The 112,921-nt window shown below is 55.0% G+C and carries 106 protein-coding genes, 6 tRNA genes, 3 rRNA genes, 1 other RNA gene, 2 pseudogenes and 1 other annotated feature (2 of these 119 only partly in view); of the genes and pseudogenes, 66 read left to right on the forward strand and 52 right to left on the reverse strand.

Annotation, left to right across the window (positions count from 1 at the left end; translation table 11 throughout):
- From recA to GUC22_RS05820, 15 genes are all read left to right on the forward strand, one after another.
- Positions 1-724: the 3' portion of a recombinase RecA gene (gene recA, locus GUC22_RS05750; RefSeq protein WP_024358430.1), read on the forward strand. Its footprint begins 335 nt before the window's first position; the window shows 724 of its 1,059 coding nt (coding positions 336-1,059); its start codon lies beyond the left edge, outside the window; it ends in the stop codon at positions 722-724.
- A gap of 70 nt (positions 725-794) precedes the next feature.
- A complete protein-coding gene (gene recX / locus GUC22_RS05755) occupies positions 795-1,295 on the forward strand; it encodes a recombination regulator RecX (protein WP_024358429.1) in 501 nt (166 codons plus the stop codon).
- A 130-nt stretch (positions 1,296-1,425) separates the two neighbouring features.
- Positions 1,426-4,053, forward strand: a complete 2,628-nt coding sequence (alaS, locus tag GUC22_RS05760; protein ID WP_024358428.1) for an alanine--tRNA ligase — start codon at positions 1,426-1,428, stop codon at positions 4,051-4,053.
- Between the two features lie 238 nt (positions 4,054-4,291).
- Positions 4,292-4,477, forward strand: a complete 186-nt coding sequence (csrA, locus tag GUC22_RS05765) for a carbon storage regulator CsrA (RefSeq protein WP_000906486.1) — start codon at positions 4,292-4,294, stop codon at positions 4,475-4,477.
- A 323-nt stretch (positions 4,478-4,800) separates the two neighbouring features.
- Positions 4,801-4,893, forward strand: a tRNA-Ser gene (locus tag GUC22_RS05770).
- A 4-nt stretch (positions 4,894-4,897) separates the two neighbouring features.
- Positions 4,898-4,974, forward strand: a tRNA-Arg gene (locus tag GUC22_RS05775).
- 60 nt (positions 4,975-5,034) lie between these two features.
- Positions 5,035-5,111, forward strand: a tRNA-Arg gene (locus tag GUC22_RS05780).
- 196 nt (positions 5,112-5,307) lie between these two features.
- Positions 5,308-5,384 (forward strand) — tRNA-Arg (locus GUC22_RS05785).
- Positions 5,385-5,576: 192 nt separating this feature from the next.
- A tRNA-Arg gene (locus GUC22_RS05790) sits at positions 5,577-5,653 on the forward strand.
- Positions 5,654-5,986: 333 nt separating this feature from the next.
- On the forward strand, positions 5,987-6,301 hold the full coding sequence (locus GUC22_RS05795; RefSeq protein WP_004132919.1) for a BON domain-containing protein: 315 nt from the start codon (positions 5,987-5,989) through the stop codon (positions 6,299-6,301).
- A gap of 127 nt (positions 6,302-6,428) precedes the next feature.
- Positions 6,429-6,995, forward strand: coding sequence for a fructose-1-phosphate/6-phosphogluconate phosphatase (yqaB, locus tag GUC22_RS05800; RefSeq protein ID WP_004123996.1), 567 nt, complete (start codon positions 6,429-6,431; stop codon positions 6,993-6,995).
- Positions 6,992-7,420: a YqaA family protein gene (locus GUC22_RS05805; RefSeq protein ID WP_004123993.1), complete on the forward strand. Its 429-nt coding sequence runs from the start codon at positions 6,992-6,994 to the stop codon at positions 7,418-7,420. Before yqaB ends, GUC22_RS05805 begins: the two co-directional genes overlap by 4 nt.
- A gap of 66 nt (positions 7,421-7,486) precedes the next feature.
- Positions 7,487-9,043, forward strand: a complete 1,557-nt coding sequence (gene gshA / locus GUC22_RS05810) for a glutamate--cysteine ligase (protein ID WP_024358425.1) — start codon at positions 7,487-7,489, stop codon at positions 9,041-9,043.
- A gap of 167 nt (positions 9,044-9,210) precedes the next feature.
- Entirely contained in the window at positions 9,211-9,726 is a 516-nt protein-coding gene (luxS, locus tag GUC22_RS05815; protein WP_004104795.1) for an S-ribosylhomocysteine lyase, read from the forward strand.
- Between the two features lie 57 nt (positions 9,727-9,783).
- On the forward strand, positions 9,784-10,551 hold the full coding sequence (locus tag GUC22_RS05820; RefSeq protein ID WP_004132922.1) for an AraC family transcriptional regulator: 768 nt from the start codon (positions 9,784-9,786) through the stop codon (positions 10,549-10,551).
- On the opposite strand, the gene leuA is transcribed toward GUC22_RS05820, so the two are convergent.
- From leuA to GUC22_RS05890, 14 genes are all read right to left on the reverse strand, one after another.
- The gene (leuA, locus tag GUC22_RS05825) at positions 10,530-12,206 is read right to left on the reverse strand and encodes a 2-isopropylmalate synthase (protein ID WP_160183420.1); all 1,677 of its coding nucleotides are present in this window, start codon (positions 12,204-12,206) and stop codon (positions 10,530-10,532) included. The two genes, GUC22_RS05820 and leuA, sit on opposite strands and share 22 nt — an antisense overlap.
- 144 nt (positions 12,207-12,350) lie before the next feature.
- Positions 12,351-13,889, reverse strand: coding sequence for a multidrug efflux MFS transporter permease subunit EmrB (gene emrB, locus GUC22_RS05830; RefSeq protein WP_004123984.1), 1,539 nt, complete (start codon positions 13,887-13,889; stop codon positions 12,351-12,353).
- A gap of 15 nt (positions 13,890-13,904) precedes the next feature.
- Complete coding sequence (emrA, locus tag GUC22_RS05835; protein WP_004123983.1) at positions 13,905-15,077, reverse strand: multidrug efflux MFS transporter periplasmic adaptor subunit EmrA; 1,173 nt, start codon at positions 15,075-15,077, stop codon at positions 13,905-13,907.
- A gap of 131 nt (positions 15,078-15,208) precedes the next feature.
- Positions 15,209-15,739: a transcriptional repressor MprA gene (mprA, locus tag GUC22_RS05840; RefSeq protein ID WP_004104785.1), complete on the reverse strand. Its 531-nt coding sequence runs from the start codon at positions 15,737-15,739 to the stop codon at positions 15,209-15,211.
- Positions 15,740-15,830: 91 nt separating this feature from the next.
- Positions 15,831-16,166 (reverse strand): L-valine transporter subunit YgaH, encoded by a 336-nt coding sequence (gene ygaH / locus GUC22_RS05845; RefSeq protein ID WP_024358422.1) that lies wholly within the window; start codon positions 16,164-16,166, stop codon positions 15,831-15,833.
- Positions 16,156-16,902, reverse strand: a complete 747-nt coding sequence (locus GUC22_RS05850) for an AzlC family ABC transporter permease (RefSeq protein ID WP_004132932.1) — start codon at positions 16,900-16,902, stop codon at positions 16,156-16,158. The genes ygaH and GUC22_RS05850 overlap by 11 nt, the downstream gene beginning before the upstream one ends.
- Positions 16,903-17,143: 241 nt before the next feature.
- Positions 17,144-18,139 (reverse strand): glycine betaine/L-proline ABC transporter substrate-binding protein ProX, encoded by a 996-nt coding sequence (proX, locus tag GUC22_RS05855; protein WP_004132934.1) that lies wholly within the window; start codon positions 18,137-18,139, stop codon positions 17,144-17,146.
- 62 nt (positions 18,140-18,201) lie between these two features.
- Positions 18,202-19,266 (reverse strand): glycine betaine/L-proline ABC transporter permease ProW, encoded by a 1,065-nt coding sequence (proW, locus tag GUC22_RS05860; protein WP_024358420.1) that lies wholly within the window; start codon positions 19,264-19,266, stop codon positions 18,202-18,204.
- On the reverse strand, positions 19,259-20,461 hold the full coding sequence (proV, locus tag GUC22_RS05865) for a glycine betaine/L-proline ABC transporter ATP-binding protein ProV (RefSeq protein WP_024358419.1): 1,203 nt from the start codon (positions 20,459-20,461) through the stop codon (positions 19,259-19,261). The genes proW and proV overlap by 8 nt, the downstream gene beginning before the upstream one ends.
- Before the next feature lie 345 nt (positions 20,462-20,806).
- On the reverse strand, positions 20,807-21,769 hold the full coding sequence (nrdF, locus tag GUC22_RS05870) for a class 1b ribonucleoside-diphosphate reductase subunit beta (protein ID WP_004132940.1): 963 nt from the start codon (positions 21,767-21,769) through the stop codon (positions 20,807-20,809).
- A gap of 10 nt (positions 21,770-21,779) precedes the next feature.
- Positions 21,780-23,924, reverse strand: a complete 2,145-nt coding sequence (gene nrdE, locus GUC22_RS05875) for a class 1b ribonucleoside-diphosphate reductase subunit alpha (protein WP_024358418.1) — start codon at positions 23,922-23,924, stop codon at positions 21,780-21,782.
- Entirely contained in the window at positions 23,897-24,307 is a 411-nt protein-coding gene (gene nrdI / locus GUC22_RS05880) for a class Ib ribonucleoside-diphosphate reductase assembly flavoprotein NrdI (RefSeq protein ID WP_004104769.1), read from the reverse strand. Before nrdI ends, nrdE begins: the two co-directional genes overlap by 28 nt.
- Positions 24,304-24,549, reverse strand: a complete 246-nt coding sequence (nrdH, locus tag GUC22_RS05885) for a glutaredoxin-like protein NrdH (protein WP_049099465.1) — start codon at positions 24,547-24,549, stop codon at positions 24,304-24,306. Before nrdH ends, nrdI begins: the two co-directional genes overlap by 4 nt.
- 183 nt (positions 24,550-24,732) lie before the next feature.
- On the reverse strand, positions 24,733-25,164 hold the full coding sequence (locus GUC22_RS05890; RefSeq protein WP_024358417.1) for a carboxymuconolactone decarboxylase family protein: 432 nt from the start codon (positions 25,162-25,164) through the stop codon (positions 24,733-24,735).
- 87 nt (positions 25,165-25,251) lie between these two features.
- Between GUC22_RS05890 and GUC22_RS05895 the strand changes: the two genes are divergently transcribed.
- Positions 25,252-26,610: a PLP-dependent aminotransferase family protein gene (locus GUC22_RS05895; RefSeq protein WP_049089879.1), complete on the forward strand. Its 1,359-nt coding sequence runs from the start codon at positions 25,252-25,254 to the stop codon at positions 26,608-26,610.
- Between the two features lie 63 nt (positions 26,611-26,673).
- Here the strand turns inward: GUC22_RS05895 and GUC22_RS05900 are convergent, their stop codons facing one another.
- Entirely contained in the window at positions 26,674-27,000 is a 327-nt protein-coding gene (locus GUC22_RS05900; protein ID WP_004123945.1) for a DUF883 family protein, read from the reverse strand.
- Between the two features lie 149 nt (positions 27,001-27,149).
- Here GUC22_RS05900 and GUC22_RS05905 point away from each other — a divergent pair, with 149 nt between their 5' ends.
- On the forward strand, positions 27,150-27,500 hold the full coding sequence (locus GUC22_RS05905) for a DUF2002 family protein (protein ID WP_004123942.1): 351 nt from the start codon (positions 27,150-27,152) through the stop codon (positions 27,498-27,500).
- A gap of 36 nt (positions 27,501-27,536) precedes the next feature.
- On the opposite strand, the gene alaE is transcribed toward GUC22_RS05905, so the two are convergent.
- Positions 27,537-27,992: an L-alanine exporter AlaE gene (alaE, locus tag GUC22_RS05910; protein ID WP_004123939.1), complete on the reverse strand. Its 456-nt coding sequence runs from the start codon at positions 27,990-27,992 to the stop codon at positions 27,537-27,539.
- Positions 27,993-28,698: 706 nt separating this feature from the next.
- Here alaE and stpA point away from each other — a divergent pair.
- A complete protein-coding gene (gene stpA / locus GUC22_RS05915) occupies positions 28,699-29,100 on the forward strand; it encodes a DNA-binding protein StpA (protein WP_004135062.1) in 402 nt (133 codons plus the stop codon).
- 46 nt (positions 29,101-29,146) lie between these two features.
- On the opposite strand, the gene GUC22_RS05920 is transcribed toward stpA, so the two are convergent.
- The 4 genes from GUC22_RS05920 to GUC22_RS05935 form a co-directional block, all read right to left on the reverse strand.
- The gene (locus GUC22_RS05920) at positions 29,147-29,326 is read right to left on the reverse strand and encodes a hypothetical protein (protein WP_004123934.1); all 180 of its coding nucleotides are present in this window, start codon (positions 29,324-29,326) and stop codon (positions 29,147-29,149) included.
- Between the two features lie 91 nt (positions 29,327-29,417).
- Positions 29,418-29,939, reverse strand: coding sequence for a rhodanese family protein (locus tag GUC22_RS05925; RefSeq protein ID WP_049130993.1), 522 nt, complete (start codon positions 29,937-29,939; stop codon positions 29,418-29,420).
- Positions 29,940-29,948: 9 nt separating this feature from the next.
- Positions 29,949-30,248 (reverse strand): ArsR/SmtB family transcription factor, encoded by a 300-nt coding sequence (locus tag GUC22_RS05930; protein ID WP_160183421.1) that lies wholly within the window; start codon positions 30,246-30,248, stop codon positions 29,949-29,951.
- A gap of 149 nt (positions 30,249-30,397) precedes the next feature.
- Positions 30,398-32,182: a sigma-54-dependent Fis family transcriptional regulator gene (locus GUC22_RS05935; protein ID WP_160183422.1), complete on the reverse strand. Its 1,785-nt coding sequence runs from the start codon at positions 32,180-32,182 to the stop codon at positions 30,398-30,400.
- Between the two features lie 250 nt (positions 32,183-32,432).
- Here GUC22_RS05935 and GUC22_RS05940 point away from each other — a divergent pair, with 250 nt between their 5' ends.
- The 7 genes from GUC22_RS05940 (at position 32,433) to GUC22_RS05970 (ending at position 41,443) form a co-directional block, all read left to right on the forward strand.
- Positions 32,433-33,953, forward strand: a complete 1,521-nt coding sequence (locus GUC22_RS05940) for an aldehyde dehydrogenase family protein (RefSeq protein ID WP_004123921.1) — start codon at positions 32,433-32,435, stop codon at positions 33,951-33,953.
- A 669-nt stretch (positions 33,954-34,622) separates the two neighbouring features.
- Entirely contained in the window at positions 34,623-35,219 is a 597-nt protein-coding gene (locus GUC22_RS05945) for a fimbrial protein (protein ID WP_004135068.1), read from the forward strand.
- A gap of 149 nt (positions 35,220-35,368) precedes the next feature.
- Positions 35,369-36,028, forward strand: a complete 660-nt coding sequence (locus GUC22_RS05950; RefSeq protein ID WP_049085037.1) for a molecular chaperone — start codon at positions 35,369-35,371, stop codon at positions 36,026-36,028.
- Positions 36,029-36,056: 28 nt separating this feature from the next.
- A complete protein-coding gene (locus tag GUC22_RS05955; protein WP_160183423.1) occupies positions 36,057-38,591 on the forward strand; it encodes a fimbria/pilus outer membrane usher protein in 2,535 nt (844 codons plus the stop codon).
- Positions 38,592-38,639: 48 nt separating this feature from the next.
- Positions 38,640-39,704, forward strand: a complete 1,065-nt coding sequence (locus tag GUC22_RS05960) for a fimbrial protein (protein WP_224234481.1) — start codon at positions 38,640-38,642, stop codon at positions 39,702-39,704.
- 135 nt (positions 39,705-39,839) lie between these two features.
- A complete protein-coding gene (locus GUC22_RS05965; protein WP_160183425.1) occupies positions 39,840-40,634 on the forward strand; it encodes a CatB-related O-acetyltransferase in 795 nt (264 codons plus the stop codon).
- Positions 40,635-40,669: 35 nt separating this feature from the next.
- Complete coding sequence (locus GUC22_RS05970; protein WP_160183426.1) at positions 40,670-41,443, forward strand: transporter substrate-binding domain-containing protein; 774 nt, start codon at positions 40,670-40,672, stop codon at positions 41,441-41,443.
- Positions 41,444-41,482: 39 nt separating this feature from the next.
- Here GUC22_RS05970 and GUC22_RS05975 read toward each other — a convergent pair whose 3' ends face one another.
- Positions 41,483-42,403, reverse strand: coding sequence for a LysR substrate-binding domain-containing protein (locus tag GUC22_RS05975; RefSeq protein ID WP_160183427.1), 921 nt, complete (start codon positions 42,401-42,403; stop codon positions 41,483-41,485).
- A 144-nt stretch (positions 42,404-42,547) separates the two neighbouring features.
- Here GUC22_RS05975 and GUC22_RS05980 point away from each other — a divergent pair, with 144 nt between their 5' ends.
- Together GUC22_RS05980 and GUC22_RS05985 are read left to right on the forward strand one after the other, a co-directional pair.
- Positions 42,548-43,324 (forward strand): SDR family NAD(P)-dependent oxidoreductase, encoded by a 777-nt coding sequence (locus GUC22_RS05980; protein WP_024358405.1) that lies wholly within the window; start codon positions 42,548-42,550, stop codon positions 43,322-43,324.
- A gap of 64 nt (positions 43,325-43,388) precedes the next feature.
- Complete coding sequence (locus GUC22_RS05985; protein ID WP_160183428.1) at positions 43,389-44,582, forward strand: MFS transporter; 1,194 nt, start codon at positions 43,389-43,391, stop codon at positions 44,580-44,582.
- Here the strand turns inward: GUC22_RS05985 and GUC22_RS05990 are convergent.
- A complete protein-coding gene (locus tag GUC22_RS05990) occupies positions 44,579-45,481 on the reverse strand; it encodes a LysR family transcriptional regulator (protein ID WP_004135081.1) in 903 nt (300 codons plus the stop codon). The two genes, GUC22_RS05985 and GUC22_RS05990, sit on opposite strands and share 4 nt — an antisense overlap.
- A 134-nt stretch (positions 45,482-45,615) precedes the next feature.
- Here GUC22_RS05990 and speB (GUC22_RS05995) point away from each other — a divergent pair, with 134 nt between their 5' ends.
- Entirely contained in the window at positions 45,616-46,587 is a 972-nt protein-coding gene (gene speB, locus GUC22_RS05995; RefSeq protein WP_154948163.1) for an agmatinase, read from the forward strand.
- A gap of 19 nt (positions 46,588-46,606) precedes the next feature.
- Positions 46,607-46,817 (forward strand): annotated as a pseudogene (locus GUC22_RS27585) (ABC transporter substrate-binding protein); the annotation flags it as partial.
- A gap of 12 nt (positions 46,818-46,829) precedes the next feature.
- Here GUC22_RS27585 and GUC22_RS06000 read toward each other — a convergent pair.
- The 8 genes from GUC22_RS06000 to speB (GUC22_RS06035) all read right to left on the reverse strand — a co-directional run bounded on the left by GUC22_RS06000 (position 46,830) and on the right by speB (GUC22_RS06035) (position 54,622).
- Entirely contained in the window at positions 46,830-47,624 is a 795-nt protein-coding gene (locus tag GUC22_RS06000) for an SDR family NAD(P)-dependent oxidoreductase (protein WP_004135085.1), read from the reverse strand.
- A gap of 74 nt (positions 47,625-47,698) precedes the next feature.
- Positions 47,699-48,631: a 2-hydroxyacid dehydrogenase gene (locus GUC22_RS06005; RefSeq protein ID WP_024358402.1), complete on the reverse strand. Its 933-nt coding sequence runs from the start codon at positions 48,629-48,631 to the stop codon at positions 47,699-47,701.
- Between the two features lie 5 nt (positions 48,632-48,636).
- Positions 48,637-49,365: a class II aldolase/adducin family protein gene (locus GUC22_RS06010; protein WP_154955443.1), complete on the reverse strand. Its 729-nt coding sequence runs from the start codon at positions 49,363-49,365 to the stop codon at positions 48,637-48,639.
- The gene (locus GUC22_RS06015; RefSeq protein ID WP_154955442.1) at positions 49,366-50,886 is read right to left on the reverse strand and encodes an amino acid ABC transporter permease/ATP-binding protein; all 1,521 of its coding nucleotides are present in this window, start codon (positions 50,884-50,886) and stop codon (positions 49,366-49,368) included.
- Between the two features lie 24 nt (positions 50,887-50,910).
- On the reverse strand, positions 50,911-51,714 hold the full coding sequence (locus GUC22_RS06020; RefSeq protein WP_024358401.1) for an ABC transporter substrate-binding protein: 804 nt from the start codon (positions 51,712-51,714) through the stop codon (positions 50,911-50,913).
- Between the two features lie 9 nt (positions 51,715-51,723).
- Positions 51,724-52,800 (reverse strand): isopenicillin N synthase family dioxygenase, encoded by a 1,077-nt coding sequence (locus GUC22_RS06025; protein ID WP_049085026.1) that lies wholly within the window; start codon positions 52,798-52,800, stop codon positions 51,724-51,726.
- A gap of 12 nt (positions 52,801-52,812) precedes the next feature.
- On the reverse strand, positions 52,813-53,661 hold the full coding sequence (locus GUC22_RS06030; RefSeq protein WP_049085024.1) for a sugar phosphate isomerase/epimerase family protein: 849 nt from the start codon (positions 53,659-53,661) through the stop codon (positions 52,813-52,815).
- 10 nt (positions 53,662-53,671) lie between these two features.
- Positions 53,672-54,622 carry an agmatinase gene (speB, locus tag GUC22_RS06035; protein WP_004135100.1) on the reverse strand — a complete coding sequence of 317 codons (951 nt, stop codon included), beginning with the start codon at positions 54,620-54,622 and terminating at the stop codon, positions 53,672-53,674.
- A 116-nt stretch (positions 54,623-54,738) separates the two neighbouring features.
- On the opposite strand from speB (GUC22_RS06035), the gene GUC22_RS06040 reads away from it, so the two are divergent.
- The 3 genes from GUC22_RS06040 (at position 54,739) to GUC22_RS06050 (ending at position 57,953) form a co-directional block, all read left to right on the forward strand.
- On the forward strand, positions 54,739-55,650 hold the full coding sequence (locus GUC22_RS06040; protein ID WP_004135102.1) for a LysR family transcriptional regulator: 912 nt from the start codon (positions 54,739-54,741) through the stop codon (positions 55,648-55,650).
- Positions 55,651-55,947: 297 nt separating this feature from the next.
- Positions 55,948-56,352: a hypothetical protein gene (locus GUC22_RS06045; protein ID WP_024358399.1), complete on the forward strand. Its 405-nt coding sequence runs from the start codon at positions 55,948-55,950 to the stop codon at positions 56,350-56,352.
- A 248-nt stretch (positions 56,353-56,600) separates the two neighbouring features.
- Positions 56,601-57,953 (forward strand): FKBP-type peptidyl-prolyl cis-trans isomerase N-terminal domain-containing protein, encoded by a 1,353-nt coding sequence (locus tag GUC22_RS06050; protein WP_227673668.1) that lies wholly within the window; start codon positions 56,601-56,603, stop codon positions 57,951-57,953.
- 203 nt (positions 57,954-58,156) lie between these two features.
- Here GUC22_RS06050 and GUC22_RS06055 read toward each other — a convergent pair.
- The 3 genes and pseudogenes from GUC22_RS06055 to smpB all read right to left on the reverse strand — a co-directional run.
- Positions 58,157-58,348: pseudogene (locus GUC22_RS06055) on the reverse strand (integrase arm-type DNA-binding domain-containing protein); the annotation flags it as partial.
- A gap of 203 nt (positions 58,349-58,551) precedes the next feature.
- Positions 58,552-58,915: a transfer-messenger RNA gene (gene ssrA / locus GUC22_RS06060) on the reverse strand.
- A 144-nt stretch (positions 58,916-59,059) separates the two neighbouring features.
- Positions 59,060-59,542 carry an SsrA-binding protein SmpB gene (gene smpB, locus GUC22_RS06065; RefSeq protein WP_004104655.1) on the reverse strand — a complete coding sequence of 161 codons (483 nt, stop codon included), beginning with the start codon at positions 59,540-59,542 and terminating at the stop codon, positions 59,060-59,062.
- Positions 59,543-59,691: 149 nt separating this feature from the next.
- Here smpB and GUC22_RS06070 point away from each other — a divergent pair, with 149 nt between their 5' ends.
- Together GUC22_RS06070 and GUC22_RS06075 are read left to right on the forward strand one after the other, a co-directional pair.
- Positions 59,692-60,129, forward strand: a complete 438-nt coding sequence (locus GUC22_RS06070) for a type II toxin-antitoxin system RatA family toxin (protein ID WP_004104653.1) — start codon at positions 59,692-59,694, stop codon at positions 60,127-60,129.
- A complete protein-coding gene (locus GUC22_RS06075) occupies positions 60,119-60,409 on the forward strand; it encodes an RnfH family protein (protein WP_024358398.1) in 291 nt (96 codons plus the stop codon). The genes GUC22_RS06070 and GUC22_RS06075 overlap by 11 nt, the downstream gene beginning before the upstream one ends.
- Positions 60,410-60,474: 65 nt before the next feature.
- Here the strand turns inward: GUC22_RS06075 and bamE are convergent, their stop codons facing one another.
- The 3 genes from bamE to nadK all read right to left on the reverse strand — a co-directional run bounded on the left by bamE (position 60,475) and on the right by nadK (position 63,590).
- Positions 60,475-60,816, reverse strand: a complete 342-nt coding sequence (bamE, locus tag GUC22_RS06080; protein WP_004123807.1) for an outer membrane protein assembly factor BamE — start codon at positions 60,814-60,816, stop codon at positions 60,475-60,477.
- 147 nt (positions 60,817-60,963) lie between these two features.
- Entirely contained in the window at positions 60,964-62,625 is a 1,662-nt protein-coding gene (gene recN / locus GUC22_RS06085) for a DNA repair protein RecN (RefSeq protein WP_024358397.1), read from the reverse strand.
- 86 nt (positions 62,626-62,711) lie between these two features.
- Entirely contained in the window at positions 62,712-63,590 is an 879-nt protein-coding gene (gene nadK, locus GUC22_RS06090) for an NAD(+) kinase (protein ID WP_004104646.1), read from the reverse strand.
- Between the two features lie 124 nt (positions 63,591-63,714).
- Between nadK and grpE the strand changes: the two genes are divergently transcribed.
- Positions 63,715-64,305, forward strand: a complete 591-nt coding sequence (gene grpE, locus GUC22_RS06095; protein ID WP_116944196.1) for a nucleotide exchange factor GrpE — start codon at positions 63,715-63,717, stop codon at positions 64,303-64,305.
- Positions 64,306-64,370: 65 nt separating this feature from the next.
- Here grpE and GUC22_RS06100 read toward each other — a convergent pair whose 3' ends face one another.
- A complete protein-coding gene (locus tag GUC22_RS06100; protein WP_004853327.1) occupies positions 64,371-65,660 on the reverse strand; it encodes an HlyC/CorC family transporter in 1,290 nt (429 codons plus the stop codon).
- Positions 65,661-65,678: 18 nt separating this feature from the next.
- Complete coding sequence (locus tag GUC22_RS06105; RefSeq protein ID WP_004123787.1) at positions 65,679-66,470, reverse strand: inner membrane protein YpjD; 792 nt, start codon at positions 66,468-66,470, stop codon at positions 65,679-65,681.
- A 164-nt stretch (positions 66,471-66,634) separates the two neighbouring features.
- Between GUC22_RS06105 and ffh the strand changes: the two genes are divergently transcribed.
- The 7 genes from ffh (at position 66,635) to GUC22_RS06140 (ending at position 72,216) form a co-directional block, all read left to right on the forward strand.
- A complete protein-coding gene (gene ffh, locus GUC22_RS06110) occupies positions 66,635-68,002 on the forward strand; it encodes a signal recognition particle protein (protein ID WP_004123779.1) in 1,368 nt (455 codons plus the stop codon).
- Between the two features lie 214 nt (positions 68,003-68,216).
- On the forward strand, positions 68,217-68,465 hold the full coding sequence (gene rpsP, locus GUC22_RS06115; RefSeq protein WP_004123777.1) for a 30S ribosomal protein S16: 249 nt from the start codon (positions 68,217-68,219) through the stop codon (positions 68,463-68,465).
- An 18-nt stretch (positions 68,466-68,483) separates the two neighbouring features.
- Complete coding sequence (rimM, locus tag GUC22_RS06120; protein WP_004123774.1) at positions 68,484-69,032, forward strand: ribosome maturation factor RimM; 549 nt, start codon at positions 68,484-68,486, stop codon at positions 69,030-69,032.
- Positions 69,033-69,078: 46 nt separating this feature from the next.
- A complete protein-coding gene (gene trmD, locus GUC22_RS06125) occupies positions 69,079-69,846 on the forward strand; it encodes a tRNA (guanosine(37)-N1)-methyltransferase TrmD (protein ID WP_004104636.1) in 768 nt (255 codons plus the stop codon).
- Between the two features lie 39 nt (positions 69,847-69,885).
- A complete protein-coding gene (rplS, locus tag GUC22_RS06130; protein ID WP_004104634.1) occupies positions 69,886-70,233 on the forward strand; it encodes a 50S ribosomal protein L19 in 348 nt (115 codons plus the stop codon).
- Between the two features lie 120 nt (positions 70,234-70,353).
- The gene (locus GUC22_RS06135; protein WP_102649986.1) at positions 70,354-70,791 is read left to right on the forward strand and encodes a DUF2946 domain-containing protein; all 438 of its coding nucleotides are present in this window, start codon (positions 70,354-70,356) and stop codon (positions 70,789-70,791) included.
- A gap of 54 nt (positions 70,792-70,845) precedes the next feature.
- Positions 70,846-72,216 carry a PepSY-associated TM helix domain-containing protein gene (locus GUC22_RS06140; protein WP_049086776.1) on the forward strand — a complete coding sequence of 457 codons (1,371 nt, stop codon included), beginning with the start codon at positions 70,846-70,848 and terminating at the stop codon, positions 72,214-72,216.
- Positions 72,217-72,221: 5 nt separating this feature from the next.
- Here the strand turns inward: GUC22_RS06140 and GUC22_RS06145 are convergent, their stop codons facing one another.
- The 3 genes from GUC22_RS06145 to GUC22_RS06155 are packed head-to-tail and all read right to left on the reverse strand — an operon-like array spanning position 72,222 to position 74,441.
- The gene (locus GUC22_RS06145; RefSeq protein ID WP_160183430.1) at positions 72,222-72,704 is read right to left on the reverse strand and encodes an OmpA family protein; all 483 of its coding nucleotides are present in this window, start codon (positions 72,702-72,704) and stop codon (positions 72,222-72,224) included.
- A gap of 11 nt (positions 72,705-72,715) precedes the next feature.
- On the reverse strand, positions 72,716-73,939 hold the full coding sequence (gene dgcN, locus GUC22_RS06150) for a diguanylate cyclase DgcN (RefSeq protein ID WP_004136930.1): 1,224 nt from the start codon (positions 73,937-73,939) through the stop codon (positions 72,716-72,718).
- Positions 73,932-74,441, reverse strand: coding sequence for a YfiR family protein (locus tag GUC22_RS06155; RefSeq protein WP_049250678.1), 510 nt, complete (start codon positions 74,439-74,441; stop codon positions 73,932-73,934). The genes dgcN and GUC22_RS06155 overlap by 8 nt, the downstream gene beginning before the upstream one ends.
- A 344-nt stretch (positions 74,442-74,785) precedes the next feature.
- Between GUC22_RS06155 and aroF the strand changes: the two genes are divergently transcribed.
- The 3 genes from aroF (at position 74,786) to GUC22_RS06170 (ending at position 77,927) form a co-directional block, all read left to right on the forward strand.
- The gene (aroF, locus tag GUC22_RS06160; protein WP_049086780.1) at positions 74,786-75,856 is read left to right on the forward strand and encodes a 3-deoxy-7-phosphoheptulonate synthase AroF; all 1,071 of its coding nucleotides are present in this window, start codon (positions 74,786-74,788) and stop codon (positions 75,854-75,856) included.
- 9 nt (positions 75,857-75,865) lie between these two features.
- Positions 75,866-76,987 carry a bifunctional chorismate mutase/prephenate dehydrogenase gene (gene tyrA / locus GUC22_RS06165; RefSeq protein WP_004136934.1) on the forward strand — a complete coding sequence of 374 codons (1,122 nt, stop codon included), beginning with the start codon at positions 75,866-75,868 and terminating at the stop codon, positions 76,985-76,987.
- 67 nt (positions 76,988-77,054) lie between these two features.
- On the forward strand, positions 77,055-77,927 hold the full coding sequence (locus GUC22_RS06170; protein WP_160183431.1) for an SMP-30/gluconolactonase/LRE family protein: 873 nt from the start codon (positions 77,055-77,057) through the stop codon (positions 77,925-77,927).
- On the opposite strand, the gene pheA is transcribed toward GUC22_RS06170, so the two are convergent.
- The 3 genes from pheA to bamD all read right to left on the reverse strand — a co-directional run bounded on the left by pheA (position 77,924) and on the right by bamD (position 80,690).
- On the reverse strand, positions 77,924-79,084 hold the full coding sequence (gene pheA, locus GUC22_RS06175) for a bifunctional chorismate mutase/prephenate dehydratase (protein ID WP_024358391.1): 1,161 nt from the start codon (positions 79,082-79,084) through the stop codon (positions 77,924-77,926). The genes GUC22_RS06170 and pheA overlap by 4 nt on opposite strands.
- Before the next feature lie 30 nt (positions 79,085-79,114).
- Positions 79,115-79,239 (reverse strand) — a sequence feature (Phe leader region).
- Between the two features lie 106 nt (positions 79,240-79,345).
- Complete coding sequence (gene raiA / locus GUC22_RS06180) at positions 79,346-79,681, reverse strand: ribosome-associated translation inhibitor RaiA (protein ID WP_004104616.1); 336 nt, start codon at positions 79,679-79,681, stop codon at positions 79,346-79,348.
- A gap of 271 nt (positions 79,682-79,952) precedes the next feature.
- Positions 79,953-80,690 (reverse strand): outer membrane protein assembly factor BamD, encoded by a 738-nt coding sequence (bamD, locus tag GUC22_RS06185; RefSeq protein ID WP_004123741.1) that lies wholly within the window; start codon positions 80,688-80,690, stop codon positions 79,953-79,955.
- A gap of 132 nt (positions 80,691-80,822) precedes the next feature.
- On the opposite strand from bamD, the gene rluD reads away from it, so the two are divergent.
- From rluD to GUC22_RS06225, 8 genes are all read left to right on the forward strand, one after another.
- Complete coding sequence (rluD, locus tag GUC22_RS06190) at positions 80,823-81,803, forward strand: 23S rRNA pseudouridine(1911/1915/1917) synthase RluD (RefSeq protein WP_004123738.1); 981 nt, start codon at positions 80,823-80,825, stop codon at positions 81,801-81,803.
- The gene (yfiH, locus tag GUC22_RS06195; protein ID WP_024358390.1) at positions 81,800-82,531 is read left to right on the forward strand and encodes a purine nucleoside phosphorylase YfiH; all 732 of its coding nucleotides are present in this window, start codon (positions 81,800-81,802) and stop codon (positions 82,529-82,531) included. Before rluD ends, yfiH begins: the two co-directional genes overlap by 4 nt.
- Before the next feature lie 127 nt (positions 82,532-82,658).
- On the forward strand, positions 82,659-85,232 hold the full coding sequence (gene clpB, locus GUC22_RS06200; protein WP_024358389.1) for an ATP-dependent chaperone ClpB: 2,574 nt from the start codon (positions 82,659-82,661) through the stop codon (positions 85,230-85,232).
- A 451-nt stretch (positions 85,233-85,683) separates the two neighbouring features.
- Positions 85,684-87,223: ribosomal RNA gene (locus GUC22_RS06205) — 16S ribosomal RNA — on the forward strand.
- Between the two features lie 87 nt (positions 87,224-87,310).
- Positions 87,311-87,385, forward strand: a tRNA-Glu gene (locus GUC22_RS06210).
- Between the two features lie 190 nt (positions 87,386-87,575).
- A 23S ribosomal RNA gene (locus tag GUC22_RS06215) occupies positions 87,576-90,482 on the forward strand.
- Positions 90,483-90,549: 67 nt separating this feature from the next.
- A 5S ribosomal RNA gene (gene rrf, locus GUC22_RS06220) occupies positions 90,550-90,665 on the forward strand.
- The 16S, 23S and 5S rRNA genes sit together here with 1 tRNA gene alongside, the layout of an rRNA operon.
- Positions 90,666-90,983: 318 nt before the next feature.
- Positions 90,984-92,282 carry an MFS transporter gene (locus GUC22_RS06225; RefSeq protein ID WP_004132772.1) on the forward strand — a complete coding sequence of 433 codons (1,299 nt, stop codon included), beginning with the start codon at positions 90,984-90,986 and terminating at the stop codon, positions 92,280-92,282.
- Between the two features lie 2 nt (positions 92,283-92,284).
- On the opposite strand, the gene GUC22_RS06230 is transcribed toward GUC22_RS06225, so the two are convergent.
- The 5 genes from GUC22_RS06230 to trxC form a co-directional block, all read right to left on the reverse strand.
- Entirely contained in the window at positions 92,285-92,599 is a 315-nt protein-coding gene (locus tag GUC22_RS06230) for a YfiM family lipoprotein (RefSeq protein ID WP_369816503.1), read from the reverse strand.
- A 51-nt stretch (positions 92,600-92,650) separates the two neighbouring features.
- A complete protein-coding gene (gene pssA / locus GUC22_RS06235; protein WP_024359372.1) occupies positions 92,651-94,006 on the reverse strand; it encodes a CDP-diacylglycerol--serine O-phosphatidyltransferase in 1,356 nt (451 codons plus the stop codon).
- A gap of 93 nt (positions 94,007-94,099) precedes the next feature.
- Complete coding sequence (locus tag GUC22_RS06240; RefSeq protein ID WP_004132776.1) at positions 94,100-96,778, reverse strand: bifunctional acetate--CoA ligase family protein/GNAT family N-acetyltransferase; 2,679 nt, start codon at positions 96,776-96,778, stop codon at positions 94,100-94,102.
- 35 nt (positions 96,779-96,813) lie between these two features.
- The gene (locus GUC22_RS06245) at positions 96,814-97,512 is read right to left on the reverse strand and encodes a tRNA-uridine aminocarboxypropyltransferase (RefSeq protein WP_004132777.1); all 699 of its coding nucleotides are present in this window, start codon (positions 97,510-97,512) and stop codon (positions 96,814-96,816) included.
- Between the two features lie 69 nt (positions 97,513-97,581).
- On the reverse strand, positions 97,582-98,007 hold the full coding sequence (gene trxC / locus GUC22_RS06250) for a thioredoxin TrxC (protein ID WP_004104599.1): 426 nt from the start codon (positions 98,005-98,007) through the stop codon (positions 97,582-97,584).
- Between the two features lie 203 nt (positions 98,008-98,210).
- Between trxC and GUC22_RS06255 the strand changes: the two genes are divergently transcribed.
- Positions 98,211-99,284, forward strand: a complete 1,074-nt coding sequence (locus tag GUC22_RS06255) for a tRNA/rRNA methyltransferase (protein ID WP_004132781.1) — start codon at positions 98,211-98,213, stop codon at positions 99,282-99,284.
- Between the two features lie 55 nt (positions 99,285-99,339).
- Here GUC22_RS06255 and ung read toward each other — a convergent pair whose 3' ends face one another.
- A complete protein-coding gene (ung, locus tag GUC22_RS06260) occupies positions 99,340-100,029 on the reverse strand; it encodes a uracil-DNA glycosylase (RefSeq protein ID WP_004132784.1) in 690 nt (229 codons plus the stop codon).
- A 311-nt stretch (positions 100,030-100,340) separates the two neighbouring features.
- Between ung and grcA the strand changes: the two genes are divergently transcribed.
- Positions 100,341-100,724, forward strand: a complete 384-nt coding sequence (gene grcA, locus GUC22_RS06265; protein WP_004104596.1) for an autonomous glycyl radical cofactor GrcA — start codon at positions 100,341-100,343, stop codon at positions 100,722-100,724.
- A gap of 44 nt (positions 100,725-100,768) precedes the next feature.
- On the opposite strand, the gene srmB is transcribed toward grcA, so the two are convergent.
- Complete coding sequence (srmB, locus tag GUC22_RS06270) at positions 100,769-102,100, reverse strand: ATP-dependent RNA helicase SrmB (RefSeq protein WP_024359371.1); 1,332 nt, start codon at positions 102,098-102,100, stop codon at positions 100,769-100,771.
- Positions 102,101-102,232: 132 nt separating this feature from the next.
- On the opposite strand from srmB, the gene trmN reads away from it, so the two are divergent.
- A complete protein-coding gene (gene trmN, locus GUC22_RS06275; RefSeq protein ID WP_004132794.1) occupies positions 102,233-102,973 on the forward strand; it encodes a tRNA(1)(Val) (adenine(37)-N(6))-methyltransferase TrmN in 741 nt (246 codons plus the stop codon).
- Here the strand turns inward: trmN and nadB are convergent.
- Complete coding sequence (nadB, locus tag GUC22_RS06280) at positions 102,958-104,577, reverse strand: L-aspartate oxidase (protein WP_049085824.1); 1,620 nt, start codon at positions 104,575-104,577, stop codon at positions 102,958-102,960. The genes trmN and nadB overlap by 16 nt on opposite strands.
- A 285-nt stretch (positions 104,578-104,862) precedes the next feature.
- On the opposite strand from nadB, the gene rseD reads away from it, so the two are divergent.
- The 10 genes from rseD to recO form a co-directional block, all read left to right on the forward strand.
- Positions 104,863-104,961 (forward strand): rpoE leader peptide RseD, encoded by a 99-nt coding sequence (gene rseD / locus GUC22_RS27590; RefSeq protein WP_155552530.1) that lies wholly within the window; start codon positions 104,863-104,865, stop codon positions 104,959-104,961.
- A 39-nt stretch (positions 104,962-105,000) separates the two neighbouring features.
- Positions 105,001-105,576, forward strand: coding sequence for an RNA polymerase sigma factor RpoE (rpoE, locus tag GUC22_RS06290; RefSeq protein WP_004104583.1), 576 nt, complete (start codon positions 105,001-105,003; stop codon positions 105,574-105,576).
- Positions 105,577-105,608: 32 nt separating this feature from the next.
- Complete coding sequence (gene rseA / locus GUC22_RS06295; RefSeq protein ID WP_004132795.1) at positions 105,609-106,259, forward strand: anti-sigma-E factor RseA; 651 nt, start codon at positions 105,609-105,611, stop codon at positions 106,257-106,259.
- A complete protein-coding gene (rseB, locus tag GUC22_RS06300) occupies positions 106,259-107,215 on the forward strand; it encodes a sigma-E factor regulatory protein RseB (protein WP_098363440.1) in 957 nt (318 codons plus the stop codon). Before rseA ends, rseB begins: the two co-directional genes overlap by 1 nt.
- Positions 107,212-107,691, forward strand: coding sequence for a SoxR-reducing system protein RseC (gene rseC / locus GUC22_RS06305; protein WP_024359369.1), 480 nt, complete (start codon positions 107,212-107,214; stop codon positions 107,689-107,691). Before rseB ends, rseC begins: the two co-directional genes overlap by 4 nt.
- A gap of 184 nt (positions 107,692-107,875) precedes the next feature.
- Positions 107,876-109,675 carry a translation elongation factor 4 gene (gene lepA, locus GUC22_RS06310; RefSeq protein WP_004123687.1) on the forward strand — a complete coding sequence of 600 codons (1,800 nt, stop codon included), beginning with the start codon at positions 107,876-107,878 and terminating at the stop codon, positions 109,673-109,675.
- A 14-nt stretch (positions 109,676-109,689) separates the two neighbouring features.
- Entirely contained in the window at positions 109,690-110,664 is a 975-nt protein-coding gene (lepB, locus tag GUC22_RS06315) for a signal peptidase I (RefSeq protein ID WP_004123684.1), read from the forward strand.
- Between the two features lie 224 nt (positions 110,665-110,888).
- Positions 110,889-111,569 (forward strand): ribonuclease III, encoded by a 681-nt coding sequence (gene rnc / locus GUC22_RS06320; protein WP_004104573.1) that lies wholly within the window; start codon positions 110,889-110,891, stop codon positions 111,567-111,569.
- Complete coding sequence (era, locus tag GUC22_RS06325; RefSeq protein WP_004134890.1) at positions 111,566-112,471, forward strand: GTPase Era; 906 nt, start codon at positions 111,566-111,568, stop codon at positions 112,469-112,471. Before rnc ends, era begins: the two co-directional genes overlap by 4 nt.
- 11 nt (positions 112,472-112,482) lie before the next feature.
- Positions 112,483-112,921 carry the 5' portion of a DNA repair protein RecO gene (gene recO / locus GUC22_RS06330; RefSeq protein ID WP_004134893.1) on the forward strand. It continues 299 nt past the right edge of the window, so only the first 439 of its 738 coding nucleotides appear in the window; its start codon is at positions 112,483-112,485; its stop codon lies beyond the right edge, outside the window.

Below are 112,921 nucleotides of genomic sequence, written 5' to 3' on the forward strand. Positions count from 1 at the left end.
CGACAACCTGCTGTGCTCCCAGCCGGATACCGGCGAACAGGCTCTGGAAATCTGTGACGCGCTGGCGCGTTCCGGCGCGGTAGACGTTATCGTCGTCGACTCCGTTGCGGCGCTGACGCCGAAAGCGGAAATCGAAGGCGAAATCGGCGACTCTCATATGGGCCTCGCGGCGCGTATGATGAGCCAGGCGATGCGTAAACTGGCGGGCAACCTGAAGCAGTCCAACACGCTGCTGATCTTCATCAACCAGATTCGTATGAAAATTGGCGTGATGTTCGGTAACCCGGAAACCACCACCGGCGGTAACGCGCTGAAGTTCTACGCCTCCGTGCGTCTTGACATCCGTCGTATCGGCGCGGTGAAAGAGGGCGACAACGTCGTCGGCAGCGAAACCCGCGTTAAAGTGGTGAAAAACAAAATCGCCGCGCCGTTTAAACAGGCTGAATTCCAGATCCTCTACGGTGAAGGTATTAACTTCTACGGCGAGCTGGTCGATCTCGGCGTGAAAGAGAAGCTGATCGAGAAAGCCGGCGCCTGGTACAGCTACAACGGCGATAAAATTGGTCAGGGTAAAGCGAACGCCATCTCCTGGCTGAAAGAGAACCCGGCTGCGGCAAAAGAGATTGAGAAGAAAGTTCGTGAACTGCTGCTGAGCAATCAGGACGCCACGCCGGACTTCGCGGTTGATGGCAACAGCGAAGCGGAAACCGAACAGGATTTCTGATATCGTCTGAACAGACTAACAAGGGGCCGCTTACGCGGCCCTTTTGCTTTTTTGATTAGCGAGGCTGCCCGTGACTGAAACTTCATCCCGCCGCTCTGACTACGCCAGGCTGCTGGATCGCGCGATTCGCATTCTGGCAATGCGCGACCACAGCGAACAGGAGCTAAGGCGCAAACTGGCCGCGCCGGTTATGAGTAAAAACGGCCCGGAAGCGTTAAACGTGACGCCGGAAGAGGTCGATAACGTCGTTGAATGGTGTATTGAGAACCGCTATCTGGACGACGAACGCTTTGTTCGTCAGTTTATTGCCAGCCGCAGCCGCAAGGGATACGGCCCGGCGCGCGTCCGCCAGGAGCTAAAGCAGAAGGGGATTTCCCGCGAGACGATAGAGGCAGCCATGCGCGAGTGCGAAATCGACTGGGCGCAGCTTGCCAAAGAGCAGGCGCAGCGAAAATATGGCGAACCCCTGCCCACCGTATTTGCCGAAAAAGTCAAAATTCAGCGCTTTTTGCTCTATCGCGGTTATCTGATGGAAGATATTCAGGAAATCTGGCGAAATTTTGCAGATTGACCCATCCGGGATTTTACTTCCCCGTGAAGAAAACTTATCTTATTCCCACTTTATTTTCGTGAGTAGCCTGCCGGTCGATACTGGGTAGTGGCTGCCAGCGACATTTCGTTAGCTTGATTTCAGGATAATTATGAGCAAGAGCACCGCTGAGATCCGTCAGGCGTTTCTCGACTTTTTCCATAGTAAAGGACATCAGGTAGTTGCGAGCAGCTCCCTGGTGCCGCATAACGACCCGACCCTGCTGTTTACCAACGCCGGGATGAACCAGTTCAAGGATGTCTTCCTTGGTCTCGACAAACGTAATTATTCGCGCGCGACCACCGCGCAGCGTTGCGTTCGTGCGGGTGGTAAACACAACGATCTGGAAAACGTCGGCTACACCGCGCGTCACCACACCTTCTTTGAAATGCTGGGCAACTTTAGCTTCGGCGATTACTTCAAACAGGACGCCATCAAATACGCATGGGAACTGCTGACCGGTGAAAGCTGGTTCGCCCTGCCGAAAGAAAAACTGTGGGTGACCGTTTACGAAACCGACGATGAAGCGTTCGATATCTGGGCAAATGAAGTTGGCGTACCGCGCGAGCGTATTATCCGCATCGGCGACAACAAAGGCGCGCCGTTTGCTTCCGATAACTTCTGGCAGATGGGCGACACCGGGCCGTGCGGCCCCTGCACCGAAATCTTCTTCGACCATGGCGACCATATCTGGGGCGGCCCTCCGGGAACGCCGGAAGAAGACGGCGATCGCTATATTGAGATCTGGAATATCGTCTTCATGCAGTTCAACCGTCAGGCTGACGGAACCATGGAGCCGCTGCCGAAGCCGTCCGTAGATACCGGTATGGGCCTCGAGCGTATTGCCGCCGTGCTGCAGCACGTCAACTCCAACTACGATATCGATCTGTTCCGCGATCTGATTAAGAGCGTGGCGAAGGTTACCGGCGCGACCGATCTCTCTAACAAGTCGCTGCGCGTTATCGCTGACCACATTCGTTCCTGCGCGTTCCTGATAGCCGATGGCGTTATCCCGTCGAATGAAAACCGCGGCTACGTGCTGCGCCGCATCATTCGCCGCGCAATTCGCCATGGCAATATGCTGGGCGCGAAGGAGACCTTCTTCTGGAAACTGGTTGCCCCGCTGATTGACGTGATGGGTTCCGCCGGCGAAGAGCTGAAACAGCAGCAGGCACAGGTTGAGCAGGTGCTGAAGACCGAAGAAGAGCAGTTTGCCCGTACTCTGGAGCGCGGACTGGCGCTGCTGGATGAAGAGCTGGCTAAACTGCAGGGCGACACGCTGGACGGCGAAACCGCTTTCCGCCTGTACGATACCTACGGCTTCCCGGTTGACCTGACCGCGGACGTTTGCCGCGAGCGCAACATCAAAGTTGATGAAGCGGGTTTTGAAGCGGCAATGGAAGAGCAGCGCCGTCGCGCGCGCGAATCCAGCGGCTTTGGCGCGGACTACAATGCGATGATCCGCGTCGACGGCGTCTCTGAGTTTAAGGGCTATGACAGCCTGGAGCTGAACGGCAAAGTCACCGCGCTGTTTATCGATGGCAAAGCGGTTGATGCGGTTAACGCGGGCCAGGAAGCGGTGGTCATTCTCGATCAGACGCCGTTCTACGCGGAATCTGGCGGCCAGGTGGGCGACAAAGGCGAACTTAAGGGCGCAGGTTTTTCCTTCCAGGTCAACGACGCGCAGAAATACGGTCAGGCCATTGGTCATATCGGTAAAGTCACCGGCGGCTCGCTGAAAGTCGGCGACGCCGTGCAGGCCGATGTTGATGAGGCTCGCCGTCAGCGTATCCGCCTCAACCACTCCGCAACGCATCTGATGCACGCGGCGCTGCGCCAGGTTCTTGGTACGCACGTTGCGCAGAAGGGTTCTCTGGTTAACGACAAAGCGCTGCGCTTTGACTTCTCGCATTTTGAAGCGATGAAGCCGGAGGAGATCCGCGCGGTAGAAGATCTGGTGAACGCGCAAATTCGCCGCAACCTGCCGATCGAAACCAATATCATGGATATTGACGCTGCGCGTGAATCCGGCGCGATGGCGCTGTTTGGCGAGAAGTATGACGATCGCGTTCGCGTGCTGAGCATGGGTGATTTCTCCACCGAGCTGTGCGGCGGTACGCACGCCTCGCGCACCGGTGATATCGGCCTGTTCCGCATTACCTCTGAATCCGGCACCGCCGCGGGCGTGCGCCGTATCGAAGCGGTCACCGGCGAAGGTGCGATGGCGATGCTGCATGCGCAAAGCGATCAGCTGAGCGATATCGCGCAGCTGCTGAAAGGGGACACCCACAGCCTCGGCGACAAAGTACGCGCCGCGTTAGAACGCAGCCGTCAGCTGGAAAAAGAGCTGCAGCAGTTGAAAGAGCAGGCTGCTGTGCAGGAGAGCGCAAATCTCTCCAGCAAAGCGGAAGAGATTAACGGCGTTAAGCTGCTGGTCAGCGAACTGGCTGGCGTTGAGCCGAAAATGCTGCGTACTATGGTTGACGATCTGAAAAATCAGCTGGGTTCAACGGTTGTTGTGTTGGCCACGGTCGCAGAAGGTAAGGTTTCTCTGATTGCAGGTGTGTCTAAGGATGTGACAGACCGCGTGAAGGCAGGGGAACTGATTGGTATGGTCGCCCAGCAGGTGGGCGGTAAAGGGGGCGGTCGTCCGGATATGGCGCAAGCCGGCGGTACCGATGCGTCTGCTCTCCCTGCTGCGTTGGCCAGTGTGAAAGGCTGGGTAAGCGCAAAACTGTAATAACTATAATTGCATAGATGCTGTGATTCTCGGATTACAGCATCTTGCGCGAGAAGCACTGATAACGATAAAGTCGGGTTGAAGTTGTGTATATCGGCTAAACTTAGGTTTAACAGAATGTGATGCCGTGACTGCTTACACCGTAGGGTGTTTGTCATCGCTTACTTTTTGGCGTTATATGATGGATAATGCCGGGATACGAGAGACCCGACTCTTTTAATCTTTCAAGGAGCAAAGAATGCTGATTCTGACTCGTCGAGTTGGTGAGACCCTCATGATTGGAGATGAGGTCACTGTGACAGTTTTAGGGGTGAAGGGTAACCAGGTACGTATTGGCGTTAATGCCCCTAAAGAAGTCTCCGTGCATCGTGAAGAGATCTACCAGCGTATCCAGGCTGAAAAATCCCAGCAGTCCAGTTACTAAGGTTTTCGCGCCTCGCTATTCGGTGAGGCGCCTCCTTCCATCCCCCGTTTTTGCCACTTTTCCTCTCCGATAGCCCCTCTTTTTTGTCTCTTTCTCCGCGTCCGCGACAATTATCTTTTGCGTTAGCAGCGGCGTAATCGCCAATTTCTTGTTGATAAAATACTCTTTTTGCCGTTTTCACAGGCTAATTGCGCGGGAAGTGTGCAAACGAAAAAAAGGTCTCGAAAAAAGGTTTGACTTATAAGTACCAGAAAGTAATATGTGCGCCATCGCAGCGACGAAGAGCAGAAACAAGTTCTTCGAAGCACTCGTAAGAGGCGTGTGGTGAGGTGGCCGAGAGGCTGAAGGCGCTCCCCTGCTAAGGGAGTATGCGGTCAAAAGCTGCATCCGGGGTTCGAATCCCCGCCTCACCGCCATTTTGCATCCGTAGCTCAGCTGGATAGAGTACTCGGCTACGAACCGAGCGGTCGGAGGTTCGAATCCTCCCGGATGCACCATCTTACTTGATACGGCTTTAGCAGCAGTATCAAAATCTGCAGTAAAGTAAGTTTCCCGATGCATCCGTAGCTCAGCTGGATAGAGTACTCGGCTACGAACCGAGCGGTCGGAGGTTCGAATCCTCCCGGATGCACCATATTCTCCGTACCTTCAGCAACGAAGATGTGGATGAGGTGGCGGTATTAGCCGCAAGCACCAGGGAGGATAACGTTGCTTTAGCAACGGCCCGAAGGGCGAGCCGCAAGGCGAGTCATCCTCCCGGATGCACCATCTCTTACTTGATACGGCTTCAGCAGCGGTATCAATATCGGCAGTAAAGCAAGTTTCCCGATGCATCCGTAGCTCAGCTGGATAGAGTACTCGGCTACGAACCGAGCGGTCGGAGGTTCGAATCCTCCCGGATGCACCATATTCTCCGAGATAGCAGCCACGCTGTTGTTTCATGGTCTGCGAGATAATCGCCAGCACCGGGGAGGATAACGTTGCTTCAGCAACGGCCCGAAGGGCGAACCGAGTGAGTCATCCTCCCGGATGCACCATCTCTTACTTGATACGGCTTCAGCAGCGGTATCAATATTGGCAGTAAAGCAAGTTTCCCGATGCATCCGTAGCTCAGCTGGATAGAGTACTCGGCTACGAACCGAGCGGTCGGAGGTTCGAATCCTCCCGGATGCACCATCTTCTCCGAGATAGCAGCCACGCTGTTGTTTCATGGTCTGCGAGATAATCGCCAGCACCAGGGAGGATAACGTTGCTTCAGCAACGGCCCGAAGGGCGAACCGAGTGAGTCATCCTCCCGGATGCACCATCTTCTCCGAGATAGCAGCCACGCTGTTGTTTCATGGTCTGCGAGATAATCTCCAGCCACTCTCTTTGTCTCAAAACCTCTTAAACGCAATAATTCACCTTGTCCTTCAGCACTTTTTTCATTGGCAACTCCCTCTTTCCACTATAATTTATTCCTGTTAACCGACCTGATCCTGGGTGGGATAAGTGCAAGGAGAGAAATCCATGAAATGGTTCAAAGCAATATCTGCGTGTTGCGCGACGCTTCTGGTCGCCGCCACGCTTGCGGGCTGCGCAGGTTCATCCACAAAGGAAAGTACCGGTGGGTATATTGACGATACTGTCGTGACCACCAAAGTCAAAACCGCGCTCTTCAATGACAAAGAGATTAAGTCTTCGGAAATTAGCGTCCAGACCTTTAAAGGTCGTGTACAGCTCAGCGGCTTTGTCTCATCCGCCGATAGCGCTAAACGAGCGGTAGAAGTGACGCGAAAAGTGCAGGGCGTTCGTATGGTTGAGAACGATTTAAGAATCAAATAAACGCACCACACTGCATCTGTATCAACAAGGGCGCCATCGAGCGCCCTTGTTGCATCTACCGCTGGCAGCGACAAAGCAGACCTTTTGCGTTACAGTAACTCCTCCTTAACCGGTTGGTGAGAAGACGATGTACGAACGTTACGCAGGACTGATTTTTGATATGGATGGCACGATCCTCGATACCGAGCCGACGCATCGTAAGGCATGGAACGAGGTTCTGGGACGTTACGGTATGCGTTTTGATATGCAGGCCATGGTCGCGCTTAACGGTTCTCCTACCTGGCGGATCGCTCAGGCCATTATCGAATTAAATCAGGCTGATTTAGATCCTCACTCTCTGGCGCAGGAAAAAACGGACGCCGTGAAAGCGATGCTGCTTGATAGCGTCCGCCCCTTACCGCTGATTGAGGTGGTTAAGGAGTGGCACGGTCGTCGTCCGATGTCGGTCGGTACCGGCAGCGAGAGCGCCGTTGCTGAAGCGCTGCTGGCCCATCTGGGCCTGCGTCACTACTTCTCGGCGGTAGTTGCCGCCGATCATGTCGCCAACCATAAACCCGCGCCTGATACTTTCTTACTCTGCGCTGAGCGCATGGGCGTTGCGGCGGAGAAATGCGTGGTCTTTGAAGATGCGGACTTTGGTCTGCAGGCGGCGAAGCGCGCCGGAATGGATGCCGTGGACGTGCGGTTGCTGTGAGCGACTCGCTGTCGCTGATATCGCTGTTTGCCAGCAGCTTTTTGAGCGCCACGCTGCTTCCCGGCAATTCGGAAGTGGTGTTGATTGCCATGCTGCTGGCGGGGGTGAGCCAGCCCTGGTTACTGGTTTTAATAGCAATAATCGGTAATAGCCTTGGAGGGGTAACTAACGTTATTCTGGGGCGCCTGTTTCCGCTGCGCAAAACATCGCGCTGGCAGGAGAAGGCGTCCGGCTGGCTGAGGCGCTACGGCGCGGCCGCGCTATTATTAAGCTGGGCGCCTGTTATAGGCGATTTGCTGTGTTTACTGGCGGGATGGATGCGTATTTCCTGGGGACCAGTGCTCTTTTTTTTATGCCTTGGCAAAGCAATACGCTATATCGTCGTTGCGGCGATAACGCTTCAGGGCATGACGTGGTGGCACTAATTGGACTGATTGTTCAACCATTACAATTATGCTAATTCAAACGATTTCGACAGGCGGGAGGTCAAATTGATCCCGGACGTATCACAGGCGCTGGCCTGGCTGGAAAAAAATCCGCAGGCGCTGCAGGGTATTCAACGTGGTCTTGAGCGCGAAACGCTGCGCGTCAATGCTGACGGCACGCTGGCCACTACCGGTCATCCGCAGGCACTGGGTTCAGCGCTGACTCATAAATGGATTACCACCGATTTTGCCGAAGCTTTGCTGGAATTTATTACGCCGGTTGATGGCGATATCCAGCATATGCTCACCTTTATGCGCGATGTTCATCGCTATACCGCACGTCATATTGGCGACGAGCGGATGTGGCCGCTGAGCATGCCTTGCTATATCGCGCCCGGCCAGGATATTGAACTGGCGCAGTACGGTACCTCTAATATCGGCCGCCTGAAAACGCTGTATCGCGAAGGGCTGAAAAATCGCTACGGCGCGCTGATGCAAACCATCTCCGGCGTGCACTATAACTTCTCGCTGCCGATGGCTTTCTGGCAGGCTAAGTGCGGCGTTGAGGATGCCGAAAGCGGTAAAGAAGCGATCTCAGCGGGCTATTTCCGCTCCATTCGCAACTACTACCGTTTTGGTTGGGTGATTCCATACCTGTTCGGCGCTTCCCCGGCGATCTGCTCGTCGTTCCTGCAGGGCAAACCGACGTCGCTGCCTTTTCAGGAAGCCAGCAACGGCATGTACTACCTGCCTTACGCGACCTCGTTGCGTCTGAGCGATCTGGGCTATACCAATAAATCGCAAAGCAATCTCGGAATTACGTTTAACGATCTCTACGAGTATGTGGCAGGATTGAAGCGGGCGATTAAAACGCCTTCCGAAGAGTATGAAAATATCGGGCTGGAGAAAGACGGGAAGCGTCTGCAAATCAACAGCAACGTGCTGCAGATCGAAAACGAGCTGTACGCGCCGATTCGCCCGAAACGCGTGACCCGCAGCGGCGAAACGCCTTCCGACGCGCTGCTGCGCGGCGGTATTGAATACATTGAAGTGCGCTCCCTGGATATCAATCCGTTCTCACCGATTGGCGTTGACGAGCAGCAGGTGCGTTTCCTCGATCTGTTTATGGTCTGGTGCGTGCTGGCCGATGCGCCGGAGATGAGCAGCGACGAGCTGCTGTGCACGCGCACCAACTGGAATCGGGTGATTCTGGAAGGCCGTAAGCCGGGCCTGACGCTCGGTATTGGCTGCGAAACCGCGCAGTTCCCGCTGGCCCAGGTCGGCAAAGATCTGTTCCGCGATTTACGCCGCGTGGCGCAGACCCTGGATAGCATCCACGGATGTCAGGCCTATCAGCAGGTCTGCGATGAGCTGGTCGCCTGCTTCGACAATCCGGAATTAACCTTCTCGGCGCGCATTCTGCGTTCTATGCTTGAAGAGGGGATTGGCGGTACCGGCAGAGAACTGGCCGATCGCTATCGGACGATGCTGCGCGAAGAGCCGCTGGAAATTTTAAGCGAGGCGGATTTTGTTGCCGAGCGTGAAGCATCGCTACAGCGTCAGAAGAAGGTGGAAGCGGCGGATAGCGAGCCGTTTGAAGCGCTGCTGGCAAGGCACGCGTAGCTTTCCGGGCCGTAAAAAAGAAAACGGCCACATCACTGTGGCCAAACTTTCATCTCTGATTCAGGGATGATGATGATAATAAATGCGCGTCTTTCATATACTCAGACTCGCTGCCTCAAAAAGAGTTCATTTTATTTTTAAAAAAAAATCACTATCGGAGGTGAAGAATGCCGTTGTTAGATAGTTTCACAGTCGACCATACCCGAATGGAAGCGCCTGCGGTGCGTGTCGCGAAGAAAATGAACACGCCTCACGGCGATGAAATCACCGTTTTCGATCTGCGATTCTGCGTGCCAAACCAGGAAGTGATGCCGGAAAGAGGCATTCATACCCTCGAGCACCTGTTTGCCGGCTTCATGCGCGATCACCTGAACGGCAATGGTGTGGAAATTATCGATATCTCTCCGATGGGTTGCCGCACCGGGTTTTATATGAGCCTGATCGGTACGCCGGACGAGCAGCGCGTCGCGGATGCCTGGAAAGCGGCGATGGCCGACGTGCTGAAGGTGAAAGATCAGAACCAGATCCCGGAGCTGAACGTTTACCAGTGCGGAACCTACACCATGCACTCGCTGGAAGAAGCTCAGGAAATCGCTCGCCATATCATCGAGCGCGATGTCCGCGTCAATAGCAACGATGAGCTGGCGCTGCCGAAAGAAAAACTGCAAGAACTGCACATCTAGTGCTTCTGCCACGGCCCGGCGAACCCCGTCGGGCCGCTATTCCCTGACGCCGCGGCGATGTCGACGACTTTAACCTTCAATTTTCAACACCGTTCGCTGGTGCCTTTTGCCCATGATTACGCTCATGGCGATAGCGAACCCTGGCATCAGCACGATTGCGCCCAGCTGCTGCATATTCTCAGCGGCGTGGTGCGGGTGGAAACTGCGCATGGCTACTGGGTCGTGCCGCCGGGGCGAGGTGTCTGGCTGCCCGCCGGTACCCCGCACACCCTACGGGTTACCGGCGCTGCGGCTGCGCGAACCCTGTTTATCGATCCCCTCGCGCGCGCCGATCTTCCCGCTGCCTGCCAGATAGTGCAGGTGACTCCGCTGCTGCGTGAACTGATTGTCGCGTCGCTGACGCTGGCGGAATCCTACGCGCCGGGCAGCCGCGATGAACGCATCTACGAACTGATCCTTGATGAAATTCGCGTCATGGCGGTGCTGCCGTTTGGCCTGCCGGAGCCGCAAAGCGAAGCGCTGCGCCGTTTATGCCAGAAGGTAAGAGAAGCGCCCGGCGACTCGTGGAGCAGCGCCGAGGCGGCGAAAGAGAGCAGCATGAGCGAGCGCACGCTGAATCGTCATTTTCAGCAGCAGACCACGCTCACCTGGAGTGAATGGGTGCGCCGGGCGAAGCTGATGGAAGCGCTGGTTCGCCTGGCGCAGGGGCAGTCGGTACTGCGGGTGGCGCTGGATCTCGGCTACGGTAGCCACAGCGCTTTTAGCGCTATGTTTCGCCGGGTAACAGGCGTCGCCCCCAGCGACTACTTCCGTTCGCCGGAGTAATGGCCTGCGCTCATCGCATTGCACAGCGCCTGCAGCGAGGCGCGCGCCACGTCGTTATCAATTCCCACCCCCCAGCGGCTGTCGCCATTCGGGAAGACGCAGCGAATATAGGCGACTGAACGGCTGTCGCTACGTTCGCCGAGGGTATGCTCGTGATAATCCTTAATCACGATGTTTTGCTTTAACAGGCCGCTCAGCCCGCTGGCGGCTGCGGACAGCAGGCCGTTGCCGCGGCTCTGCAAACGTCGCGTTTCGCCGGCGATGCGCAGGGAAGCCTGCAGAGAAAGCTGGCCGTCCTGCTGGCTATCGCTTTGGTAATCCAGCAGTGCCAGCGGCGGCTGGGGGACCAGCCCGTAGCGTGCGCGAAACAGTTGCCACAGCGCGTTGTGGGTCATCTCCTTACCATGCGTATCGGTTTCGCGCTGGACGTGCAGGCTAAAATCCTGCTGCAGCGCGCGCGGCAGCTTCAGGCCATGATTCTGTTCAATCAGCCACGCGCTGCCGCTTTTGCCGGACTGGCTGTTAACGCGGATCACCGCCTCGTAGCTACAGCCGATATCCTGCGGGTCGATAGGCAGGTAGGGCATTTCCCAGCGATCGCCGGGCCGGCGGGCGTCGAACCCTTTTTTGATCGCATCCTGATGCGAGCCGGAAAAGGCGGTATAGGCCAGGCTTCCCGCCCACGGGTGGCGCGGATGAACCGGGATCTGGTTGCAGCTTTCGACGATTTCGACCACCCGGTTCATCTCAGCGAACCTGAGCCGGGGATCGACGCCCTGGCTGTAGAGATTCATCGCCAGCGTCACCAGACAGACGTTACCGGTGCGCTCGCCGTTGCCGAACAGGCAGCCTTCGACGCGGTCGGCGCCAGCCATCACCGCCAGCTCCGCGCTGGCGACGCCGGTTCCCCGGTCGTTATGCGGATGAACGCTAATGCACACATCGGCGCGGCGCGAGAAGTGACGACAAAAATACTCAATTTGATCGGCATAAACGTTAGGCGTGTTCACTTCCACCGTCGCGGGCAGGTTGATAATCATCGGCCGTTCGGCGCAGGGCTGCCAGATTACCGCCACCGCTTCGCAAATCTCCAGCGCGAATTCCGGCTCGGTAAAACAAAAAGTTTCCGGAGAGTACTCGTATTGCCAGCGGGTCTGCGGCTGCTGTTCGCACCGTTGGCGGATAAGCCGGGTAGCGCGTGTCGCCAGCTCGACGACCTGCGCTTTATTCATTCCAAAAACCCGCTCGCGGAACAGCGGAGCGGTGGCGTTATAGAGGTGAACGGTGGCGCGGTGGGCGTCGCGCAGCGATTCGAAGGTCCTGAGGATTAAATCTTCCCGCGCCTGGGTCAGCACCTGAATCGTCACGTCCTGCGGGATGCGCCGTTCTTCAATAAGTTGACGCACAAAGTTGAAATCGGTTTGCGAAGCCGAAGGAAAGGCCACCTCGATCTCTTTAAATCCGCACTCTAGCAGCAAGTCCCAGAACTGCAGTTTGCGCGCGCTGTCCATCGGCTCGGCCAGCGCCTGGTTGCCGTCGCGCAGGTCGGTGGAGAGCCAGCGCGGGGCGCGGGTAATTTGCTGCTCCGGCCAGCGGCGGTCGGGCAGGGCAATCGGCGGATAGGGACGGTATTTTTCACCAGGTTGAGTCAGCATGATTTTCTCCTTCTAAGCGAGTCTTTATCGTGCATGACAAGGCGAAAAGGCATCTCCAGCGAACTGGACATAAACTAGCGCAAACTGGACAACCTGCGCGGCGGCCATAAAAAAAGGGATCCGCAGATCCCTTCAGGTCAAACCTTAGTGCGCGCCACCGCCGCCGCCGCCGGCGCTGAACGGCGGTCTGGCAAACCACACCAGCCCGAGCAGAAGGATAAATATCGCCGCCGAGAACCAGAAAATTTCGTTGGCGGAGATAATCAGCCCCTGGTTGGTTATCTGCTGCGCGATCCAGCCGGACGCCTGCTGCTGCGTCATCCCTAATCCCTGCAGCTGGTCGTACATCTGCTGGGCGTTGGGATTATACGGCGTCACCGACTCGGTAAGCTGAGCATGGTGCAGCGCCTCGCGGTTCGTCCACATGGTGGTGGTAATCGAGGTGCCGATGGAGCCCGCCAGGGTACGCGTAAAGTTCGACAGGCTCGATGCCGCCGCCAGCCTTTCCGGCGGCAGGCCGGAAAGCGTAATGGTCGTCAGCGGCATAAAGAAGCAGGCCACCGCGAAGCCCTGAATAAACTGCGGCCACGCCGAGGCGCCGAAGTCCATACCCGGTTCGAAGGTCCACGCGCGCCAGTAAAAACAGACCGCGTACATGATAAAGCTGAAGGTGACCAGCCGACGCATATCCAGCTTATGCGCGAAGCGGCCGATAATCGGCGACAGGATAACCGGGATCACCCCGACCGGCGCCGAGGCCAGACCGGCCCAGGTGGCGGTATAGCCGTATACCTCCTGCAATAGCTGCGGCAACAGCACGATAGCGCCAAAGTAGAGCATATAGGCGAGGCTGATACACAGGCAGCCGATGGTGAAGTTTCGCGACTTAAAGAGCGACAGGTCGACTATCGGGTTGTCGTCGGTTAGCTCCCAGACGATAAGGAAGCTTATCGCCACCACTGCGACAATGGTCAGGATGATGATCTCGTTCGAGGCGAACCAGTCCAGCTCTTTACCCCGGTCGAGCATCACCTGCAGGCTGCCGATACCGATGATCAGCAGCGCCAGGCCGACGCCGTCGATCCGCCGCTGCTCGGTGCGGGTTTCGCGGTTGCGCAGGGTCTGTAGCGTCATCACCACCACGGCGATACCAATCGGCACGTTGATAAAGAAGATCCAGCCCCAGTGGTAGTTGTCGCTGATATAGCCGCCGAGGATAGGGCCGCAAATCGGCGCGACGATCACCGTCATTGACCACAGCGCCAGCGCGATAGAGCGCTTGGCGGGCGGGTAGTTGCTGAGCAGCAGACTTTGCGACAGCGGGATCAGCGGACCGGCGACGATCCCCTGAATCACGCGGAAGAAAATCAGCATCGTCAGGCTGTTTGACATGCCGCAGGCCCAGGAGGCGATGGCGAACGCCACCGTCGACCAGAGGAACAGCTTCACTTCGCCAACACGCTTTGCCAGCCAGCCGGTAATCGGAATGGAGATAGCGTTCGCTACCCCAAACGAGGTGATAACCCAGGTGCCCTGGCTCAACGATGAGCCAAGGTTACCGGCGATGGTGGGGATGGCCACGTTGGCGATGGTGGAGTCCAGCACCTGCATAAAGGTCGCGAGCGACAGCGCAATGGTCATAATGACCAGCTGCGCGCCTTCCAGCGGTTTTTGCTGTTGCATTACGCTCACCCCGAATTATCCGGCGTTGGCCTGGATGATGTCGTTTATCAGCTTATTGACCGGCTCGAGGCCGATTTCGCGGGCATTACTTTCGTAAACCGGGGAGCTACGCACCTGGCTTGCCAGCATCTCGCCGCCGCGGTCGGTGGTGTTCACCTCAACGAGGGTCGACAGGCCGATGCGCAGCGGGTGCTCCGCCAGCTGTTTTTCATCCAGCTCAATACGTACCGGCAGGCGCTGAACCACTTTGATCCAGTTGCCGGTGGCGTTCTGCGCGGGCAGCAGCGAGAAGGCGCTACCGGTACCCATATCGAGGCCGACCACTTTACCGGTGTATTTCACATCGTCGCCGTAAATATCGCTGATCACGGTGGCCGGCTGACCGATACGCATATGCGCCAGCTGCGTTTCTTTAAAGTTGGCGTCAATCCACAGGTTGGTCGCCGGAACGACGGCCATCAGCGGCGTGGTGCTGCTGATTTGCGCGCCGGGCTGTACGGAGCGACGCGATACGTAGCCGCTAATCGGGCTGACGATTTTTGTCCGCTGCAGGGCCAGCCAGGCGTTACGCACTTCGGTGGCCGCCTGCAGCACCGCAGGCTGCTGTTCCAGCTTCGTACCCAGCACGATTGCCTGGTTGGCGTTGTACTGCTGAATCGCCACGTCCAGTTCGGCCTGGGCGCTGGCAACCGTGTCGCGGGCGTGCTGCAGCTCTTCGCGGCCAATCAGGTTGGCGGCCCCCAGCGGAATACGGCGGTTAAGGTCGGTCTGCGCCTGGGAAAGCGCGGTTTTTTTAACCTCAATGCTGGCCTGCAGCTGCTTGCTGTTGATCATCTGCTGGCGCGTTTGACGCACGCTGGCGGCCAGCTGGGTTTGCGCTTTTTCAAACGCCTGCTGGGCATCGGTCTGGTCGAGGGTGACCAGCGGATCGCCTTTTTGCACGTAGTCGGTGTTGTCGGCCCAGACTTTCGTCACGCTGCCGGACACCTGCGCCATAATTTGCACCTGATTCCCTGCCACGTACGCGTCATCGGTCTCTTCGAAGTGACGCAGTACTAAAAACCAATAAATCCCGTATGCCACGGCAACAATAATAAAGAGCAAGGTCAGCAGCAGCAGGGCGCCTTTACGCTTCCCTTTTTTGCTGCCCGGTTGCTGCGGGGTTTGGCTCTCCGCATTTGCGCTCATGTTATTCTCCACGATCTTATTATTTCACATCGGCTGAGCCGACCTGTTTATCAGAAAGGCCAGCAGAAGATCTGCTGGCCTGTTCGTTTCTTTGTCAATCCAGAAAAAGCGTTGAGCGGTTGGTTCCGCGCTTAGCGCAGAGACTCCGCAAGCACGCCATCCTCTTCCATTTGGTCGAGGCGACCAAGCAGTTTACGGGTGATGTGCTCGAGCTGATCTTTTTCGCTGGTGCTTAAAGAAGACCAGAGCTGATGCAGGCAGTTGTGCTGCGGCGGTAACACTTCGCGCAGGAACTGATGCCCCTTTTCGGTGAGCTGTAAATGCAGGCAGCGACGATCGTTATCGCTTTCGCGGCGCTCAATCCAGCCGCGTTTTTCCAGCTCGTCGGCAATGCGCGTGGCGTTGGTACGGGAAGAGCCCAGCGCGCAGCTCAGCTCAGAAGGCTGAATGCTGTGGTTTTCCTGAGACTCAAGCGTGATCAGCGCCATAAACAATGTCTCGTTAATCCCTTGCGCTTTCAGCATCTTGTTACGGTTTTCCAGCAGCTTTCCCTGCATATGCATGCAAAGGCGGGTGAGCAGAATTTCCTGAAAAGGAAAGTCTTCGTGACGGCTGGCGCGGAACTTGAGCATTTGCTCAATGGGAGTAAACGAACTATCCATTTTGGTTATGACCTCATTAATTACAGTCGATATAATAACTATTGTGACAAATAAATCAAATGAATTATTGACAAAAATTGATACTTTAGGCTTATAGCCATAGGCCGATTTTCCAGACAACACCGTAGGTTAGGGCGCTTAGAAGTGTAGGCAAAATAATGCTGCGCGTTTTCCAGAAGGCCAGGCCCAGCACGGCGAAGCCAGCCAGTGTAGGCAGCAGGCGGCGGGCGTCGTGGAGAATTTCCGGCACGCTGGAGACCACCAGCAGCGCGCAAATAGAGGCGATGCCGATGGTATCGAGCAGCACGCCGATCGGACCGCGACGCGTCGGACGCGCGTTGCCGGCGCGCAGGCGCAACGGCAGATAGCGAAACAGATAGTTTACGCAGCCGACCACAACGCCGATCGTCAGGACATCACTGTTCATCGGGCATCCCCTGTAGGCTGGCCTGTACCAGAGCGGTCAGGCAGCCGCAGACAATCCCGGCCAGGATGGCGGCGGGTATGGAAAACAGAATCATTCCCCCCAGCGCCCCTGCCAGCGCGGCGGTCACGCTAAGCGACTGCTTGCGCTGGAAAGAAGCCAGTAAAAAACTCATAAACAGCGCGGGAAGCATAAAGCCCAGCGCCGCCTCCACCGCCGGAAAATCGGTCAGCAGGCCGCTGCCTGAATACGCGCCGATCAGCGTGCCGAAGACCCACGACGCCCAGGACAGAAAAGCGATACCGATCATCCAGCTTTCGCTCCAGCGCCGACCGTCGCGTACCAGTTTAGCGGTGGCGGCGGCAAATACCTCATCAGTCAGGCCGAACGCCCAGATCGCGGTTTTTTTGTTGCTCAGCGCGCGCGGGATGCGGCTGCGCAGGGAAGGGCCGTAGAGAACGTGACGAACGTCCATCGCCATGACGGTGAGCGCGGCGACCCACAGCGAGCTTCCCGCCGCCAGCATCGCGACGATCACGAACTGGCTGGCGCCCGCGTAAATAATGCAGGAGAAGAACAGGCTTTCCAGGGGAGTGAAGCCGAGCTTCGTGGCGTTGAGGCCGAAGGCGAAGGCCACGGGAATATAGCTAATGACGATAGGCAGGCTGTCTTTCAGGCCTTCAGCCAGCGTGGCCTCAGCGGCGGGAGGGGTATGCGTCAATGCGTCAGAATTTTCCATAGGAATTGCTTATTAATCACTCACGTGAAAATCACATGATTAAACAGGTAGATTTACCTTAGCAGAGAGCCGTGCGGCTTAACAGCCGCTAAGAGGCTGATGGTTAAAGTTATGCACATTTTTTGCATATAAACCCATCGGGCGGGAAAGGCGGGGCGATGATAGCGAAGGTGGAGTCTGTACGTTCTGATGGCCCGGAAAGGCGGGAGCCTTTCCGGGGAAACGCGATAAAAGCGGGAGATTATTTCTGCGCGGCCAGCGCTTCGTTCACCCAGCCGTCAAACTGCTGCTGGTGGGCTTTGATCCAGCCGTCGACGTGGCCCTGAATATCCGCTTCCGAACCATGCCCCTCGTGCATCATGGCATTCTCGGCGTTGATATCGGCAATCGGCAGCTTCATGATGCTAAACAGCTTCGCCGCCGCCGGGTTTTTCTCGGCCCAGGCTTTGTTAGCGACGATATGCATGGTGCTGACCGGGAAGCCGTAGTTGGCGCCATTAGAGAGCTTCGTGTCGATATTTTTTTGCACGCCCGGCAGGGAGGAGAACGGTACCTGCAGCCAGACGACGTCTTTACCCGGTTTCAGCACATCGCTGACCCAGTAAGGCGTCCAGGTGTAGTAGATGACCGGCTTGCCCTCTTTATAGCGGGCAATGGTGTCGGCCATCATGGCGGCATAGTTCCCCTGATTGTGGGTGACGGTGTTATTCAGACCATAGGCATCAAGCTGATGGTTAATTACCGCTTCACAGCCCCAGCCAGGCGTACAGCCGGTCAGGTCGGCTTTGCCGTCGCCGTTGGTGTCGAACAGTTTGGCGATTTTCGGATCTTTTAGCTGGTCGATAGATTTGATGTGGTACTGCTCGGCGGTTTTCTTATCAATCAGGTAGCCCTGCGCCGCGCCGTTCACAAATACGCCTTGGCGGTAGAACTTTTTATCGCCGCCGGCGGCAGCGTACATATCGTCGTGCAGCGGCTGCCAGTTGACGGCGGTAAAGGTGGCGTCGCCGGAGGCGAGCGAGGTATAGCCGACGTTGTAATCCACTTCGCTCGGCTTATCGACGGTATAACCGAGCTTCTCCAGCGCGCGGCTGACCAGCAGGGTCTGGAAGGTCTCTTCCGAAATAGTGCTCTGAATCGGCTTAACGGTAATGCCTTTGCCAGGCAGATCCGCCGCGAAGGCGGTGGTGGAAATGAGGGCGGTTAACGCTGTGGCAAGGATCGCTGTATGTCGCATCGTTGTTCCTTTTACTTATCAGAAGGGGAGTCTATCCCCCCGATTGCCGGGGGGATGGGCTCTTATTTACAGAAAGGGCGAGTTATCAGCCCCAGTGGGCCGGTTGCATACCAGCGGCGGTTGCCGCGACTGCGCGAGTCCCGTCCTACGGCCTGAGTCAGACGGTCAAGAATAATGGCGAGGATAACAATCCCGACGCCGCCAACGGTGGCCAGGCCCATATCAAGGCGACCGATGCCGCGCAGTACCATCTGGCCGAGACCGCCAACGGCAATCATCGAGGCGATGACCACCATCGACAGGGCCAGCATCAGCGTCTGGTTGACCCCGGCCATAATAGTCGGCATGGCCAGCGGTAGCTGAACCTTAAACAGCAGCTGACGCGGGCTGGCGCCGAAGGAGCGCGATGCTTCAATCAGATCCGCCGGCACCTGGTTAATCCCCAGAATGGTCAGGCGGACAATCGGCGGCAGGGCGAAGATAATGGTGACCACCACGCCCGGAACGTTGCCGATACCGAACAGCATCACGATGGGCACCAGGTAAACAAATGCCGGCGTGGTCTGCATCGCGTCGAGCAGCGGACGGATGATTTTCGCCGCCCGCGGGCTGCGCGCCAGCCATATCCCAAGCGGCAGGCCGATCAGCATACAAAACAGCAGTGCGGTCAGCACCAGCGCCAGGGTTACCATAGCCTGCGACCAGGCGCCGATAGCGCCGATGGCGATCAGCGAAATCAGCGTCGCCGCGCCCATGCCGACGCTGGAAATCTGCCAGGCAATCAGCGAGAAAATAATAATCGCCACCGGCGCCGGCATGCCCAGCAGCAGCTGCTGGAAGGCGCTCAGGATGTAATCCACCGGTACGCGTATTCCCTGGAATAGCGGACGGAAATGCATCACCACCCAGTCGATGCCGTGCGTGACCCAGCTATCGAGCGGGATCAGCGTGTTATGGAACGGGTCCATAATATTGAAGTGTTCCGGCTGCGGCGCGGGCGCGCTGCTCAGCCAGTCGGCGCCGCCGCCGTTGGTCGGCGCTGGCGTAGAGGTGCCCCAGGCATCGGCGGATTGCGCTGCGCTATCCGCCGCCGGCGCGGTGTCCCACGGGTTAGATTGATCAGCCATTGTTTGCCCCCTCGCGATCTAAAGCCTGCAGCAGCATGCGTTTGGAAATGATGCCGACGTACTGTTGCCCTTCATCGATAACCGGCACCGCACACGGTGCATGGCCGACGTGAGAGAGCAGCTCGCTGAGCGGCGTTTGCGCATCCACCGCCTGCGGGGAGTCGATTAACGCCGCATCGATTCCCTGGCCTTCGCTCAGCGCGGCTTTCAGAGAATCAATGGAGATAATGCCAACAAACTTATTCCCGCGTTCAATGACGTAGCCATATTCGCGGTCTTCATCCTGCAATAATTTCAGCGCGGAGCGCGGGCCGAAACCAGGCGTTTTACGAATCAGCCCCACCGGGCTGCGGCGGGCAATATCTTTAGCGCTGAACACCTGGCTAATATCGACGCCGCGGAAGAAGGTTCGGACATAATCATTGGCCGGATTATTGAGTATTTCATCCGGCGTGCCGACCTGAACCACTTCACCATTTTGCATAATGGCAATACGATCGCCAATCCGCATGGCTTCATCGAGATCGTGGGAAATAAATACCACGGTACGCTGATGCCGGGCCTGTAATTTAGTGAGCTCATCCTGCATTTCGGTACGAATTAATGGGTCGAGCGCTGAGAAGGCTTCATCCATTAACAGAATATCGGGGTTAATCGCCAGCGCGCGGGCGAGACCAACGCGCTGGCGCATGCCGCCGGAGAGTTCGTCCGGGTACGCATGAGCATAATTTTCCAGGCCGACCTGACGCAGCGCCTCCAGCGCTTTTTCCTGGCGTTCCTGAGTCGGCACGCCGGCCAGCTCCATGCCGAAACCGGCGTTGTCGAGCACGGTCATATGCGGCATAAGCGCAAAGGATTGAAAAACCATCGCAATCTTTTTTCTGCGCACCTCGCGGAGCTCGGCGTCAGAGATTTTAGCGATATCGACGCCGTCGATCAGGACCTGGCCGCGGGTGGGTTCAATCAGGCGATTGAGAAGGCGAACCATGGTGGATTTCCCCGAACCGGAGAGCCCCATGATGACGAATATCTCGCCTTCTTCAATGGTCAGACTGGCGTTCTTAACGCCAAGCGATAGCCCCGTCTTTTCCAGTATTTGTTCTTTCGATAGTCCTTTGTCGATATATTTGAAAGCCCGCTGCGGGTGCTCGCCAAATATCTTATAGAGATTCTTGATTTCTAATTTAATTGCCATGCAAGAGAGTGTTTCCTGTTATTTATTAATATCGATATGGTACCCGGTGGTGATAATTGCTTTTTTACACCCTAACATACTGAGAATCTGTGACAACCCTTTATGTGGCGTTGCCAGGGAAATGCGCGGGAGAGAATTCCGGTACATCCCCCGTGATATAAGGGCTGAGCGCGAATGACTTGTGGTCGATATTTTTTAGTTATGTTGCCTTAATTCAGGTGAAAATCGAGGGCATGTTGTTGAATATGACACGGTGATGACCGAAAGATATTGAGTGAGGTGAAAACAAATAATGTGAAATAAATCACCAGGAAATATGCTGATATATTCCTGGTGAAAGTAAGGCTAAAAGTCCCAATCGGCGTCGACGGTTTCTTCCGCTTTTCCCATCACATACGATGAACCTGAACCGGAAAAGAAGTCGTGGTTTTCGTCGGCATTCGGCGAGAGCGCGGCGAGGATCGCCGGATTGACGGCGGCCATTTCCGCCGGGAACAGCGCGTCGTAGCCGAGGTTCATCAGCGCCTTGTTGGCGTTGTAGCAGAGAAAGGCGTTGACCTCCTCAATCCAGCCGCTATCGGCGTACAGTTCACGGGTGTAGGCCAGTTCGTTGTCATACAGATCCATCAGCAGGTCGAGGGCGAAGTTTTTCATCTCTTCGCGCTTCTCGGCGCTGACTATTTCCAGTCCTTTCTGGAATTTGTAGCCAATGTAATAACCGTGTACCGCTTCATCGCGGATAATCAGGCGAATCAGATCGGCGGTGTTGGTCATTTTCCCCCGGCTGGAGAAGTACATCGGCAGCCAGAAACCGGAGTAGAAGAGAAAGGATTCGAGAAAGACGCTGGCGATTTTTTTCTTCAACGGTTCATCTGCCTGATAGTACTCCAGCATCAGCTGCGCTTTGCGCTGCAGCGGCGCGTTTTGTTCGCTCCAGGCATAGGCGGCATCGACGTCTTTGGTCTGGCAGAGCGTCGAAAAGATTGAGCTGTAGGAGCGGGCGTGCACCGCCTCCATAAAGCTGACGTTCGACAGTACCGCTTCCTCGTGCGGGGTGAGGGCGTCGGCCATCAGCGCCGGCGCGCCGACGGTATTCTGGATGGTATCGAGCAGCGTCAGCCCGGTGAAGACGCGAATCGTCAGCTGCTGCTCCGCCGGGGTGAGGGTTTGCCAGGCGGGGATATCGTTGGACAGCGGCACCTTCTCCGGCAGCCAGAAGTTGCTGGTCAGCCGATTCCAGACCTCCAGATCCTTATCATCTTCAATCTTGTTCCAGTTGATGGCGCTGATGCGCGATAAATGGGTCATCCTGTTCTCCTTATAGCGCGCAGGACACGCAGCCTTCAATTTCGGTACCTTCCAGCGCCAGCTGGCGCAGACGGATGTAATACAGCGTTTTGATGCCCTTCTTCCACGCGTAGATTTGCGCTTTGTTGATGTCGCGCGTGGTGGCGGTATCGGGGAAGAACAGGGTTAGCGACAGCCCCTGATCGACGTGACGCGTCGCCTCGGCGTAGGTGTCGATGATCTTCTGCGGGCCGATTTCGTAAGCATCCTGATACAGCGCCAGGTTGTCGTTGGTCATAAACGGCGCCGGATAGTAAACCCGTCCGGTTTTCCCCTCCTTGCGGATCTCAATCTTCGACACGATCGGATGGATGCTGGAGGTCGCGTGGTTGATGTAGGAAATCGAGCCCGTCGGCGGCACCGCCTGCAGGTTGCGGTTATAAATACCGTAGCGCATCACGTCATCGCGCAGCTGCCGCCACATATCGCGGTCGGGCAGGACAATACCGGCACGGGCGAACAGCGCGCGGACTGTCGCCGTTTTCGGCTGCCAGTCGCCTTCCAGGTAGGGGCGGAAATAGTCGCCGCTGGCGTACCGCGACTGCTCGAATCCGGCAAAACGCGTCCCTTTTTCCCGCGCTATCAGCATCGAGGTGCGCAGCGCGTGCCAGGTGATGGTATAGAAATAGAAATTGGTGAAATCCAGGCCCGCTTCGCTACCGTAGGCAATACCTTCGCGCGCCAGATAGCCGTGCAGATTCATCTGCCCAAGGCCGATGGCGTGCGAAGCGGCATTGCCCGCCGCTACCGACGGTACCGAACGGATGTCGCTCATCTCGGAAACCGCCGTCAGGCCGCGCACCGCGACCTCGACCGTGCGGGCGAAATCAGGAGAGTCCATGGTGTGGGCGATATTCAGCGAGCCGAGGTTGCAGGAGATATCCTGGCCGATGCTGGCGTAATCCAGGTTTTCGTCAAAGGTAGAAGGCGAGTTGACCTGCAGGATCTCCGAGCACAGGTTGCTCATATTGATGCGCCCGGCAATCGGGTTCGCGCGATTCACCGTGTCTTCAAACATGATGTACGGATAGCCGGACTCAAACTGAATTTCCGCCAGCCGCTGGAACAGGTCGCGGGCGCGGATCCAGCGTTTGCTGACCCGCTCGTCGGCCACCAGTTGCGCATACATTTCGCTTACCGCGATATCGCCGAACGCTTTACCGTACAGGCGCTCGACGTCGTAGGGGGAGAACAGCGCCATCTGCGCATCTTCTTTCGCTAGCTGAAAGGTGATATCCGGAATCACGACGCCGAGAGAGAGCGTTTTAATGCGGATTTTTTCATCGGCGTTCTCGCGTTTGGTATCCAGGAACCGCAGGATATCGGGATGATGGGCGTGCAGATAGACCGCGCCGGCCCCCTGGCGCGCGCCGAGCTGGTTGGCGTAGGAGAAGGCGTCTTCCAGCATTTTCATCACCGGTACCACGCCGGAGGACTGATTCTCGATGCGCTTGATTGGCGCCCCGGCTTCGCGAAGGTTGGAGAGCAGAAACGCCACGCCGCCGCCGCGCTTGGATAGCTGCAGCGCCGAGTTCACCGCCCGGCCAATGGATTCCATATTATCTTCGATACGCAGCAGAAAGCAGGAGACCAGTTCGCCGCGCTGCTGTTTACCGGCGTTGAGGAACGTCGGCGTGGCGGGCTGAAAGCGCCCGGAGAGGATCTCATCGGTCAGCTGATGGGCCAGCGTCTCGTTACCCTGCGCCAGGGCCAGGGCCACCATGCAGGTGCGGTCGGCAAAGTCTTCCAGGTAGCGCTTTCCATCGAAGGTTTTCAGCGCGTAGCTGGTATAGAACTTCCATGCGCCGAGAAACGTCTGGAAGCGAAAACCGCCGTCCCGGGCATGGGCAAATAGCTCGAGAATAAACTGGCGATCGTAGCGTGCCAGCACCCTGGCATCGTAATAGCCTTCGGCGACCAGCCACGTCAGCTTGTCGTCCTGGCTGGCGAAGGGCACGGTATTGGGCGCGACGTGGCTGGCCATAAACGCCGCCACCGCCTGATGGTCTTTGTCAAACGGGATGCGGCCGTTGCTGTCGTAGAGATTCAGCATCGCGTTGAGGGCGTGGAAATCCGGCGCCTCGCTGGTTATACGTTCTGCGGTTGTCGTTGCCAAAATTCGCTTACTCCTTTACGCACGTTGTCGACATCTTGCGGGGTGCCCATCAGTTCAAAACGATAGAGATACGGTACGCCGCATTTCTGCTTGATGACGTCGCCAGCCCGGCCGTAGGCCTCGCCAAAATTGCGGTTGCCCGCGGCGATGACGCCGCGAATGAGCTGGCGGTTGTGCGGATCGTTAAGAAAGCGGATCGCCTGTCGAGGGACCGCGCCCGCCGTGCCGCCACCGCCATAGCTGGGGACGATGAGAATGTAGGGTTCGTCTACCTGGATGCGCTCGCGCTCGTTAAGCGGAATACGCACGGCGGGCAGCCCCAGACGCTGGACAAACCGGTGCGTGTTTTCCGAACTGCTGGAGAAGTAGACGATCAGGCTCATACGCTGGCCGCTGTAACTGTCGGGCGCAGGCGGTTGATCATGTCGGGACGAAAGCCGGACCAGCGGGTCTCTCCGGCAATGACCACCGGCAGCTGGCGGAAACCTTGCTCGCGCAGCATATCGACGGCTTCAGGATGGTGGTCGATATTGATCGTGTCGAATTCAAACCCACGGGTTTCCATGGCCCGTTTAGTGGCATGGCACTGTACGCAGTCGTTTTTAGTGTAAATAGTAATGCGCATGATTCGTATTTCCATTTAAAATAGCAGTACGGCGCTAAAACTGACGTCGCGTGCTATGGGTTACCGATAAAGGAAATACTAGATGTAGTTATTTAAAAGTTCAACAACGCAATATATATGGTTTTTGTAAAGATTAGCCCCCGCAAAAGGATTCTGCGGGGGGCGGGACTTTGTAACGTGAGATTACAGGCGCATGCTTACCGCCAGGCGGTTAAAGGCGTTCATCAGGCTGATGGCGAAGGTCAGATCGCTAATCTGGCGGGCGCTAAAATGGTCCAGCAGCGGCAGATAAACATCGTCTTGCGCATGGCTTTCGGCGATATGGGTGACCGATTCCGCCCACGCCAGCGCCGCGCGTTCGGCATCGCTGAAATGGGCGCTCACCCGCCAGCCTGCCAGCGCGTCCAGCTTGTTCTGCGCCACGCCGGATTTACGCAGGGCTTTGCTGTGCATCTCCAGGCAGAAGGCGCAGCCGTTGATTTGCGACACCCGCAAATACACCAGTTCGATCAGCGCGCCATCCAGCTCGCTTTTTTCCAGCGCAATTTTGGCCTGAACCAGGGCGTTATAGACTTCCGGGCTCAGTTCATTGTACGGCTGACGTAGTGTGTTCATTTTACTCTCCTCATTAAGACGCGAGGAAAATAGCACTATAATGGACTGCATAAGATAGCCATATTGTGATGAAAAAAGCAGACCATGATGGACGCCCAAAAAATCCCCCACTACCGACGCATTGCCAGGCAGCTTAAGCAGGCGATTGAGCGCGGCGAGCTGGCTCCCGGCAGCAGGCTGCCTGCGAGCCGGGTATATGCTCAGGAGCTTGGCGTATCGCGGGCGACGGTTGAGAACGCCTGGGGCGAGCTGGTGGCGCAGGGGTGGCTGGAGCGGCGCGGACAGGCGGGGACCTTTGTTAGCGAGCGGCTTATTCCGCAGCAAAACGCGCCCGTTCAGCCCGTCGCGGGCGATGAGCCCGCGGCGCCGCTGCCGTTTCAGCTGGGGCTGCCCGCGCTGGATCTGTTTCCACGCGGTCTGTGGGCGCGCGTGATGGGGCGGCGTCTGCGTACGCAAACGCGTTTTGACCTTGCGCCAGGCGATCCCTGCGGAGAACTGACGCTTCGCCGGGCGATCGCCGATTATTTGCGCCTGTCGCGCAGCATTGAATGTCGGCCTGAGCAGGTCTTGATCACTGGTAGCTACGCGGCCTCGATGCGCCTTATATTGCGCACGCTGGCGCGGCCTGGCCAGCAAATGTGGATGGAAGATCCGGGGTTTCCGCTGATCCGCCCGGTAGTGAACGACGAGGGGGTAGCGATCAACCCCGTTCCGGTCGACGACGACGGGATGGATATTGCCTGGGCGCAGCGGCATTACCCGACTGCCCATTTCGCGCTGCTGACCCCGGCTCATCAGAGCCCGCTCGGCGTGGCGCTCTCGCTGTCCAGGCGCAGACAGCTCCTGCTATGGGCGGCGCAGAATAACGCGTGGATTATCGAAGATGATTACGATAGTGAATTCCGCTATCACGGTAAGCCGCTGCCGCCGCTGAAAAGCCTCGACGCCCCGCAGCGGGTCATCTATGCCGGGGCGTTCAGCAAGTCTTTGTTTCCGGCATTGCGCGCTGCCTGGCTGGTGGTGCCTGAACCGCTGGTGGCGCAGTTTCGTGAACAGGCCGCGCTAATGAGCTGTAGCGTGCCGACGCTGTGGCAGCAGACGCTGGCGGATTTTATTCGCGAAGGCCACTTCTGGCGACATCTGAAGAAAATGCGCGCCAGCTATGCCCAGCGCCGCCTGTGGCTTGAGTCGGCGCTGCGCGCGCAGGGCTTTACCGTGGTGCCTCAAGCGGGGGGGATCCAGATGGTGGTCAGGGTGGCCGGTGACGATCGCCTTCTGGCGCAGCGCGCCAGGCGGGCCGGTCTGGCCGTCCAGGCGCTGAGCGACTGGCGGATGGAGAGTCGGGGAGATGGGGGGCTGATCATGAGCTTCACTAATCTGACGTCGGCGGAAATGGCCAACGAGGCCGTGCGTAAGCTTGATGCCGCGCTTTACGCGAAGAGATAACAAAAACCCCTGCAGAGCAGGGGTCGACGCGTATTTGTTATCTTCATGGGTCTGGCAGTTTTATTATCGACGTAAATTCAGTAATACGCCAATAAATACCCCAACGGCTGCTGCGGCACCGACGCTTTGCCACGGTTTGTCGCGCACGTAGCTGTCAGCGCAGCCCATGGCGTCGCACGCCGCCTGCTGGACGCGGTTGTTGCCGTTAAGCCGGGCGCGGGTCTCTTTCAGCAGCGCCTGCGCTTTTTTGCGCGCGGCCTCCGCTTCGTCTTTGGCGTCGCTGCCCCACGATTTCAGCACCTCTTCCAGCGTATCCGCTAATTGGCTGACATCGTTATGGATATCTTCAGCGCTCTCTTCTACGTTGTTGCGGTTTGCTCGGTTGGCCATTGGTTTCTCCCTTAATTCCATTGAGTCTATAAGTGTAGGACAAGATTTTGAATTATGCTGTAAATAGCCCTTTATGGAATATTCCGAAAGCGTTGCCTTTAATGAATAAGGTAAGGTTAACGTGCGGTAAAAGATAATGAGGAATGAGTATGTATTTAAGACCCGATGAGGTGGCGCGTGTTCTTGAAAAAGCCGGCTTCACCATGGATGTTGTGACGCAAAAAGCGTACGGCTATCGCCGTGGCGATAATTATGTTTATGTGAACCGTGAAGCTCGTATGGGGCGTACCGCGTTAATTATTCATCCGGCTTTAAAAGAGCGCAGCACAACGCTTGCGGAGCCCGCGTCGGATATCAAAACCTGCGATCATTATGAGCAGTTCCCGCTCTATTTAGCAGGGGATGCTCAACAGCATTATGGTATTCCACACGGGTTCAGTTCGCGAATGGCGCTTGAGCGTTTTCTGAGCGGCCTGTTTGGCGAAACGCAGTATAGCTGACAAAAAGCGGCTGGCGGAACCAGTCGCTTTTTTGCATCAACTCAGGCTTTGGCCTGCGGGCAGGGGGCTGACGCGGAACAGGCGACGGCAGTAGTCGAGGAAATAGCCGTACGCGGCGCCCATCATCATTGATACCACGATATTGGAACTCACCGCCGCGGCTATCTGATGCCAGTCGGCGCCGACAACCAGCAGAATCGCCACGTATACCGGTGACTGGAACGTCACATAGGCCACCACATCGGCAATGTTCTTCATCCAGCCGGACGCGCTGATGCGACGCGCCTGGCGCATCGCGAAATCGCGATAAAAGCCGTAAGGCACCGCAATAATAATGTTCACCGGAATCGCCACCAGTCGCGAAGATAACGACTGCTGAAAAGTCATTCCGGAGAGAAAAATTTCGATCATCATGTTTACAACGGTGCAGTAAACCACCATCGCAAAGGTGTCTGCTACCGCATGACGCAAGCGGGACTGCGCAGAGAACATCGGTGTGCTCCTCGAAAATGAAGTCGATAATGCCAGAAGATTGGCGGGAAATCAGCGTTTTTGGGTGCCTGTTTTGATGTGCGTAGATTATATCTCTGCATTAAAAGAGGCAACTAGCTATAAATTTTTATTTAAAGGCTTTTGGTCGATAAAATACTCTGCTTCAGGCTGTTTTTTGTTCGTTACGCTACTTTTGTTGCCATTGTTTATTTTTATAATACATTTCAAATAGATAGTTGATTTGTGCGCTGTAGGGATCGGCGGGAGGCCGGGGCGAGAGAGGGCGATTGCGCGACAGAATCGCGTCGCGGTGGGCGTAGCGTCACTTTTGGCATTTTTTACTCGTCAAAAAGCAAAATGTCAGCATGATATGCTGATTTATTCGCTGGGTGAGCATTCAGATTTTTTGCATGACTATTCCGCCAGCGTCAGTGACGCCTTGTGATGGCCTGGCGTGGATATACGGATAACCTGCTGAGCATGCAGGAAATAAGCTAAAGGTAGTGGCTGGTTGATATTTTTCTTTTCGCCCAGGTTTATTCACTGCGTGAAATTTCGCTTTTATCGATTTGTTTATCTTATTTATTGTCAAATATAGCTGATGCTATATCCGCAATTAGTGAAAGGCTGGAAATAAATAATCGTATCAATTAAACTAGCGCCGTCATCTTTGTTTCATTTGCTATTTGGGAATTTTTTGAATTATATGTCATTACTATTAGAGAAATTGAATAATATCCGTTCACTCCGCGCCATGTCCCGTGAATTCTCCATTGACGTGCTTGAAGATATGCTGGCAAAGCTAAGGACCGTCACTGAAGAAAAACGTGCTGAAGAGCAGGCTGCTCAGGCACTGCGGGCAGAACATCAGGAGAAACTAAATACCTGGCTGGAATTAATGATTGCTGATGGTATTACGCCTGAACAATTAGTGGGCCACAATAGCGCTTCCTCGAAAGGCAACAAAAAGCGCCAGCCGCGTCCGCCTAAATATCGTTTTACCGATCATACCGGCGCCGAGAAAACGTGGACCGGGCAGGGACGTATGCCGAAGCCGCTTGCGAAAGCGGTGGCTGAGGGAAAATCCCTTGATAGTTTCCTGATCTAATCGTTAAAACGGTGGGGAAACCCACCGTTATCGTTACCCGGCTTAATCAGCATACGCCAAAATCGCCGTCTTCTTTATATGCCGTCACATCGGCTGCCTTCAGCGTATATTTCTCGCCCTGCTCGTTGCTTGCCTGAACGGCAATAATGCGATCGTCCTCGACTTCAACGACTTTAAGTTTTGGCCCACCCGCGCGCGGTTGTACCAGGTCACCGACTGAAAACATACTGCTTCTCCTGTGTGCTGATAAATCTTTCGCTGACAATAACCATAGCTCAGCAAAAGCGTTACCAACAACTGAGCAAAAGAGGTAGAGGCTAGAGGCGGTTCCACGGCATCAAAGCCAAAAGACGCGCCATACCGCAAAAACCGGTGATCCCGGCGAAGGTTAATCCGGCGCCGACGAAGGCGCTAAGCAGAAAAAAGCCGCTGTTAAAAGCGTAACCTAAAGCGACGCCAAGCAAGATCAGAATCCCGGCGACGATCTGGACCTGGCGCATCAGCGGCAGCGGCTGAGATTTATCCTCTTTCACCGGCAGACCCGCCGCTTTCCACGCCTGAATTCCGCCAGCCAGCAGCTTTGCCTGCGCCGGTGCGGCGGCCTGCGCCAGACGGGCGGCATTATTCTGCGTGCGCGAACCCGCCTGACAGTGAAAAACGATCGTCTCTTCAGGGCTGGCGCGCAGCGCCGCGCCATTCGTCAGGGTTGCCAGCGGCACGAGTTCCGCGCCGGGAATATGCTCGCGGGCGTATTCATCGGCATCGCGGATATCGATCAGCCGCGCGCCGTGGTCGATGAGGGCCCGGGCTTCGGCAGGAGAAAGAGTAGCAATAGTCATAAACGCTCCTTAAGGGCAATAGATTGACTTCAGCGCGGTGACGATGTGCCGAACCGCTGGCCGGGTAATGAAGTAGTGGATGCGCTGCGCCTGACGTTCGCAGCCGATCAGGCCTTCATCGCGCATTCGCGCCAGATGCTGGGAGGTTGCGGAGGGGCTCAGCCCGGTGATGCGCGCCAGTTCGCCGGCGCTGGTGCCCGGCGCATCGCATAGCATGCACAGAATCAATAGCCTACTGGGGTGGCTCATGGCTTTCAGCAGCGCGGCGGCTTCCCCGGCGCTGGCCTGTAGCTGTTCGGGTGTATTCATTTATTTTAGTCTTTTCTAAATTTAGTAAAGTCTAAAATAAAAAGCCGCAGTGCGCCAGCACTGAATGCTGCAGTGACAAAATGGCGCGGCTGAAACCTGGTAACGGTAATGACGGTAATATGGCCGCTGCGCTTCACGCCGCGAGCGAATCAGAAGCGGCTTCCGCGACGGGCGGCGCGGCGATACAGCGTGCTGCGCGCGACGCCTAAAGCCTGCGCGGCCTTACTGATATTGCCGTTATAGCTTGCCAGCGTATCGGCAATCAGCTGCGCATCGTGCTGCTGAAGCCCACGCGGCGGGCGGGGGGCGGGCGAACTTCGGTATTCCTGGGGCAAATCACCCACTGTCAGCGTTTCATCCTCTTCGGCGAGCGCCAGCAGTACCCTCATCAGGCTTTGCAACTGGCGGACGTTGCCTGGCCAGGGCTGAGTCGCCAGGTGTTGCACAAGCGCCGGGCCCAGCGCGACGCGACGCTTTTCTCCGCCAAGATCGCGCCACAATCGCTGGATAAACGCCGGGAGTTCAGGCCACTCGCGCAGCGGCGGCAGCGTCAGAGCAAACTCGCGCAGGCGGTAGAGCAGATCTTCGCGGAAGGTACCTTCGGCGACGCGCTGCGCCAGGTTGCGGTGGGTGGCGCAAATCACAGCGAAGTTAACCGGCGAGCTCCGGCTGGCGCCAAGCGGCGTGACCTCTTTCTCCTGTAAGATCCTCAGCAGCCGGGTCTGCAGCGTTAACGGCATATCGCCGATCTCGTCAAGAAACAGCACGCCGCCGTCGGCCTCGCGAATTTTGCCGATATAGCCGTTTTTGTTTGCGCCGGTAAACGCCCCGGGCTGGTAGCCAAACAGCTCGGATTCAATCAGCGATTCCGGAATGGCGGCGCAGTTGATGGCGACGAACTTGCCGCCGCTCCAGCGGCTATGCCGGTGCAGGGTGCGGCTGACGTACTCTTTGCCGCAGCCGGTTTCGCCTTCGATACACAAACCGATCCCGGCGTTAAGCAGACGCAGCAGCTTCTCCCCTTCGCGCTGGCTGGAGAAGGGCAGAGCGATGCCTGGGCGCGGGGTCACCGCGACGCTTGCGGTGGCGGGCGGGCGCAGACGGAAATAGTAGTGCCGATCTCCGGCGGCGAGCGGCAGCGGTATGCTGACGGCGGTTTGCCGCAGCCGCGGAAAAAGCTGCTGGAAGGTGAGATGGCCGAACTGCTCCGCGTTGAGCGAGAATTCGCGCATCGCCAGCCGGTTGGCGGCCGTCAGAACCGCGTCCGTAAACACCAGCAGCAGTTCGTCGACGCCGTCGAGTTTCTCCGGCTGAGGATGCAGGCTCATCAGCCACTGCTGCGGATGCAGACTCTGCTTAAACCACAGATATTCTATTTGCTTCGCGGCGCCTTTCACCCACGCCAGCGTTCGCGCGTGCGGATAGTGCGCCGGGCCGGAGATATCCAGCACCCCGGCGATATTGCCATCGGGGCTTTGCAGCGGCACGGCGGCGCAATAAAGTCCCCGGTTGCTGGTCAGGAAATGCTGGCGGCCATCGATTTCGCAGCTGTCGTCAATCGCCAGCGCGGTGCCAATGGCGTTGGTTCCGCGTCCGCTTTCGCTCCACAGATTGCCCGGCGCTAAAGCGAAGCGCTGCGCTTTCTGCATGGCGTGCGTATCGCCAAAGGTTTGCAAAACCAGACCGCTGGCGTCGGAGAGAACCACGACGGATTGCAGGTCGTTGACTTTGCGGGAAAGCGCATTGACGACCGGCTGAGCCAGCGTTTGCAGGCGGCTGTGGCTGGCGAGCCTCTCGGCCAGTTCGCTGGCGTGCAGGCGAGGGAAGTCATCCGTGGCGGGGTCGAGGCCATAGCGCTGGCTGCGGCACCAGGAGTCGCTCAGCAGAGGACTCGCTTCGATCTCTGGCGTCAGGGCAAACGGATTTCCTGGCACGGGACACCTCGTGGTTTTATTTGTGTTGCAATATTGTAGCTATAAGGTTTTTGTAGTGTTGCGATTTGCGACACATAAGAGACATTCCGTGCGACAGAACGAAAAGTGAATTTATTAACTAATTGAAAATAAACAATTATTTTAAATCTGGAAAAATGGCATAACCCCTGCAATGGAGGAGAGGCGCAGCGAGCAGCCGTAAAAAACTAATACGCCGCTGCGCTTCAACCCTACATGAAGGAGATTCGCGATGCGTTATGCACATCCTGGCACGCCGGGCGCTTTGGTTGCACTGAAGTCAGCCTACGGTAACTTTATTGACGGTAAATTTGTCGAACCGATCGGCGGTGAATTCTTTATGAATACCTCCCCGGTCGACGGTAGCAACATCGGGCAGTTTCCGCGTTCTGATGCCAAAGATATCGACTTCGCCCTTGATGCGGCGCACCGGGCCGCCGACGCCTGGGGTAAAACGTCGGCTCAGCATCGCGCGAATCTGCTGCTGCAGGTTGCCGACCGTATTGAAGCCAATCTGGAATATCTGGCGGTGGCGGAGAGCTGGGATAACGGCAAGCCGATCCGCGAAACCCTTAACGCCGATCTGCCGCTGGCGGTCGATCACTTCCGCTATTTCGCCGGCTGCCTGCGCGCGCAGGAGGGAAGCACGGCGGAGATTGATGAAACGACGGTGGCTTACCATTTCCATGAGCCTCTCGGCGTGGTCGGGCAAATAATTCCGTGGAACTTCCCGCTGCTGATGGCCGCCTGGAAGCTGGCTCCGGCGCTGGCGGCTGGCAACTGCGTGGTACTTAAACCGGCGGAGCAGACGCCGCTTAGCATTACGCTGCTGCTGGAGATTATTGGCGATCTGTTCCCGGCGGGCGTACTTAACGTGGTGCAGGGTTTTGGCAAAGAGGCGGGCGAAGCGCTGGCAACCAGTAAACGCATCGCCAAAATCGCCTTTACCGGCTCCACGCCGGTAGGCCGGCATATTATGGCCTGCGCGGCGGAAAATATTATCCCCTGTACCGTTGAGCTGGGCGGGAAGTCGCCGAATATCTATTTTGCCGACGTGATGGAAGGCGAAGAAGAGTATATCGAGAAGGCGGTAGAGGGCCTGGTGCTGGGCTTCTTTAACCAGGGCGAGGTCTGCACCTGCCCGTCCCGCGCGCTGATTCAGGAGTCTATCTACGAGCCCTTTATGGCGCGGGTCATGGATAAGGTAGCGCAAATTCGCCGCGGCGACCCCTTTGATACCGACACGATGATCGGCGCGCAGGCGTCGCGTCAGCAGTTCGATAAGATCCTTTCCTATATTAAGATCGCCCGCGATGAAGGCGGTAAGATCCTGACCGGCGGCGAACGCGCCAGTATCTCTGCCGAACTGGATAACGGTTTCTATATTCAGCCGACGCTGATTCAGGGGCGCAACGATATGCGCAGCTTCCAGGAGGAGATCTTTGGCCCGGTTATCGGCGTCACCACCTTTAAAGATGAAGCCGAGGCGCTGTCTATTGCTAACCAGACCCAGTTTGGCCTTGGGGCCGGGGTGTGGACGCGGGATACCAATCTGGCCTATCGCATGGGGCGCGGCATTAAGGCCGGCCGAGTGTGGACCAACTGCTATCATATTTACCCTGCGCACGCCGCGTTCGGCGGTTACAAACAGTCCGGCGTAGGGCGCGAAACCCATAAGATGGCGCTTAACGCCTATCAGCAGACGAAGAACCTGCTGGTGAGCTACGGCACGGCGCCGCTGGGTCTGTTCTGATCGGCGCCGTCAGCTATTTATTTTAGGAAAACCCGCAATCTTCAGCACGGATTGCGGGTTTATTATTCCACAAAGAAAGTACTGTTATTCGTTTTGCCTTCCTTACTTTCACATGAAATACCCTTGCCATTGATATCCCCTATATATAATTACTCAGGTGATTATTGTTTATTTGGTTACGAAAATAAGATTAAAACCAATCTAGGATTTATCCTAATATTGTGTAAATTCACGGTCCGCTCACAGAATGATTGCCGAAAAATCGCGGTAAATTTAAGTGTGATTGTTAAATTACACTGTCTGATGTTGATTTTTAATGTTGTTGTCTCGTGATTTTTGGTTGCGTTAATTAACAAACGGCGCAATGTTTTGAATATTATTTTCATATGTAAAATAAAACAGCATTTCATTAACATAACAAAATATTGCGAATTGTAATGGGTAAGGATAGTATTTATTTGTTCCCTTAATGAATGGTTTATCAATTACGCCGAAGTAACTTTCTTTTTAATAAAAGAGTCAAATAAGCAGCTCAGATTTTTTGCTGCCTGCTATCCTGCGGACGGAACGCGAATATTATTAACATGGAGGATCTGTACGCAGATTTGTACGAGGCTTAAGCCCTCGCGCTCAATCTGTCGAAAATATAAGTTAGAGATGAGATGAATAATGAAAACGCAATTTCGTATTATGGCAATGTTTGTCGGTGCTCTGGTTTCCGCTAGCGCATTATCCAGCCCTTCACAACCGGCCAGTTCAGCAATGACCGTTAACCCCGGTTCTAATGCGGGAACCCAGGGCACGGGCGGCCAGGTAGAATTTACCGGCTCCATTACTGACTCCTCCTGTAATGTCGATAGCACCAGCGCGAACCAAAGCGTCGATCTGGGGAAATGGGCGAGCAGCTATTTTACCGGCGCTGGTTCTGAAACGACGAAAACCGCCTTCCACATCAAAGTAAAAGATTGTCCTTCCACCGTTACCACCGTCTCGGTACTGTTTGACGGTACCCGCGATACCAACAATAGCGATCTGCTGGCGATTAACGGTACCGCAAGCGGGGTGGCGATAAAGCTTTACGAAGACGACAAGTCAACGCCGGTTGATCTCGGCGCCGTGTCACGCGGCCACAGCGTTACCGCTGGCGCGAGCGGGGCGGCGACAGGTACCGCCGATCTGGAATTCTTTGCCGACTATGTCTCAACCAGCGCGGTTTCCGCCGGTTCTGCCAACGGTACGGCCAACTTCAATATGGTTTACAACTAATACCCTAAAAGCGGGTAAAGCTGCGGTTATTCATGGCTTCCCAGACCGAGCCGCCGCCTGGCTGAAATACGGGCTGCAGCATTACTGCAAATTTTTTATCAGCTTCAGGTCGTGATACCCGCTTTTATTATTCCCGGACGGTAGTCATTATGAAACGAACGATCGCCGCGATAGCCTTTTTATTGCTATCAACTGCGGCACAGGCCGGTATTGTCATGGGAGGAACCCGTGTTGTTTATCAGGAAGGGAAACGTGAAGCCGCAATATCGGTCACCAACGCGGATACTCATTCACCTTATCTGGTGCAATCGTGGGTGGAAAACTATGCGGAAAACAATAAAAGCCGCGTGCCTTTTATTGTGACGCCGCCGCTTTTCCGTCTCGATCCCGAACAGCAGAACGTATTGCGTATTAACTATATTGGCGGAACGCTGCCCACCGATCGCGAATCCGTTTTTTGGCTCAACGTAAAAAGCATTGCGCCCACGAAAAAAGATGAAGTGAATAAGCTTCAGGTTAATATTAAATCAAAATTTAAGATTTTCTATCGTCCGAATGGTCTCCCGGGGGAGCCTGCCGATGCATGGCGCAAGGTGACGTTTAAAATCGAAGGTTCCAGACTGGTTGCCCAAAACCCGACGCCCTATTTTGTCTCCTTTTTTGTTATTTCGGTTGGCGCGACAGACATTCCTGAACCCGGCATGATTGGCCCCCTTGACCATAAAGAGTGGCCGATTACTCATTCCGGGGTAGTTAAATGGCGCGCTATTAATGACTTCGGTGGTATTACGGATTACGCGCAACAGTAATTATTTTGCTTCGCCTGGTCGGGATATTGTGAAAAATAACACTTCTGATATGACTTCCGTTTATTCGGCGATCGCGGCGCCAACCGGCGGGATTTTCTTATTGCCGACGGCGATTTTTCTGCTGTGCCAAAGCGGTATCGCGCGGGCGGAGGACTACTTTGATCCGGCGGCATTAGAATTTGCCAATCCGCAGCAAAAGACCGCTGATTTACACTATTTTGCTAAATCAGGCGGCCAGCAGCCCGGGACATATCCGGTCAGCATCTGGGTAAATAACCAGGAAATAGCCCAGAGCGAGGTGACATTTGTCGACAGCAACGGCGCGCTGCAGCCGCAGTTAACCCCGGCGCAGCTGGCGGAATATGGCGTCAACGTCAGCGCTTTCCCGGCGTTTAATACCCTGCATGAGGGAGAGCCGTTCACCCGCATCGAGCGCTATATCCCTGATGCCAGCAGCCGTTTTGACTTCGCCACTCAGCGCCTGAACTTAAGCATTCCCCAGGCGGCAATGAACGTGCAAAGCCGCGGGTACGTCGATCCGGCGCGCTGGGATGAGGGGATTCCGGCGGCGTTTGTTAACTACAATCTGACCGGGTCGCAAACCCGTCAGTCGGATGACAACGGCCGCTCCAGCTACCTGAATTTACGCAGCGGAGTGAACTTTGGCGCCTGGCGACTGCGTAACGTCTCGTCGATGGAGTATGACCGGACCCGGCGCTGGAATTCACAGAGCACCTGGCTGCAGCGCGACCTGAAGTCACTCAAAAGCCTGCTGCGGATGGGCGATACCTTTACGAGCGGCGACGTTTTCGACAGCGTGCAGTTTCGCGGCGTCCAGCTGATGTCCGATGATGAAATGCTGCCGGATAGCCAGCGCGGCTTTGCCCCGACGATCCGCGGTATGGCGCACAGCAATGCGAAAGTCACCATCTCCCAGCATGGCTACGTTATCTATGAAACGTTTGTCTCGCCGGGAGCGTTCGCCATTAACGATCTCTATCCGACGGCGCAAAGCGGCGACCTCGAAGTCCAGGTTAAAGAGAGCGACGGTTCGGTGCGGACCTTTACCCAGCCCTTTTCGGCCGTCCCGTTTATGCTGCGCGAAGGACGGGTGAAATTCAGCCTGAGCGCCGGGCGCTACCATTTGGGGCAGAGCCAGACGCCATCGCCGACGTTTTTGCAGGGGACGCTATTTTATGGGCTGCCGGCCGAGTTCACGCTCTACGGCGGTAGCCAGCTGGCGCAGGATTACCAATCCTGGGCGCTCGGCGTCGGACGCGGCTTTGGCGAGCTGGGCTCGCTTGGGGGCGATGCGACATGGGCGAACACCGCGACGCCTTCGGGAAAGCGCTCGGCGGGCCACTCGCTGCGCGTGCAGTACCAGAAGGATTTTGCCGGAACCGGCACCTCATTTAGCCTCGCCAGCTATCGCTACTCCTCTGGCGGTTATTACGACTTTAGCGAGGCCAACGCGCTTGAGAGCCGCAATGGCCTGGTGGACAACAAGCGCAGCCGCGAGGAAATCTCCGTATCGCAGGCGTTTGGCGGTATGAGCAGCCTGGCGATTTCCGCCTGGTCGCAGGAGTACTGGCACCGCCAAAGCCGCGATGAAACAATCCATCTCGGATTTTACAGCGCCTGGCGAGGCGTTTCGTGGGGTGTGGGTTATTACTACACCCAGTCTTCCGATCGCCAAAAAGCCGATCGCTCATGGTCCTTCAACCTGAGCATTCCGCTTGGCGGCCCGCTTGCCGAGAGCGCGATTAGCTACAGCACCACCTCCGGCAATAACGGACGCACCTCGCAGCAGGCTTCGCTGTACGGTTCGATCCCGCGCAATCCCAATCTCTATTATTCCCTTCAGCAGGGCTACGCTAACGGCGGCCAGGGCAGTAACAGCAGCGCATCGCTGGATTACCATGGCGGCTACGGAACCGCGCAGCTCGGCTATCGCCAGGATAGCGCAAGCCATCAGCTGACCTGGGGCGCATCGGGCTCCATCGTCGCCCATCCTCATGGCGTGACGCTGGGGCAGACCGTCGGCGAAAGCTTTGCCATCGTACGCGCGCCGGGAGCCGCCGATGTGGCGATTCAAAACGGCAGCAACGTGCATACCGACTGGCGGGGTTATGCGGTGGTGCCCTCGCTGACGGCGTATCGCAAAAACACCATTACGCTCGATACCGAATCGCTGGCCGACGATGCCGATGTTGAACTGGAAGGTCAGACGGTGATCCCCGGCGGCGGGGCGGTGGTGCAGGCAAACTATCAGACCCATATCGGCAACCGCGTACTGTTTACGCTCAGCGATAGCCGCGGCCCGCTGCCTTTTGGCGCCAGCGTTCGCCTGCGAAAGGCTGAAGACGAGCAAGGCGCGGCTCCGGGCGGCATGGTGGCTGATGGCGGGCAGGTCTATCTGAGCGGTATCCCGCAAGAAGGGACGCTTGATGTCGCCTGGAACGCCGACAATATCTCGCGGAAATGCGCGCTGCATTTCCATCTTACCGATACCGTACAGCAGGGACAGAGTCCGGTAAAAACCGTCTCTGGCGTTTGCCAGTAGGTCAGCACTGAGGTGATTTTGCGCATAGTATCGTTTTTATTGCTACTGATGGCCGGGATTTATAGCCACGGCGGGTGGGCGGAAACCTGCAAAGGGGATATCGGTCAGATGACCGTTAACGTCCAGAATATCAAGTACCTGCCTACGCTGCCGCTGAATACGCAGATGACCAGTGTGATGGCGGATAACGGCAGCGGAATTCATTTCACCTGCGATCTTCAGATGCCGAAAGCGGCGGCTAAACGTCTGGTGTATCGGCAGCTTAAAACCGCCTCATCGCCCCTGTCGATCGGCGGCCAGCACGTTTTTCCCTCCGCGCTGGACGGCATGGGCTACACGTTGGGCTTTCAGTGCAGCGGCGGCACCATTCGCGTGATTGATGGCAGCCATGCGGCCGGTAGCGCGGAGTCCGTGACGGTTTGCGACAGTAATGAAATAGCTAACCTGCTGACGCAGCAGCAGATTGTGGTGAAAGTCTTCGTGACCTTTTATAAGACCGGCCAGGTCGCCCTGGCCAGCGGTAACCACGCTAACGTTCCGGCGCAGCCGCAGATTGGCGAACTGACTATTCAGCAGCAGGCCGACAGCAGCGCCGCTTTTGTCGCCAGCCCGCCGGTCACTCTCGATATGGCCGCGCTGAATGTCGATATCGGCAGCAGCGGCAGCTGTCAGGTCTCAACCGCGAATATTCACGTCAGCCTCGGCGCGGTAAATAAAGCGGAGTTTAAAGGCAAAAACACCGTCGGCGGCAGCGCCAGGAGCTTCTCCATTCCGGTCTTCTGCTCCACGCCGACCGATATCCGTATTGGTTTTTTTGGCGTGACGACGCAAACCGGGGGAACGGATACCCTGGCGCTCAGCAAAGACAATGCCTCCGCGAGCGGGGTGGGCGTCAGGCTCACCTACGGCAATAACAGCGCCCCGGCGCCGGCAGCTGGAACCGGCGTCAAAATCAACGAGGCCAGCAACTTACCTGTGCTCAGGCGGATTACCGCCAGCAGCGCCGGCGCGGCGGAAAATATCAACTTTAACGCCCAGTACGTACAGACGGATGACGCGGTAACCGCTGGCACCGCCAATAGCATGGTGACGTTTGCGCTGGAGTATAACTGACCGTCGCTTTCGCGCTGTGGCTCACAAAAAAGAGATGTCATCACGATTTTTCGCACGGTGTGCGGATCGGTACGCTATCAATGATCGAGAGATTAAGCGGCTGGCCGGGAGTACTTTTGTGCGGGAAAATCGAAAATGAAAATCGCCTTTGGTGATCTTAAGCCCCTATTGCAGGCGCAGCGCGTTTTTGTCGGCGGGCAGAAGCTGGTCTGCGCCCACGCCTTTTACCGTGATGATCTGCCGATCGACGTACCGGAAAATTTAGCTACCGAGGCCTATACCACCTACTGGGGGCGCTGCGGCGAACGGCTGGCCTCACTGGGCGCTTTTAGCTATACGCGAACCCTGCTGCCGGCGCTCATCAGGGTAGGGCGCTACACCTCGATTGCCGATCGGCTACAGGTGCTGGGCGACCGGCATCCGCTGGAGTGGGCCAGCGCCAGCCCGGTTTTTTATGCTCATCACTCCGGCGTGATGGCGACGCTGGCAGCCGACAGCGGCAGACCCAACCAGTTTTACCCTTTTGAGAAAACACCCCGGCCAATCACTATCGGCAACGATGTGTGGATTGGTCAGAATGTCATCCTGGCGCAGGGCATCACGATTGGCGATGGGGCCGTTATTGCCGCCAACGCGCTGGTGGTCAAAGACGTCGCGCCGTACGCTATCGTCGGTGGTAATCCGGCGAAGGTCATCCGCATGCGCTTTAGCGAGGCGATTATCGCGCAGCTGCTGGCGCTACGCTGGTGGCGTTACTCTGCCCAGGATATTGCCGCTTGTCCGGTTAATCAGGTTGAACGCTTTTGCGAGCTGCTCGCCGGGCGCGTCGCCGAAGGGACGCTGTCCGCTTTTTCGCCGCCGGTATTGACGGCGACCATGATTAAAGATTTTATGGCGAATAAACAGAACCCGCTGCGCAGCGCGGTTTAATCAGAAGCGGTTCACATTAGGACAAGGATATAAAGATGAAGTTGAAGTCAGGTCTTGCTTTCATCATTGCCGCCATCGCCTTTGGCGCCCAGGCGCGCGACATGAACAGTATCCAACAAAGCGGCGAACTTAAAGTCGGCGTGCCGGGAGACTACGCGCCGCTGGCGTTTCACAATAAAGCCGGAGAGCTGCTGGGCTACGATGTGGATATGGCGAAAGATCTCGGCAAGCGGCTTGGCCTGAAGGTGCGCTTCGTGCCGACCAGCTGGCCAACGCTCTCCGCCGATCTGAAGGCCGATAAGTTTGATATCGCCATGGGCGGGGTGACGGAAACCGCGGCGCGGGCGAAAGATTTCGCGTTAAGCCAGCCGGTGGTGCCGAACGGCAAGATTGCGCTGGCTAACTGCGCAGCGGCGCCGGCCCTCGGTAGCCTGGAAAAAATCGACCAGCCGAACGTGAAGGTGGTGGTGAATCCGGGGGGCACCAACCAAAGCTTTGTCGATGAACATATCAAGCATGCGCAAATTATCCGGGTGAAAAACAATATCGATAACCTTGAAGCGCTGCGGCAGAAAACGGCGGATATGATGGTGACCGACCTGATTGAAGGCGTCTATTACCAGAGCAATGAACCGGGCGTATTCTGCGTGGCTAACGAGACGCCGTTCCCGGGCACCGCCAGCTTTAAAGTCTACATGATGAATAAAGATAACCCGCAGCTGCTGGAGAAGGTAAACCAGTGGCTGGCCAGCCAGGATAAAAATGTGCTGAAACAGAAGTGGCGCATTCATGACCAGGTAAAACCATAAAGCAATAAAGGTTTTCTATGCGGGTGTGGCGGAAGATAATCAGCGCATCGGGTTTTCCGCCAGCACATCGTTAAGCAGCCAGTCATAAAACACCGTCACTTCCGGACGCATGACCGCATGCTGCGGCGTCACGATGTAGTAGGACCAGGTTAGCGGCCAGCGGCGGGCGGGCTGTAGCTGGACGAGCTGCCCCGTGGCGAAGTGCTGCTTTACCAGCGCCCGGCGGACGAGGGCGACGCCGCGCCCGCTGAGGGCGGCAAGGATAACCGCCGACGTTGAGTCGATATGCATCCCGCTATCGCGCGCCGTCGGGGCCTGAGCCGCGGCCAGAACATCCTCCCATGAGGGAAAGCTGGCGCCGGGATGCGGCGTATCATCATGAATCAGCTTTTGCGCCGCCAGCCAGTCGCCGCAGGCGGTTTTGTCTGCCGGGACGATGAGTGGGCTGCACACCAGCACCGCCTCTTCATCCATCAGCCAGGTTTTATCGACACCGGGCCAGTCGCCGCGGCCGCAGCGAATGCCTAAATCCGCTTCGCCGTGGGCCACATCCATCAGCTTTTCCGTAACGTTGAGGCGCAGGTCGATATTTTCATGGGCGGCGGAGAAGCGATTTAAGCGCTCCATCAGCCAGTTCATCATCAGCACCTGCGAGGCGGTGATCACCACCACCGAACGCGCCCGGCGGCCGCGAAGCTTATTCAGCCCGCTCTCCAGCTTATCCAGTCCCTGCGTAATATCCTGCAGCGCTTCCTGGGCCTCGCTCACCAGAGTCAGACGCGCTTTACCGGCACGGGTGCGGTGCAGCAGCGGATGGCCGACCCACTCTTCCAGCGCCCTGACGAGCTGCCCGACGGCGGCGGGGGTCACCCCCAGCTCGCGCGCCGCGCCGGTAAAGCTGCCGTGGCGGGCGGCGGCTTCAAAAGCGTGAAGCCATTTCAGTCGGTTAAGCGATCGCATGCTGGATATCCCTCAGTCAAATTTCGCCCCAGTATAGGCTATCAAGATAGATTTTCTTTGCTGAAGGACTATTTCTTCTCATTCGTCAGCGCGGTTGTGGACAGGCATGCTGAGGCCATACAAGCAAACGTGAAGAGGTGAATGATGAATACGACGTTTATGGGAAAAAAACTGCTCGTGGTTGGCGGAACCAGCGGTATGGGGCTGGCGACGGCCAAACGGGTGGTGGAGAATGGCGGCAGCGTGGTGCTGGTGGGCAATCGCCGGGAAAAGGCCGAACGGGCGCGCCAGGCGCTGGCGGCAGCGGGGAAGGTAGATGTTATCGTCGCTGACCTGACGAGCGAGGCCGGTATGCAGCAGGTTATGGCGAACATCAATGCAGAGCATCAGGATATCAGCCTGCTGGTCAACGCCGCCGGCATCTTCTTCCCGAAGCCGTTTATCGAACATGAAATGGCCGATTACGATCGGTATATGCATCTCAACCGCGCGACGTTTTTTATCACCCGCGAGGTGGTGCGCAATATGCTGGCCAACGGCATCAAAGGCTCGATTGTGAATATCGGGTCGATGTGGGCGCAGCAGGCCATCGGCGCGACGCCGTCCTCGGCATACTCCATGGCGAAGGCGGGGCTGCATGCGCTGACGAAAAACCTGGCGATTGAGCTGGGCGGCAGTGGTATTCGCGTCAATGCGGTATCCCCGGCGGTGGTGCATACGCCAATCTATGAAGGCTTTATTCCTGAAGAGGATGTGAAGGCGGTGATGAATAGCTTTGACGGCTTCCATCCCATTGGCCGCGTCGGCACGCCTGATGATATCGCGCAGACCGTGGCTTTTCTCCTCAGCGAGAGCACCCGCTGGGTGACCGGCGCGGTTTGGGATATTGATGGCGGCGTGATGGCTGGTCGGAATGCCTGATTACGTTCATTATGTCAGTCAGGGTATTGGCATAACGAAAACGAATTCAGGATAAAAAGAGTCCATGAGCGCTGAGATAACGCTGCCTGTCGGCCAGCAAAACCAGAATATTATTCGCCTGGCTACGGCACAGGCGCTGGCGGGGGCAAACTCGGTGGTGTTTTACGCCACCGGGGCGATTGTTGGCAACGCCATCGCGCCCGTACCGACGTTGGCAACGTTGCCTGTCACCATTTTTGTGCTGGGCATGGCGGCCTGCATACTGCCGTTTGGCGCACTGGCCAGACGGCGCGGACGCAAAACGGTCTTTATGACTGGTACCGGAGCCGGCGTGTTGACGGGAGTGCTGGCGGCGCTGGCGGTGGTGCTCGGTTCGTTCTGGCTATTCTGTATCGCGGCCTTTTTCGGCGGCGCCTATGCGGCAGTGGCGGTTTCTTTCCGCTTTGCCGCCACCGATGGCGTCAGCGGCGAGCGACGCGCCCGGGCGCTCTCCCTGGTCATGGGGGGCGGCGTGGCGGCGGGGGTTATCGGCCCGATGCTGGTGACCGGCACCATGAATCTGTGGCCACCGCATACCTTCGCAATGACCTTTATCGCTCAGGGACTGGTGGCGGCGCTATCGGCGCTGGTCTTGCTGGGGGTAAAAACCGCCGCGCCGGTGGCGCAGACCCAATCTGGCGGGCGTCCGCTGGGCGAAATCGTACGCCAGCCGGGGTTTTCCCGGACGGTATTCAGCGGCGCAATCTCTTATATGGTGATGAACTTTCTGATGACCGCTGCGCCGCTTTCCATGCACATGCACGGTATCTCGCAGCAGGCATCGAATCTGGGCATTCAGTGGCACGTGATCGCCATGTACGGCCCCGGATTTTTTACCGGCAGGTTGATTAATCGCTTCGGCGCCCGGCGTATTAACGCCGCAGGGTTGATTCTGCTGGTGCTGTCGGTAATGGTTGGCCTCGCCGGCATCGACGTTATGCACTACTGGCTGTCGCTCATCCTGCTCGGCATTGGCTGGAACTTCGGCTTTACCGGCGCGTCGGCGCAGATTATGGATTTCCACCGCCCGGAAGAGAAAACCCAAGTGCAATCGCTGAACGATTTTATTGTCTTCGGAGTCATGATGATTGGCTCGTTTTCCTCCGGCGCATTGATGAATCTCTTCGGCTGGAATGCCGTGCTGTGGGGGTCGCTGGTGCCGGTTGTGGTTGCGCTGGCGGCGGTACTGGTGGGGGGAAGGGCAGCCCAGAGGGTCTAACTTTTGCGTGATTTAACGCGCAAGCGCACGATATCGCGCATGGCGCGAATCAGGGGTTCTTTGCTGCGGCCGCGGCGGAAAATCAGCGAAAAAGGCGCTTGATAGCCATATTCCGTCGGCAGCAGTGCGCGCAGCTTATGCGATTGCACCCATGGCAAAGCGTAGTGTTCCGGCAGATAGCCGACGTATTTGCCGGACAGAATCAGCATCAGCTGCGCTTCCATACTTTCCGCGCTTGCGACGCTCCGCTTAAAGCCCTTACGCCCTAAATCGCTGCTGCTCCAGTAGCTGCGGGTGACCATTCGCATCTCGGAAATCAGTGCTTCCGTCGGATGTTTAAGGGTAAATAGCGAATGTTTGTCGCCGCAATAGAGCCAGTTTTGTTCGCGATAGAGCGGATGGGACACCACGCTATTAGCCTGCAACGAGAAGGTACCGATGGCAATATCCAGTTCATTGTTCAGTACGCCCTGCAAAAGCGCGTTCGGGCTTTTGACCTGTAAATTGATATGCACCCGCGGGAAACGTTCGCTAAATGTGGCGATGATGTCGCTCATCGGCAGCATCGGGTCGGTAATTGTTGAATCGATCACTCCAAAGTTAAAGATCCCGGTTTGTTCGCCGCGTAGCGTCGCCGTATTGCGCTCAAAATCCTCCATTGAATTCAGCAGGTCGATGCTTTGCTGGAGTACGGTTTCCCCTTTTTCGGTCAGAGAAAAACCGCCCCTGCCGCGACGGCAGAGGATGATCCCAAGTTTCTCTTCCAGTTCGCTCATATAGTTGCTGATAGCCGAAACTGTCAGGTTGAGCTCCTGCTGCGCATTGGCGTAGCCCTGGTATTTCGCTACGGTAATAAACACGTGTAACAGCCGCAGATTGGGAAATTTTCCAACTGACATAAAGGGGATACTCCGCTGTAAGCTCCGGTTTTGTTGTTATTTTTCTAAACTAATTTTTTGGCTTTGACTATTTTTTCTCTATTCCCCGTTCAGCAGTATGTCTTCATCGCCCAATAAGCCATGGAGACACCGCAATGACTACCGCAACAGAAAAAAACTATCCGCAGCCGCAGGACGGTGAAATCCCGCGCTTTAGCGGATTGCCGACTTTTTTCCGCCTCCCTTTCGCACCGCAGGCCGCTGAGCTGGATATCGGCATCGTAGGCGTGCCGTGGGACGGCGGAACAACAAACCGTGCGGGAACTCGCCACGGGCCACGCGAGCTACGCAATGCCTCAAGCCTGGTGCGTCGGATCCACCAGACTACCCGCCGTTCTCCCTATGATTACGCCCGCGTTGGTGACATGGGGGATGTGCGTATCAATCCGGTTGATATGCAGGATAGCCTGGCGCGCATTGAGGCCTGGTATCGCGCCCTGGCTGAACAGCAGGTGATGCCTTTAACCGCTGGCGGCGACCATCTCACCACGTTGCCGATTTTACGCGCGCTCGGACGGGATAAACCGCTGGGAATGATCCATTTTGATGCCCACTCGGATACCAACGACAGTTATTTCGGCGGCGAGCGCTTTACCCACGGTACCCCGTTTCGTCGTGCGGTAGAAGAGGGGGTTCTCGATCCACGGCGTACGGTACAAATTGGTATTCGCGGCGCGCTGTTTTCCGCAGATGAACACTGCTGGGCGGAGGAAAACGGCATCACCATCATTCGCATGGAGCAGGTGGACGAGCTGGGTATTGACAAGGTGATGCAGCGGGCGCGCGCGATTGTCGGCGAGCAGCCTACCTATATCAGCTTCGATATCGATGTCCTGGATCCGGTCTATGCGCCAGGTACCGGAACGCCGGAAATTGGCGGTATGACCACGCTGCAGGCGCAGCGCTGCGTTCGTCAGCTTGCGGGATTGAATCTGATTGGTGCCGACGTAGTGGAAGTCTCGCCGCCCTTTGATCAGGGCAATCTCACCAGCCTGACCGGCGCGACCATGATGTTTGAACTCTTGTGCCAGCTTGCCGACGCCCATCATTGGCGCATTTCTCTATAAATAACGAGGGAGCCTTATGATGAAAAGAAATCTCTCATTGCGCTATCTCGCCACTACGCTGGTTCTGGCATCGGGACTTGTCCCGGCGGCCAATGCGGCGGACGCCACCCTGACGCTACAGCTGGCGGATACCAAATTCAGCAGCTTAATCCTCGGCGCGCTATATCACACCGGAGCGTACCCGGCAGGCGGATGCGATCCCCTATGCCAAAACCGGGGCCAATATTATGGTGCGCAGCTTATCAGACAATATCATCCACCACGCCGCCATCAACGCGTAGCGCCGCACCTGACGTCGCTGAAGCCTGAGTCGAGCAGACGTAAACCACCATATTGGCAACTTCTTCCACCGTGGCCGCGCGCTGAATCACCGAGCTTGGGCGGTTCGCCATCACGAACTCTTTTGCCAGCTGTTCCAGCGATTTCCCGGTTTTCGCGACTTCATCTTTCATCATCTCAGCAAAGCCATCAGAGATAGTTGGCCCCGGCAGCACGCTATTGACCGTGACGCCGCTACCGGCGACAAACTTCGCCAGCCCGCGGGCCAGCGACAGCTGAGCGGTTTTAGTCACGCCGTAATGAATCATATCCGCCGGAATATTACGTGCCGATTCCGAAGAGATAAACACCACCCGACCCCAGCCTTGCTGCACCATAGCCGGTAGCAGGGCACGGGAAAGACGCACTCCGGACATCACGTTGGTTTGCCAGTAGTTTTCCCAGGTTGCATCATCGGTTTCATAGAAATCCTGCGGGCCGTAAATACCGGCGTTATTCACCAGAATGTCGACCCCGCTCACCGCCTGCACCAGCAAATTGACGCCCTCAGCGCTGCTTAAGTCGGCGATCGCCGGACGCGTTGTTGCGCCGGGAACCGCATTTTGCAAACGGGCGAGGGCCGCGCTCACGCTACGCTCGCTGCGACCATTAATTATCACTTCCGCGCCGCTGGCCGCCAGACCTTTGGCGATGGCGAAACCAATACCGCCGGTAGAGGCGGTGACCAGTGCGACTTTCCCCGATAAATCAATATTCATGCTGACAGCCTTATTTTTTGTCGGACAGACCATTAAGCGTAGCAGCGGATATGAGACTATTGACGTTTTCGGGCTTAATAACCGCTCTGTTTGTTCACCAGGTTTTTCAGCGGCAGCGCCTGCCGCAGCCGCTGGATGTTGTCCAGCAGCTGGCGGGCAATCACCTCCGTCTGCGCGATGGAGGCCATATGCGGAGTGATAACCACCTGCGGATGTTGCCATAGCGGGTCTTGCTGGGGCAGCGGCTCGACGGGGAAGACGTCAAGCAGCGCGCCGGAGAGCTTGCCGCTATCCAGCGCCTCGAGCACGTCCCGATTCACCATATGCTCGCCGCGGCCGCAGTTAATCAGCGCCGCACCGTCGGGCAACTGCTGCAGTAAAGGATGGGCGAGGATGCCTCGCGTCTGCTCGGTTAACGGCAGGACGTTGATCAGCGCATCCAGTTGGCCAAGGAATTCGCCGGCCTGCGCCTCCCCGTGGTAGCAGCGCACGTCGGTAAGGGCTTTTTCGCTACGCGCCCAGCCGGAAACCCGATACCCCAGCCCGGCCAGCTGCGAGGCGATATAGCCGCCAATTTCGCCGAGGCCCATGACGCCAACGTGATAATCGGCTGCCGCTCGCTGTGGATACATTTTCCAGACGCGCTCGCGCTGGTGGGCCAGCGCCCGGTCAAAGCGCCGCTGAAACCACAGCACGCCCCACAGCGCGTATTCAAACATACCGTGACGAAAATCTTCATCCACCACCCGACAGAGCGGAACGTCGCTGGCGAAAACGCTGGCGGGCAAATGGTCGACGCCGGCGGACGCGGCCTGGATCAGCTTCAGCTGAGGCGAGCGCGCCAGCAGCTGCGGGTCGGGAAACCAGCAGCAGGCGTATTGCGCCTCGCGGGCGGCGGGGTCCTCTGGCAGAACCGCTTTCACTTGCGGAAACAGCGCGAGCGCGGCGCAAATTTCCTCGCTGTACTGAGGATCGTTACAATCCACGACGATGGTTAACTGAGTCATAGGCATTAGCTTTTATAAGAAGTATCAAGACGATCGAGGCGGCGTAGCCACGCCTGCCACACCAGCTGGCGTTCATGTTCAACCCCCATCAGCTGCTCGCAGGCGTGTCGGCTCAGCGGCTCAGGTATCGTATGAATGGGGCTGAGCGGTGCCAGCTGCGCGGCGGCCATCTGGATCTCGCAGGCGCGGTTCAGGTAGTACATGATATAAAACGCATCGGCGACGGTGCGCCCGACCGACAGCAGGCCGTGGCTTTGCAGGATCATGGCGATGTTCTCGCCGAGCGAGCGTTGGATCCGCACCCGTTCATCGAGATCGAACGCCACGCCTTCATAAGGATGGTAGCCGACGCGTTGATAAAATTCGGTGCTGATTTGGTTAAGCTGCAGCAGCCCGTCTGCGCAGGCGGCAACCGCCATCCCCGGCAGCGTATGGGTGTGGATCACGCAGTGGGCGTCTTCGCGGGCCATATGGACCGCGCTATGAATCGTAAAGCCCGCCGAGTTCGCCGGGGCGCTGCCTTCGACGACCTTACCCTGCATATCGACCACGATTAAATTGCTGGCGGTGACTTCGTCAAACATCATGCCGAAGGGGTTAATCAAAAACCGCGGCTCGCCGTTGCCGGGCAGGCGTACGGAAAAGTGGGTATACAGCGTGTCTTCCCAGCCGAAGAGCGCCGCCAGACGATAGGCGGCGGCCAGCTGCTGGCGTAGTTCCCGTTCAGTTGCCATTTATTGCACTCCCATAAATTCACGAATGCGGGTCAGCGACGGATCGGCGACATCGTTACGAATGCGCTGCGGCGGCATATCGCTCTGCACGACGCCGTTTTCCATCATCACCACCCGGTCAGAAATTGATAAGGCGAAGTCCATCTCGTGGGTCACGATAATCATCGTCATGCCTTCGCGGGCGAGGGACTGAATGACCTTCAGCACTTCGCCAACCAGTTCAGGGTCCAGCGCCGACGTGGGTTCATCAAACAGCATGATGTCCGGTTTCAGCGCCAGGGCGCGGGCAATGGCTACGCGCTGCTGCTGGCCGCCGGAGAGCTGGTACGGGTACTTTTCGGCGTGCGCCAGCAGACCGACGCGATCCAGCAGCCACAGCGCCTGCTCCCTGGCGGCGGCGCGGTCAAGCAGCTTGTGATAGAGCGGGGCGAGCATCACGTTATCCAGCACCGTGCGGTGGGGAAACAGGTTGAAGCCCTGGAACACCATGCCGATGCGGCGTACGCCCGCGCGCATTTGCTGTTTATCGACAACGGATGCGCCTTTCAGATAATCCTCGCCGTAAAGAATGATCTCGCCGCCGTCGATGCTCTCAAGGGCGTTAATCGTGCGGATCAGGGTGGTCTTGCCGGAGCCGGACGGGCCGATGATGCTGATCACCTCGCCGTTTTCCACTTTCAGGTCGATGCCTTTCAGCACGTGGTGCTGGCCCCAGGATTTTTCGATGGCATGGAGATCCAGCGCCGGCGGGTTGCCGCTGGCGGCCTGCGCTTTTTGCATCTGTACCGGCGGCTTCAGGTTCTGGCTCAGGGTTGCGCATTCACTCTCATTGAGCGTTTGCGGACGCTTACGTTGAATATCCAGCAGGTTTTCCAGCCCCCTGAACAGCCAGGTAAACACCGTCACCACCATGACGTAATAAACGGCGACCGCCAGCAGCGTCTCCATGACGAGGAAATTCTGCGCATACAGGCGCTGGCCGGTCAGCAGCAGTTCCGGCAGCGAAATCACCGACAGAATCGAGCTGAGTTTGATGATGGTGATGTATTCGTTAATCAGGGTGGGCAGGGAAATACGAAACGCCTGCGGGATAATAATTAAGCGCTGAACGCCGATAAAACTAAAGCTTAAGGCATGGCCGGCTTCGCTTTGCCCTTTGGCGACCGAAAGCAGTCCGCCGCGATGGATTTCCGCCATATAGGCCGCTTCGGTCACCGTCATTGATACCAGCCCGGCAATAAACGGAATGCCGAGCAGCGGTTGGGTGGCCGGAAACAGCTGCGGCAGGTTATAGACAAAGACCAGCAGGACCATCAGCGGCACGCTGCGAAAAAACCAAATATAGAGTTCGACGGGAACCTTCAGCCAGCGCGGGCCGGAGAGCTTAGCGCAGGCTAAAAGAAAACCTAATATCAGGCCAATAAACCAGGACAATGAACTGACGACAACTACGGTGACACACGCCTGCCAGAATGCCCCAACGCTAAATAATGAGAAAAAGTATCCCCAATCGAACTCCATACCGACTCCCGTTTCATTATTGTATTAGTTGATGCTTTCTAAGTTGTATTTCTTGATGATGGCGTCGTATTTGCCGTTGGCTTTAAGGGTGGCTAACGTTGATTTAATGGCCTCGGCCAACTCGGTATTGCCTTTGGCGACGTAAATTCCCAGCGGCAGCGGATAGACCAGGCGGTTTGAGCTAATGGCCAGGCGACCGCGGCTTTTTTCGACGATAATTTGCGCCGCCGGGGCGATTTCTAACTGGGCGTTGATATTTTTCGACAGCAGGGCCTGGGAGGCTTCCGGCGCGGTCGGGAATTCCTGAATACTAATGGCCGGTTTGCCGTTTTTCAGACAGTACTCGTCGGAGTGCGTTTTCAGGCTCGAAACCCAGGCGGTACCCGCTTGCAGTCCCACCTTCACGCCGCACAGTTCGTCTTCCGTTTTCGGCTGAATAGTGCTGTTTTTTAGCGCAATGATTGACGCGCCGGACAGGGCATAAGGGATAGCGTCCGCCTGCTTCTGGCGCTCGGGCGTCACGTACATACCGGAGATCACCGCATCGTATTTTTTACCGATGCCTAAGATCAGACTGGTGAACTTCGTGTCGATAAGCTGCGGTTTGGCCTTCAGATGCTCGGCGATCAGCGCCGCGAACTCCGGGTCGATACCGACAATGTTGTTATTGCTGTCGTAGGACTCAAAGGGCGGATAGGTCACCTCCATCCCCACTTTAAATACGCCCTCGGTCAGCAGCTCTGCGGCCTGAGCCAGCGGTGAAAAACAAGCGGTGACGGCGATGGATAAAGCCACACGGCGCGAGAGTTTTTTTAGCGTTTTGTTCATCATTTATCCTCACGGGTTATTTACGGTTTTTTGCTGTGCTTGTTTTTTCAGATGACCAAAGGTGTTAGTGCCGCGGGCGCGTTCGGGGAGCTGGAGCTCGCCTCGGGTGACTTTCTCGCGCAGGTAGCGATAGGTCTGTAACGCCTGGCTCCACATATGCTCACCAATGCTCAGTTCTTGATACTCGCTGGCTTCGCCTGCCTCAAGGAAGCCCGGCAGCGGGCGGATCAGCGTGTGGTAGTCGCAGGCGAAGAACAGCGGGAAGGAGTAGCGCTCCTGCGGCACCTTGCGTACGCGGTGTGCAGTTGCAACAAATGTGCCAGCGCTCAGGACTTCGAGCATGTCGCCGATATTAATCACGAAAGCCTCTTCTCCGGTCGCGTTCTTCAGCGGCGGGGCGTCGATCCAGTCGCTATCTTCATTCAGCACTTCAAGACCCGGCTGGTCGGCGAGCAGCAGAGTGAAGCACTCATAGTCGGTATGTGCACCAATACCGGGAACGTCTTCGGCGCTGGCGTCAAAGGGGTAGTGGATCAGGCGCAGCTTCGACGGCGGGCAGGTGACCATCGACCTGAAATAGCCTTCCGGCAGGCCAAGGGCGAGAGCGAAGGCGTCAAACAGGCGATGTCCAAGGGCGAAGACCGCCTCATAGTAGGCCAGCACCCGGGATTTAAACGCCGGCACGTCCGGCCACTCGTTGGCGCCAATCAGCGGCGTTTTCGCCATGACGTACGGGTGGTCGTCAGCGGCCTGAAAGCCGATATCGAACGCTTCTTTGTGATCCGGCTTGCCGGAGCCGTAAATCTCTTCGCCTTCCGGAACGTAGCCTTTATGGCTTTTCGACTGTCCGATGTAGTACGCCATCTTGCGCTCCATCGGCAGGGCGAAAATCTCTTTGGCCGCCGCGCGGACCCCGGCAATCAGTTCAGGCGCGATGCCGTGGCCGGTAATGTAGAAAAAGCCGACTTCGCGGGCCGCCTGGCCGATAGCGTCGGCCACCGCCTGGCGTCGGGCGAGATCGTCGCAGGTCAGGTCGCTGATATCGATGGTCGGTAATTCAGTAAAAGAACTTTTTGCAGCGGTCATTTCTTCAGTTCCTTATTCAGTTAGCGAGGTGGATTCAACAAAATGCCGCTGTTCACGCTGGGCCATCCAGGCATTCAGCGACCACAGGTCGGCGACCGGAACGTTAGTAAACGGCAGGTGATGCAGGTAGCCATCGGGGCCAAACTCCGGCGTAAGGGTGGTTTGCTGGTAGCCGCGCCGGTTCTGCGATTGCCAGATCTGTTCCCAGAAGCGCTGTTGAAACTGCAGGGCTGACTGATATTCCGGCGCGGCGGGGTGCGGCACCTGCGGTCCCTGGTCGTAGCCGACGCGGGCCTGAATATGGTGAACCCGTTCGATAAAAGCGCTGAAGTCATCGCAGGGGTCATCCAGCAGGCGCTCGCTTACCACGATCCAGTGGCTGATATCGGCGGTAAAGCGCAGCTGCGGCAGCTGTTGAACGATCTCCAGCGTCAGCCACGGGCTATACAGCGACGTGGCGCGATGGGTTTCAAAGCTGCAGAACAGCTCATATTCGGCGGCGAGCTCATGCGCCCTGCCGAGAAAATCCACCTGCTGCGCCAGCGGCCAGCGGTCGTTACCGGCCAGCAGGTTTACGAAGCGCGGATTAAGCGCTTTTGCCGCCGCAAAACGTTCTTTTAAGCGCTCCAGGTGCTGCGCGGGCGTTTCGCTCTGAGCCGGAATGACGCCGCCGCCGCTGAAGACAATGGCGATATACTCCAGCTCGGACGCGTCGATGCGTTGGGCCAGCGTCCGCTGCTCTTCCACCGTCAGCGGAACCCGCGCTTCAATGCCGCAGCAGCCGACGCTTTTGAGTTCGCTGACCGTTTGCTGCCACGGGGTGGTGACGCCCCACAGCGTACGAAAGACGTTAAGCTGCATGGTTTTTCCTCTATGGGTATTTCACGCCGGGGAGAACGCAGAGCATTTCATACAGCAGGTTGGCGGCCAGCTGGGATGTGTTGCCGCTGACGTCGTAGGGAGGCGAGACCTCGACCAGGTCGCAGCCTATCAGGTTCAGGCCGCGGCAGCCGCGCACGATTTCCAGCGCCTGAATCGATGTCAGGCCGCCGACTTCCGGAGTGCCGGTGCCGGGTGCCCAGATGGGGTCGAGGCTATCGATATCAAAGCTGAGATAAACCGGGCCATCTCCCATCTGCTGGCGAACCTCGGCCATCAGCGGGGCCAGGGATTTGTGCCAGCACTGCTCCGCCTGGACCAGACGAAAGCCGCGATCGACGCCCCACTGGAAGTCGCCGGCGGCGTAGCCCTGCGCGCGTTGGCCTATCTGAACGACGCGTTTGAGGTCCAGCAGCCCCTCTTCGACGGCGCGGCGGAAGGTGGTGCCGTGGGCGATCTTTTCGCCGAACATTTCATCGTTGGTATCGGTGTGGGCATCGATGTGAATCAGCCCAACCGGACCGTGCTTTTTGGTTAGCGCGCGCAGTATGGGCAGGGTAATGGTGTGATCGCCCCCGAGAGTCAGGGGGATAAGCGGAAAACTATTCAAACCGGTGTAGTAATCTTCGATGATTTGCACCGATTTGAGCAGATTGTAGGTGTTAATCGGTACGTCGCCGATATCCGCTACCGACAGAGAATCAAAAGGCGCGGCGCCGGTGGCCATATTGTACGGACGAATCATCACCGATTCGGTACGAATGTAGCGCGGCCCGTAGCGCGTTCCGGAACGTTGTGAGGTCCCAATATCCAGCGGGATGCCGACAAATGCTGCATCAAGTCCCTGTAAGTTATCAATAAATGGCAGGCGCATCATTGTGGCGCGGCCGCCAAAACGCGGCATTTCGTTGCCACCCTGCGGTTGATGAAAGACGTTATCCATTTCAGCTCCTGAATCTGACCAACAAAACTCAACAACTGGAATAGTGCGAAAGATGCGCTGGACTTTAAATCGTCTGCCGCAAATACTTAGTTCATTTATTAGTGAACTAAAACGCCATGCTTAACGACGCGACGCTTAACATTCGACAGCTCCAGGTTTTTGAGGCGGTGGCCCGTCTTGAGAGCTATGGCCGGGCCCAGCAGGAGCTGGGGATTTCCGTTTCCGCAATCAGCAATGCGATGTCGCAGTTGGAAGGCCAGCTTGGCTTTAGCCTGTGCCAGCGCGGGCGCGGCGGCTTTGCGCTGACCGAAAAAGGGCAGCATTTTTTACAGCAGGCGATCCGCGTGCTGAGTGAACTGAACGAGCTGGAGCGCCAGTCGGCGCTGCTGAAAGGCGAGCATAGCGGTACGATTTGTATCTCAACGCTTGATTCCATCGAAACGGAAACCGCGCTGTCGCTGCCGGTGGTGCTGCGCAGCTTTAGCGATAAGTTTCCCAATGTGCATATCAAGCTGATTATCCGTACCCCGGCGGAACAGCTAAACGGCGTACTGAATAACCATATCGATCTCGCTATCGGCAGCTACAACTCGCGGGTGCATAACATCATTAGCGAACCGCTCTACCGCGAGCAGCACTGGCTCTACTGCAGCGACCTGCATCCTATGTTCTTTAGCCGACAGCTCGATAAAGAGCTGATCAGCCAGTGTCCGCTGGTGACGCGCAGCTACTGGAATACCAGCGATCTGCGGCGGCGCGGCTTCAGCAAGGGCAGCGCGACCGTTGAAACCGTCGATGCGCAGCTGCTGTTGATCCTGTCCGGGAAATATATCGGCTACCTTCCCGAGCACTACGCCTGGCCTTGGATTAAGGAGAATCGCCTGCGCGTGCTGCTGCCCAATGAGTTTGGCTTTCAATCTCCCTTCTCAGCGATATGCAAACGCGGGCGCAGCAATGAACCTTACCTGAAGGAGTTTCGCAATCTTCTGAAGAAGAATACGGTGGCCAGACCGAAGTGGAGTGAGTGATCTTTTGGTCTGGATTTAGAAAAAACTTATGCCTGATTTGATTTGGCAAACGCCCGTTGAATATCAGGCATATAAACTGCGGTTTGCTATTAAAAATATGGATTTGAGTAAAATCTCAGATAAAAATATCGCTAGGTACCAGGATAATTCCCATCTATTAATTGGTTAAAAAATAGCCTTTTTGTGTGTTTTTTCTGAATTAATGGCAAATCTAACGCCTGGCGTTGTTTGTTAAAATTTTTTCTGCTGGAATCGACAAATATATTTTTTGAACTTTTTTTTCTAATGGATGGGAAAATGATAAGAAATAGATTATTAGCATTGGTGTGCATTTCTGTCGGTTTATTACAGGGGTGCGCTAATGTTAAAAAACCACAGAGCGCGCTAATAAAAAAAGATGTGATTCAAAATGAACAGCCGGCTCAGATTCCTGCCTTACAGCAGTGTATCCAGGATGTTGATGCTTTAGTTAAGCTCGATAAAAAGTTTCAGCAGGATTCAAACGAGCTGTATGGTTTAATCAACGACGCTAAGTTTTATGCTTCTGTTTCAAGCCAAACGTCGGCCAGCGTAAAGTCAACGATTACTCCACTTTTTGAATACAAGATAAATGATAAGTGTAATAGTATTTCGCAGAAATTAATTAAAGAGTTCGAAATCCGGGCAAGAAAAGCCGAACTTAAGAATGGGCTGGCCAGATGATGTACCATAAGGGGGAATTGAATATATATAATCTTCGCGGTCTTGCGATTTTATTGTCTCTCTTTACCCTTATTATGATGTCTCCCGCTCGTGCTGAGAGAGGAGATTTCCTTGATAATATATCGAAACTCGAAATCAACAATCCGCCGGCCTCAGACGCCGCCAGCGGGGATTCGGCGTCGGCTAAACAACATAACGATAGCCGTGATAAAAAAGCACCGCAAAAGCAGGACGTCGTCAGAAAGAAAGTGAATCAGACGAAAACTGAAAGTACGCTTAGCGCTTTGCGCAAACAAAATGCGGAGCTGAGCGCTGCGGCCAAAGCGGCGGAGAAAAAGCTCGATGAAACGACGCGCCAGCTGTCGGCGCAGATTGCCGCGCTGAAAGCGCAGCGTGGGCAGCAAGAGAGCGGCGATCCTGCCGCCGCTAGCGCGCTGATGAAGAAAAACGCCGAGCTGACCGCCGCCGCCGACGCGGCGCAAAAAAAGCTGGATGACACGACCCGCGACCTGTCGGCGCAAATTAGCGCATTGAAGGCTCAGTATGCGCAGCGCGAAAGCGGGCAGAAAACCGCGCTTGATGCGCTAACGAAAAAGAACGCCGAGCTGGCCGCCGCTGCTGCTGCCGCGCAGAAAAAGCTCGATGACACGACCCGCACGATGTCGGTGCAAATCGCCGCGCTGCAAACCCAGAAGGAGCAGGGGGAGAGCCTGCAAAAAACCACCATTGATACGCTGATGGGAAAGAATCTGGAACTTCGCGCAGCAGCAACCGCGGCGCAGAAAAAGCTGGATGAGACCACCCGCACGCTATCGGCGCAGATTGCCGCGCTGAAAACTGAGAACACGCAGGGCGAAAGCCAGCAAAAAACCGCTCTTGACGCGCTGTCGAAAAAGAACGCTGAGCTCATCGCGGCGGCTGAAACGGCGCAGAAAAAATATGATGCTTCAGTCGCTGCGTTGAATGATAAAAATAAAGAATTACAGTCTACGCTCGATAGCCTGGCCATCAAGCAAAGCGATGTAAACCTGGCGGATAAAAGCAACAAAAATGCCTATGCGCTGGGTGTTTTCTACCTGACTCAGGCGCTATCCGATGTGAATAAAATGGCCGACAATGATGTCAAACTGACACCTTCAGCGTTGGTTTCCGGGTTTAACGATGCCTATAATAAAAAACTTAGAATGCAGGAAAACGAAATTGAAAGCATCGTCAACATGCTTAACGAAAAACTATCGTCTAAGTACGTTGATATTGAAAAAAGAATCATGGCTAAAATCAAAAACAAAAAATATGAGGTTTTGCCTAATGGTGTCTATTTTGTGATTGATAAAAAGGGGAAAGCTCCGTACAAGCAGAATGAGACTTTATCCTTGAATATTCTGGAGAAAAAGCTGGATGGTACGCCGATACTTAATACGATGAATTCAACGATGGTGTACGATAAACAAACCGATCCGCTGCTGGCTAAGGTATTATCATCCGGTTTTAAAGGCGGAACGGTAACGCTGTATGGTCAGGCCGGCTCATTATATAGCACCACGCCGGCTGACGTGAATCCTGATACTTTAATCTCCATCACCTTCGAGTTAATGCCCTAAACGATAAATAGCGAGTTCCGGCCGGATTTGCGCATCCGCAAAGTCATTGCCCGTATACGAAATGTTTGCAGTCACGCGCCTGGGACGGATATTGCTTCTGTAACAATCGCCTGGCGGGCAGATTATTACCCAGCGCGCATTTAACCGATTGCTTCCAACTGCAGTAAATCCATCAGATATATGAGGTTTGAGTCAAAGGCGTTAGGGTAGGTACCGAAGCTCTGTTTGGTTTGTTGTTTGGTCAGAAGTCGGTAGTAGCGGAACTGCCAGAGCTTACTGCCGCTGGACTTGATTAATAGGGTAATTCCGTCACCATCATACTGCTGCTAATCATCATATTTAGGTTTGGCGGCTTTGGTTTCCGTATCAGTTAACGGCTTGGTTTTTCTTGCCATGAGTCGTCTCCATGCGTTTAGGCCCAACGAAAACAATAGAGCTTTTCGTTGGGCCTATCAATGGGATTAAAAGGTTCAGATTTAATTAGTTGGCATCAGACTTCGCGGGACAAATTCAAGGCACAAAAAAGCCCGCAGGGCTTGCGCCGTGCGGGCTCTTAGGACTTCATCGGATGACTCTGGTAATCACCGATGGAGAATTTTGGTGGAGCTGGCGGGAGTTGAACCCGCGTCCGAAATTCCTACATCCTCGGTACTACATGCTTAGTCAGTCTTTACATTCGCCTGGCACCTGCGGACAGACACGCCACTACCAGACTAGCCTGATTAGTTTTAACGCTTCAACCCCAGGCAGGGCCTCCACGCGATCTCTTTTGGGTTTGACCTCTCTTTGATCCCCGTCTTAAGAGCGGAAGCTAGGGAGAGAGGGCTCAGAGCAGGTTATTAAGCTGCTAAAGCGTAGTTTTCGTCGTTTGCGACTATTTTTTTGCGGCTTTTTACGAGGCCAACCGCCCCTCGGCATGCACCTTGGGTTTCGCAAATCCCGTCGAATCCAGAATCAGCCCCAATGTGTACGTTGAGTATAACAGATTTATGAATGCGCTTACCAGCCCTCGTTTCGAGGATTATGGCGTCAGGTTGGGTGAAAAATCAGCATCAACAATGATATAGCGTCAGGGTCAGCAAAACTGACCCTGATGGAAAGGGGAATTAACGACCCGCGTGCTTCATAATTCGGGCTTTATCTACCGCCCACTCGCGGTCTTTGATATCGGTACGCTTGTCGTGCTGCTTTTTACCTTTCGCTACGCCGATTTTGACTTTGCACCAGGCGTTCTTCCAGTACAGCGAAAGAGCGACCACAGTGTAACCTTCGCGGTTGATACGCCCGTACAGGGTATCCAGTTCACGCTGGTTGAGCAGGAGCTTGCGGGTACGCGTCGGGTCGCAGACGTAGTGAGTGGAAGCAACGGCCATTGGCGTAAAGTTGGCGCCAAACAGATAGGCTTCGCCATCTTTCAAAATGACATAGCTATCACCTATGTTGGCTTTACCTGCGCGGAGAGATTTTACTTCCCATCCCTGCAGGGCAAGACCAGCCTCGTATTCATCTTCGATAAAGTATTCATGACGGGCGCGTTTATTCAGCGCTATGGTGGCTGATCCAGGTTTGTGGGCTTTTTTCTTAGTCATAATATCCTGAAGTCATCGTCTTAAAACAGTCGTACCTCAATCTTCCCGCGAGGCGTAATGGGCTATCTTAGCACGAGTTGCGGTACAGCGTTTTTTTTAGCAGCAGATAAATGATATTATTTGCACCGTGTTTATATGTGGAACCTGCTATGCCTCAGATTAGCCGTACCGCCCTGGTGCCGTTCAGTGCGGAACAGATGTATCAACTGGTAAATGATGTGAAGTCCTACCCTGATTTTCTGCCGGGCTGTACCGGTAGCCGGGTTTTGGAGCTCGGGCCGACGCAGATGACCGCGGCGGTTGACGTATCCAAAGCGGGTATCAGCAAGACCTTCACAACGCGAAATACGCTGACCAGTAACCAAAGTATTCTCATGAGTCTGGTCGATGGTCCGTTTAAGAAGCTGATTGGCGGTTGGAAATTTATCCCCCTAAGCCCGGAAGCGTGCAAAATTGAGTTTCATCTCGATTTTGAATTCACCAATAAGCTGATTGAAATGGCGTTTGGTCGCATTTTCAAAGAGCTGGCCATGAATATGGTGCAGGCGTTCACGACGCGGGCAAAAGAGGTCTACAGTGCTGGCTAACATCGTCGTTGAAGTAGCCTACGCGCTGCCGGAAAAGCAGTATCTGCAAAGCGTTAAGCTGGAAGAGGGCGCGACGGTCGAGCAGGCGATCGTGGCCAGCGGTCTTCTGGCGCTGCGTGATGATATCGATCTGGCGAAGAACAAGGTGGGTATTTATAGCCGCCCGGCGAAGCTTCAGGATCGGGTCCACGATGGCGATCGGGTAGAGATCTATCGGCCGCTGATTGCAGACCCGAAAGAGCTGCGTCGCCAGCGGGCTGAGAAGAGCGCGGGAAAGTAACCGTTTCGCGCAAAGCTCAGAGATAAAAAAAGCGCTCATTGAGCGCTTTTTGCATATTGATAGCCTTACTCCGCCGTCAGGGCAGGTTTGTTATCAATGTTGGTCAGCACACCGCTGCTGTTGAAGGTCAGGGTAAGCGTCTGTTGGGTAACTTTTTCATGCCCAGGCTGCTGACGGAAAACGTAGAACCAGGTATTGGTGCCAAACGGATCCGACATCATCGGGGTACCAAGAGCATAGGCAACCTGTTGTTGCGTCATGCCGACACGAATTTTTGCTACGTCGGTTGGTGCCAGATAGTTACCCTGGTTGATGTCAGGACGGTAAACCACTCGTTCCAGAGTGGAACAGCCTGCGGTCAACATAAGAAGAACCGCTGCGGCAGCAGTCAGCATTTTACAGCGCATAGTGATTTGATTCCTTTTTGGGCCCGAGCAGTACGTGGCTCATCTGTAATATGCCGATGATAATAGACCTTTGCCCGGTTGGGAACCTTCGGCTGCAGGTCTATCGGCAATTTGCTGTTCACTATGACTCTGTGAAAATCAAAAAGTTTAGGCGGCAAGCAACTCTTTCGCGTTTGCCAGGGTATTACGAGTGACTTCACTACCGCCCAGCAGGCGAGCCAGTTCCTGCAAACGAGCGCGTTTATCCAGAGGGTGCATGTGCGTCTCGGTCATTTCACCGTCCGTTTCCTTGCAGACGAAGAAATGGTGATGTCCACAACCGGCAACCTGCGGTAAGTGGGTGACGCACATCACCTGGGTTGATTCGCCTAATTGACGCAGCAGTTTACCGACGACCGCCGCCGTAGGGCCGCTGATGCCGACATCCACTTCATCGAAAATCAACGCCGGAGTTTCCATCTTACGCGCGGTGATGACCTGAATCGCCAGCGCAATACGTGACAGCTCGCCTCCGGAGGCAACTTTAGCAATCGGCTGCAGCGGCTGACCCGGGTTAGTGGTGACGCGGAATTCGATATGGTCCGCGCCTTCAGCCGTAAGGTGGCGTTCATCAAACGCGACATCAATGGCGAACACACCGTGCGGCATCGAAAGTGAGTGCATACTCTCCGTAATTAGCCGAGTCAATTCATCGGCGCTATTTTGGCGCAGGGTATGCAGCTGCTTTGCCGTATCCAGCGCCAGCTGATGATGCTCAACGACCAGTTGGCTAAGAGATTCCAGAGAACCGGCGCTATCATCCAGCATACGCTGCTCTTCCAGTAGTGATTGGTAAAGGTCAGGAAGCTCTTCGGGCGTGATTTGGTGCTTCCGCGCCAGGGCGATCTGTCGGGAGATACGCTGCTCCAGCTCAAACAGGCGGTTCGGATCGAGATCGAGGCGATCGTGATAATGGCGCAGTTCGTCCGTTGCTTCGCTAAGCTGGATAGACGCCTCTTCAAGCATATCGAGTACCCCGGAGAGGTTACTGTCCATACCTGCCAGCTCGCTGACCAGCTGCTTCGCGGCGTACAGTTGACTCTGCAGGTTGGATTCTTCGCCGTCCGCCAGTACCGTCAGCGCATGCTGGCAGGTCGTCAGCAGCTGACCGCTGTTAGCCAGACGTTTGTACTCTTCGTCAATTTGTTCGAATTCACCCGACTGCGGGTTGAACTCGTTTAGCTCTTTTAATTGATATTGCAGCAGGTCCGCACGGGCTGCGCGCTCCTGGCTTTGCTGCTGATGCTGCGCCAGATCGCGACAGCTTTTATGCCACTGACGATAGCGCTCTGCCATTATCTGAGTAAGCGCATACTCACCGGTATAGCCATCAAGCAGCGTCTTCTGGTGTTCGGGTTTAGTCAGCAGCTGGTGGGCATGCTGGCCGTGGATCTGGATAAGCAGTTGACCCAGATCGCGAAGCTGGGATAAAGGGACAGCCGTGCCGTTAATAAAACCGCGAGAGCGGCCGTCTGCGCTGATGACGCGGCGAAGTAAACACTCACGCCCGTTTTCCAGCTGGTTCTGTTCCAGCCAGCGCTGAGCGGCAGGTGTGTCTTTCAGGGAGAAGCGGGCGCATAGATCAGCCCGGTTGGCGCCTCTGCGCACCATATCGGCTTCCGCCCGACCACCGAGGCACAGCCCCAGCGCGTCGATAGCGATCGATTTACCGGCGCCGGTCTCGCCGGTAATGGCGGTCATACCGCTGTGAAAATCGATTTCAAGCTCACGAACAATAGCAAAATTACTAATAGTGAGTTGTGCCAACATAGCTGCCTTCCTGTATGAAAAACCATTACTGTGTTTTCGTACAGTATAATCTGGTTTTTTATCCAGTAAAGGGGCTGGCTATAAAATCAGAACAATTTTTTCGACCAGCCAAGCTTGGTGCTTAATGTATTGAAATAGCTGTAATCTTTTGGATGGATGAGATTAAGGTGATAATCACAGCGGCGGATCAGCACATCTTCACCATCCTGAATTGGAAGCGCTATCTGGCTATCGCAGCTAATTTCGAGGTCGCTACAGCGTTGAGAAAAGCGCAGGCGAATGGTGCTGTCACCGTTGATCACCAGCGGGCGTGCCGAGAGCGTATGCGGGAACATGGGGACTAGGGTGATAGCATCTAGTGAAGGCGTGAGAATCGGCCCTCCGGCAGAGAGTGAATAAGCCGTGGAGCCGGTGGGCGTGGAGATAATCAGGCCATCGGAGCGCTGAGAGAAAGCAAACACCTCATCAATGTAAACTTCAAACTCAATCATATGCGCCACTTTGCCGGGGTGCAGGACAACTTCATTAATTGCCGTGCTGATGCGCTTCTGGCAATCCTGCTGACACACCTGAGCTTCCAGCAGAAAGCGTTTTTCGGCGATATAGTGGCCTTCGAGCACATCGGCGAGCTGCTGTAGCGCGTTATCCGGGTCGAGATCGGTCAGAAAACCGAGGTTGCCACGGTTAATCCCAATAACGTTAATGTCGTAGCGCGCCAGCGTACGCGCTGCGCCGAGCATATTGCCATCGCCGCCAACCACGACGGCCAGGTCTGCCTGTTGGCCAATTTCGGCCAGCGTCCCGGTCTTCACATTGCTGAGCTGCAGTTCATGCGCGATTTGCTGCTCAACCAGCACTTCATAACCTTTGCTGGACAGCCAGCGCCAGAGCATTTCATGTGTGGTCAGCGCGGTTGGGTGACGAGGGTGTCCCACAATGCCTATACACTTGAAGTGGTTCTTCATGATCTGGATGTCCTTGCGTTAAATGAATAGTGACAATCTGGCCGCGTTCCCTTGAAACCAGGAAACTGATCCCCATAATAAGCGAAGTTAGCGAGATGAATGCGAAAAAAACGCGGAGAAATTCATGAGTAGTAAAGAACAGAAAACGCCTGAGGGGCAAGCCCCGGAAGAAATTATCACGGAGCAGCACGACGACGTTGAGGCGGTAGAGCCTGAGGTTTCGGCTGAGCAGGTGGATCCGCGCGATGAAAAAATTGCGAATCTGGAAGCTCAGCTTGCTGAAGCGCAGAAGCGCGAACGTGAAGTATTGCTGCGTGCGAAAGCCGATGAAGATAACCTGCGCCGCCGTACCGAGCTGGATATCGAAAAAGCGCATAAGTTTGCGCTGGAGAAATTCGTCAACGAGCTGCTGCCGGTCATCGACAGCCTGGATCGCGCGCTGGAAGTCGCTGATAAAGATAACCCGGATATGGCGCCGATGGTTGAAGGCATCGAACTGACGCTGAAGTCCATGCTCGACGTGGTACGTAAGTTCGGCGTGGAAGTGATTGGCGATACGAACGTGCCGCTGGATCCGAACGTCCATCAGGCCATTGCGATGGTTGAGTCCGAAGACGTCGCGCCAGGCAACGTGCTGGGCGTTATGCAAAAGGGTTATACCCTGAACGGTCGTACTATTCGCGCGGCGATGGTCACCGTCGCGAAAGCGAAGTAAATAAGCGAAACGGCTACCGCGAGGTGGCCGTTTTTCTATTCCCTTCTGCCAGTCCGCAGGGGGGGCTATGACTCAGCCACGCTCTCGCGAATGGGTTTAACCGGCATCACCTTCACCCGTTTAATCATATTCTCCTGAACATCAAGAATATCGATATCATACTGTTCAATGCGTACGCGGGTACCCGGAGCGGGGATCTCTTCGAGTGCTTCGAGGATGATACCGTTAATGGTTCGCGCTTCATCTTCCGGGAGATGCCAGTTAAATGCCTTGTTGATTTCCCGTACGTTGGCGGTTCCATCGATAATCACTGAGCCATCATTAAGCGGCGTCACCTCTTCAGCAAGCGTAGGCGACATTGAAGTCGTAAAATCGCCGACGATCTCTTCGAGGATATCCTCAACCGTAACCAGTCCCTGAATGTCGCCATATTCATCAACGACCAGACCCACTTTCTTTTTATTGCGCTGGAATTTCACCAGCTGCGTACTGAGCGGCGTTCCTTCCGGCACGAAGTAAATTTCATCGGCGGCGCGCAGCATGACTTCTTTTGTGAACTCTTTTTTCTCGGTCATCAGGCGATAAGCTTCGCGTACCCGCAGCATGCTGATGGCATCGTCCAGCGTGTCGCGGTACAGCACGATGCGCCCGTGCGGAGAGTGAGTCAGCTGGCGGACAATGGATTTCCAGTCGTCGTTAATATTGATACCGACAATATCGTTGCGCGGGACCATGATGTCGTCAACGCTGACTTTCTCGAGGTCCAGCACGGAGAGCAGCATGTCCTGATTGCGGCGGGAGATCTGCGAACGTGATTCATTAACGATAGTACGCAGCTCATCTTTGCTTAATGCCCCGCTAATGACGATGTCGGTTTTAATGCCCATCATGCGCATCAGAATGCGGGTAATCGTGTTGAGCAACCAGACCAGCGGCATCATCAGTATTTGCAGCGGCGCGAGCAGGAGGCTGCTGGGATAGGCGACCTTTTCCGGATAGAGCGCCGCGATGGTTTTTGGCAGCACTTCGGCAAACACCAGCACCACAAACGTCAGGACGCCGGTGGCAATGGCGACGCCGGCATCGCCATACAGGCGCATACCCACAATGGTGCCCAACGCCGAGGCAAGAATGTTGACGAGGTTATTGCCAATGAGAACCAGGCTAATGAGACGGTCAGGCTTGCGCAGGAGCTTTTCGACGCGTTTTGCCTGACGATTGCCCTGCTTGGCCATATGACGCAGGCGATAGCGGTTTAGCGTCATCATGCCGGTTTCTGAACCGGAGAAATAGGCGGAGATAACCACCATGACGATCAGCGTCACGATCAGCGTGGTGGTGGAGATATGTTCCACTTGGGCTTCCTTAAAGACTTAGCTCATGAACTGTTGCAATACGCGGCTACCAAAGTAGGCCAGCGTCAGCAGCCCTGCGCCAGTCACGTTAAACCAGACGACCCGGCGTCCGCGCCACCCTTCATGATAGTGGCCCCAAAGCAGGACGATATAAACGAACCACGCAATAATAGACAGTACTGCTTTATCAATGTTTTCCGCGCTAAACAGGTTGTGCATATAAAACAACCCGGTGCACAGCGTCAGGGTTAATAGCACCACGCCTATCTGGGTGATGTGGAACATTTTACGTTCAATGCTCATCAGCGGCGGCATTTCGCTACTGAAGGTCAGCTTTTTATTCTTTAGCTGATAGTCAATCCACGCCAGCTGCAGCGCGTAAAGCGCAGCGATAATCAGGGTAGCATAAGAAAAGAGCGACAGGCCGATATGGACCAACATCCCCGGCGTGGTTTCCAGATGCGTGATGTACTCGTTCGGCATAAAGGTCGCGAACGCGAGGTTGATTAAGGCGAAGGTGTAGACAATGGGCAGCAATAGCCAGCCGCGATTACGCGAAGCGACGATGGTCATCACCGTACAGATCATCAGGCTGACCAGCGATCCCACGTTTAATAGACTGAGGTTCTGCCCGCTTTCGCCGCCGGGAAAAATGCGTGACTCTAGCGCGAAGGCGTGACAAATCAACGCAATAGTTGCGGAAAGAATCGCCATCCGCCGCCAGCTGCTGTTTTTTTGCAGCAGGCCAGGGACGATCAGCGCGAGGCTGATGGAGTAGGCGACAAGAGCGAGTAGAGCAAAAACAGGCATATGGGCGTCGACTGTTGACTAAATAGTAAAGAGAAGCAGTATAGCGTCACGCGACTCTGGCTCCAACCGTTGCAGCACATTCGCGTTTATGTCGTGTTATACTGCGCCCATTCCGTTTTTGTGTCGCTGCGGCGACCGACCGTTTCCACCTCAGGCGAGAGACAATGTTTGATAATTTAACCGATCGTTTGTCGCGTACGCTGCGCAACATTAGCGGCCGCGGACGCCTTACTGAAGACAATATTAAAGATACCCTGCGCGAAGTGCGTATGGCGCTGCTGGAGGCGGACGTTGCTCTGCCTGTGGTACGTGACTTCATCAACCGCGTAAAAGAAAGCGCGGTAGGTCATGAAGTCAACAAAAGCCTGACCCCGGGCCAGGAGTTCGTCAAAATCGTGCGCAACGAACTGGTTGCCGCGATGGGCGAAGAGAACCAGGCGCTGGATTTAGCCGCGCAACCGCCAGCCGTGGTGCTGATGGCCGGTTTGCAGGGGGCGGGTAAAACCACCAGCGTCGCGAAGCTGGGTAAGTTCCTGCGTGAAAAGCACAAGAAGAAAGTGCTGGTGGTTTCCGCTGACGTCTATCGCCCTGCGGCGATCAAGCAGCTGGAAACGCTGGCCGAGCAGGTTAGCGTTGATTTCTTCCCGTCTGACGTAGGTCAGAAGCCGGTTGATATCGTTAATGCCGCGCTGAAGGAAGCGAAGCTCAAATTCTACGACGTGCTGCTGGTGGATACCGCCGGTCGTCTGCACGTTGATGAAGCGATGATGGATGAGATTAAACAGGTTCATGCGTCTCTCAATCCAGTAGAAACCCTGTTTGTTGTCGATGCGATGACCGGCCAGGATGCGGCGAACACGGCGAAAGCGTTTAACGAGGCCCTGCCGTTGACCGGGGTCGTGCTGACCAAAGTGGACGGCGACGCCCGCGGCGGTGCGGCGCTGTCGATTCGTCATATCACCGGCAAGCCGATTAAATTCCTTGGCGTTGGCGAGAAAACCGAAGCGCTGGAGCCGTTCCACCCGGACCGTATCGCTTCCCGTATTCTCGGCATGGGCGACGTTCTGTCGCTGATCGAAGATATCGAAAGTAAGGTTGACCGTGCGCAGGCTGAAAAGCTGGCTTCCAAACTGAAAAAAGGCGACGGTTTTGATCTCACCGATTTCCTTGAACAGCTGCGGCAGATGAAAAACATGGGCGGTATGGCCAGCCTGATGGGCAAGCTGCCGGGCATGGGACAGATACCGGACAACGTTAAATCGCAGATGGACGATAAGGTGCTGGTGCGTATGGAAGCCATCATCAACTCGATGACGCTGAAAGAGCGCGCGAAACCGGAAATTATTAAAGGTTCGCGCAAGCGCCGCATCGCCGCAGGCTGCGGAATGCAGGTGCAGGATGTGAACCGTCTGCTCAAACAGTTTGACGATATGCAGCGCATGATGAAGAAGATGAAGTCGAAAGGCGGCATGATGAAGATGATGCGCGGAATGAAAGGTATGATGCCGCCTGGGTTCCCCGGGGGGCGATAGTATCGTCGCTATTTTGCTGTCGGGGCGCGCTTCTTTTTTATCCATTGTTGGCGCGCTCTGGCTCAGTTACCCCATTTAGGGGGCCTTCCACGGCAGAGTTTATAACTGCTGATTGCAATTTCCCCAGAAATCAGTAAAATTTTCGGGCTTTTAATATGACACCGGGCTCCGTTCCTCGATGGGGCCCGGTGTTTTATTCACACAAGAGGATGTTATGGTTACTATTCGTTTAGCACGTCACGGCGCGAAAAAGCGTCCGTTCTACCAGGTTGTTGTTACCGACAGCCGTAATGCACGCAACGGTCGCTTCATTGAGCGCGTTGGTTTCTTCAACCCGATCGCTTCTGCGACCGAAGAAGGAACTCGTCTGGATCTGGATCGTATCGCTCACTGGGTTGGCCTGGGCGCTACTGTTTCCGATCGCGTAGCTGCGCTGATCAAAGCCGCTAACAAAGCAGCTTAATCTGTCACGGTGGTCATGATGAGCAAGCAACACACCGCACAAGCACCTGTTGAACCGATTGTATTAGGCAAGATGGGTTCTTCCTACGGTATCCGTGGTTGGCTCAGAGTGTTTTCCTCCACCGAAGACGCCGAAAGCATTTTTGACTATCAGCCCTGGTTTATCCAGAAGGCGGGTCAGTGGCAGGTTGTTGAGCTGGAAAGCTGGCGCCACCACAATCAGGATATCGTCATTAAGCTGAAAGGCATTGACGATCGCGATGCAGCGAATCTTTTGACTAATTGCGAAATTGTCGTGGATTCATCGCAGCTGCCTGCGCTTGAAGAGGGTGACTATTACTGGAAAGACCTGATGGGCTGCCAGGTAGTGACCACTGAAGGCTATGGTCTCGGTAAAGTCATCGATATGATGGAAACTGGATCTAATGACGTTCTCGTCATCAAGGCAAACCTGAAAGATGCATTTGGTATCAAGGAGCGGCTGGTTCCGTTCCTCGATGGGCAGGTTATCAAGAAAGTCGATCTCGCTACTCGTACTATCGAAGTAGATTGGGATCCTGGTTTTTAAATTCTCCGGATAAACGGTAAAAAAACGGCGCTATGGGGATTGGCTTGTGTTTATAGGTATCGTTAGCCTGTTTCCTGAAATGTTCCGCGCAATTACCGATTACGGGGTAACTGGCCGGGCAGTAAAAAATGGCCTGCTGAGCATCCAGAGCTGGAGTCCTCGTGATTTCGCTCATGACCGGCACCGTACCGTGGACGATCGTCCTTACGGCGGCGGACCGGGGATGTTAATGATGGTGCAACCTTTACGGGATGCCATTCATGCAGCAAAAGCCGCGGCAGGTGAAGGCGCAAAGGTGATTTATCTTTCACCTCAGGGACGCAAGCTTGATCAAGCGGGCGTCAGCGAACTGGCAACCAATCAGAAGCTGATTTTGGTATGCGGTCGCTACGAAGGCGTAGATGAGCGCGTAATTCAGACCGAGATTGATGAAGAATGGTCAATCGGCGATTACGTTCTCAGCGGTGGCGAGCTACCGGCAATGACGCTGATTGACTCCGTTTCCCGGTTTATTCCGGGGGTTCTGGGTCATGAAGCTTCAGCAATCGAGGACTCTTTTGCTGAAGGATTGCTGGATTGCCCGCACTATACGCGGCCTGAAGTGTTAGAAGGTATGGAAGTACCGCCGGTATTGCTGTCGGGAAACCACGCTGAGATACGTCGCTGGCGTCTGAAGCAGTCGCTGGGCCGGACCTGGCTTAGAAGACCTGAACTTTTGGAAAACCTGGCTCTGACTGAAGAGCAAGCAAGGTTGCTGGCGGAGTTCAAAAAGGAACTCGCGCAACAGCAGCATAAACATGATGGGATGGCGTAAGCCCCCAATATCAGTTTACCCAGGATAAGAGATTAAATTATGAGCAACATTATTAAGCAACTTGAACAAGAACAGATGAAGCAGGACGTACCTTCCTTCCGTCCGGGTGATACCGTGGAAGTGAAAGTATGGGTTGTTGAAGGTTCCAAAAAACGTCTGCAGGCATTCGAGGGCGTGGTTATCGCTATTCGTAACCGCGGTCTGCACTCTGCATTCACTGTTCGTAAAATTTCCAACGGCGAAGGCGTTGAGCGTGTCTTCCAGACTCACTCTCCGGTAGTTGACAGCATTTCTGTCAAACGTCGTGGTGCTGTACGTAAAGCTAAACTGTACTACCTGCGTGAGCGTACCGGTAAGTCTGCTCGTATCAAAGAGCGTCTTAACTAAGATTCGCTTTCGCGACATCCTGAATGAGAGGGCTGGCCTGATGGGCTGGCCCTTTTTTTATCTTTATTTTAACCATTTTATTGTGAATCATTTACAATACGGCCCTTATTCGGAGGGGCGGTGGTCAGCGATATTCTTCATCAATCAGCATCTCAACGGCGGGCCGCATGGCTGGCGCTGTTTGCGATCGCGCTGATCGTGGTGGCGCCGTTGATCTCAGTCGCTTTGCAAAAAGATCCGATGAGCGGAATGCACCACGCAATGATGACGATGGCGGAAGATGCGCCATCACATCAGATGGCGATGATGCACGCCGACGCTTCGACGCCGCAACGCTCGCACGGCGTACCGCTCGATCATGCTGAAGCCTGTGGCTACTGCGTGCTGTTAGCTCACGTGCCGGGCCTGATTTTCGCGCTGATGCTGCTGCTTGTCATGGTGCTTCGACGCCAGCGGGTCCCTGTTAGCCGACCAGTACACAAACACTGGCATTACTTTCCCTGGCTTTATCCTCTTACCCGAGCGCCGCCGCGTCCGTCTGCTTTCTCCCTTACATAAAAAATAACCTGCGCACTGCGCAACGTTCTCTTTTGCTTTTAAAAAAGGAAAAGTATGACTACCTGCACCTCTCGCGCGGCATGGCTGAACCTGCTGCGGCGTCTTCATTTCTATATCGGACTGTTTATCGGACCGTTTATTTTTGCGGCGGCTCTGACCGGTACGCTATATGTCGCCACTCCACAGCTGGAAAGCTGGCTCTATCAGAATGCGCTTCGCGGTACGCTCAGTGGAGAAAAACAGCCGCTCAGCGCGCAAATTACCGTAGCAACAGAGGCTATACAGGGAAACCTGCGCCTGCATGCGGTACGCCCGGGGATACTGGCTGGCGATACTACCCGAGTGATGTTTATTGACCCGAACCTTGGCGAGTCGGAAACGCGGGCAATTTTTGTCGATCCGGTGACGTTAAGCGTGAAAGGAGATCTGCCGGTTTACGGTACCAGCGGTATTTTGCCGCTGCGTCAGTGGATTGATTATGCCCACCGCTCATTGCTCCTGGGGAGCGTTGGCCGTCTGTACAGCGAGCTCGCTGCGTCCTGGATGTGGGTTGCCGCTCTCGGTGGGATCGCGCTGTGGTCGATGACCCGCCCGCGTCGTCGCATTAACAATAAGATGCAGAATAGCCGCCGCCTGCATGTCTCTCTCGGATGGGCATTGCTGGTCGGTATGCTCATATTCTCTGCGACCGGTTTAACCTGGTCACAATGGGCCGGTGGTAACGTCGATAAGATGCGCGCCGCCTTTGGTTGGCTGACGCCACAGGTGAATACGCAGCTGGAAAGCGCCGTTCCGGCAGTTCACGATTCGCATGCGGAACATCATATGGGAAGCAAGATGATGGGCGAGGCGGCATCGCCGCTGCGCGTAGAGGAGTTTGACAAGATTCTGCTGGCCGCACGCGCTGCGGGGTTGGATGCCGGCAAGCTGGAGATTCGACCGCCGTCGGGCCCCGGGCGCGCGTGGACGGTAAATGAAATCGACAGAAGCTGGCCAACCCAGGTTGATGCTGTCGCGATCGAGGGGTCAACGATGCGGATCGTGGACCGTACGCATTTTTCCGACTTTCCGCTCATGGCCAAGCTGACCCGCTGGGGGGTTGATTTCCATATGGGAATTTTGTTCGGCCTTGTTAATCAGCTATTGCTTATCGCGTTCGGAACCGCACTCTGCGTGATGATAGTGGTGGGATACCGCTTGTGGTGGATCCGCCGCCCGGCGCGCGCGGCGGCTAACCCGGCCAATACGTTGATACAGGCGTGGTTTGGATTAGCATGGCCCGCTCGTCTGCTGACTGCCGTTATTGCGGTGTTGTTGGGGGTAGCGCTGCCGCTAATGGGGGGCAGCCTCGCGCTATGTCTCGCCGTTGATTATCTGCGCTGGCGCGCAGCAACGGCGATGTTAGAGGCTAAATCAGTCGAATAGGTTGTTTAAGGCGTGCTGATAACCACCGTGACGCGGCGGTTTTCAGCGCGTCCTTTCGCGGTATCGTTACTGGCTATCGGATACTTTTTCCCGAGTCCGCGAGTGGTCAAATTGGCGCGCGGAATATTCGCCCCTTCGGCCCATGCATCCGCAACGCTGTTGGCGCGCTTAAGCGATAACATTTTGTTGTAGCCATCTTCGCCGTAATTATCAGTATGGCCTTCGAGGCGGCTGTGGGTAATACCGGTGGTGGCCAGGCGTGAAGCCATCGTGCGGATTTGCTGCTTACTATCGGCACGCAGGTGGTAATCATTTTTATCAAATAAGATGGTATCAGATATTCCTAATGACCAGTCGCCGTTGGTTTCAGTAAAGCCGTATGACTTCATTGCTGCAATTTGTTCTGCAGAGAATTTTCCTTGCGGAGCCTGGCAGCCGCTAAGAAAAATTGCGGCAAGTAAAGCAGGTGCAAAATATTTCCCAATCATGGTGATTCCTTTTATTTTTGCGTTTGCTGCAAGCGCTGGTGTTTCATCCGATACATATTTTGATCGGCAAGCTCTTGCAGATTTTCCGCGGAGGCATGTTCCCAGGTTAAAGCGTATCCAATACTCAGTGACAGACTGGTGGTGTGGCCATTGTGGAGATTAAATGGCTGGATAAACTGTTCGGACAACGCACGGCACAGGGCCTGAACTTCGGTCTCTGAATGCACATCGCGTAGCAGAATGGCAAATTCATCGCCGCCGAGACGCCACGCCTGATGCTGTTTGCCGACAAAGGCCATCAGGCGGCTCGCGACTTCAATTAACACTTTATCGCCAGCTGCATGGCCCCAGTTATCGTTAATAAGCTTGAAGTTATCGCCATCAAGAAATAACAGCGCGGAACTACTGTGGACGGTTTCGTCTTTCATCAGCTCATTAATGACATTACGGAAAGCCGCTCTGTTAGCCAGACCGGTTAACGGATCGTGCAATGAACTGCGCAGGAGCTGGGCATTTTTAGCCTGAAGCTGCCGCTGCCAGTCCTCCATTTCGCCCAATAGGCTATTAAAGTCCTGGGCAAACAGGTGGAATTCTTCAATGCGCTCTTCGGGGACCCGGCGAGAAAAATGGCGATTTTCGCGAATATCATGCACCACTTCGGTAATGCTCTGTAACGCAGCCACAATGCCGCGGTGCAGCGAGTGGGTCAGGAGCAAGGCGATGCAGGAAGCAAGAAAAATGCTGCCGGTGAGCACAATAATTGAGATGCCAAGAAAATAGCTTATCAGCCGGTCCAGCGCGGTCAGACGGAGTTCACCGATGATTTTCCCCTGGTGCCAGATAGGCTGTACCGTGGGGTCAGGGAATAGCCATTTGCTGATAACGTCGCTGATTTTATCCTGCCTGACCAGCCGCTCGTTATGCCATGAGGCGAAGGGCTTTTGTCGGCCATCGACCAGAATGGCTTTGGAGAATTGCCCCTGTCTTCCCAGCGTGGCCAGCGTATCTTCAGCCGCTGCGCTATCGCCAAAAACGAGCGCGGCTTCCAGGCTGCGGCCCATGGTAGCGGCGGTAAGCTCCAGGTTTTTTTGTGCGTATTGCTTAAGTGTGAATATGGAAGCGGCGCAGAGTAACAGCCAGACCAGTGTCATAGAGATCACCACGCTTATCATGCTGATACGGCGCAGCGCTCTTTTAAATGTGGGGCGCGGGGCCTGAGAAAAATCCTTATTCATGTGATGTTTTCCGGGCAAGCATCAGTACCTCGGGATTAACCCGAACGCCGCTGTGCGTCAGTACATCCAGATTTACGGAAAATCTGACTCTCTCATTGTTTATAAGCAGGCAAAAAGCGCTGCCAATAGAGCAATCGGTGTTTTGTTCCGCAATAAGTAATAGGGGCCGGTTTCCATATTTGGCCGTAAATTCAGACTGTTGGATCGGTGATTCACTGCCAAAATAAAAACCATCGCAGGTCGTCTGTAAGGCTTCTTCTGTATTACGAACAATCACGGGTTTATAAGGCAATATTTCCGGTGCTTCTTCGGCCAGGCTATGGATATAACGTGATGTCGAAAAAATACATAGCCTTGGAGGACCTGATAATTGCGGCCAGCGTGTATAAGTCACGATCCCCGAAACGATCGTCCGAACATTTTCAGACGGTCCGGAGGCAACAGCAGAGATACCCACGAGTGATAGTACTAAAGTCAAAAAGAGACGGTGAAGAACAGTCATTACGGTTCCGTCAGGTTGTCATTGCGTGGGGGATGCAGATTGCTGAAACCCGGGCGAAGAATAGCATTATTGATGAAAAGCGTCATTAGCCAGCCTCGCCGCTTTAAGATAATTCTCACCAGGATTTTTCGTAAAAGAATCGCTTTTAAAAAGGGAGTAACGGGCGTTAAATTGCTATGTGTAAATAATAATGTACAATAGAAAGGGAGTTTAGCGCGATTTAATTTCCATGTGTAAAGTAAAATTTACGTAATATGGATTGAAATCTTTACTTTGTGTGGTATCGTTACGTCATCCTCGCTGAGGCAATAACTATCGCAAACGAGCTATACAGGATCGCAATCATGCAAAAAGACGCGCTGAACAACGTACATATTACCGATGAACAGGTTTTGATCACTCCGGATCAGTTGAAAGCTGAATTCCCTTTGAGCGTTGAGCAGGAAGCGCAGATCGCGCACTCTCGGCAGACCATCTCTGACATCATCGCCGGTCGCGATCCGCGCTTGCTGGTGGTGTGTGGTCCTTGCTCAATTCACGATCCTGAAACCGCCATTGAGTACGCTCGTCGTTTTAAAGCTCTTGCCGCAGAGGTCAGCGATAGCCTCTATCTGGTCATGCGCGTCTATTTTGAAAAACCCCGTACCACCGTTGGCTGGAAAGGGCTGATTAACGATCCGCATATGGATGGTTCTTTTGATGTGGAAGGCGGCCTGAAGATTGCGCGTCGTCTGCTGGTTGAACTGGTCAATATGGGGCTACCGTTGGCGACGGAAGCGTTGGATCCAAATAGTCCTCAGTACCTCGGCGATCTGTTTAGCTGGTCCGCTATCGGCGCGCGTACGACGGAATCCCAGACTCACCGCGAAATGGCTTCAGGCCTGTCGATGCCGGTTGGGTTTAAAAACGGCACCGACGGTAGCCTTGCCACCGCCATTAACGCGATGCGCGCTGCCGCAATGCCGCACCGTTTCGTCGGCATCAACCAGGCTGGACAGGTGTGCCTGCTGCAAACCCAGGGCAACCCGAACGGTCACGTCATTTTGCGCGGTGGGAAAGCGCCAAACTATGGCCCGGAAGACGTCGCGAAGTGCGAAAAAGAGATGACTCAGGCGGGACTGAAGCCTTCCCTGATGGTAGATTGCAGCCATGGGAATTCGAATAAAGACTACCGCCGTCAGCCCGCGGTTGCGGAATCCGTGGTCGCGCAGATCAAAGATGGTAACCGTTCCATTATTGGTCTGATGATTGAGAGCAATATCCACGAAGGTAATCAGTCCTCTGAGCAGCCGCGTTGCGATATGAAATACGGCGTCTCGGTGACCGATGCCTGCATTAGTTGGGAAACCACCGATGCGCTGCTCCGCGAACTTGATAAGGATCTGCGAGGCCATCTGGCGGCTCGTCTGGCGTAAGAGGATTGTATGGTTGCTGAACTGACCGCGTTACGCGATCAAATTGATGAAGTCGATAAAGCGCTGCTGGAGCTGCTGGCGAAGCGCCTGGAGCTGGTAGCGCAAGTCGGAGAGGTTAAAAGCCATTATGGCCTGCCGATTTACGTCCCTGAGCGTGAATCGGCGATGCTGGCCTCCCGCCGTGAGGAGGCTGCTGCGCTTGGGGTTCCGCCGGATCTTATCGAAGATGTCCTGCGTCGCGTCATGCGTGAGTCTTATTCCAGCGAAAACGATAAAGGTTTTAAAACGCTTTATCCGAACCTGCGTCCGGTCGTTATTGTCGGTGGCGGCGGGCAAATGGGGCGTCTGTTTGAGAAAATGCTGACGCTTTCCGGATATCAGGTTCGTATCCTGGAGAAAGACGACTGGTCGCGGGCGGACGAGATTGTCGCCGATGCCGGTATGGTTATCGTCAGCGTGCCGATTCATATCACGGCGGCGACGATTGCTCAGTTGCCTCCGCTGCCGGCGGACTGCATCCTGGTCGATTTGGCTTCGGTGAAAGCGGAACCGCTGCAGGCGATGCTGGCTGCGCATAAAGGTCCGGTATTGGGTCTGCATCCTATGTTTGGTCCTGATAGCGGCAGCCTGGCGAAGCAGGTAGTGGTGTATTGCGATGGCCGCCAGCCTGAGGCCTACCAGTGGTTTCTTGAGCAAATTCAGGTCTGGGGCGCTCGGTTGCATCGTATCAGCGCCGTCGAACACGACCAGAACATGGCCTTTATTCAGGCGTTGCGCCACTTTGCTACCTTCGCTTATGGCCTGCATCTGGCCGAAGAGAACGTGCGTCTTGAGCAACTTTTAGCGCTCTCGTCGCCAATTTATCGTCTGGAGCTGGCGATGGTTGGCCGACTGTTTGCCCAGGATCCGCAGCTCTACGCTGACATTATTATGTCCTCGGAAAATAACCTGGCGCTGATTAAGCGATACTACCAGCGTTTCGGTGAAGCTATCGGCCTGCTGGAGCAGGGGGATAAACAGGCGTTTATCGATAGCTTCCGTAAGGTTGAACACTGGTTCGGGGACTATGCCCAGCGCTTCCAGAGCGAAAGCCGGACGTTGCTGCGCCAGGCGAATGATAATCGGCAGTAAGGCGTAAAACGCGTATACAATAAAGCCAGAGGGGTGACCCGCTGGCTTTTTTATAGGGATGAAAACGATGGCTGAACCACAACCGCTGTTTGATTATACCGGGCATTTACCGGAGTGTCCGACCTGGAGCGAAGCCGAACAGGCCTTGTACTGGGCCGATATTATGGAGTGCGAGATTCATCGTTACGACGTGCGGACGGGTGAACATCAGGTATTACAGTTTCCCGAGGAGCCCGGTTGTTTTGCCCTGCGCGCGAAGGGCGGTTTTATCGTCGCTTTACGTAGCGGTATCTGGCTCACGGATGCGCATGGCCTGCTGCAGCGAAAAGTCTGCGATAACCCCAGCAATCCGCAATTAGCACGCTTTAATGATGGCGGAACCGATCGCGACGGCCGTTTTTATGCCGGAACTTTCTGGGGGCCGGGCGATTTTAACGGCGCGCTCTTGATGCGCATCGATAGCGATCTCTCCCCGCAGGTTATCCAGTGCGATATTCACGGCGCTAACGGTCTGGCGTTTAGCGAAGACAAGCGTTGGATGTATACCTCGGATACGCCGAATGCCGTTATCTATCGAACACCTCTCGATAAGCGGGGCGAGGCGGGGAAACGCGAGGTCTTTCGCCGTTTTCATCTGGGTGAGGGAATTCCTGATGGCGCGGCCATCGATGCTGAAGGTTGCTACTGGAGCGCGATGTTTGACGGTTGGCGTATTGCCCGCTTTTCACCGACGGGCGAGCAGTTGGAGGAGCATCGTTTACCGGTGCGTTGCCCGACGATGGTCTGTTTTGGCGGAACGGATATGAAGACGCTCTATATCACCACCACGCGGGAGAATATGGATGCTGAGGAAGTGGCGAAATATCCGCTTTCCGGGGCCATCTTCACCCTGCCGGTTAGCGTGGCAGGGATGAAGAAATTGCCGTTTATAGAGCGTTAAACCGGATCGACCGGTACCACGTTTTCGCTGGCATAACAGCCCAGCACCTTCATGGAACGGGTTATCTCGGCCAGCTCTTTTAAGGCTTTACGCATTGGCAGTGATTCCAGGTTGGCCTGGATATCCAGATAAAACATCTCTTCCCACGGATTACCGTGAATGGGACGCGACTCCAGCTTGGTCATGATCAGGTTATGGTTTCGCAGCACCAGCAGCGCTTCTACCAGGGCCCCGGCTTGCTGGCCGGTGGCCATCAACAGCGTGGTTTTTGCGGGAACCTGATCGGATACTTCCACCGCTTTACGCGCCAGAACCAGGAAGCGGGTGATATTTTGCGTTTGGTTAGCCTGACAATGTTCCAGTACCTGCAAACCGTGCAGCGCTCCGCCTGCTTCGCTGCCCAGGGCGGCCACGGTCGGCGATTTAGCCTGAGCGACTTTTTCCATCGCTGAGGAGGTGCTATCGGTATATTCAATATTCCAGTGCGGATAGCGGCTGAGGTACTGGCTGCACTGCTGGAACGGCTGCGGATGGCTGTAGACCGTCGTAATCTGTTGCGCGTCGGTGGATGTTGAAACCAGCACGCAGTGATCGATAGGCAGAGTCAGCTCGCCGACGATAGATAAAGTAGTGTGCTGCAGAAGATCGTAAACATCATTGATGCCGCCGGAGCTGGTATTTTCAATAGGGACCACGGCATAGTCGGCCTGGCCCGTCTCCACTTGCTCAAAGATATCGGCGAATTTCGCACAGCCGCTTTCGATAAACTGTTCAAAGTGGCGGGCGGCATACTGGCGGGCCGCAAGATGCGAATATGAACCTTTCGGTCCGAGAAACGCCACGCGGGCGGAGTGCGGATTGATTTTATTGAGGTGCTGCTGCAGTAGCGTTTGTTGGGTAAGGACCGAGTCTTCAATGATCAGCTGGAACAGGCGCGTGATGTAGTGGGCATCGAGATGATGTTTTTTTCCCAACGTCATCAGGCGTTCCAGCAGGTCCCGCTCGCGGTCGATATCCCGCACCGGGCGATGCGATGCCAGCTTGGCTTTTCCTACCTCTACGGCCAGGCCGCGGCGTTCCGCCAGCAGCGCCAGCAGCTTCTCATCCAGAGCGCTGATCTTATCGCGTAGCGCCAGTAATGGGTTTTCCTCGGTCATATGTGTTGCCTTTCTTGTTATTGATTATCAATAAAAAAGGCCTCCCGTTTGGGAGGCCTTGTTGTTCGTCTTCGCATTCTTTATCACACGACGAATTGCCTCCCATTCAGGGGAAGGTAAAAAAGAATGCGAAGAAGAACAGGTTCGGTTGCATGATGAATTCCTTGAGTTAGTGGGGATTACAGTACCTGTACTGTTTTCACTCTGTCAATAAAAAACGCGCCCGGAGGCGCGTGGCATGACACAAGCTTAAGTTAAGGATTACTCTTCTTCTTCCACAAAGCCTGCCTCTTTCACCGATGTGGCGGCGCGGCGGGCTTCCCCTTTGTGCTGCACTTTATTGAGCTGCCGTTCCAGCTTGTTGATCAATTCGTTGATTGCGGCATACATGTCTTCGTGCCGCGCGCTGGCAACCAGATGCCCGTTTGGCGTATTGATGGTGGCGTCAGCGACAAAACCCTGCGGCTCCTTAGAGAGGATGATGTGCGGGTTAATTAAGTGGGTTTGCCATTTATCCAGTTTGGCGAGACGGTCTGCGACGTGCTGGCGGATTGCCGGAGTAATTTCCATTTGTTTACTGGTAATGTTCATTGTCATAAATTTTACCTCTTGTCTTTCCCGTCTTGGTGAACTCAGCATACCTCGCCCAATGTCAAAATGCGTGATTTAAATCACATTTTATTGTCACTTTTTGTCAACAAATCTGTTTTGTGAGACAGGACAGGAACAGGTGAGATTTTACTTGTGGAAAGGAAGAAAGAGAGCCATATTTGATGAGTTAACTCGGCGCTAAACCGCTTCAGCTGAGCTATTTAACGAATAAAAAAACGGCAGCCATTTGGCTGCCGTTTTGCTTATCTAAGGACTATCAGGTGTTCTTGCTGTTGGCCGCAATAATTTTCGCAACCTTGTCAGCCTGCGCGTTCATCTGCATCTGACGGTAGGCGTTTTCCATCTTCGGCAGCGCATCGCGGGTGGCCTGCGTATCCGGATAGTTACGCAGCATGCCGTCTACGCGGTTAACTACCGCAACCCATGCGCCACGATCGGTGTAGTAATCCACTACCGACAGCTCGTACTTCGCCAGACGATCCTTCAGGAACACCATACGTTTATAGGCGTCAGTAGAGTACTGGCTGTTGGGATAGCCACGAACCAGTTTGGAGAAGTCGTTAAAGGCATCGCGCGCGTGTTGCGGGTCGCGGTCAGAACGGTCGACGCCGAAGAAGCCCTGCAGCGCACTGTCATCCAACGCCATATTTGTCAGACCACGCATATAAATAACGTAATCAATGTTAGGATGGGTCGGGTTCAGGCGCACAAAGCGATCGATAGCGGCCTGAGCCAGCGGTAGATCGGCGTTTTTGTAGTACGCATAAATCAGGTCCAACTGTACCTGTTGGGAATAAGGTCCAAAGGGATAACGGTTATCCAACGCTTCCAGTTGCGTTATTGCCTGTTTCCAGTTACCGTCCTGCAGCTTTTGCTGAGCGGTCGCGTAGATCTCATTCGGCGGATTATCGGGCACCTCCTCCTTTGAGCCAGAGCAACCCACCAAAGCCAGGCTCAGTGTGGCTGCTGCCACCAGGTATTTCATGCGCGTCATGACGTTTTGACTTCCTCAAAATGTTTATGCGGGAGAATCTCTGTTCCTGCTCCCGATTAAGACCAGCTACAATAGCACACTATATTAAACGGCAAAGCCGTAAAACCCAACGTTAAAACGAAGAAGCTGTATATGGCACAACGAGTACAACTCAACGCAACGGTGTCCGAAAATCAACTCGGACAACGCTTAGATCAGGCTTTGGCCGAATTGTTCCCGGATTATTCGCGTTCGCGCATAAAAGAATGGATCCTTGACCAGAGAGTGCTGGTAAACGGCTGCGTCAGCGACAAGCCGAAAGAGAAAGTGCTGGGGGGAGAGACGATTGCTATCGATGTTGAAATCGAAGAAGAAGTCCGTTTCCAACCGCAGGATATTCCGCTCAATATCGTTTATGAAGATGATGACATCCTCGTAATTAATAAACCGCGCGATTTAGTTGTGCACCCCGGCGCGGGCAACCCTGACGGTACTGTGCTGAATGCGCTGTTGCACTACTATCCGGCCATTGCTGACGTGCCGCGGGCGGGGATCGTGCACCGTCTTGATAAAGACACCACCGGTTTAATGGTGGTAGCAAAGACTATCCCAGCGCAAACCCGGCTGGTGGAATCCCTGCAACTGCGTGAAATTACCCGTGAATATGAAGCGGTGGCGATTGGTCATATGACGGCTGGCGGAACGGTTGAAGAACCGATTAGCCGTCACCCGACCAAGCGTACGCATATGGCGGTACATCCCATGGGGAAACCGGCGGTGACGCACTATCGGATCATGGAGCATTTTCGCATTCATACTCGTTTGCGTTTGCGCCTCGAGACCGGTCGTACGCACCAGATTCGCGTGCACATGGCGCACATCACCCATCCGCTGGTGGGCGATCAGGTTTATGGGGGACGCCCGCGTCCGCCTAAAGGTGCGTCGGAAGAGTTCATCACTGCTCTGCGTAAGTTCGACCGCCAGGCTCTCCACGCCACGATGCTGCGCTTATACCATCCGATCAGCGGTATTGAGATGGAATGGCATGCGCCAATTCCGCAGGATATGGTTGATTTGATCGATGCCATGCGCGCTGATTTTGAAACTCATAAAGACGATATCGACTGGTTATGACTAAAGTGATTGTACCGCAATGGCCGATGCCGGAAGGCGTGGCTGCCTGTAGTTCCACGCGCGTTGGCGGGGTGAGTTTATCGCCATACGATTCACTTAACCTCGGCGCTCATTGCGGAGACAATCTGCAGCATGTAGAAGAGAACCGTCGGCGCATGTTCGCCGCCGGCGGTCTGCCGTCATACCCGGTGTGGCTGGAACAGGTTCACGGTACGGCAGTGTTGAAACTCGACGGCGGGCCGTACGCTTCAAAGCGCGCGGATGCGTCATACTGCAATGTGCCGGGTACGGTATGCGCGGTAATGACCGCAGATTGCCTGCCGGTGCTTTTTTGTAACCGCGCGGGTACGGAAGTTGCGGCTGCTCATGCCGGCTGGCGAGGTCTTTGCGAAGGCGTGCTGGAAGAAACCGTTGCCTGTTTTGCCGATAGCCCGGAAAACATTATGGCCTGGCTTGGCCCCGCCATCGGGCCGGATGCGTTTGAGGTCGGCCCGGAAGTGCGCGAAGCCTTTGTGGCAAAAGATGCTCAAGCGGAGCGCGCATTTCGCCCTGCGGGTGAGAAGTATTTTGCTGATATCTATCAGCTTGCTCGTCAGCGTCTGACGGGCGTTGGCGTTGAGCAGATTTTTGGCGGCGACCGCTGCACCCTCAGCGAAAAAGATGATTTTTTCTCTTATCGTCGCGACAAGACGACGGGTCGTATGGCAAGTTTCATCTGGCTGATATAACCTGCCGAGCTAAGACGATCCAGAAGGCAAACTTATTTTTGCATAGTTCAGGTCTTTAACCTTGAATAATTGAGGGATGACCTCATTTAATCTCCAGTAGCAAATTTGACCTGTTATGGGAGGAGTTATGCGTCTGGATCGTCTTACCAATAAATTCCAGCTTGCTCTTGCCGATGCCCAGTCTCTTGCGCTTGGGCACGACAACCAATTCATCGAACCTCTTCATCTAATGAGCGCCTTGCTGAATCAGGAAGGGGGATCGGTACGTCCTTTATTAACTTCGGCTGGCATTAACGCCGGAGAGTTACGCACCAATATTGAACAGGCGTTGAGCCGATTGCCGCAGGTGGAAGGTACCGGTGGCGATGTTCAACCGTCCCAGGATTTAGTGCGTATCCTTAACCTTTGCGACAAGCTGGCGCAAAAGAGAAAGGACAACTTTATTTCGTCAGAACTGTTCGTTCTGGCGGTACTTGAATCCCGCGGCACGCTGACCGACCTTTTAAAATCCGCCGGAGCCACAACCGCTAACGTGAGTCAGGCGATTGAACAAATGCGCGGAGGTGAAAGCGTGAACGATCAGGGAGCCGAAGACCAACGTCAGGCTTTGAAAAAATTTACCGTCGATCTAACCGAACGTGCCGAGCAGGGTAAGCTTGACCCGGTGATTGGCCGTGATGAAGAAATTCGTCGAACGATTCAGGTTCTGCAGCGTCGTACCAAAAATAACCCGGTGCTTATTGGTGAACCCGGCGTAGGTAAAACGGCCATTGTTGAAGGACTGGCGCAGCGGATCGTCAATGGTGAAGTACCGGAAGGATTGAAGGGGCGTCGGGTCCTGGCGCTCGATATGGGCGCGCTAGTGGCGGGTGCCAAGTATCGCGGTGAGTTTGAAGAACGCTTAAAAGGCGTGCTAAACGATCTCGCCAAGCAGGAAGGCAACGTCATCCTGTTTATCGATGAGCTGCACACGATGGTGGGCGCAGGTAAAGCAGACGGTGCCATGGACGCCGGGAATATGCTGAAACCGGCGCTGGCGCGTGGTGAGCTGCACTGCGTGGGCGCCACGACGCTGGATGAATATCGCCAGTACATTGAGAAAGACGCCGCGCTGGAGCGTCGTTTCCAGAAAGTGTTCGTTGCGGAACCGACGGTTGAAGATACCATTGCGATTTTGCGTGGTCTGAAAGAACGTTATGAACTGCACCACCACGTGCAGATCACTGACCCGGCGATTGTAGCGGCGGCTACGCTGTCCCACCGTTATATCGCTGACCGACAGCTGCCGGACAAAGCTATTGACCTGATCGATGAAGCTGCATCCAGTATCCGTATGCAGATTGACTCAAAACCGGAAGAGCTGGACAGACTCGATCGTCGCATCATTCAGCTCAAGCTGGAACAGCAGGCGCTGAAGAAAGAGTCTGATGAAGCCAGCATTAAGCGGTTGGATATGCTGAATGAGGAACTGGCGGATAAAGAGCGTCAATATTCAGTCTTAGAAGAAGAGTGGAAGGCTGAAAAAGCGTCGCTCTCCGGCACCCAGACGATTAAGGCCGAGCTGGAACAGGCTAAAATCGCGATTGAGCAGGCGCGTCGCGTCGGCGATCTGGCGCGGATGTCCGAGCTGCAGTACGGCAAGATCCCGGAACTGGAAAAACAGCTGGCGGCGGCAACGCAGTCTGAAGGCAAGACGATGCGCCTGCTGCGGAATAAAGTCACGGATGCGGAAATCGCGGAAGTGTTGGCTCGTTGGACGGGGATTCCGGTTGCGAGAATGCTCGAAGGCGAACGTGAGAAGCTGCTGCGTATGGAGCAGGAGCTGCATAGCCGCGTTATTGGTCAGAACGAAGCGGTTGAAGCGGTATCGAATGCGATCCGCCGTAGTCGTGCCGGGTTATCCGATCCTAACCGTCCGATTGGCTCGTTCCTGTTCCTCGGTCCTACTGGGGTAGGTAAAACAGAACTCTGTAAAGCGCTGGCTAACTTTATGTTTGACAGCGACGATGCAATGGTACGTATCGACATGTCAGAGTTTATGGAGAAACATTCCGTTTCACGTCTGGTTGGGGCGCCTCCGGGATACGTCGGTTATGAAGAAGGTGGCTATCTCACTGAGGCGGTCCGCCGTCGTCCTTATTCCGTCATCCTGCTGGATGAAGTGGAAAAAGCGCATCCGGATGTCTTTAACATTCTGCTGCAGGTACTGGACGATGGACGTTTGACTGACGGGCAGGGGAGAACGGTCGACTTCCGCAATACGGTTGTCATTATGACCTCCAACCTCGGTTCGGATCTCATTCAGGAACGTTTTGGTGCGCTGGATTACAGTCACATGAAAGATCTGGTGCTGGGTGTGGTTAGTCAAAGCTTCCGCCCGGAGTTTATCAACCGTATTGATGAAGTGGTTGTCTTCCACCCGTTAGGTGAAAAACACATTGCTTCTATTGCGCAGATTCAGCTGCAGCGGTTGTATAAACGACTGGAGGAGCGCGGCTACGAAGTCCACCTCTCTGATGAGGCGCTGAAGCTGCTGAGCGAAAATGGGTACGATCCGGTTTATGGCGCACGTCCTCTGAAACGTGCTATCCAGCAGCAGATCGAAAACCCCCTGGCACAGCAGATTCTTTCCGGTGAGCTGATACCAGGTAAAGAAGTGCAGCTGGTCGTGAAAAATGACCGGATAGTGGCAGTGCAGTAAATCACAAAACAGCAAAAACGGGCCCCCTGGGCTCGTTTTTGTTTAAAAACCAGGCAATAATTTAATCTCAGCCGATATTTTGGCCAAAAATTAAGCAGGTGAGGTTTTTTTTTAAAATTCCCCTTGCCACTTCAGAATTACTCCCTATAATGCGCCTCCACTGACACGGAACAACGGCACAAGCCGCCGGGTCAGCGGGATTCAGCAATGAATACCGGCAGAGAAAAGCGAAATTAAACGCTTGACTCTGAATGAGGAAAGCGTAATATACGCCACCTCGCAACGGTGAGCGAAAGCCGCGTTGCACTGCTCTTTAACAATTTATCAGACAATCTGTGTGGGCACTCAAAGTGACATGGATTCTTAACGTCTTCGGACGAAAAATGAATACCAAGTCTCTGAGTGAACATACGTAATTCATTACGAAGTTTAATTCACGAGCATCAAACTTAAATTGAAGAGTTTGATCATGGCTCAGATTGAACGCTGGCGGCAGGCCTAACACATGCAAGTCGAACGGTAGCACAGAGAGCTTGCTCTCGGGTGACGAGTGGCGGACGGGTGAGTAATGTCTGGGAAACTGCCTGATGGAGGGGGATAACTACTGGAAACGGTAGCTAATACCGCATAACGTCGCAAGACCAAAGAGGGGGACCTTCGGGCCTCTTGCCATCAGATGTGCCCAGATGGGATTAGCTAGTAGGTGGGGTAACGGCTCACCTAGGCGACGATCCCTAGCTGGTCTGAGAGGATGACCAGCCACACTGGAACTGAGACACGGTCCAGACTCCTACGGGAGGCAGCAGTGGGGAATATTGCACAATGGGCGCAAGCCTGATGCAGCCATGCCGCGTGTATGAAGAAGGCCTTCGGGTTGTAAAGTACTTTCAGCGAGGAGGAAGGCGTTGTGGTTAATAACCGCAGCGATTGACGTTACTCGCAGAAGAAGCACCGGCTAACTCCGTGCCAGCAGCCGCGGTAATACGGAGGGTGCAAGCGTTAATCGGAATTACTGGGCGTAAAGCGCACGCAGGCGGTCTGTCAAGTCGGATGTGAAATCCCCGGGCTCAACCTGGGAACTGCATCCGAAACTGGCAGGCTAGAGTCTTGTAGAGGGGGGTAGAATTCCAGGTGTAGCGGTGAAATGCGTAGAGATCTGGAGGAATACCGGTGGCGAAGGCGGCCCCCTGGACAAAGACTGACGCTCAGGTGCGAAAGCGTGGGGAGCAAACAGGATTAGATACCCTGGTAGTCCACGCCGTAAACGATGTCGACTTGGAGGTTGTGCCCTTGAGGCGTGGCTTCCGGAGCTAACGCGTTAAGTCGACCGCCTGGGGAGTACGGCCGCAAGGTTAAAACTCAAATGAATTGACGGGGGCCCGCACAAGCGGTGGAGCATGTGGTTTAATTCGATGCAACGCGAAGAACCTTACCTACTCTTGACATCCAGAGAACTTAGCAGAGATGCTTTGGTGCCTTCGGGAACTCTGAGACAGGTGCTGCATGGCTGTCGTCAGCTCGTGTTGTGAAATGTTGGGTTAAGTCCCGCAACGAGCGCAACCCTTATCCTTTGTTGCCAGCGGTCCGGCCGGGAACTCAAAGGAGACTGCCAGTGATAAACTGGAGGAAGGTGGGGATGACGTCAAGTCATCATGGCCCTTACGAGTAGGGCTACACACGTGCTACAATGGCATATACAAAGAGAAGCGACCTCGCGAGAGCAAGCGGACCTCATAAAGTATGTCGTAGTCCGGATTGGAGTCTGCAACTCGACTCCATGAAGTCGGAATCGCTAGTAATCGTGGATCAGAATGCCACGGTGAATACGTTCCCGGGCCTTGTACACACCGCCCGTCACACCATGGGAGTGGGTTGCAAAAGAAGTAGGTAGCTTAACCTTCGGGAGGGCGCTTACCACTTTGTGATTCATGACTGGGGTGAAGTCGTAACAAGGTAACCGTAGGGGAACCTGCGGTTGGATCACCTCCTTACCTGAAAGAACCTGCCTTTGTAGTGCTCACACAGATTGTCTGATAGATGTAAAGAAGCAAGACGGCTGCGAAGTCGCGACACCTCGTGTCCCCTTCGTCTAGCGGTTAGGACTCCGCCCTTTCACGGCGGCAACAGGGGTTCGAATCCCCTAGGGGACGCCACTTGCTGGCTGTGAGTGAAAGGCACAACCAACCGATATCTCAAAACTCATCTTCGGGTGACGTTTGAGATATTTGCTCTTTAAAAATCTGGATCAAGCTGAAAATTGAAACGACACACAGCTAATGTGTGTTCGAGTCTCTCAAATTTTCGCGACACGACGATGTTTTACGAAACATCTTCGGGTTGTGAGGTTAAGCGACTAAGCGTACACGGTGGATGCCCTGGCAGTCAGAGGCGATGAAGGACGTGCTAATCTGCGAAAAGCGTCGGTAAGGTGATATGAACCGTTATAGCCGGCGATGTCCGAATGGGGAAACCCAGTGCAATTCGTTGCACTATCGTTTGATGAATACATAGTCAAACGAGGCGAACCGGGGGAACTGAAACATCTAAGTACCCCGAGGAAAAGAAATCAACCGAGATTCCCCCAGTAGCGGCGAGCGAACGGGGAGCAGCCCGGAGTCTGAATCAGCTTGTGTGTTAGTGGAAGCGTCTGGAAAGTCGCAGGGTACAGGGTGATACTCCCGTACACTAAAGCACACAGGTTGTGAACTCGAAGAGTAGGGCGGGACACGTGGTATCCTGTCTGAATATGGGGGGACCATCCTCCAAGGCTAAATACTCCTGACTGACCGATAGTGAACCAGTACCGTGAGGGAAAGGCGAAAAGAACCCCGGCGAGGGGAGTGAAAAAGAACCTGAAACCGTGTACGTACAAGCAGTAGGAGCCTCTTTATGGGGTGACTGCGTACCTTTTGTATAATGGGTCAGCGACTTATATTCTGTAGCAAGGTTAACCGTATAGGGGAGCCGCAGGGAAACCGAGTCTTAACTGGGCGTTAAGTTGCAGGGTATAGACCCGAAACCCGGTGATCTAGCCATGGGCAGGTTGAAGGTTGGGTAACACTAACTGGAGGACCGAACCGACTAATGTTGAAAAATTAGCGGATGACTTGTGGCTGGGGGTGAAAGGCCAATCAAACCGGGAGATAGCTGGTTCTCCCCGAAAGCTATTTAGGTAGCGCCTCGTGAACTCATCTTCGGGGGTAGAGCACTGTTTCGGCTAGGGGGTCATCCCGACTTACCAACCCGATGCAAACTACGAATACCGAAGAATGTTATCACGGGAGACACACGGCGGGTGCTAACGTCCGTCGTGAAGAGGGAAACAACCCAGACCGCCAGCTAAGGTCCCAAAGTCATGGTTAAGTGGGAAACGATGTGGGAAGGCCCAGACAGCCAGGATGTTGGCTTAGAAGCAGCCATCATTTAAAGAAAGCGTAATAGCTCACTGGTCGAGTCGGCCTGCGCGGAAGATGTAACGGGGCTAAACCATGCACCGAAGCTGCGGCAGCGACACTATGTGTTGTTGGGTAGGGGAGCGTTCTGTAAGCCGTTGAAGGTGGCCTGTGAGGGTTGCTGGAGGTATCAGAAGTGCGAATGCTGACATAAGTAACGATAATGCGGGTGAAAAACCCGCACGCCGGAAGACCAAGGGTTCCTGTCCAACGTTAATCGGGGCAGGGTGAGTCGACCCCTAAGGCGAGGCCGAAAGGCGTAGTCGATGGGAAACAGGTTAATATTCCTGTACTCGGTGTTACTGCGAAGGGGGGACGGAGAAGGCTATGTTGGCCGGGCGACGGTTGTCCCGGTTTAAGCATGTAGGCGGATGTTCCAGGTAAATCCGGAACGTTATTAACGCTGAGGTGTGATGACGAGGCACTACGGTGCTGAAGTGACAAATGCCCTGCTTCCAGGAAAAGCCTCTAAGCATCAGGTAACATCAAATCGTACCCCAAACCGACACAGGTGGTCAGGTAGAGAATACCAAGGCGCTTGAGAGAACTCGGGTGAAGGAACTAGGCAAAATGGTGCCGTAACTTCGGGAGAAGGCACGCTGATATGTAGGTGAAGTGGTTTACCCATGGAGCTGAAATCAGTCGAAGATACCAGCTGGCTGCAACTGTTTATTAAAAACACAGCACTGTGCAAACACGAAAGTGGACGTATACGGTGTGACGCCTGCCCGGTGCCGGAAGGTTAATTGATGGGGTTATCCGTAAGGAGAAGCTCTTGATCGAAGCCCCGGTAAACGGCGGCCGTAACTATAACGGTCCTAAGGTAGCGAAATTCCTTGTCGGGTAAGTTCCGACCTGCACGAATGGCGTAATGATGGCCAGGCTGTCTCCACCCGAGACTCAGTGAAATTGAACTCGCTGTGAAGATGCAGTGTACCCGCGGCAAGACGGAAAGACCCCGTGAACCTTTACTATAGCTTGACACTGAACACTGGTCCTTGATGTGTAGGATAGGTGGGAGGCTTTGAAGCGTGGACGCCAGTCTGCGTGGAGCCATCCTTGAAATACCACCCTTTAATGGCTGGTGTTCTAACGTGGGCCCCTAATCGGGGTTGCGGACAGTGTCTGGTGGGTAGTTTGACTGGGGCGGTCTCCTCCTAAAGAGTAACGGAGGAGCACGAAGGTCAGCTAATCCTGGTCGGACATCAGGAGGTTAGTGCAATGGCATAAGCTGGCTTGACTGCGAGCGTGACGGCGCGAGCAGGTGCGAAAGCAGGTCATAGTGATCCGGTGGTTCTGAATGGAAGGGCCATCGCTCAACGGATAAAAGGTACTCCGGGGATAACAGGCTGATACCGCCCAAGAGTTCATATCGACGGCGGTGTTTGGCACCTCGATGTCGGCTCATCACATCCTGGGGCTGAAGTAGGTCCCAAGGGTATGGCTGTTCGCCATTTAAAGTGGTACGCGAGCTGGGTTTAGAACGTCGTGAGACAGTTCGGTCCCTATCTGCCGTGGGCGCTGGAGAATTGAGGGGGGCTGCTCCTAGTACGAGAGGACCGGAGTGGACGCATCACTGGTGTTCGGGTTGTCATGCCAATGGCATTGCCCGGTAGCTAAATGCGGAAGAGATAAGTGCTGAAAGCATCTAAGCACGAAACTTGCCCCGAGATGAGTTCTCCCTGACTCCTTGAGAGTCCTGAAGGAACGTTGAAGACGACGACGTTGATAGGCCGGGTGTGTAAGCGCAGCGATGCGTTGAGCTAACCGGTACTAATGAACCGTGAGGCTTAACCTTACAACGCCGAAGATGTTTTGGCGGATTTGAGAGAAGATTTTCAGCCTGATACAGATAACAGAATTTGCCTGGCGGCAACAGCGCGGTGGTCCCACCTGACCCCATGCCGAACTCAGAAGTGAAACGCCGTAGCGCCGATGGTAGTGTGGGGTCTCCCCATGTGAGAGTAGGGAACTGCCAGGCATCAATTAAGTGAAGAGCCCATCCTGACGGATGGGCTTTTTGCGTTTCAGATAAGCAAAATCGTCCCGGCCAGCCATGCGTTCCCCTCCTTCCTTGTAATATAAAAGCCTGTCCAGAGGGACTTACCCTCATATTTCACTTCATCCCAGCCTGTCCGTTCGCGTTAATCTTGAATCGCCACAGTAAGAAATAAAATGTGATATTTATCACATATAAAATAATAACAATTATATAACATTTGGTTTACTAATTAATTTGTCTGAGTGAGTTGGGTCATCCAACACAGCAGATTGCAGTCTTTGCTGGAGCAGAATTACAATGACAGAAAGCAGTATTAGCGAACGTGAATCCCAGGATCACGGTGATACCCGGCGTCGTATATGGGCAATCGTAGGGGCATCATCAGGGAATTTGGTTGAATGGTTTGATTTCTACGTCTATTCATTTTGCTCACTCTACTTTGCGCACATCTTCTTTCCTTCTGGCAACACCACTACGCAATTGTTACAAACTGCAGGGGTCTTCGCTGCTGGTTTTCTGATGCGTCCGATCGGGGGCTGGATATTTGGGCGTATTGCCGATCGCCGTGGACGTAAAACCTCCATGCTTATCTCTGTTTGCATGATGTGTTTTGGTTCTCTGGTGATTGCCTGCTTGCCGGGTTATGCAACGATAGGGACCTGGGCTCCGGCTCTGCTATTGCTGGCTCGTTTATTCCAGGGTCTGTCCGTTGGCGGAGAATACGGTACCAGCGCTACCTATATGAGCGAAGTTGCCGTAGAAGGTAAAAAAGGCTTCTATGCCTCATTTCAGTACGTCACGCTGATTGGCGGCCAACTTCTGGCTGTACTTGTTGTTGTTGCGTTACAACAGATCCTCAGCGATGAGGCGCTGCATGCGTGGGGATGGCGGATCCCCTTCGCTCTCGGCGCAGTATTAGCCATCGTTGCCCTGTGGCTGCGCCGCCAGTTGGACGAAACCTCAAAACAGGAAACTCGCGCGTTAAAAGAAGCGGGATCGTTTAAAGGATTATGGCGTAACCGCAAGGCATTTATCATGGTGCTCGGATTCACTGCCGCAGGTTCATTAAGCTTTTATACCTTTACAACCTATATGCAGAAATATCTGGTCAACACCGCTGGCATGACGGCGGGTACCGCCAGCATGATTATGACCGCGGCTTTATTTGTTTATATGCTGGTTCAGCCGCTTTTCGGCGCGCTCTCGGATAAGATTGGCCGCCGGACCTCAATGCTCTGTTTTGGCGTACTTGTTACCGTCTTTACTGTCCCGATTCTCAATGCATTACAGAACGTGAGTTCGCCGTATGCGGCATTTGCTTTAGTAATATGTGCCCTGCTGATAGTGAGCTTTTATACCTCAATTAGCGGAATTCTGAAGGCTGAAATGTTTCCGGCACAGGTACGCGCCCTGGGGGTTGGGCTATCTTATGCAGTGGCGAATGCGCTATTTGGCGGCTCGGCCGAGTACGTCGCGCTGTCGTTAAAATCGGCAGGAATTGAGCACGCTTTTTACTGGTACGTGACCGTAATGGGAGCGATCGCATTCCTGGTGTCCCTGACGCTACATCGTAAAGGCAAGGGTCTACGTTTGTAGGCTTACTGATGTGCCAGCTGCCATACCGCATAGCCGGTAGTGGCACCTGCCACATCCCAGGCGAAATCCTTCCAGCTCCAGCCGCTCCCGGATGGGCGGCTGTCCCATAGCTCCTTCGATGCCCCTAAACTCACGGAAAACATAAAGCCAATGGCGGCACTACGGTCGCGGCTATAGCCCTGATGTTGGGCATATTCGTTGCCTGCGGCGGAAAGCATGGCTGAGGCGAGGAAGTGTTGGGCTTTATCCTGGCCACTCCATGCATCATTAGCCATATGGCTGCAGCCGGTCAGTAATAATAGTGGGACAATAAGCATGATGACGCGCATACTAATTCCAGAAAAAGCCCCGCTGGGCGGGGCGAGAATTCAGAGAATACGGCTGATAAGACGGTCGATTCGAATACGTCGCAGACGCCTGATCAGTTTGCGTACCTTTATCGGGTAATCGGCAATACTTTGCAAATCGCGATAATGCTGAACGATCGTAGTATGTTTGCGGATGAGATTGAGCTCTTTTTCACGCATTGCGCCAAGCTGATGTTTCGGGTCGTGGATAAGAATCGCGTTCTCTAAATCCAGTCGCCAGGCGCGCGGGTTCAAGTTGTTGCCGGTCAGCAGCATCCATTCGTCATCAACCCACATGCCTTTCAGGTGGTAGCTGTTATCGTCGTCCTTCCATAAACGGACAATCAGCTGATCGGTGTTGACATAATACTGTAGTCGGCTCAGAAAGCGCCGCAGATTGATTTCATAAAGGTAGGGCAGCGCGCCGATAATTTTAAACGGCTGATCTTCCGGTATATAGAAATCATTAGCGGTTTTATCACCAACAATAATTTCAACTTTCTTCCCGCTGCGTAGCAGCTGAATGATATTACGCACTAGCAGAGCGGGCAGGTTGAAATAAGGGGTGCAGATAGTCAGCTTATGCTCAGCGCAGGGCATCAGATGGAAAATGGTTTTATTCAACAGGCTGGTCTTCCCCAGACCAACTAAAGGGGTAACCGACAGCTGATCTTCATCAGCATTGCCGAGAAAATGATAGCCGCTATCGCGGAGTTCCTGGCGATACTGACGGATGTCATTTTTGATTTCCGGACTTTTTGGCCGATCGGCCCTGTCAAGGCGGTTAACTCCACGCCCTTGCACCAGGTTATTCTCAACCCAGTCGAACATCACATCGGCCATTTTACCGTTGCGAATGCACTGGTAGCGGTCATAGCGATACTTATCGTGCTGATGCAGGTAAACGTCATTCAGACTGGCGCCGCTGTAGAGCACGCTGTCATCAATGATAAAGCCTTTGAAATGGAGAACGCCGAGCGCTTCCCGGGTATTGACCGGAACGCCATAAACCGGGATGTCAACACCGGGGTTTTCCTGAGCCATGCGGCAGTACCAGTCGGCATTGGTGTTTGACGCCGCGGCGCCAATACGCCCGCGCTGGGCGCGATGCCAGTCGACCAGCACCTGCACATCTAATTCTGGACGCTGACGCTTAGCGTCATATAGCGCCTGCAAAATGCCTTTGCCGCCATCATCCTGTTCCAGATAAAGCGCAATGATACAAATACGCTGGGTGGCTTGAGCTATCCTGGCCAGTAACGCTTGCCGAAAATCTGCCGGAGCGTAAAAGAACTCGATATCATCAACTGACTGAGAAAGCTTAGGGAGTTGGGCAAGGTGTTGTTGATGTTTATTGCGTTTAAATTTTGACAACATCACAGTGCGTTTCTTCTCTGTTTATTGAAGGGTCTTCTGTACCATGCAGACGACGTAAGCGGGCAATAATACCATTACTGCCCGTTAAAGTAGTCAACAATTGCGGCCAGCCGTTTGTAATTGCTCAGGTACAAGCTGTAGAGACAAACTGACAATCCCATCTTCAAGCTGAATATCAACCGAGAATCCTAGCTTTCTGGCAAGGCCGATCATGCCTTTATTATTCGGCATGGTAATACCATTCAGCCGCTGCAGGCCGTGGTTTTGCGTATAGGCAATCAGCTTTTCGAGGAGCTTGCGGCCTAAACCCATACCTTTCAGGTCGGAGCGCACCAGGACGGCAAACTCGGCATCGATATTATCCGGGTCGGAGATCGCCCGCGTCACGCCGAGGATCTCATCCCCCTCGGCCGTGGTGCGCACAGCAACAAAGGCCATTTCTCGATCGTAGTCGATCTGCGTCATATTGGCTAAATCATCATGGGTAAATTCGTTGATTTCGCTGAAGTAACGATAATAGAGATCTTCCTTTGTGACCTGAGCGATAAAGGCCATCAGCTGCGGCTCATCTTCCGGGAGTATGGGACGGAAAAGGCAGCGTTCGCCATTCTTCATCACCACCCACTCCTCCTGCTGCTGTGGATAAGGGCGTATGGCGAGGCGGCTTTCGCTGTCGCCGGTGAAAGGGGCGAGCGTTAACGTGACGTCAAGCGCGGTGAACTCGTGGCCGGAAGCCAGAAGAGGGTGAATATCCAGGCGCTGTATTTCCGGGCAGTCGACGATCAAATTCGATACCTGTACCAGTAGCTGGCTCAGGCCGGGTATATCAAGCGGGCGCAGCGCGCTGCGCCCGCGCACTTTTTTACTTTTGATGGCCTGGATAACGAGGTAGCGCGCAAGGTTCATATTCAGCGGCGGGAGCGCGACGGCGGCCTGATCCTCAGCCCGCCATTCGACGCCGCCTTCTCCCAGCATGATCAGCGGCCCAAAAACCGGATCGTGCTCAACCACAACCCGCAGCTCTTGCGCTCCGGCGCGATTAGCCATGCTTTGCACCAGCAGCCCGTGAATACGCGCCTGAGGCCAGGTCATTTTGACGCGATCGAAGATCGCATCCGCGGCCTGCTGTACCTCGGTTGCCGTGCGCAGATAAAGCATAACCCCCTGAACTTCCGACTTATGCGGAATATCGGGCGAGCGTAGCTTCAGAGCGACGGGGTAGCCAATCTGCTCGGCGATATGTACAGCCTCGGCGCTATCGGCGGCAATCCACGTTGGCAGAGTATGAATACCGTAAGCGCGCAGCACGGGGCTCACTTCATGGGTATCCAGCGACGTTGCGCCTTCATTCATTGCGCGTTGCAGCAGGCTGTGCGCTTCGGCAGTGTTAGTGGTTAACGAATCTGACAGGACCGGAGTTTCCCTGAGCTGTTTCTGGTTACGCCGGTACTCCACCATGTGCATAAAAGCGGTAATCGTTCCCTCAGGCGTTCGATAGGTCGGCAGCCCCGCATCGCTAAACAGACGCCGCGCTTCTTGTGAAGAGAACTCACCGCACCAGTTGGTGAGAACCGTAACGTATTTGCCGCGCGGATGACGCTTCAGAGCGTCAATCAGCGCCAGCGCGCTCTCTGTCCCCGGCGCGGCAGCGCTGGGGGAATGGATCACCAGTAGCGCATCGTAGTCATGGCTATCCAGCAATATGTTCAGCGCTTTGAGGTAATGCTCGCTGCTGGCGTCATCGCGGAGATCCAGCGGGTTGGCGATAGCGATAGTTTCCGGTAATGCCTGACGGAGAGCGCTGCTGGTCTCTTCGCTGAGAGCGGCGAGTTTGCCGTTGCGCAGCCAGAGCTCATCCAGCGCCAGCGCAGCCGGAGCGGCGCCGTTGCTGATAATCATCAGTTTCTCGCCGCGCAGCGGGCGCATGTGGCTGAGGGTTTCGACCGCAGAGAACAGCTCGTGCGTATCCTGTACCCGCAATAAGCCTGCGCGCTGAATAGCGGCGTCCCACGCCGGATCCATGCCGGAGTTGACGTGCAGGAGCTTCTGCGCAGCCGGACTGCGTCCGCTTTTAATCACCAGGATCGGCTTATTACGCGATGCGCTACGGGCCGCCGAGACAAAGCGGCGGGCATCGCTGAGGTGTTCGAGATAGAGCAAAATCGCGCTGGTTTTACTGTCGCGAGCGAGGAAATCAAGCAGGTCATCAACGTCGATGTCCAGGCTATCGCCCAGCGCAATAAAGTAAGAGAAACCCATCTCACGCTGCTGAGCCCAGTCGAGGATAGTATTGGAGACCGCCGCCGATTGCGAAATAAACGCCAGTTTACCGCGATGTATAGGCACCGGCGAAAAGCTGGCGTTAAGACCCTGCCACGGCGCAAGCAGGCCAAGACTGTTCGGGCCGAGCAGCCGCATCTGATAGCGGGCGGCACATTCCAGCAGAGCGGGATACTGTTCGGGTATGGAAGAGAGAATGATGCAGGTTTTGCACCCTTTTTGCCCCAGCGCTTCCAGCAGCTCAAGGTTTCTGCGGGCGTTGGTGCAAAGCACGGCGAGATCGGGCGTGAAGGGCAGGCTATCGACGTCAGGCCAGGCCAGTACGCCCTGAACCGCTTTCCACGCTGGCGTAACGGGGAGGACGGGGCCGTTAAACCCGCCAGCCAGCAGGTTGCGCATCATCAGATAACCGGCGCGCTGTGGTTTCATTGACGCGCCAATAACGGCGATCGACTTTGGCCGCAGCAATGCTTCCAGGCCTCGTTGGCTCATACCGGTCTCCTTTGATCCCCAGTGACCGAATGATTTTAAACGTTTTCTATCAGTTGTGCTGTGATACTGCCCTTATGCTGGGTTTTTCCTGCCAGGTAGCGCGTTCTGAATAAGCTGAAGTGATCGCCAAGAGCCGCGGCCGCGGTTTTATCCCCCGCCAGATCCAGCAGCGCAATCGCGACTTCGGCGGTACAGTATTGACCTTCTGCGTGCGCTTCCCGTAGGTGATAAGCGGAGATGCGCGACAGATCGACGGAAATCATCGGCAGCGCGTCAAGCCAGGGGCTTTTGCGGAACATTTTTCGCGCTTCGGGCCAGGTGCCATCAAGCATGATAAACAGCGGTGGTTTACCCGGGAGCGGGGAATCAAGAACCTGACGCTCTGCGTCGGCATAAGACGCAGGAAAAACCACCATCGGCTGATATTGCGGGTCGGCGACTAAATCCAGCAGCGCCTGCGGTGGTTCGGTTCGTGACCACTGAAAGGCTTCGGTATCCGGCAGGATATCGGCAATCAGGCGTCCGGTATTGCTGGGCTTCATTGGCTCGGTATCGAACATGACCAGGCAAAAACGGCTGGTAGCGGCAACCGGGTTGAGGGTGGCGCAGAGGCACTGTTTCAACGGTAGCAAGCAGCGCTGGCAGCGGTGGATGCGGTTGCCGCGAGCAAGAAAAGGCCGGGTGGCGCGCGCGAGGCGTTCGGCGCGAAGGCGGAGGACGGCGTTATCAGTCATGGGGATCGCTAAGAAAAAACGCCATTGTCGCAGAGGTGAAAACGGGGCACAAGCGGTGCCCCGTGAGGTTTACTGCTGGCCTGCTTCATTTAGCCAGCTATCGAAAGGCGCTTTGGGGACGGCGCCATTCAGCATGTCGATGACTTCGCCATTTTTAAACATCATAATGGTCGGGATGCTGCGAATGCGGAAGCGAGCGCTCAGTTCGCGTTCCATCTCGGTATTCACTTTCACGAAACGCATTTCACCGCTGCGTTCTTCAGCCACATCTTCAAAGATTGGCGCAAAGTTACGGCAGGGGCCGCACCACGGCGCCCAGAAATCAACAACAACGGGCAGATCGTCCTTCAGCAGTTTATCCAGCGTTGCCCCGGTCGCGTTGATCACATCGCCATCAAAAAGATCGTGACCGCAGCGCCCGCATTTCGCGCCATCGGCGCTACGATCGTCGGGGATGCGGTTCAGAGCCTGACAACTGGCACAAACGGTATTCATAACTAACCTCTGGTTATGGGTTGCAGCGCGGCACGTGGCCGATTTGTTTCTGTAATGTTACATATTATCGATGCACAGCTAATAAAGGACAATGAGTTTTATTCAATGAATACGATAGACTCAGGCTTTTAAATGAAATAATGGCTAAGTGATGACACATCGGGTAATCTGCGCGCTTCGCGCAGCGCAGGTGGAGAAAATGAATGAGCGACGACGAACTGAAAAATAAAAGCGGCAAGGTCAAAGTGATGTATGTCCGCAGTGATGATGATTCTGACCGACGTACCCATAACCCGCGTACCGGGAAGGGCGGGGGACGTCCAGGAAAGTCTCGTGTTGACGGTCGTAACCGCCCTGCGCGCGATGAAAAAGAGAGCCGCGGTGGCGATCGTAAACGTGACGATCGCAAGCGTGAAGGCTTTGGCGGTGAGAGTTCCTCTCCGTGGCGTACCGTATCCCGCGCTCCGGGTGATGAGGCGCCGGTAAAAGCGGATCACGGCGGGATCAGCGGAAAAAGCTTTATCGATCCTGAAGTGCTGCGTCGCCAGCGCGCGGAAGAAACCCGCGTCTATGGTGAAAACGCTTGCCAGGCGCTCTTCCAGAGCCGTCCGGACGCCATTGTACGCGCCTGGTTTATCCAGAGCGTGACCCCGCGCTTCAAAGAAGCGCTGCGCTGGATGGCGGCGAATCGTAAAGCCTATCACGTGGTTGATGAAGCCGAGCTGGCGAAAGCGTCCGGCACTGAACACCATGGCGGGGTTTGCTTCCTGATTAAAAAGCGCCATGGCACTTCCGTTGAGCAGTGGGTAGCTAAAGCCGATGCTGAAGATTGTGTTCTGGCGCTGGAAGATGTCGGTAACCCGCATAACCTCGGCGCGATTATGCGCAGCTGCGCGCACTTTGGCGTCAGGGGCGTGGTGGTGCAGGATGCTGGCGTTATGGAATCCGGCGCCGCGATTCGTACTGCGGAAGGCGGCGCGGAACACGTTGAACCGATTACGGGCGACAGCTTTATTGATACGCTTGAGCGCTTCCGTAAAGCGGGCTACGCGATTGTTTCTACTTCCAGCCATAACGGGACTCCGCTGTTTAAAGCCGAGCTGCCGAAGAAAATGGTGCTGGTGTTAGGCCAGGAGAGTGACGGTCTTTCCGACGCCGCTATTTCCAGCGCCGATCTGAACATCGCGATTGAAGGCACCGGTAACGTTGAAAGCCTGAACGTGTCCGTAGCCACCGGCGTGCTGCTGGCTGAATGGTGGCGTCAGAACAAGGCGTAACACCTTGTCTCAGCGTCAAAATGCCAGCGTAATGCTGGCATTTTCATTTTCAGAGCTATTCGCTTTCAGCCGGCAGCCGGGGTACCCAGTCAATCGGCGCTTCGCCGCGTTCGGCCAGCCACTGATTCGCCTGCACGAAATGATTACTGCCAAAGAACCCGCGGTGGGCGGAGAGCGGCGACGGGTGCGGCGCTTTGAGCACGCAGTGGCGCTGGCGATCGATTATCGCGCCTTTCTTCTGCGCATGCGAACCCCATAGCAGAAATACCACGCCTTCCCGATGCTGGTTAATCAATGAAATCACTTTATCGGTAAAGGTCTCCCATCCGAGGCTGGCGTGCGAGTGCGCCTGCCCGGCACGAACCGTTAATACGGTATTGAGCAGCAAAACACCCTGACGCGCCCAGCTTTCGAGATAACCGTGAGTCGGGCGCTGAAAGCCCGGTATCGTCCCTTCCAGCTCCTTGTACATATTCAGCAGCGACGGCGGTATCTGAATTCCTGGCAGAACCGAGAAGGCCAGGCCGTGCGCCTGCCCGGGTCCGTGATAAGGATCCTGGCCGAGGATCACCACTTTGACGTCGCTTAACTCCGTATAACGAAACGCGTTAAAGACATCTTTTTGCGGGGGATAGATGGTGATTCCCGATTGGCGTTCTTCAGCTACGGTTTTCAGGGTATTAACAAACCAGGGTTGCTGCTTCTCTTCTGCCAGCACGTCATGCCAGGTTAATGGGGTGGTCATTTTGCTCTCCTGCAAAGTGTCATCGCCATAGCTTAACTGCATCTTTCAACATCACAAAATTTGCTCCGCGCGATTGCCGTTTTTCATGCAAAAAAAATTGAAAATTTACAAATTTATTTGGTGTCTGGCACGGCGTAACTTGATGTAAAACAATAATATCCAGCTATGACCACTTTTGTGATGTGGTTTTTGTTGATTTAAATCAAAGAATGCCGGGTGCCCGGCTGATATATATACACTCATAGAACAATGGTTTTACCAATTGGCCGCGAAGGCCAATAATCGAACAAACCCTGCCTGGGAGGCAAAAAATGATTACTGGTATCCAAATTACTAAAGCTGCAAACGACGACCTGCTGAACTCTTTCTGGCTGCTGGATAGCGAAAAAGGCGAAGCCCGCTGCCTGTGCGCAAAGGCCGGTTTTGCTGAAGATGACGTGGTTGCGGTGAGCAATCTGGGCGAGATCGAATACCGTGAAATTCCGGTAGACGTGAAACCTGAAGTCCGCGTTGAAGGCGGCCAGCACCTGAACGTTAACGTTCTGCGTCGCGAAACTCTGCTGGATGCGGTTGAACATCCGGAAAAATACCCGCAGCTGACCATTCGCGTGTCTGGCTATGCGGTACGTTTTAACTCACTGACTCCGGAACAGCAGCGCGACGTTATCGCCCGTACTTTTACCGAAAGCCTATAAGTTTAAGTTTTGATATAAAAACGCCGGGATATCCCGGCGTTTTTTTACTCTTCGTTTGACTGCTGCGGTGTATCCGCTGCGCTTGGTTTACGACGCTTGCCAATATTTTTGGTATCGCGGTGGCGTTTTTTGACGCGCGGCTTCTCTTTTTCTTTCTCTTTCTTCTCTGCTCGCTTCGCTAAAACCTTCTTGGAGGGTTTACCGGTTTGCTTCTCGCTGGGCGCGCGGGTTGTCGGGCGCAGTTCATCGATAACGCGAGCTTTTAACGGCTCTTCAATATAGCGGCCAATTTTACCCAGCAGCAGGTGGTCGTGGGCTTCAACCAGAGAAATGGCGGTTCCTTTTTTACCCGCGCGCCCGGTACGACCGATACGGTGCAAGTAGATATCCGCCGTGCGCGGCAAGTCGAAATTGAATACGTGACTCACGTCCGCGATATCGATACCGCGGGCGGCAATGTCGGTAGCGATTAATACATTAATACGGCCATCGGTGAGACGGCTAATCGCTTCATTACGTTTCGCCTGTACCATCTCGCCTTCCAGCCAGCAGGTATTGATACCCGCTTCACGCAGCCAGCCCGCCAGTTCATGCACGCGCTCGCGCTTGCGTACGAAGACGATAGAACGCGTCGCTTCCGGCTGCTTCAGAAGATGCACGAGGAGGGCGGTTTTATGCTTGATGTCATCCGCGCGGTAATACCACTGATGGATCTTTTTACGTTCGCGAGTGGATGGGGTCGCCGAAACTTCCGCCGGCTCTTCCAGCAGACGCTCGGCAAAATCCTTAATGGCGTCGCCTTCGAGGGTGGCGGAGAACAGCATGGTCTGCTTACGCCAGCGGGTTTCACCGGCGATATGTTCGATATCCTGCGCGAAGCCCATGTCCAGCATGCGGTCAGCTTCATCAAGGATCAGCGTTTCAACGGCGCGGCAATCAAAGTTTTCTTCTTTAATATATTGCAGCAGGCGACCGGTCGTGGCGACCACGATGTCCTGGTTCTCGCTGAACACTTCGGCATGGTTCATATAGGCGACACCGCCGGTGATCGTGGCGATATCCAGATGAGTATGTTTTGCCAGTTCACGCGCATGGTCGGCAACCTGCATCGCCAGTTCGCGAGTGGGGGTCAGGATAAGGATGCGCGGCGGACCAGACTTCTTGCGCGGAAAATCGAGCAGATGCTGCAACGCTGGCAGGAGATACGCCGCCGTTTTACCGGTGCCGGTCGGGGCTGAACCGAGAATATCACGGCCATCAAGCGCAGGCGGAATAGCGGCGGCCTGAATGGCTGTCGGGCGTGTGAAACCTTTATCCTGGAGTGCGTCCAGCAGGTTTTCGTCGAGTTCAAGTTCGGAAAAAGTCGTTACAGTCATGATCTACCTCTGAGTGGACCGCCGATTATAGACGTTACGGACGCAATGTTCATCTGTTTGTAAGGCTATCTGTTCTCCGGTATTGTGCATAGCCTTAAGCTCAGAAGTTTTTTGCCCGCAAGGTTATCGAGGATGTCCCAGTCGAAGTTTGCGCTGCCGCGCAATGGTTTTACGTTTAAGCAGTTTTTTGTCGCCCACGACCGATGCGCGATGAAAGTGGGTACCGACGGTATTTTACTTGGCGCATGGGCGCCGATCGCCCAGGTTAAACGCGTGCTGGATATCGGCGCCGGCAGCGGTCTGTTAGCGCTGATGCTCGCGCAGCGAACCGGGGAGACGGTTATCGTAGATGCTGTGGAGCTGGATGAAGAGGCGGCAGCGCAGGCGCAAGAAAACGCTGCGGATTCTCCATGGGCCGGGCGTCTGCAGATTCATCAGGCGGATATTCAGCAATGGCAGCCGCCGCAAACCCGGCGCTACGAGCTGATTGTCAGCAATCCGCCCTTTTTTGCCGACGGCGTGCCTTGCGCAACCTCGCAGCGCGAGCAGGCTCGTTATACTTCCTCACTCGATCATGCGACATTATTAACCTGCGCCGCCGAGTTGATTACGGAGGAGGGATTTTTCTGCGTCGTGCTTCCGGTCGACATTGGAAACGCCTTTGTGCAACGGGCGCAGAATATGGGCTGGCATCTGCGTCTGCGTACCGATGTTGCGGAAACGGAAATGCGTCCGCCGCATCGGGTTCTGTTGGCTTTTTCTCCAACGCCTGGAGACGAGTGCTTTAGCGACAGGTTGATTATCCGTGGGCCGGAGCAGCAGTATTCCGAAGGTTTTACCGCTTTGACCCAGGATTTTTATCTTTTTATGTGAGCCAGCGGCGAGAGCACAGATGGCCCGCTATCCGGCAGCTGTTCCGGATAGTCGAGCGTATAGTGCAGCCCTCGGCTCTCTTTACGTAGCATGGCGCAGCGCACAATCAGCTCGGCAACCTGTACCAGGTTACGCAGCTCCAGTAAATTATTGGAGACGCGAAAGCGGGCGTAGTATTCGTCCAGCTCCTGCTGCAGCATATTAATGCGGCGCAGGGCGCGCTCGAGGCGGCGGGTGGTGCGCACGATGCCGACATAGTCCCACATCAGCAAGCGCAACTCATGCCAGTTATGCTGAATCACGACCAGTTCATCCGGTATTTCGACCTGACTTTCGTCCCACGATGGCAGTTCGTTGACCGCCTGCGCGAAAGGCATGCGCTTAACAATATCCTCGGCGGCGGACCATCCGTAGACAAGGCACTCAAGCAGCGAGTTTGACGCCATGCGGTTCGCGCCGTGTAATCCGGTATAGCTCACTTCGCCGATGGCATACAGTCCGTCGACGTCTGTACGCCCGTTATCATCAACCATGACGCCGCCGCAGGTGTAGTGCGCTGCGGGAACGACGGGCACCGGCTCTTTAGTCAGATCGATGCCAAGCCCCAGAAGCTTCTCGTAGATCATCGGGAAGTGGTGGCGAATAAATTCTGCGGGTTTATGGCTGATATCAAGATACATGCAGTCAGCGCCCAGGCGTTTCATCTCATGATCGATGGCTCTGGCGACGATATCGCGCGGGGCCAGCTCGCCGCGCTCGTCAAACTCCGGCATAAACCGCGTGCCGTCCGGGCGTTTCAACAGGGCGCCCTCGCCGCGCAGCGCTTCCGTTAACAGGAAGTTGCGCGCTTGCGGATGGTACAGCGCGGTTGGGTGAAACTGATTAAATTCGAGATTGGCGACCCGACAGCCGGCACGCCAGGCCATCGCGATACCATCGCCGGAAGAGACGTCAGGATTCGTTGTATACTGGTAAACTTTCGCCGCGCCGCCGGTTGCCAGCACTACGGCTTTTGCGCTACAGGTTTCAACCGCTTCTTTATTACGATTCCAGATCCACGCGCCCACCACCCGGCGCGTACCGGGCAGGCCGATTTTATCGGAGATAATCAGGTCAACGGCGTTGCTGCGCTCCAGCACGCGGATGTTGGGGTGGGCCAGCGCCTGGCTCACCAGGGTGGTTTCAACGGCTTTACCGGTCGCATCGGCGGCATGGAGGATTCTGCGGTGACTGTGCCCCCCCTCGCGGGTCAGATGGTAGCTCTCCTCACCGTTCGCCTGTACCTGGGTATCGAACAAGACGCCCTGATCGATCAGCCACTGAACGCAGGGTTTGGCGTTGCTCGCCACAAACGACACCGCATGGCGATCGCAAAGACCCGCCCCGGCGATCAACGTATCCTCGATGTGGGATTCCACGCTGTCGGTTTCATCAAACACGGCGGCAATTCCGCCCTGCGCGTAAAAAGTAGAACCTTCACTGATAGGGCCTTTGCTGAGAACCGTGACCGTGCAGCGCTCCGCCAGGCGTAAGGCAAGGGATAATCCGGCAGCGCCGCTGCCAATAATCAGCACATCACAGGAGGAATCGGAAGTTGTTTTCATAGCCTTTGTTTAATTTACTAAACACAATAAGCGAACAATAGCACCAGCCCGCGAGAAATCGTACAATTTTTTTACTCATTGTTGTGAGGGCTAAACATTACGGCTTAATGAGGCGGGCGGGGAAGCGAAAAAAGGTTTTGCGAAGCGGCTCGTTAGCTTCAGATTTTATAGTGAAATAAAAGCCGGGTTACGTTACCCTTCTGGCGGGTCTTGCGCTTTTTCTTATTATCTTACATATCGTTTAGCTACCGGGACATATAATGAGAGATAACAATCCGTCAGCCGGTGCCGGACGAAAAACAAAGGCGTAACGGAACTTTATTGTTTTCAGACACTCCAACCCTCTGCTTGCTCATTTATGCAGTAATTGGGTGGTGTTTTTGAATACGCATGGGAATTGGGTTTGGGGAGACATTACCTCGGATGAGCGAGCAGTTAACGGATCAGGTCCTCGTTGAACGGGTCCAGAAAGGAGATCAGAAAGCATTTAACCTGCTGGTGGTGCGCTATCAGCATAAGGTTGCAAGCCTGGTCTCCCGCTACGTGCCGCCGGGCGATATCGCTGACGTTGTTCAGGAATCGTTCGTCAAAGCATGGCGTGCGCTGGATTCTTTCCGGGGGGATAGCGCTTTTTACACCTGGTTATATCGCATCGCCGTCAACACGGCGAAAAATTATCTGGTTGCTCAGGGACGCCGTCCGCCGTCCAGCGATGTTGATGCGAATGATGCTGAAAACTTCGAAAGTGGCGGGGCATTGAAAGAAATTTCGAACCCTGAGAACTTAATGTTGTCAGAAGAGCTGAGACAAATAGTTTTTCGTACCATTGAATCGCTTCCGGAAGATTTACGCATGGCAATCACCTTGCGGGAGCTGGATGGCATGAGCTATGAAGAAATAGCCGCCATCATGGATTGTCCGGTGGGCACAGTGCGTTCGCGCATCTTCCGGGCGCGAGAAGCTATTGATAATAAAGTTCAACCGCTAATCAGGCGTTGACGATAGCGGAATACTGGAAAAGGGTATCAGGCATGCAGAAAGAAAAACTTTCGGCCTTAATGGATGGTGAAACGCTGGATAACGAACTGCTCAACGAGCTGGAGCGTTCATCTGAAATGCAAAAAACCTGGGAGAGCTACCATCTCATCCGCGATTCGCTGCGAGGCGATACGAGTGAGGTGCTCCATTTTGATATCTCAGCTCGCGTCATGGCCGCCATTGAAAACGAGCCCGTTCGTCAGACGGTTCCTCTTATTCCTGAATCTCAGCCCGCACCGCACCAGTGGCGTCAGATGCCTTTCTGGCAAAAAGTACGCCCATGGGCCAGTTCGCTCACCCAGATGGGCGTTGCCGCGTGCGTATCCCTCGCTGTGATTGTCGGCGTCCAGCAGTATAATGGCCAGTCTGATTCATCCCAGCAGCCGGAGGCGCCGGTGTTTAACACCATGCCGATGATGGGTAAGGCCAGCCCGGTTAGCCTGGGCGTACCGGCTGAGGCTTCAGCGGGTAGCGGTCAGCAGGCTCAGGTACAGGAACAGCGCCGCAGAATTAATGCTATGCTGCAGGACTATGAATTGCAGCGTCGCCTGCATGCGGAACAGCTCCAGTTTGGTCAGGCCCAGACTCAGCAAGCCGCCGTTCAGGTACCGGGCTATCAAACTTTAGGAACGCAATCGCAGTAATGAAGCAACTTTGGTGTGCCATGTCGCTCATGGCAGGCAGCCTGTTCTTCTCCGTCAACGCCTCGGCTGATACATCGTCCGGGGCGTTGTTGCAGCAGATGAACCTGGCCAGCCAGTCCCTCAACTACGAGCTCTCTTTCGTCAGCATCAACAAGCAGGGCGTTGAGTCGCTGCGCTATCGACACGCTAAACTGGATAATCGCACCCTGGCTCAGCTCCTGCAACTTGACGGACCTCGTCGCGAAGTCGTGCTGCGCGGAACGGAAATCAGCTACTTTGAACCTGGGCTCGATCCTTTTACCCTGAACGGCGACTATATCGTTGATTCCCTGCCTTCGTTGGTCTACTCCGACTTTAAACGTCTGGCGTCCTATTACGACTTTATTTCCGTTGGACGAACGCGTATTGCCGATCGTTTATGCGATGTGGTGCGCGTCGTGGCTCGCGATGGCACCCGCTATAGCTATATCGCATGGCTAGACGCTGAAACTAAGCTGCCTCTGCGCGTAGATCTGCTTGACCGCGATGGTGAAACGCTTGAGCAGTTCCGGGTCGTCTCGTTCAACGTCGGTGATAACGTGAGCGCCAGCATGGAAACCTTATCTAAAGCGAATCTGCCTCCGCAGCTGTCGGTGCCGGAGGGGAGCAATAAGGCCAACTTTAACTGGGCGCCAACCTGGCTGCCGCAGGGCGTTGCCGAAGTGTCCAGCAGCCAGCGTCGTCTCCCTACCTTTGATGGTCCGGTTGAGTCCCGTTTGTATTCCGATGGGCTGTTTAGTTTCTCTATCAATATTAATCGCGCCACCGCGAATAGCAGCGATCAGCTGCTGCGTACCGGGCGTCGTACCGTGGCGACTACCGTGCGTGATAACGCAGAGATAACCATTGTTGGCGAGCTGCCGCCGCAAACGGCAAAGCGTATTTCCGACAGTATTAAATTCAGGGCAGTTCAATGATTAAAGAGTGGGCGACGGTCGTCTCCTGGGATAATGGCGTTGCGCTGGTTCATTGCGATGTTAAAGCATCCTGCAGCAGCTGCGCTTCCCGCGCCGGCTGCGGCAGCCGCGTGCTGAATAAGCTTGGGCCGCAAACCAGCCATACCATTAGCGTTCCCTGCGAGCAGCCGCTGTCGGTCGGGCAAAAAGTGGAACTGGGCATTGCTGAGAGTAGCCTGCTCGGGTCGGCAGTACTGGTGTATATGGCGCCGTTAGTCGGATTGTTCGTGATGGCATCGATATTCCAGGTGCTGTTTACCAACGACTTCGCTTCGCTATGCGGGGCAATTTTGGGCGGCGTGGGTGGGTTTCTGGTCGCGCGCGGTCTTTCGCCGGGCTTAGCCTCCCGGCAGTCGTGGCAGCCGGTTATTATCAGCGTCGGCTTGCCGCCAGATTTAGTCCGCATCGAGACGCCTTCCTCCCAACTGGGTCAGTGATTCACTGGCCCTTATCTTTATTTACAACTCCCGCAAGAACTCGTCATTTACTCCGGTTATGCTAGCGGTAAGAGCATTTCCTGGTTTCGTGGATGTAGTGTAGAATGCGGCGTTTTCGGATTAAAAAACGTCAGGCACAGAACAGCGGCCTCATGATTCGCGTAAGGCATAATTAACTCTAAATATGAAGAATATACGTAACTTTTCAATCATCGCTCACATCGACCACGGTAAGTCGACGTTGTCTGACCGTATTATCCAGATTTGCGGTGGCCTTTCCGATCGTGAAATGGCAGCCCAGGTTCTGGACTCCATGGATCTTGAACGTGAGCGCGGTATCACTATCAAGGCGCAGAGCGTCACCCTGGATTACAAAGCGGCCGATGGCGAAACCTATCAGCTGAACTTTATCGATACTCCCGGCCACGTCGACTTCTCTTATGAAGTTTCTCGTTCGCTTGCCGCCTGTGAAGGCGCTTTGCTGGTGGTTGATGCCGGTCAGGGCGTAGAAGCCCAGACGCTGGCTAACTGCTATACGGCGATGGAAATGGACCTTGAAGTCGTACCGGTCCTGAACAAAATTGACCTGCCCGCAGCCGATCCGGAACGCGTGGCGGAAGAGATTGAAGACATTGTCGGTATTGATGCCACCGATGCGGTACGCTGTTCAGCGAAGACCGGCGTTGGCGTACCGGATGTGCTGGAGCGCCTGGTGCGCGATATTCCGCCGCCGGAAGGCGATCCGGAGGCGCCGCTGCAGGCGCTGATCATCGACTCCTGGTTTGATAACTACCTCGGCGTCGTTTCTTTGGTGCGTATTAAAAACGGCACCATGCGCAAAGGCGATAAAATTAAGGTGATGAGCACCGGTCAGGTGTATAACGCCGATCGTCTGGGGATTTTCACGCCGAAACAGGTTGACCGTACCGAGCTGAAATGCGGTGAGGTAGGCTGGCTGGTTTGCGCCATTAAAGACATTCTCGGCGCGCCGGTCGGCGATACGCTGACGCTTGCGCGCAACCCGGCGGAGAAAGCGCTGCCTGGCTTTAAAAAGGTGAAACCGCAGGTGTATGCCGGCCTGTTCCCGGTAAGCTCTGATGATTATGAGAACTTCCGTGACGCGCTGGGCAAACTGAGCCTCAACGATGCTTCTCTGTTCTATGAGCCGGAAAGCTCTACCGCGCTGGGCTTCGGCTTCCGCTGCGGCTTCCTCGGTCTTCTGCATATGGAGATCATCCAGGAGCGCCTGGAGCGTGAATACGATCTGGATCTGATCACCACGGCGCCGACGGTAGTCTATGAAGTAGAAACCACCTCGAAAGAAGTTATCTACGTCGATAGCCCGTCGAAGCTGCCGCCGCTGAACAATATCCAGGAGCTGCGCGAGCCGATCGCTGAGTGTCACATGCTGCTGCCGCAGGAGTTTTTAGGCAACGTCATTACCCTGTGTATCGAAAAACGCGGCGTGCAGACTAACATGGTCTACCACGGTAATCAGGTGGCGCTGACCTATGAAATTCCGATGGCGGAAGTGGTACTCGACTTCTTCGACCGTCTGAAGTCCACCTCCCGCGGCTATGCGTCGCTGGACTACAACTTCAAGCGCTTCCAGGCTTCCAACATGGTGCGTGTGGATGTGTTGATTAACGGCGAGCGCGTGGATGCGCTGGCGCTGATCACGCATAACGACAATGCGCCGTACCGCGGCCGCGAACTGGTAGAGAAGATGAAAGAGCTGATCCCGCGTCAGCAGTTCGATATCGCTATCCAGGCTGCCATCGGTAACCACATTATTGCCCGTTCTACCGTGAAACAGCTGCGTAAAAACGTCCTCGCGAAATGCTATGGCGGCGACGTCAGCCGTAAGAAAAAGCTGCTGCAGAAGCAGAAAGACGGTAAGAAACGGATGAAGCAGGTCGGCAACGTTGAGCTCCCGCAGGAAGCGTTCCTCGCCATTCTGCACGTTGGTAAAGACGGCAAATAACCTAAGGAGTTGGCATGGCGAACATGTTTGCCCTGATCCTGGTCATCGCTACTTTGGTGACGGGTCTGTTGTGGTGCCTGGATAAGTTTATCTTTGCGCCAAAACGTCGCGAAAGTCAGGCCGCTGCCCAGGCGGCGACCGGCGACCAGTTAGATAAGAAAACGCTGAAAAAGGTTGGCCCGAAACCGGGCTGGCTGGAAACCGGCGCTTCGGTATTCCCGGTTCTGGCGATTGTGCTGGTGGTTCGCTCATTTATTTATGAGCCCTTCCAGATCCCATCCGGATCGATGATGCCGACGCTGCTGATCGGCGATTTTATTCTGGTTGAGAAGTTTGCCTACGGTATTAAAGATCCGATTTACCAGAAAACGCTGATCGAAACCGGGCATCCGAAACGCGGCGATATTGTCGTCTTTAAATATCCGCAAGATCCGCGCCTGGATTATATTAAGCGCGCGGTCGGTTTGCCGGGCGATAAAGTGACCTACGATCCCATAGCTAAACAGGTTACTATCCAGCCGGGCTGTAGTTCTGGCCAGGCCTGCGGCAATGCGCTGCCGGTTACTTACTCCAACGTTGAGCCGAGCGATTTCGTTCAGACCTTCTCCCGTAGCAACGGCGGCGAAGCGACCAGCGGTTTCTGGCAGCTGCCGAAAGGCGAGACCAAAGCCGATGGTATCCGCCTGACCGAACGTAAAGAGACGCTGGGCGAAGTGACGCACCGTATTCTGACCGTACCGATTGCTCAGGATCAGGTGGGGATGTATTACCACCAGTCCGGTCTGCCGCTGGCGACCTGGATTGTCCCGCCGGGCCAGTATTTCATGATGGGTGACAACCGCGATAACAGTGCCGACAGCCGTTATTGGGGCTTTGTGCCGGAGGCGAATCTGGTGGGTAAAGCGACCGCAATCTGGATGAGTTTCGAAAAACAGGAAGGCGAATGGCCTACCGGCGTACGTTTATCGCGTATCGGCGGTATCCAGTAATTTTCCTGCCCTCTTCACGCTGCCGCCGCAATAACGGCAGCGTGAATTATTTAAGATTTAAATCTATTCAAACTAACGACATCCCTTGTCGTTGCGTATAGAATATCCCCCCGAAGTTTTAGGTTGTCTCTCGTAAGATTGACACAGCACACGAAACCGCGTTGGTTTTTACTCAGGTCGGTTTCGTGTGCTGCATTTTTGACGCATTCATCTATTGGTAACGCATGAACCCCATCGTAATTAATCGGCTTCAACGGAAGCTGGGCTACACTTTTCATCATCAGGAGCTGTTGCAACAGGCATTAACTCATCGCAGTGCCAGCAGCAAACACAATGAGCGCCTGGAGTTTTTAGGTGACTCAATATTGAGCTTTGTGATCGCAAACGCGCTCTATCATCGTTTCCCTCGGGTAGACGAAGGCGATATGAGCCGCATGCGCGCGACGCTGGTGCGAGGTAACACGTTGGCAGAAATTGCCCGCGAGTTCGAATTAGGTGAATGTCTGCGTCTTGGGCCGGGTGAATTGAAAAGCGGAGGCTTTCGCCGTGAATCGATACTGGCGGACACCGTTGAAGCTTTAATCGGCGGGATTTTCCTCGACAGCGATATTCAGAACGTTGAGCGCCTTATTCTCTCCTGGTACCAGAGTCGTCTGGATGAAATCAGCCCTGGTGACAAGCAAAAGGATCCGAAGACCCGCTTGCAGGAATATCTGCAGGGGCGTCATCTGCCGCTGCCGTCGTACCTCGTTGTACAGGTACGCGGAGAAGCGCACGATCAGGAATTTACTATCCACTGCCAGGTTAGCGGCCTGAGTGAACCGGTGGTTGGCACGGGTTCTAGCCGTCGTAAGGCGGAGCAGGCTGCCGCCGAACAGGCGCTGAAAAAGCTGGAGCTGGAATGAGCGAAGAAAAAAACTACTGCGGATTTATTGCCATCGTTGGTCGTCCAAACGTGGGCAAATCCACATTGCTGAACAAGCTGCTCGGGCAGAAGATCTCTATTACTTCCCGAAAAGCGCAGACGACGCGTCACCGCATCGTTGGTATTCATACTGAAGGCCCGTACCAGGCGATCTACGTCGATACCCCGGGCCTGCATATGGAAGAAAAACGTGCGATAAACCGCCTGATGAACAAAGCGGCAAGCAGCTCTATTGGCGACGTTGAGCTGATTATTTTCGTCGTTGAAGGTACCCGCTGGACGCCGGACGATGAGATGGTGCTCAACAAGCTGCGCGACGGCAAAGCGCCGGTGATTCTGGCGGTCAACAAAGTCGACAACGTACAGGAAAAAGGGGATCTGCTGCCGCACCTGCAGTTCCTCGGCAGCCAGATGAACTTCCTCGATATCGTGCCGATTTCCGCGGAAACAGGGCTGAACGTTGATACTATTGCCGGTATTGTGCGTAAGCATCTGCCGGAGGCGATTCATCATTTCCCGGAAGATTACATTACCGACCGTTCTCAGCGCTTTATGGCTTCCGAGATCATTCGCGAAAAGCTGATGCGTTTCCTTGGCGCCGAACTGCCGTATTCCGTCACCGTCGAAATCGAGCGTTTTGTAACCAATGAACGCGGCGGATACGATATTAACGGTCTGATTCTGGTTGAGCGTGAAGGGCAGAAGAAGATGGTGATTGGCAACAAAGGGGCCAAAATCAAAACTATCGGTATCGAAGCGCGTAAAGACATGCAGGATATGTTTGAAGCGCCGGTTCACCTCGAACTGTGGGTGAAAGTGAAATCCGGCTGGGCTGATGACGAACGCGCGCTGCGCAGTCTCGGTTACGGCGACGATCTCTAAGAGCCATTTTGATGGAAGGCTGGCAGCGCGCTTTCGTCCTGCATAGTCGTCCCTGGAGCGAAACCAGCCTGATGCTGGACGTCTTCACGGAAGAATCCGGCCGCGTGCGCCTTGTGGCTAAAGGCGCACGTTCTAAACGCTCCAACCTCAAAGGCGCGCTTCAGCCCTTTACTCCCTTACTGCTTCGCTTTGGCGGGCGCGGCGAAGTCAAAACGCTGCGCAGCGCGGAAGCCGTCTCGCTGGCGCTCCCCCTTAGCGGTATCACGCTCTACAGCGGCCTTTACGTCAACGAACTGCTCTCTCGCGTGCTTGAGCACGAAACGCGCTTCTCCGAACTCTTCTTCGATTATTTGCACTGTATCCAGTCTCTGGCTGGCGCAAGCGGCTCGCCGGAACCGGCGCTTCGGCGTTTTGAACTGGCGCTGCTTGGGCACCTGGGGTATGGCGTGG

It is taken from the genome of Klebsiella sp. MPUS7 (assembly GCF_009905335.1).
Lineage (GTDB): Bacteria > Pseudomonadota > Gammaproteobacteria > Enterobacterales > Enterobacteriaceae > Klebsiella > Klebsiella grimontii.

What these genes read in the sequence shown, in the direction of transcription:
- bamD (WP_004123741.1), bottom strand. Translation starts at nt 80,690, where the DNA reads ATGACGCGCATGAAATACCTGGTGGCAGCAGCCACACTGAGCCTGGCT.
- aroF (WP_049086780.1), top strand. Translation starts at nt 74,786, where the DNA reads ATGCAAAAAGACGCGCTGAACAACGTACATATTACCGATGAACAGGTT.
- GUC22_RS06030 (WP_049085024.1), bottom strand. Translation starts at nt 53,661, where the DNA reads ATGCAGCTTAACGTCTTTCGTACGCTGTGGGGCGTCACCACCCCGTGG.
- GUC22_RS05820 (WP_004132922.1), top strand. Translation starts at nt 9,784, where the DNA reads ATGTCGACGACTTTAACCTTCAATTTTCAACACCGTTCGCTGGTGCCT.
- GUC22_RS05990 (WP_004135081.1), bottom strand. Translation starts at nt 45,481, where the DNA reads ATGTCAGTTGGAAAATTTCCCAATCTGCGGCTGTTACACGTGTTTATT.
- rpsP (WP_004123777.1), top strand. Translation starts at nt 68,217, where the DNA reads ATGGTTACTATTCGTTTAGCACGTCACGGCGCGAAAAAGCGTCCGTTC.
- nrdF (WP_004132940.1), bottom strand. Translation starts at nt 21,769, where the DNA reads ATGACCCATTTATCGCGCATCAGCGCCATCAACTGGAACAAGATTGAA.
- GUC22_RS05950 (WP_049085037.1), top strand. Translation starts at nt 35,369, where the DNA reads ATGAAACGAACGATCGCCGCGATAGCCTTTTTATTGCTATCAACTGCG.
- grcA (WP_004104596.1), top strand. Translation starts at nt 100,341, where the DNA reads ATGATTACTGGTATCCAAATTACTAAAGCTGCAAACGACGACCTGCTG.
- trxC (WP_004104599.1), bottom strand. Translation starts at nt 98,007, where the DNA reads ATGAATACCGTTTGTGCCAGTTGTCAGGCTCTGAACCGCATCCCCGAC.
- speB (WP_154948163.1), top strand. Translation starts at nt 45,616, where the DNA reads ATGACTACCGCAACAGAAAAAAACTATCCGCAGCCGCAGGACGGTGAA.
- GUC22_RS06105 (WP_004123787.1), bottom strand. Translation starts at nt 66,470, where the DNA reads ATGCCTGTTTTTGCTCTACTCGCTCTTGTCGCCTACTCCATCAGCCTC.
- nrdH (WP_049099465.1), bottom strand. Translation starts at nt 24,549, where the DNA reads ATGCGCATTACTATTTACACTAAAAACGACTGCGTACAGTGCCATGCC.
- GUC22_RS06010 (WP_154955443.1), bottom strand. Translation starts at nt 49,365, where the DNA reads ATGGCAACTGAACGGGAACTACGCCAGCAGCTGGCCGCCGCCTATCGT.
- yfiH (WP_024358390.1), top strand. Translation starts at nt 81,800, where the DNA reads ATGACTAAAGTGATTGTACCGCAATGGCCGATGCCGGAAGGCGTGGCT.
- GUC22_RS06140 (WP_049086776.1), top strand. Translation starts at nt 70,846, where the DNA reads ATGACTACCTGCACCTCTCGCGCGGCATGGCTGAACCTGCTGCGGCGT.
- nadB (WP_049085824.1), bottom strand. Translation starts at nt 104,577, where the DNA reads ATGAAAACAACTTCCGATTCCTCCTGTGATGTGCTGATTATTGGCAGC.
- lepA (WP_004123687.1), top strand. Translation starts at nt 107,876, where the DNA reads ATGAAGAATATACGTAACTTTTCAATCATCGCTCACATCGACCACGGT.
- ffh (WP_004123779.1), top strand. Translation starts at nt 66,635, where the DNA reads ATGTTTGATAATTTAACCGATCGTTTGTCGCGTACGCTGCGCAACATT.
- rseA (WP_004132795.1), top strand. Translation starts at nt 105,609, where the DNA reads ATGCAGAAAGAAAAACTTTCGGCCTTAATGGATGGTGAAACGCTGGAT.
- rpoE (WP_004104583.1), top strand. Translation starts at nt 105,001, where the DNA reads ATGAGCGAGCAGTTAACGGATCAGGTCCTCGTTGAACGGGTCCAGAAA.
- rseB (WP_098363440.1), top strand. Translation starts at nt 106,259, where the DNA reads ATGAAGCAACTTTGGTGTGCCATGTCGCTCATGGCAGGCAGCCTGTTC.
- GUC22_RS06040 (WP_004135102.1), top strand. Translation starts at nt 54,739, where the DNA reads ATGCTTAACGACGCGACGCTTAACATTCGACAGCTCCAGGTTTTTGAG.
- GUC22_RS05975 (WP_160183427.1), bottom strand. Translation starts at nt 42,403, where the DNA reads ATGCGATCGCTTAACCGACTGAAATGGCTTCACGCTTTTGAAGCCGCC.
- grpE (WP_116944196.1), top strand. Translation starts at nt 63,715, where the DNA reads ATGAGTAGTAAAGAACAGAAAACGCCTGAGGGGCAAGCCCCGGAAGAA.
- rnc (WP_004104573.1), top strand. Translation starts at nt 110,889, where the DNA reads ATGAACCCCATCGTAATTAATCGGCTTCAACGGAAGCTGGGCTACACT.
- GUC22_RS06005 (WP_024358402.1), bottom strand. Translation starts at nt 48,631, where the DNA reads ATGACTCAGTTAACCATCGTCGTGGATTGTAACGATCCTCAGTACAGC.
- leuA (WP_160183420.1), bottom strand. Translation starts at nt 12,206, where the DNA reads ATGCTGACTCAACCTGGTGAAAAATACCGTCCCTATCCGCCGATTGCC.
- emrB (WP_004123984.1), bottom strand. Translation starts at nt 13,889, where the DNA reads ATGCAACAGCAAAAACCGCTGGAAGGCGCGCAGCTGGTCATTATGACC.
- GUC22_RS05795 (WP_004132919.1), top strand. Translation starts at nt 5,987, where the DNA reads ATGAAATGGTTCAAAGCAATATCTGCGTGTTGCGCGACGCTTCTGGTC.
- proV (WP_024358419.1), bottom strand. Translation starts at nt 20,461, where the DNA reads ATGGCAATTAAATTAGAAATCAAGAATCTCTATAAGATATTTGGCGAG.
- rseC (WP_024359369.1), top strand. Translation starts at nt 107,212, where the DNA reads ATGATTAAAGAGTGGGCGACGGTCGTCTCCTGGGATAATGGCGTTGCG.
- srmB (WP_024359371.1), bottom strand. Translation starts at nt 102,100, where the DNA reads ATGACTGTAACGACTTTTTCCGAACTTGAACTCGACGAAAACCTGCTG.
- GUC22_RS06245 (WP_004132777.1), bottom strand. Translation starts at nt 97,512, where the DNA reads ATGACTGATAACGCCGTCCTCCGCCTTCGCGCCGAACGCCTCGCGCGC.
- GUC22_RS06025 (WP_049085026.1), bottom strand. Translation starts at nt 52,800, where the DNA reads ATGACCGCTGCAAAAAGTTCTTTTACTGAATTACCGACCATCGATATC.
- GUC22_RS05940 (WP_004123921.1), top strand. Translation starts at nt 32,433, where the DNA reads ATGCGTTATGCACATCCTGGCACGCCGGGCGCTTTGGTTGCACTGAAG.
- GUC22_RS05890 (WP_024358417.1), bottom strand. Translation starts at nt 25,164, where the DNA reads ATGAACACACTACGTCAGCCGTACAATGAACTGAGCCCGGAAGTCTAT.
- GUC22_RS05960 (WP_224234481.1), top strand. Translation starts at nt 38,640, where the DNA reads ATGGCCGGGATTTATAGCCACGGCGGGTGGGCGGAAACCTGCAAAGGG.
- lepB (WP_004123684.1), top strand. Translation starts at nt 109,690, where the DNA reads ATGGCGAACATGTTTGCCCTGATCCTGGTCATCGCTACTTTGGTGACG.
- GUC22_RS06240 (WP_004132776.1), bottom strand. Translation starts at nt 96,778, where the DNA reads ATGAGCCAACGAGGCCTGGAAGCATTGCTGCGGCCAAAGTCGATCGCC.
- GUC22_RS06155 (WP_049250678.1), bottom strand. Translation starts at nt 74,441, where the DNA reads ATGACTGTTCTTCACCGTCTCTTTTTGACTTTAGTACTATCACTCGTG.
- GUC22_RS06145 (WP_160183430.1), bottom strand. Translation starts at nt 72,704, where the DNA reads ATGATTGGGAAATATTTTGCACCTGCTTTACTTGCCGCAATTTTTCTT.
- alaE (WP_004123939.1), bottom strand. Translation starts at nt 27,992, where the DNA reads ATGTTCTCTGCGCAGTCCCGCTTGCGTCATGCGGTAGCAGACACCTTT.
- GUC22_RS06020 (WP_024358401.1), bottom strand. Translation starts at nt 51,714, where the DNA reads ATGAACAAAACGCTAAAAAAACTCTCGCGCCGTGTGGCTTTATCCATC.
- GUC22_RS05925 (WP_049130993.1), bottom strand. Translation starts at nt 29,939, where the DNA reads ATGACTATTGCTACTCTTTCTCCTGCCGAAGCCCGGGCCCTCATCGAC.
- raiA (WP_004104616.1), bottom strand. Translation starts at nt 79,681, where the DNA reads ATGACAATGAACATTACCAGTAAACAAATGGAAATTACTCCGGCAATC.
- GUC22_RS05930 (WP_160183421.1), bottom strand. Translation starts at nt 30,248, where the DNA reads ATGAATACACCCGAACAGCTACAGGCCAGCGCCGGGGAAGCCGCCGCG.
- csrA (WP_000906486.1), top strand. Translation starts at nt 4,292, where the DNA reads ATGCTGATTCTGACTCGTCGAGTTGGTGAGACCCTCATGATTGGAGAT.
- clpB (WP_024358389.1), top strand. Translation starts at nt 82,659, where the DNA reads ATGCGTCTGGATCGTCTTACCAATAAATTCCAGCTTGCTCTTGCCGAT.
- alaS (WP_024358428.1), top strand. Translation starts at nt 1,426, where the DNA reads ATGAGCAAGAGCACCGCTGAGATCCGTCAGGCGTTTCTCGACTTTTTC.
- emrA (WP_004123983.1), bottom strand. Translation starts at nt 15,077, where the DNA reads ATGAGCGCAAATGCGGAGAGCCAAACCCCGCAGCAACCGGGCAGCAAA.
- GUC22_RS05900 (WP_004123945.1), bottom strand. Translation starts at nt 27,000, where the DNA reads ATGGCCAACCGAGCAAACCGCAACAACGTAGAAGAGAGCGCTGAAGAT.
- pssA (WP_024359372.1), bottom strand. Translation starts at nt 94,006, where the DNA reads ATGTTGTCAAAATTTAAACGCAATAAACATCAACAACACCTTGCCCAA.
- GUC22_RS05980 (WP_024358405.1), top strand. Translation starts at nt 42,548, where the DNA reads ATGAATACGACGTTTATGGGAAAAAAACTGCTCGTGGTTGGCGGAACC.
- GUC22_RS06170 (WP_160183431.1), top strand. Translation starts at nt 77,055, where the DNA reads ATGGCTGAACCACAACCGCTGTTTGATTATACCGGGCATTTACCGGAG.
- bamE (WP_004123807.1), bottom strand. Translation starts at nt 60,816, where the DNA reads ATGCGCTGTAAAATGCTGACTGCTGCCGCAGCGGTTCTTCTTATGTTG.
- nadK (WP_004104646.1), bottom strand. Translation starts at nt 63,590, where the DNA reads ATGAAGAACCACTTCAAGTGTATAGGCATTGTGGGACACCCTCGTCAC.
- luxS (WP_004104795.1), top strand. Translation starts at nt 9,211, where the DNA reads ATGCCGTTGTTAGATAGTTTCACAGTCGACCATACCCGAATGGAAGCG.
- ung (WP_004132784.1), bottom strand. Translation starts at nt 100,029, where the DNA reads ATGACCACCCCATTAACCTGGCATGACGTGCTGGCAGAAGAGAAGCAG.
- rplS (WP_004104634.1), top strand. Translation starts at nt 69,886, where the DNA reads ATGAGCAACATTATTAAGCAACTTGAACAAGAACAGATGAAGCAGGAC.
- GUC22_RS05965 (WP_160183425.1), top strand. Translation starts at nt 39,840, where the DNA reads ATGAAAATCGCCTTTGGTGATCTTAAGCCCCTATTGCAGGCGCAGCGC.
- GUC22_RS05850 (WP_004132932.1), bottom strand. Translation starts at nt 16,902, where the DNA reads ATGGAAAATTCTGACGCATTGACGCATACCCCTCCCGCCGCTGAGGCC.
- speB (WP_004135100.1), bottom strand. Translation starts at nt 54,622, where the DNA reads ATGGATAACGTCTTTCATCAACCGCAGGGTGGCAACGAAATGCCGCGT.
- stpA (WP_004135062.1), top strand. Translation starts at nt 28,699, where the DNA reads ATGTCATTACTATTAGAGAAATTGAATAATATCCGTTCACTCCGCGCC.
- recN (WP_024358397.1), bottom strand. Translation starts at nt 62,625, where the DNA reads ATGTTGGCACAACTCACTATTAGTAATTTTGCTATTGTTCGTGAGCTT.
- GUC22_RS06000 (WP_004135085.1), bottom strand. Translation starts at nt 47,624, where the DNA reads ATGAATATTGATTTATCGGGGAAAGTCGCACTGGTCACCGCCTCTACC.
- GUC22_RS06070 (WP_004104653.1), top strand. Translation starts at nt 59,692, where the DNA reads ATGCCTCAGATTAGCCGTACCGCCCTGGTGCCGTTCAGTGCGGAACAG.
- GUC22_RS06015 (WP_154955442.1), bottom strand. Translation starts at nt 50,886, where the DNA reads ATGGAGTTCGATTGGGGATACTTTTTCTCATTATTTAGCGTTGGGGCA.
- dgcN (WP_004136930.1), bottom strand. Translation starts at nt 73,939, where the DNA reads ATGAATAAGGATTTTTCTCAGGCCCCGCGCCCCACATTTAAAAGAGCG.
- GUC22_RS05970 (WP_160183426.1), top strand. Translation starts at nt 40,670, where the DNA reads ATGAAGTTGAAGTCAGGTCTTGCTTTCATCATTGCCGCCATCGCCTTT.
- trmN (WP_004132794.1), top strand. Translation starts at nt 102,233, where the DNA reads ATGTCCCAGTCGAAGTTTGCGCTGCCGCGCAATGGTTTTACGTTTAAG.
- nrdI (WP_004104769.1), bottom strand. Translation starts at nt 24,307, where the DNA reads ATGAGCCTGATCGTCTACTTCTCCAGCAGTTCGGAAAACACGCACCGG.
- GUC22_RS06225 (WP_004132772.1), top strand. Translation starts at nt 90,984, where the DNA reads ATGACAGAAAGCAGTATTAGCGAACGTGAATCCCAGGATCACGGTGAT.
- GUC22_RS05895 (WP_049089879.1), top strand. Translation starts at nt 25,252, where the DNA reads ATGGACGCCCAAAAAATCCCCCACTACCGACGCATTGCCAGGCAGCTT.
- tyrA (WP_004136934.1), top strand. Translation starts at nt 75,866, where the DNA reads ATGGTTGCTGAACTGACCGCGTTACGCGATCAAATTGATGAAGTCGAT.
- GUC22_RS06230 (WP_369816503.1), bottom strand. Translation starts at nt 92,599, where the DNA reads ATGCTTATTGTCCCACTATTATTACTGACCGGCTGCAGCCATATGGCT.
- pheA (WP_024358391.1), bottom strand. Translation starts at nt 79,084, where the DNA reads ATGACCGAGGAAAACCCATTACTGGCGCTACGCGATAAGATCAGCGCT.
- mprA (WP_004104785.1), bottom strand. Translation starts at nt 15,739, where the DNA reads ATGGATAGTTCGTTTACTCCCATTGAGCAAATGCTCAAGTTCCGCGCC.
- proX (WP_004132934.1), bottom strand. Translation starts at nt 18,139, where the DNA reads ATGCGACATACAGCGATCCTTGCCACAGCGTTAACCGCCCTCATTTCC.
- GUC22_RS06255 (WP_004132781.1), top strand. Translation starts at nt 98,211, where the DNA reads ATGAGCGACGACGAACTGAAAAATAAAAGCGGCAAGGTCAAAGTGATG.
- era (WP_004134890.1), top strand. Translation starts at nt 111,566, where the DNA reads ATGAGCGAAGAAAAAAACTACTGCGGATTTATTGCCATCGTTGGTCGT.
- yqaB (WP_004123996.1), top strand. Translation starts at nt 6,429, where the DNA reads ATGTACGAACGTTACGCAGGACTGATTTTTGATATGGATGGCACGATC.
- GUC22_RS05945 (WP_004135068.1), top strand. Translation starts at nt 34,623, where the DNA reads ATGAAAACGCAATTTCGTATTATGGCAATGTTTGTCGGTGCTCTGGTT.
- GUC22_RS05905 (WP_004123942.1), top strand. Translation starts at nt 27,150, where the DNA reads ATGTATTTAAGACCCGATGAGGTGGCGCGTGTTCTTGAAAAAGCCGGC.
- GUC22_RS05920 (WP_004123934.1), bottom strand. Translation starts at nt 29,326, where the DNA reads ATGTTTTCAGTCGGTGACCTGGTACAACCGCGCGCGGGTGGGCCAAAA.
- smpB (WP_004104655.1), bottom strand. Translation starts at nt 59,542, where the DNA reads ATGACTAAGAAAAAAGCCCACAAACCTGGATCAGCCACCATAGCGCTG.
- proW (WP_024358420.1), bottom strand. Translation starts at nt 19,266, where the DNA reads ATGGCTGATCAATCTAACCCGTGGGACACCGCGCCGGCGGCGGATAGC.
- GUC22_RS05985 (WP_160183428.1), top strand. Translation starts at nt 43,389, where the DNA reads ATGAGCGCTGAGATAACGCTGCCTGTCGGCCAGCAAAACCAGAATATT.
- rluD (WP_004123738.1), top strand. Translation starts at nt 80,823, where the DNA reads ATGGCACAACGAGTACAACTCAACGCAACGGTGTCCGAAAATCAACTC.
- rimM (WP_004123774.1), top strand. Translation starts at nt 68,484, where the DNA reads ATGAGCAAGCAACACACCGCACAAGCACCTGTTGAACCGATTGTATTA.
- GUC22_RS06045 (WP_024358399.1), top strand. Translation starts at nt 55,948, where the DNA reads ATGATAAGAAATAGATTATTAGCATTGGTGTGCATTTCTGTCGGTTTA.
- ygaH (WP_024358422.1), bottom strand. Translation starts at nt 16,166, where the DNA reads ATGAACAGTGATGTCCTGACGATCGGCGTTGTGGTCGGCTGCGTAAAC.